The organism is Pseudomonas sp. ef1 (genome assembly GCF_007293365.2).
Taxonomy (GTDB): Bacteria; Pseudomonadota; Gammaproteobacteria; order Pseudomonadales; family Pseudomonadaceae; genus Aquipseudomonas; species Aquipseudomonas siliginis.
The window spans coordinates 57,672-170,936 of the sequence record NZ_CM129815.1; the positions used below are offsets into that span (position 1 = coordinate 57,672).

The following is a 113,265-nucleotide window of genomic DNA, read 5'->3' on the forward strand; positions in this document are numbered from 1 at the left end:
TGTAGCGGGCGAAATACTTCAGGCTGACAAACATCGAGGCGACGCCGGCGATGAACAAGGGCATTGCCAGCACTGGCAACAGGCCCTGGCCTTCACCGAACAGCGCGTTGAGCACGAACAGCGGCAACAGCGCCAGCGCCAGGTATTGCCACCAGGCCACCGCCAACCGCCGCCGCACCTGGCCGCGGGTCACGCGCGGTCGGCCTCGCCCTGATGCTCGTTGCCCATCATGTGGTCGAGCTTGCTGGCCTTGGTCGCCAGGTAGAGTTTGTTGTGCGGATTGTGCCCGGTGTGCAGCGGCACGCGTTCGGCGACGACGATGCCCATGTCGGTCAGCGCTTTGACCTTGCGCGGGTTGTTGGTCATCAGACGCAGGGATTTCACGCCCAGGTGTTCGAGCATCGGCAGGCACATGGCGTAGTCGCGCTGATCGGCAGCAAAGCCCAGACGCTCGTTGGCTTCCACGGTGTCAGCGCCGCCGTCCTGCAACTCGTAGGCACGGATCTTGTTCAGCAGACCGATGCCACGCCCTTCCTGACGCAGATACAGCAGCACGCCACGACCTTCGCGGGCGATCGCCTGCAGCGCGGCTTCCAGTTGCGAGCCGCAGTCGCAACGCTGGCTGAACAAGGCATCGCCGGTCAGGCATTCGGAATGCAGGCGACCGAGTACCGGGGCGCCATCGGCAATTTCACCGAGGCTCAGCACGACGTGCTCACGCCCGGTGCTCTCATCGAGAAAGCCGTGCATGGTGAATTGCGCAAAAGGCGTTGGCAGCTTGGAAGCGGCGACGAAGACGACAGGCACCGATGTGCTCCTGATCTAGAAGACTGAAAATTCGCAGGCCGGCATTGTAACAGCAGGTTCCTGTAGACGCTTAGGCTGAATTATCGGGCATAAACATCAAAAAGTTTGATGACAGCTGCCGCCAGCACCGCCGCTCCCTGTAGGAGCTGTCGAGTGCAACGAGGCTGCGATCTTTTGATCTGGCTTGATATCAAGATCAAAAGTCGCAGCGTGCCGCAGCTCCTACAGAGATTTGAGTCGGCTTCAGTTCGGGTTGAACGGATACGGCTGCTGCCACTTTTCGAAGACCGGCTTCAACTCTCCGCTCTTGACCAGTTCCGCCATGCGCCGGTCATACAGCGCCATTAACACGCGAGCCTGTGGGGTATCGGCGAAACCGAGAAACAGCGGCAACTCAGCCAGATGCGAATAGCGGTACTGCGCTGGATCTGCAGCATCGCGCACGACCGCTTCAATTTCGGTCAGCGCGTCAATGTAGTAATCCGCCCGCCCCTGCTTGAGCATCAGCAGGATGCCGGTGCGCCGTTCGATCTGGTTGAAGCGCTGAATGTTCGGCAAGTAGTTTTCGTAACGGTAGCCGCGCACCCAGGCCAAACGGTATCTGCCCAGGGTGGCCAGGGTCGGCGGCGGGCTGCTCGCCAGGCCCAGCGCGTAGATGTGATCGGAATCGAACTTCCACTGCGGGTACAGCACCTGCGTGGCTTCGTCGCGGTAGGAGCCGACCAGTGCGTCGACCTCCTTCAACTGCACCAGCCCGATCGAACGGGTGTACGGCACCGTGCGAATATCCAGCTTGACCCCGGCCGGCTCGAACACTTTGCGCAACACGTCCCAGGCCAGACCATGGCCGTCAGCGGCGGTGTAATCCTCCCAGTCTTCGCTGGCCAGATGGATCACCGCAGGCAAAGGCGCGGCGGCCTGCGCGTGGGCGAACGTACCCAGCAGAGCCAGAAGCAGCAGCGCCAACCCACGTCGCAGCATTGCGTGGTTCCTCACGTGAGTCGAATCAGGCGAATATCCATACCAGCCCTTGCATCGCCAGCCAGGCGAACACACCGGCCAGCACGTCGTCGAGCATGATGCCGACGCCGCCATGCACATGCTTGTCAATCCAGCGGATCGGCCACGGCTTGAGAATATCGAAGAAGCGGAACACCAGAAAACCCGCGAGCAACCAGTACCAGCCTTCCGGCACCAACCACAGGGTGATCCACATGCCGACCATTTCGTCCCAGACGATGCCTTCGTGGTCGTGCACGCGCAAATCGTCAGCGACTTTGCCGCACAGCCAGAAGCCGAACAGCATGGTGATGCCGAGCATCAGCCAGTAGCCCCAGTCGGGCAGCATCTGCCACAGCGGAATGAACGGCAGCGCCACCAGCGAGCCCCACGTGCCCGGGGCTTTTGGCAACGTGCCGGAGCCGAAGCCGAACGCGAGGAAATGCCACGGATTGCGCCAGACCGAAGGAGGCACGAATTCGGCAGGAACCTGTTTCGGGTGATCTGTCACGGTGTCTCCTGAAAATGTTGGTAGCCGCGAATCTGCGGAGTGATGTCGCGTCGGTCGCGGTCCAGCAGCACCACGCCCTGGCCCGGCAGCACTCGCCCGATCACATGGATCGGCCAGCCGTCGGCCAGCAGTGCCGGCAACTCGGCGGACGGCAAGGTGAAGGCCAGTATGTAGTCATCACCACCGCTCAATGCCGCGCGCTCGGCACCGCGCTGGCCGAGAAACGCGACTAAAGCATCCGACAACGGTACACGCTCGCGTTCAATCTCAAGTCGCACCTTCGACGCCAGCGCGATGTGCCCGCAATCGGCGAGCAGGCCGTCGGAGATGTCCAGTGCCGCCGTGGCCTTGCCGCGCAGGGCCTGACCGAGCGCCAGTTGCGGCTGTGGCGACCAGTAATGATCGAGCAGCGGCTGGGCGATATGCGCTTCGGCATCACGTTGAGCCAATACCAGCGGCAAGGCGCCGGCCGCATTGCCCAGTTCGCCGCCGACGCAGAGCAGATCACCGGGCCGCGCACCGCTGCGGGTCAAGGCCTGGCCAGCGGGTACGCGGCCGAACACGGTGACCGTCAGGCTCAACGGCCCGCGCGTGGTGTCGCCGCCAACCAGCGCGACGCCGCAGCTTTGCGCCATGCGGTTCAAACCCCGGGCATAGGCTTGCAGCCAATCGGCAGTCACCGTCGGTAAGGTCAGGGCAAGGGTAAAGGCAACGGGCGCAGCGCCCATGGCGGCCAGGTCACTGACCGCGACGGCCAGCGAGCGCTGACCGAGCAGAAACGGATCGCAGGGGTCGGCGAAATGCACACCGGCCACCAGCGTATCGGTGGAAACCGCCAACTGTTCCCCAGCGGGAACCGCCAGCAAGGCGCAGTCGTCGCCGATCCCCAGAGCAACGCCTTCGCCGCCCTGCGCACAAGGCGCGGCGGCGAAGAAATTGCGGATCAGCTCAAACTCGCCCATGGCTGAGAAAAAGTATTCAAGCGCCGATCAGCGCTTGAACGCCTTCACTTCAGCTTCACGCAGGCGCGGGGCCAGCTTGTCGAGCACGCCGTTGACGAACTTGTGGCCGTCGGTCGAACCGAACACTTTGGCCAACTCGATACCTTCGTTGATCACAACGCGGTATGGCACGTCGACGCGCTTGAGCAGCTCCCAGGTCGACAGGCGCAGAACCGCCAGTTCAACCGGGTCCAGCTCTTCGATCGCCAGATCCAGGCACGGCGTCAGGGCGGTGTCGATTTCGGTCTTGAACTGCGGAACCCCGTGAAGGATTTCACGGAAGTAGGCACCGTCAACATCGGTGAAATCGTTATCAACGCGAAACTGCGCTTCGATCTCGTTCAGCGATTGCCGGGCCATGTGCCACTGGTACAGCGCTTGAGTCGCGAGCTGACGGGCTTCGCGACGCTTGGCGCTTTTCGATGGCTTGCCGGCATCCGCAGGTTTCGGATCGCGCGGGTTGAAACGATCGCTTTCGTCGCTAATCACTTGGCCTCCAACTGCGCCAGCAGGCTGACCATTTCCAGAGCGGACAGGGCAGCTTCGGCACCTTTGTTACCGGCCTTGGTGCCGGAACGTTCGATGGCTTGTTCGATGGAATCAACGGTCAGCACACCGAACGCAACCGGTACGCCGAACTCCATGGAGACTTGGGCCAGGCCTTTGGTGCACTCGCCAGCCACGTATTCGAAGTGCGGAGTACCGCCACGAATGACCGCGCCAAGGGCGATGATCGCTGCGAACTCGCCTTTCTGGGCGACTTTCTGCGCAACCAGCGGGATTTCGAAGGCGCCCGGCGCGCGGATGATGGTGATGTCGCTTTCGCTCACGCCGTGGCGAACCAGGGCATCAACGGCACCGCTGACCAGGCTTTCAACCACGAAGCTGTTGAAGCGGCCCACTACCAGAGCGTAGCGGCCTTTAGGGGCGATGAAGGTACCTTCGATGGTCTTCAGGGTCATTCGTCAGTTCTCTTAAAGAGCCGGGACGCGTCTGCTACGCGCCCCTCAGTGATTATTTGCCGCGAATCGGAGTCCGGAAACAGCCGGTCATTATTCGGAGGGCACGTATTCTACAACTTCCAGATCGAAACCGGATATCGCATTGAACTTCATTGGTGCCGACATCAAGCGCATTTTGCGCACGCCGAGGTCACGCAGGATCTGCGAACCGGCACCGACAATGCTGTAGGTGGTCGGTTTTTTCGGCGCTGCCTGCTCGCCGGTTTCACGGATATGCGCCAGCAGCACGTCACCATCAAGCGGGTGACCGAGCAGCAGCACCACACCGCTGCCGGCCTCGGCGACCGCAGCCATGGCGGCGCGCAGGCTCCAGCGGCCCGGTTGCTTGACCATCAGCAGGTCGCGCAGCGGATCCATGTTGTGCACGCGAACCAGCGTCGGCTCCTCAGCGCAGACAGTGCCCAGCGTCAGGGCCATGTGCACGTCGCCTTCCACCGAATCACGATAGGTCACCAGGTTGAATTGGCCCAGTTCGCTGTCCAGCGGCTGCTCGGCAATCCGCTGAACGGTACGTTCGTGGATCATCCGGTAGTGAATCAGGTCGGCGATGGTGCCGATCTTGATGTTGTGTTCGGCGGCGAATGCTTCGAGTTCAGCGCGACGGGACATGGTGCCGTCGTCGTTCATCACTTCGCAGATCACCCCGCTCGGCTCGAAACCGGCCATGCGCGCCAGGTCGCAAGCGGCTTCGGTGTGGCCGGCGCGAGCGAGGGTGCCGCCGGCCTGGGCCATCAGCGGGAAAATGTGGCCCGGGCTGACGATGTCTTCAGCCTTGGCGTCTTTGGCGGCTGCCGCTTGCACGGTGCGCGCGCGATCGGCGGCGGAGATGCCGGTGGTCACGCCTTCGGCGGCTTCGATCGAGACGGTGAACTTGGTGCCGAAACCGGAACCGTTGCGCGGCGCCATCAGCGGCAGCTTCAACAGTTCGCAGCGTTCGCGGCTCATCGGCATGCAGATCAGGCCACGGGCGTGCTTGGCCATGAAGTTGATGTGTTCGGCCTGGCAGCATTCGGCGGCCATGATCAGGTCGCCTTCGTTCTCGCGGTCTTCGTCATCCATGAGGATGACCATCTTGCCTTGGCGGATGTCTTCAACCAGTTCTTCGATGCTATTGAGCGCCACAAGGCACCCCCTTCTTTTGAATTATTTGAGGTAGCCGTTTTGGGCCAGAAAGCTTTCGGTGATGGTGCTGCCGGCGGTCTTTTCCGCAGCCTTGTCACCCAGCAGCAGACGCTCCAGATAACGCGCCAGCAGGTCGACTTCCAGATTCACCCGGCGGCCCGGCTTGTAAGAAGCCATGATGGTTTCGCTGAGGGTGTGCGGAATGATCGTCAGCATGAATTCGGCGCCATCGACTTCGTTCACGGTCAGGCTGGTGCCGTCGACGGTGATCGAGCCTTTATGGGCGATGTACTTGGCCAGTTCCTTCGGCGCGCGGATGCGAAATTCAACGGCGCGGGCATTGTCGCTGCGCGAGACCACTTCACCGACACCATCGACGTGACCGCTGACCAGATGCCCGCCGAGGCGAGTGGTCGGGGTCAGGGCTTTTTCCAGATTGACCGGGCTGCCGCTTTTCAGGTCATTCATGGCGGTGCAATCAAGGGTTTCGCGGCTGACGTCGGCGGCAAAGCCGTCGCCCGGCAACTCGACGGCGGTCAGGCAAACGCCGTTGACCGCGATGCTGTCGCCGAGTTTGACGTCGCTCAGATCGAGCTTGCCGGTTGCGACGTGCACCCGCACATCACCGCCCTTTGGGGTCAGTGCGCGGATACTGCCGATGGATTCGATGATGCCGGTGAACATGGGGTTCTCCTTGAGAACGAGGCCAGCGCTAACGCGATGGCCGGGAATTATACGCGGGCTGAAGGGACAGGGATCGCAGTGACTCGCCAGTCATCGCCCACCGCGCGGATTTCAGTGATTTTCAGCTCCGGCGCATCTTTCATCTGCGCCAGCGGCCAGTCGAGCAGCGGACGCGCCGTGGAGCCGAGGAATTTGCCGGCAATGAAGATCACGAATTCGTCGACCAGACCCAGTTGCGCAAAAGCACCGGCCAGACGCGGTCCGGCCTCGACCAGCACCTCGTTGGTGCCTCGATTGGCCAGTTCGATAAGCAATTGATGCAGATCGACCTGGCCGTCGGCACCCGGCACGATCAGGCATTCCGGGCCATTGGCGTATTGCTCCTCGACCGCGACACAGGTGGCGACCAGCGCCGGCCCGGCCTTGAAGAATGGCGCATCCAGCGGCACTCGCAGGCGGCCATCGATCAATACGCGCAATGGCGGGCGGCTCATGGCCAGCGCAGTTTGCTCGCTGTCGAGACCGAGTTCGTCCGCGCGCACGGTCAACCGAGCGCCGTCGGCCAGCACCGTGTCGGCGCCGGTCAGCACTACCGCCGCCTCAGCGCGCAAACGCTGCACCGCCGAACGCGCCGCCGGGCCGGTGATCCATTGGCTCTCGCCGCTTTCCATCGCTGTGCGACCGTCGAGGCTCATGGCCAACTTGACCCGCACGAACGGCAAGCCATGTTCCATGCGTTTCAGAAAACCTTGATTGAGCTTGCGCGCCTCAGCTTCCAGCACACCACTTTCCGTGGCGATACCGGCCTCGGTCAGGCGCTGCAAACCGCGCCCGGCGACTTGTGGATTGGGATCACGCATCGCCGCCACGACCCGGGCAACGCCAGCAGTCACCAAGGCATCGGCACACGGCGGTGTGCGGCCATGGTGGCTGCAAGGTTCGAGGGTCACATACGCCGTCGCGCCCCCGGCCTGCTCGCCAGCGGCGCGCAGGGCGTGGACTTCGGCATGGGGTTCGCCGGCGCGCTCATGCCAGCCTTCGCCGACAATCTGCCCGTCACGCACCACCACGCAACCGACTCGCGGATTGGGATGGGTGGTGTAGTGGCCCTTGCGCGCCAGTTCCAGCGCGCGGGCCATGAAATGGGCGTCGAGGATCGCCTGCTCGGCGGCGGTGGTCATTCTTTCACCGGTTCGCGGGCGAGGCGGTCGATCTCTTCGCGGAATTCATTGAGGTCCTGGAAGCGCTTGTACACCGAGGCAAAACGGATATAGGCGACTTCATCAAGCTTTTGCAGCTCGGCCATCACCAGTTCGCCGACCACGAGGGATTTGACCTCGCGCTCGCCGGTGGCGCGCAGCTTGTGCTTGATGTGGACCAGAGAGGATTCGAGGCGCTCGACGCTGACCGGACGTTTCTCCAGCGCGCGCTGCATGCCGGCGCGGAGTTTTTCTTCGTCGAACGGTTGGCGGCTGCCGTCGGTTTTGATCAGGCGCGGCAACACCAGTTCGGCCGTCTCGAACGTCGTGAAACGTTCGCCGCAGGCCAGGCATTCACGCCGGCGGCGCACCTGTTCGCCCTCGGCGACCAGACGCGAGTCGATGACCTTGGTGTCGTTGGCACCGCAGAAGGGACAGTGCATGGTGGCTGGCAACAAAAAATGGGAGGGCCATGGTAGCGCATCCCCGTGGCAAGACAAGCCATAGGCTTTGCGGTATACAGAACGGCATGATCGTCTGATCCATGGAATTCATTCTGCCGGAGCCTCCAATGCCGTTACGTCCGCTCGTTCTGCTCAGTCTTTTCAGCCTGCTGGTGGCCTGTGGCAGCGACGCACCCAAGCCGCAACCGCCGACCCCAGGCCCCGCGCCGCAGCAGGCGCAGAAAAAAGCCAAAGAGGCCGCCGAACTCGGCCCGCTGCCAGCGCATCAGCGCGAATTGAGCGGCAGCCTGCAAGGGGTGCCGGCCGGCGCCGAAGTCGAACTGGCGCTGCTGGTGATCGATGAAAAGGACCGCCCACAGCAACTGCTCGCCAGTTCCAGCCTGATCGGCAACAACCAGATCCTGCCGTTTCACCTGCGGTTCAACCCCGAGGCATTTCCGGCCGGCGCGCGGGTTGAGCTGCGCGGTCGCGCCAGCCAGTCCGGGCAATTGATCCTGCACCTGCCGTCGCAGACCATCACCCAACCGACCACTCAGGCGTTGGGCCAGCTGCAATTCGTCAAAGCGCCATGACAGCACCGCTCGACCTGCAACAGGCCTTGGGGGAATTGCTCGGCGACGCCAGACTGAAAGCCTGTGCGTTGCCGGGCACTGATTTGCAGCTGTGGCTGATCGACGGTGACAACATGGCCCGCGAATTCAGCCAGGAAGAAACCCGGCGCATCCTGCATGAACCGCCCTATTGGAGTTTTTGCTGGGCCAGCGGCTTGGCCGTGGCGCGTTATCTGGCACAGTTTCCAGAGTGGGTGCGCGGCAAGCGCGTGCTGGATTTCGGCGCCGGCTCCGGGATTGCCGGTATCGCGGCGGTGAAGGCCGGGGCGCTGGAAGTGGTGGCCTGCGATCTCGATCCGTTGGCGATCGCCGCTTGCCGGGCAAATGCCGAGCTCAATGCTGTGCAGATGAGCTACTCGACGGACTTCTTTGCCGAGGCCGATCGCTTCGATCTGATCCTGGTCGCCGACGTGTTGTACGACCGGGCGAACTTGCCGCTGCTCGACGCGTTTCTCAGTCGCGGACGCGAGGCGCTGGTGGCGGATTCACGGGTGCGGGATTTTCGGCATCCGTTGTATGAACGGATCGAGATGCTGGAGGCGATGACCCTCCCCGATCTGGCCGAGCCCGAAGAATTCAGACATGTCAGCCTCTACCATGCACGGCGTGATTGACGCCGCCAAAAGATCGCAGCCTTCGGCAGCTCCTACTCTCGATCGCGTACCCCTGTAGGAGCTGCCGAAGGCTGCGATCTTTTGCGCCACCCCTTATAGTGCGGTCATTGACGCTTAGAGAGATCCCCCATGAGTGAGCAAACGCCGTACATCTTCGACGCCACGACTGCCGATTTCGACCAGTCGGTGATCGAAGCCTCCTTCAACAAACCGGTGCTGGTGGATTTCTGGGCCGAATGGTGTGCGCCGTGCAAGGCGTTGATGCCGATGCTGCAAGGCATTGCCGAGAGCTATCAGGGCGAGTTGCTGCTGGCCAAGGTCAACTGCGACATCGAGCAGGACATCGTCGCCCGCTTCGGCATTCGCAGCCTGCCGACCGTGGTGCTGTTCAAGGACGGTCAGCCGGTCGATGGCTTTGCCGGCGCACAACCGGAATCCGCCGTGCGCGCCCTGCTGGAACCGCATGTGCAAATGCCGCCACCGGCTACTGCCGACCCGCTCGAACAGGCCCAGGCGATGTTCGACGAAGGTCACTTCGCCGAGGCGGAAGCGGTGCTGGTGACCATTCTCAATGAAGACAATACCAACGCCAAAGCGCTGATCCTTTACGCACGCTGCCTGACCGAGCGCGGTGAGCTGGGCGAAGCGCAAACCGTGCTCGACGCGGTCAAGAGCGATGAGCACAAAGCCGCACTCGCCGGGGCCAAGGCGCAGATCCAGTTCCTCGGCCTCGCCCGCGATCTGCCGGACGCCGCCGACCTGAAGAGCCGCCTGGCGCAAAATCCGCAGGACGATGAAGCGGTGTACCAACTGGCGATCCAGCAACTGGCGCGCCAGCAATACGAAGCGGCGCTGGACGCCTTGCTGAAGCTATTCATCCGCAACCGCAGCTACGGCGAAGGCTTGCCGCACAAGACCTTGCTGCAGGTGTTCGAGCTGCTGGGCAATGATCATCCGTTGGTGACGGTGTATCGCCGCAAGATGTTTGCTGCGCTTTATTGAGAGCAAAAAACCGCAGCGGGCCGCAGCTCCTACATCCGATCGTGTTCACCGCGGTTTTTGCGGATGAACGCTGATTCTGTAGGAGCTGCCGAAGGCTGCGATCTTTTAAGGCTTACCCGATCCAGCTATAGAGCGGCGTATCCCCGCCGCTCGCCACTTGCACATCGGCACTGTGGCGCAAGCGCACCAGTAAACGCTTGCCCGCCACCGCACTGCCGGTCAGCGCTTCCAGTTGATCGAGCAGATCCGGTCCACTGAGTTGCCCGGCCTTGCGCAGCAAGTCTTTGGCCACCTGCCACAGCGCATCGTCCTGATTCACCGGCTTCGCCGCCGGGGCCGACGCCACTGCCTCAGACTGCGCGACCGGCGCCTGCCCGCTCAGCGCCGAACCCAGCCTGGCCCAATCGCTGTCATCCAGCTCCACCGTCAAATCCACCGGCAACTCGCCGACCGTTCCGCGTATCCGCAACATCAAGTTCGCTCCTGCACTTTTCTGACCTGCATGCTCCCATGGGACTTGTGCAACGCCAAGCGCACGGGCACACTCTGCGCACTTTCGTTATAAGATTACATAACAAACTTTTCATTTTTCTCGGAGTTCGTCATGCGTCGTTTGCTGCTCGCTTTGCCGTTTGCCCTGTTGCCGCTGGCCGCTGCTCATGCGGTGGATGAGCACGATCACGATCATGAGCACGGCAGCCTCGGCGCCCATGAGCATGGTGTGGGTCGTCTGAATGCCGCGCTCGACGGTCAGACCCTGGAGCTTGAGCTGGAAAGCCCGGCGATGAATCTGGTGGGTTTTGAACACGCCGCGACGTCGGATGCCGACAAGGCCAAAGTCGCTGCCGCTCGTGCGCAGCTGGAAAAACCATTGGCCCTGTTCAGCCTGCCCGCTGCGGCCGGCTGCAAGGTGGTCAGCCAGGAGCTGGAAAGCCCGCTGTTCGGCGACAAGCCGGACGCCGACGATCACGACGAAGATGAAGCGGACAAGGACGGTCACGAGCATCACCACGACCACAGCGAAATCCACGCGCATTACCAATTCAGCTGCGCCACACCGGGCGCGCTGAACACGCTGAATCTGGCAAACATCTTCAAGACCTTCCCGGCAACGCAGAAGATTCAGGTACAACTGATCAGCGCGACCGGCCAGCAAGGTACCGAAGTGACGGCCAAGTCAGCTGCGCTGAAATTCTAGGATCCACCGAAATCCCCTGTGGGAGCGAGCCTGCTCGCGAAGGCGGCGTGTCAGTTGACAGGTGGGTGTCTGACCCAGCGCTTTCGCGAGCAGGCTCGCTCCCACAGGGTTATGTGTTCACTTCATGAAAATCGGTGCCATGACCCAAGCACTCATCGAACTTTCCGACCTTGGCTTCAACTGGCCCGGTCACCCGCCGCTGCTGGACATCCCGGCGTTTCGTCTGGAAGCCGGCGAAACCCTGTTTCTCAAAGGCCCCAGCGGCAGCGGCAAGACCACCCTGCTCGGCCTGCTTGGCGGGGTGCAGAAGCCCGGTCGCGGCAGCATTCGCCTGCTCGGCCAGGAGCTGACCGAGCTTTCTGCCGGCAAGCGCGATACGTTTCGTGTCGATCACACTGGCTACATTTTCCAGCAATTCAACCTGCTGCCGTTTCTCTCGGTGCGCGAGAACGTTGAGTTGCCGTGTCATTTTTCAAAACTGCGTGCGCAACGGGCGAAACAGCGCCACGGCAGCGTCGATCAAGCCGCCGCCACCCTGCTCGCGCACTTGGGTCTGAAAGACGAAAGCATCCTCAGCCGCCGCGCCGACTCGCTGTCGATCGGCCAGCAACAACGGGTCGCCGCCGCACGCGCATTGATCGGCCAACCGGAGCTGGTGATCGCCGACGAACCGACCTCGGCGCTGGATTACGACGCCCGCGAAAACTTCATTCGCCTGCTGTTTGCCGAGTGCCGTGAGGCCGGATCGAGTCTGTTGTTCGTCAGCCATGACCAGAGCCTGGCGCCGCTGTTCGACCGTCATCTGTCCCTGGCCGAACTCAATCGCGCCGCCACGTCCGCCGAGGTCTGAGATGTATCTGTTTCGTCTGGCCATGGCCAGCCTGGCCAACCGCCGCTTCACTGCATTGCTCACTGCTTTCGCCATTGCTCTTTCGGTGTGCCTGCTGCTCGCCGTCGAGCGCGTGCGCACCGAAGCCAAGGCCAGTTTCGCCAGCACCATCAGCGGTACTGACCTGATCGTCGGCGCTCGTTCGGGGTCGGTAAACCTGCTGCTGTATTCGGTGTTCCGCATCGGCAACGCTACCAACAACATCCGTTGGGACAGCTTTGAACACTTCGCCAACAACCCGAAAGTGAAGTGGGCAATCCCCATGTCCCTCGGCGACTCCCATCGCGGCTATCGCGTAATGGGCACCACCGAAGCCTATTTCCAGCACTATCAGTACGGGCGCCAGCAACACCTGGCGCTGGCCGACGGTCGCGCGTTTGCCACCGATCCTTTCGAAGTGGTGCTCGGTGCCGAAGTCGCTCAAGCGCTGCACTACAAGCTCGGCGACAAACTGGTACTGGCCCACGGCGTGGCGGCGATCAGCCTGGTCAAGCACGACGACAAACCCTTCACCGTGGTCGGCATCCTCCAGCGCACCGGCACCCCGGTGGACCGCACGCTGCACATCAGCCTCGGCGGCATGGAGGCGATCCACATCGACTGGCACAACGGCGTGCCGGCGCGCGGCAACGGCAGGATCAGCGCTGATCAGGCGCGCAATATGGACCTGACCCCGCAAGCGATCACCGCGTTCATGCTCGGCCTCAACAGCAAGATTTCCACCTTCGCCTTGCAGCGCGAGATCAACGAATACCGTGGCGAACCGATGCTGGCGATCCTGCCGGGCGTGGCCTTGCAGGAATTGTGGAGCCTGATGAGTACGGCCGAGAAAGCCTTGTTCGTGGTCTCGCTGTTCGTTGTGCTGACCGGGTTGATCGGCATGCTCACGGCGATTCTCACCAGCCTCAACGAACGTCGCCGCGAGATGGCGATTCTGCGTTCGGTGGGCGCGCGGCCGTGGCACATCGCAAGCCTGCTGGTGCTGGAAGCCTTTGCGTTGGCGCTGACTGGAGTCATCGCCGGACTGGCATTGCTGTACGTCGGCATCGCCGCTGCGCAAGGGTACGTGCAGGCCAATTACGGTTTATACCTGCCGCTGGCATGGCCGAGCGAGTATGAATGGACGCTGCTCGGTGGCATTCTGGCGGCCGCGCTGCTGATGGGCAGCGTGCCGGCCTGGCGCGCGTATCGCCAATCATTGGCCGATGGCCTGTCGATCCGTTTATGAGGATATTCACCATGCCCCGCGCCCTGCTTGCGCTGCTGATGCTGGTCGCCCTGCCCGTGTGGGCGGCGCCGAAAGACCTGAGCTGGTCGGAAATGATCCCGCCGGACGCCGCGCCGGAAGTGCCGAACATGACCCCGCTGCACGACCTGTCGAAGATGGGCGACGCCCTCTCTGCCGAGTCCGCGCCGGCGGCCAAGCAGGACATGCCCAATGCACCGGTAGTGAAGAGCCTCGACGGGCAGAACATTCGCCTGCCGGGTTACATCGTGCCGCTGGAAGTCAGTGAAGAGGGGCGCACCACGGACTTCTTGCTGGTGCCGTATTTCGGCGCCTGCATCCACGTACCGCCACCGCCGTCGAACCAGATCGTCCACGTGAAAAGCGAACTGGGCGTGAAGCTCGATGAGCTGTATCAGCCGTATTGGGTTGAGGGACCGTTGCAGGTGAAAGCGTCGAGCAGTGAGCTGGCCGATGCCGGATATCAGATGGAGGCGGAGAAGATTTATGCGTATGAACTGCCGGAGTAATTCCCGGTAATTTTGTGTTGGCTGGTCTATCGTCTTCGCGAGCAGGCTCGCTCCCACAGGTGATCACATTCCAAGGTGGGAGCGAGCCTGCTCGCGAATAGGCCCTCAAAGGTTCCACAAAACCGCGCCCCTTCACTGTTTCATTGAGCTGAGTCAAAACACCGTATCAGACGGCTTCGTACCCTAGGACATCGAATTTTTATGTCCTTTCGGAGCCCCCATGAACAAGTCCTTGCTCAGCGCCTCGCTGTTTGCCCTCGCGCTCGCAGCCCCGCTCGCCCACGCCCACGAAGCCGGTGACATCCTTGTGCGCGCCGGCGCGATCACCGTCAACCCGAAGGCCGACAGCTCCAGCGTCAAGGTCGATCAGGGTCCGCTGAGCGGCACCAACCTGGGCGGCAAGGCGACCATGAGCAGCGACACCCAGCTGGGTCTGAACTTCGCCTACATGCTCACCAACAACATCGGTATCGAGCTGCTGGCAGCCACGCCGTTCGAGCACGACGTCAAGCTCAAGGGCACCGCCCTGCCCGCTGCCAATGGCAAGCTCGGCACCCTGAAACACCTGCCGCCGACCCTCAGCGTTGTCTACTACCCGCTGGATTCGAAATCGGCTTTCCAGCCGTATGTCGGCGGTGGCATCAACTACACCTGGATCTACGACGAACACGTCGGCAGCGAAGCCAGCGCCAACGGCTTCAGCAACTTCAAGGCGAAAAACTCCTGGGGTCTGGCCTGGCAGGTCGGTGCCGACTACATGATCACCGACAACATCATGCTCAACGCCCAGGTGCGCTATATCGACATCGATACCCGCGCGACCGTCGAGAACAACGCCGTCGCACCGGGCACCCGCGCACGGGTGAATGTGGATGTCGATCCGTTCATCTACATGGTCGGTCTGGGCTATAAGTTCTAAGTCGATTTTTACCGAACGTTCACGTGGTGGTGAATGAGGCTTGGTGACGGGCAGGCACAGAACTGACGACGACCGTACGCAGTCGATCGGGGGATAACATTCCCTCGCCACAGGGATAGCGATATTCCGGCCGTGAAAAAGGCGCCTGATGAAGGGCGCCTTTTTCATGTCCGAAAGCTTGTTTCATCCGCGCCCGAGCAAGCGCGCCAAGCCCACACTCATCGGCGTCTGCGGCGGCATTTCGAAGCGCTGCAGCAAGCGTCGGTTATCGGCTCGCGAATGGCGGATATCACCTGAACGCGCCGGCCCGTAGCTCACGGGCGGCAGTTCACCGATCACTGATTTCAATGCTTCGAGCATCTGCTTCAGGCTCATCGCCTGGTTCCAGCCGACATTGACCGCACCTTCCTGCACTTCAGGCTTTTCCAGCGCCTGCACCAGCAAGTCGACCAGATCACCGACATAGAGGAAATCACGGGTCTGCTCGCCATCGCCAAACACGGTGATCGGCAAACCTTTCGACGCGCGTTCGCTGAAGATGCTGATCACCCCGGAATACGGCGAGGACGGATCCTGGCGTGGGCCGAAGATGTTGAAGAAGCGAAAAATTGCCGGTTCCAGGCCATGCTGGCGCCGGTAGAAATCGAAGTACTGCTCACCGGCCAGTTTGTCCGAGGCATAGGGTGTCAGCGGCGCTTTTGGCGTGTCTTCATCAATCGACTCGCCCTCGCCATTGTTGCCGTATACCGCCGCGCTGGAGGCATACACCACGCGCTTGACCCCGGCCAGACGCATGGCTTCGCAGACATTCAGGGTGCCGATGAAATTGCTCTGGTGGGTTTTCACCGGATCGTCCACCGAGGCCTGCACCGAGGCCACCGCCGCCAGATGCGCGACAGCGTCGCAGCCTTGCATGGCGCGGGCGACCAAAGCGGCATCGGCGACATCGCCGACCACCAGTTCAACCTTGGGATTGTCCAGCGGCAGGTTGCTGCGCTTGCCGGTCGACAGGTCGTCGAGCACGCGTACCGCATAGCCCTTGGCGAGCAAGGCATCGGTCAGGTGCGAGCCGATGAAGCCGGCTCCGCCAGTGATTAGAACCGTTGCTTCAGCCATGTCGGTAGAACCTGTCCAGTAGACCCGGGAGTGCGGCACGCCAGGCGCGCGGTTTGATCCCGAAAGTGTGGAGAATTTTCTTGCAGGCCAGCACTGCATGTTGCGGCTCTTCGGCGGCGTCCGGGCGCGCGGCGTGGGCCTGCGCGGTCGGTGCTTCGATCGCCAGCGGATGCAGGCTGCGTGCTTCGGTGAGAATCGCCTGGCCCAGCGCCAGCGGTGTGGTCGCTTCGTGGCCGGCGTAATGGTAAGTGCCCCACAGCGGCGCGGCGCAGTCGAGTTGCTTGAGCACGGAGATGATCACTCGCGCGGCGTCATCGACCGGAGTCGGATTACCGCGACGATCATCGGCCAGCAGCAACTCTTCGGGTTTTTCCGCGCGAGCGAGGAAGCGTCCGAGGGTGCCGTCCGGGCTGTCGTCGAGCAGCCAGCCGAAACGCAGCAGTACATGTTGCGGGCAGGTCGCGCGCACGCTTTGCTCGATGCGCCACAAGGCCTGACCGCGCAGGCCCAGCGGCACCGGTTCGTCTTTTTCGCTGTAGGCCGTGGCTCGCGAGCCGTCGAACACGCGATAGCTCGACGGTTGCACAAGGACAATGTTGTGGTGCTGGCACAGTTCGGCCAGACGCTCGATGGCGCGTTCCTGGCCGGTCATGCGGCTTTCGCTGACGCTCTCGGCCTGGAACCAGTCGAAATAGTAGGCGAGGTTGATCAACGCATCGGGACGGGTGTCGTCGAGCAGTTGGGTGAGGCTCGCGGCATCCCAGCCGTTTTCGGGCGGGCGGGGGGCGAGGAAACCGATGTCTTCTTCCGCACCGAGGCGAATCAGCGCCTGCCCAAGGGCATTTCCGCCGCCCAGTAACATAAGGCGCATTCGCATAGAGTCAGCAGGCCCAGTCTGATTGGAACGATGGCTTTAGCGACGGTTCTTGTGGAACAGTCGTCGATAATTGCCGGAATCGTTGCATTTTGCGGGTTTAGTGCGCAACCGTCATCCGTAAAGTGTAGATCCGCGAATTTGCGCCGTCCTGACCGGCCCCTTCGCGAGCAGGCTCGCTCCCACAGGGAACCGAGTTCCAAGGTGGGAGCGAGCCTGCTCGCGAAGGCGTCCGAACGGTACTTGCATCTTCCCGCCCCCGCCCGCATAACTTCAGTCATGAATCTGCCCCTCCCCGCCAACGGCGCGCTGGCCGGCTTTCACCCCGCCGTCAGCGCCTGGTTCAACAAGACTTTTCCGGCGGTCACCGCCGCTCAGGCCCGTGCGTGGCCGTTGATTCGCCAGCGCCGGTCGACGCTGATCGCCGCGCCCACTGGCTCCGGCAAAACCCTGACCGCGTTCCTCGCCGTGCTCGATGAGCTCGTCCACCGAGGCCTGGAGCATCCTGACGGTCTGCCCGCCGAAACCCTGGTGGTCTATGTTTCGCCGTTGAAAGCGCTGTCCAACGACATCCAGATCAACCTGCAGAATCCGCTCGCTGGCATTACCGCGCAATTGCGCGAAATGGGCCTGCCGGAGCTGACCATCACCACCGCCGTACGCACCGGCGACACGCCGCAAAAAGACCGCGCCGCGATGCGCAAGAGCGCGCCGCATATTCTGGTGACCACCCCGGAATCGCTGTACGTGCTGCTCGGCTCGGAATCCGGGCGCAGGATGCTCGGCACCACGCGCACGGTGATCATTGACGAAATCCACGCCATGGCCGCCGGCAAGCGCGGCAGTCATCTGTCCTTGAGCCTTGAACGGCTGCAAGCGTTGTGCGCCGAACCGCTGACCCGCATCGGCCTGTCCGCCACGCAGAAACCGGTGGAAGCCGTGGCGCAGTTCCTGGTCGGTCACGATCGCCCCTGCGAAATCGTCGACATCGGCCACGCCCGCCCTCGGGATCTGGGCATCGAGGTGCCGCCGGTGCCGTTGTCGGCGGTGATGGCCAATGATGTCTGGGAACTGGTGTATGAGCGCCTCGCCGAACTCGCCCGCGAGCACCGCACCACGCTGATTTTCGTCAACACCCGACGCCTTGCCGAGCGCCTCAGCCGGCATCTGAGCGACCGCCTCGGCAAGCAGGCCGTGGCGGCGCACCACGGCAGCCTGGCCAAAGAGTTTCGCCTCGATGCGGAACAGCGCCTCAAACGCGGCGAGCTGCAAGTGCTGATCGCCACTGCATCACTGGAGCTGGGCATCGATATCGGTGAAGTCGACCTGGTCTGCCAGATCAGTTCACCGCGTTCGATTGCTGCGTTTCTGCAACGAGTCGGTCGCTCCGGACACCAGGTCGGCGGCACGCCCAAGGGTCGTTTGTTCGCCACCACCCGCGACGACCTGATCGAGTGCGCCGCCCTGCTCGACTGCGTGCGCCGGGGCGAGCTCGATACGCTGCACATTCCGGAAAAACCGCTGGACGTGCTGGCGCAGCAGATCATTGCCGAGGTCAGTTGCCAGGAATGGTCGGAGGACGCGTTGCTGGCGATGTTCCGCCGAGCGTGGCCCTATCGTGACCTCGATGAAAAACACTATCAGGCCCTGCTGAGCATGCTCGCCGAAGGCTACAACGGTCGCCAGGGCATCCGCAGCGCCTACCTGCACCGCGACGCCGTCAGTCGCACCTTGCGTGGCCGGCGGGGCGCGCAACTGACCGCCGTGACCAGTGGCGGCACCATCCCGGACAACGCCGACTACAGCGTATTGCTAGAACCCCAGGGCTTGAACATCGGCAGCGTCAACGAAGATTTCGCCGTGGAAAGTATCGCCGGTGATGTGTTCCAGCTCGGCAATACCTCGTACCGCATCCTGCGGGTGGAAAGCGGCAAAGTGCGGGTCGAGGATGCGCAGGGCATGCCGCCGACCATTCCGTTCTGGCTCGGCGAAGCGCCGGGGCGCAGTGATGAACTGTCGGCGGCCGTCGCGCGCCTGCAAGCGCAGTTGGACGAATTGCTCAGCGCCACCCCGGGGAATCTGCAACCGGCGCTCGACTGGCTGACCACCACACTCGGCCTCAACCTCGCCAGCGCCGAGCAACTGGTCGAATATCTGGCGCGCGCACGGCAAACCCTCGGCGCCCTGCCCTCGCAGGACACGCTGTTGATGGAACGGTTTTTCGACGAGTCCGGCGGCACCCAACTGATCATTCACACGCCGTTCGGCAGCCGCATCAACCGCGCCTGGGGCCTGGCCTTGCGCAAGCGTTTCTGCCGCACCTTCAACTTCGAGTTGCAGGCCGCCGCCAGCGAAGACGCGATCGTGCTGTCGCTGTCCACCAGCCACAGCTTCGAGCTCGACGAAGTCTGGCGCTACCTGCACAGCAACAGCGCTGAACACACGCTCATTCAAGCCGTGCTCGATGCGCCCTTGTTTGGCGTGCGCTGGCGCTGGAATGCCGGGGTGGCGCTGGCGTTGCCGCGCTTCACCGGCGGGCGCAAAGTCGCTCCGCAACTGCAACGGATGAAAAGCGAAGACCTCATCGCCAGCGTCTTCCCCGACCAGATCGCCTGCCTGGAAAACCTCGCCGGCGAGCGCGAAGTCCCCGAACATCCGTTGGTGGAACAGACCCTCGACGATTGCCTGCACGAAGCGATGGACAGCGAAGGCTGGCTGACCCTGCTGCGGCGCATGGAGCGTGGCGAGGTGCGCCTGATCGCCCGGGATTTGCCGGCGCCGTCGCCACTGGCGGCAGAAATCCTCAGCGCCCGGCCGTACACGTTTCTCGACGACGCGCCGCTGGAGGAACGCCGCACGCAAGCGGTGATCAATCGACGCTGGAGCGATCCGCAGTCGACCGACGACCTCGGCGCGCTGGACGCCGACGCGATCACGGCGGTGCGCGAAGAAGCCTGGCCGTCGCCCAATTCCATGGATGAAATGCACGAAGCGCTGATGAGCCTCGCCTGCATCAGTGACGCCGAAGCGCGCGCCAACGCGGGTTGGCCGGACTGGCTGCAAACGCTGATAGCCAGCGGCCGCGCCTGCCGGTTGCAGATCGACGCCGAGCATCAGTTATGGCTGGCCCGCGAACGCTTGAGTTGCCTGCAAGCACTTTATCCACAGGCCACGTTGCTGACTGAGGCGGTGGCGCTGCCCGGATTCGACGAGACGTGGGCATTCGATGAGGCGCTGGTCGAAGTGATCCGCGCCCGCCTCGGCGCCTTTGGGCCAATCCCGTTGCCCGCCATTGCCGAACCGCTCGCCCTGCCAGCCGCGCAAGTCAATCAGGCCCTCGCCCGACTGGAACGCGAAGGCTATGTGTTGCGCGGCCAGTTCACGCCGAACAGCGCGATTGAAGAATGGTGCGAACGCCATCTGCTCGCGCGCATCCATCGCTACACGGTCAAGCGCCTGCGCCGGGAAATCGAACCGGTGGCATTGCAGGACTTCATGCGCTTTCTGTTCGACTGGCAGCATCTGACGCCGGCCACCCAAGGTCAGGGCAGTGCGGTGCTGCCGGCGATTGTCGGCCAGTTCGAAGGTTATCCGGCGGCAGCCTCGGCATGGGACAGCGACATCCTGCCGGCACGCCTCAAGGACTATTCGCCGAGCTGGCTGGATGAACTGTGCCGCAACGGCAAACTGGTGTGGACGCGCATCAATGCGCGGCAGAAGGTCAGCGGCTCGGCATTGCGCAGTACGCCGATTGTGCTTCTGCCGCGCAGCCAAGTGGGTCTGTGGAGTGCATTGGCAGAACAGACACCAGTGAGTGAGTTATCGCCGAAAACGCAGAAAGTCTTCGAGGCGCTGAGTCAGCATGGCGCGCTGTTTTTCGATGAGTTGATTCATGAAGCGCGCCTGCTGCGCAGCGAACTGGAAATCGCCTTGCAGGAACTGGTCGCCGCAGGTTTGGTGAACGCCGACAGCTTCGCCGGTCTGCGCGCGCTGATCACGCCGGCAAGCAAGCGCCAGCAGCGCAGTAGCCGACGCGGGCGCGGCGCGTTTATCGGCGGCATGGACGATGCCGGGCGCTGGGCATTGCTGCGCCGGGGTTCGTCAGCAGATGCCGCCGAGACACTCGAACACGTCGCCATGACCCTGCTGCGCCGCTACGGCGTGGTGTTCTGGCGCTTGCTCGAACGCGAAGCGGACTGGTTGCCGAGCTGGCGGGAATTGCTGCGCACCTTTCATCGTCTGGAAGCGCGGGGCGAGATTCGTGGCGGGCGGTTTGTCAGTGGTCTGGCTGGCGAGCAGTTTGCCTTGCCCGAAGCCATTCCTTTGCTGCGCGAAGTACGCCGACGCCCGCAGGACGGCAGCCTGGTGGCGGTGTGTGGGGTTGATCCATTGAATCTGGCCGGGACGTTGTTGCCGGGGGCGAAAGTGCCGGCGCTGGTGAGCAATCGGCTGGTGTATCGCGATGGGGTGCCGGTGGCCGCTATGGTTGCGGGCAAGCCGCAGATCTGGGGGGAATGGGATCAGGTGGTCATTGAGCAGATAGGCAGGAAACTCATCCGCAATTGAGGGTGTCTGTTCTGGCCTCATCGCGGGCAAGCCCGCTCCCACAGGGTTTTGCGGCGTACACAAAACCAATGTGGGAGCGGGCTTGCCCGCGATGAGGCCGGGACATGCAACGCAGAGCTCAGATCAGGTCCGCGACTCCTGCGGCACCTCACCCGCAACCACCGCCCCCTCCTCCTGTCGCTTTGGCAACAGAACCTGCTGTGGATAAGTCTGCGCAAAATGTACATTCGGTGTGTTATCCACAAGCTTCTTCAAGCGCTGGTTGAACGCGCGGCTCACCGCATACTGCCCGCCGGACACCGTGCGAAATTGCGCCGTCAGCACCACGCCGTTGAGGTCCATCTTGTCCACGCCAAACACATCCAGCGGCCCTTGCAGGTTGTATTTGAGGAACGGGTCTTCGCGGATCGAATCACCGGCCTCGCGAATCAGCTCAATGGCTTTGTCGACGTCAGTGTCGTAGGTGAACTGCACCGAGAAAAATGCGAAGGCGAACTGGCGTGATTGGTTGGTCACAGCCTTGATCTGGCCGAACGGCACCGAGTGCACAAAGCCTTTGCCGTCACGCAGGCGCAAGGTGCGAATGGTCAGGCCTTCCACGGTGCCGGCGTGGCCGGAATCGAGCACCACCCAGTCGCCGATCGACAGGGTGTCTTCGATGATGATGAACAACCCGGTGATGACGTCCTGCACCAGTTGCTGCGAACCGAAACCGATCGCCAGACCGACCACGCCCGCACCGGCCAATAGCGGCGCGACATTGATGCCGAGGTTGGCCATGGTGGTAATCGCGCAGATCACCACGAGGATGATTTTGATCGCATTGCGCAACAGCGGCAGGATGGTTTTCACCCGCGTGCTCGGCTGGCGTGCCGCGCGTTTGCTCAGCGGCGGTTTCAGCGCTTCCTGAATCGCCGTGTCGAGCACCACCCACAGCAGCCACGTCACCAGGAAGATCAGGCCGATGCTGCTCAAGGCGTTGCTGATCGCTCGACCGACGGTGCTGCTCTGGGCGAAATCGAGCAACGACACGCCCCAGATCCGCCCGAGAATATCGATGAACACAATCGCCATGACGATGCGCAGCAACGCATGCAACAGGCTGAGAAAACGTTCCTTGTAGGCACTGCTGCGCTGGATCGCTTCGGCTTTGCGCGACTTGAACAGGTGCTGCAACACCGTGCTGAGAAACACCGTGGCAATCAGCAGCACGGTGGTGAACAAGGCACAGCGCAGGGCTTTCTGATTGTCCTCGCCAATGCCGATCAGACTGACCGCCGAGACCAGCACCATCAGCACGATCGGCCAATACCACAGCCCCGAAAATATCCGCAGCGACTCCTGCAGCGACGGTTGTTTCAAACGCTGGGCCAGCGGGCGATTGCGGATCAGATGTGCCACCGGCCGGCGCAGGCGAATCACCAGCAAACCGAAAATCACCGAGGCGATCAGTCCGGTGAACACGGCGATGCTGCTGGTGATATTGCCGCCCAGTTGCCGGGCGATCTGCGGGCTGGTCAGGGCATCGCTGAGGGCGGCGAGAAAGCCGATGAGGAACAGCGGGCGCGGGCAGTATTCACGGATGATTCGCGCGGCGGCGCGCTTGTGCCCGACGTTGAACATCACCACCACGCACAACAACATCGATGTGGAGAAGATACCGCTGCTGGTGGCATAGGCCAGACACAGCGCCAGCGCGCGCCCCACCGAAGCTTGCAGAAAGTGGCTGACATACAGCGTCAAAGGCAGGCAGATCAGCGCCGGCACGGTGTACGGCAGCACGTAGCCGAGCAGATCCTGACTGCGCTGGCGGGTGCGCAACCAGCGCCCTTCACGCAGGCGCTTGGCCAACAGACTGCCGAGCACCGTCAATAGGGCAAAACTGCCCAGCCACACTCCCGACAACGTGAGGAAATCCCCGGCCACGCTCCAGCCCGAGCGGTTCGACGGCTGCTTGACCAGCCGATCGACCTCATCCGCCGCGCGGTCAGCGCGCAGCCGCCAGGCATCGACCAGGTGTTCGTTGAGATCGAGTTTTTCCTGCACATCGTCGATGCTCGTACTGATCGCCCCGAGCAGACCGCCCTGCACCAGCGGTTCCGGTTCGGCGGGTTTTTCCGCCGTATCGGCGGCAGCCGGAACGCCCGGCAGCGCGACGGCTTGCGATGTGTTGACGCCCAAGCACAGCAGCGCTCCCAGCAGAATGGCGATCCTGAAATTGCGCAAAGCTCCGATCTCCCGTGGCTGACCCTGGTAAGGAACTGATCGGTAATTGCGCGGCAAGTTCAGCGACCAGAGCCACACACATCCCCTGTGGGAGCGAGCCTGCTCGCGAAAGCGCTGGGGCAGTCGATGGATCGTCTACTGACAGTCCGTATTCGCGAGCAGGCTCGCTCCCACAATGAATCGCAAGCAATTCCCAATCGCGACCGTCCGTAACACCACCGAAACTTTCCCGCCCCCGCCGCAGTCATCACAGAACATCGGCAACACGAGGACTTTCTACGGGAGGATGGGATGGCGACGATTCACATCGGTATTTCAGGCTGGCGCTACGCCCCGTGGCGCGGGGATTTCTACCCGAAGGGACTGGCGCAGAAGCGCGAACTGCAGTTCGCCTCCCGCGCGGTCAACAGCATTGAAATCAATGGATCGTTCTACGCCCTGCAACGACCCGAACGTTACGCCCAGTGGTACGCCGAAACCCCCGATGACTTCGTCTTCAGCGTCAAGGCGCCGCGCTTCATCACCCACGTGCGCCGCTTGCGCGAAATCGAAAAACCGCTGGCGAATTTCTTCGCCTCGGGCGTTCTGGAACTGAAGGAAAAACTCGGGCCGATCCTTTGGCAGTTTCCGCCGAATTTCAAATTCGACGCCGAGCGCTTCGACCAGTTTCTCGCGCAACTGCCCCACGATACCCAAGCCGCAGCCGCCCTCGCCCGCCAGCACGACTCGCATCTGCCCGGCCACGCCAGCGTCAAAGCCTGGCGCAAGAAACCGCTGCGCCATGCCGTGGAAATCCGTCACGAGAGCTTTATCGACCCGGAGTTCGTGCGCCTGCTCAAGCGCCATAACACCGCGCTGGTCATTGCCGACACCGCCGGCAAATGGCCGTACCGCGAAGACCTCACCAGCGACTTCGTCTATCTGCGCCTGCACGGCGCCGAAGAGCTCTACGCCAGCGGTTATTCCGAACAAGCGCTCAAGCGCTGGGCAGAGCGCATCGACGCCTGGCATCACGGTAAACAGGCAGAGGACGCCCACCTGATAGCCCCACGCCTGAAACCCCGCGCGCGCAAATCCCGCGAAGTGTTCTGCTACTTCGACAACGACATCAAAGTCCGCGCGCCCTACGACGCACGCAACTTGTTGCAGCGCTTGGACCTCGACAAAGACCTCGCCACAACTCCCGGGCAAGTCGCCGCAGAAGGAGTTCTGTCATGAGCATTCCCGAACCGGTCGGTTTCACCGACGAAGGCTCCGTGGTTGCGCCCTCGGTGCGCACCTTCACCATACTGACGGTCAACACCCACAAGGGCTTCACCGCGCTGAACCGGCGTTTCATCCTGCCGGAGCTGCGTGAAGCGGTGCGCAGTGTGGCTGCCGACGTGGTGTTTCTGCAGGAAGTCCACGGTACTCACGAGCAGCATCCGAAACGCTACGACAACTGGCCGACGATGCCGCAATACGAATTCCTCGCCGACAGCCTCTGGCCGCAATTCGCCTACGGGCGCAATGCCGTGTACCCGGCGGGCGACCACGGCAATGCGCTGCTGTCGAAATTCCAGATCATCCGCCACGACAACCTCGACGTGTCGATCAGCGGCCATGAAAACCGTGGCCTGCTGCATTGCGTGCTGCGCCTGCCTGGCGACGGCACCGAAGTGCACGCGATCTGCGTGCATCTGGGCCTGCGCGAGAGCCACCGCAACGCGCAACTGGATCTGCTGATGCAACGCCTCGCCGAATTGCCCGCCGACGCCCCGGTGATTGTCGCTGGCGATTTCAACGACTGGCGCCAGCGCGCCGATGCGCAGCTCAAGCCCTGTGGCCTGCGCGAAGTGTTCGCCGAGCAGTACGGCAAACCCGCGCGCAGTTTTCCCGCGCGGCTGCCAGCGCTACGACTCGACCGCATCTACGTACGCAACCTCAAGGCCAGCCGGCCGAAAGTTTTGACCAACCGGCCCTGGTCCCACCTTTCCGACCACGCACCGTTATCGGTGGAGATTGAACTATGAACAGTGCGCCACTGGAAAAATCCGCCGTCGACCCGGTCCCGCTGAACCCGCCGGTGCGCGAGCCCGGCCACGTTGACGTCGAGTATCAATGGCACAGCAATAACCGCGTAGAGCTGCTGGAGAACGGCGAGGAATATTTCCCCCGGGTATTCGAAGCGATGCGCGCAGCCAAGAGCGAGATCCTGCTGGAGACCTTCATCGTTTTCGAAGACAAGGTCGGCGCCGAGTTGCAGCAAATCCTCATCGAAGCCGCCCAGCGCGGCGTGCGCACCACGGTCAGCCTCGACGGCTTCGGCTGTGGCGAGCTGAGCACCGGCTATCTGTCGGCCTTGAGCGATGCCGGCGTGCATCTGCAAATCTTCGATCCGGCGCCAAAGCACCTGGGCATCCGCACCAACTGGTTCCGCCGCTTGCACCGCAAGATCGTCGTGGTCGATGGTTTGATCGCGTTCATTGGCGGGATCAATTTTTCCGGCGATCACCTGGCCGACTTCGGCCCTGAAGCCAAGCAGGATTATTCGGTTGAAATCCAAGGCCCGGTGGTCGCCGATATCCATCACTTCGCCCTGTTGCAAAGCGGTCGTCCCGGACGCGCGCGGTTCTGGTGGCAGCGCCGGCGCCAGCGTCTGGAGGAAATGGCCTTCACCGACCACGACGGCCAGGTGCGCTTGGTGTTCCGCGATAACGATCAACACAACACCGATATCGAAGACGTGTATCTGCAGGTGCTGCGCAAGGCCAAGCGCCGGGTGATCATCGCCAACGCCTACTTCTTTCCCGGCTATCGTTTGCTGCGCGAAATCCGCAACGCCGCCCGCCGTGGCGTCGAGGTGCGGCTGATCCTGCAAGGCCAGCCGGACATGCTCGTGGCGAAACTGGCGGCGCGCATGACCTACGATTATCTGTTGCGCGCCGGCGTGCAGATTCACGAATACTGCCAACGCCCGCTGCACGGCAAGGTCGCGCTGGTCGACGATGACTGGAGCACCGTGGGCTCAAGCAATCTCGACCCGCTGAGCCTGTCGCTGAATCTGGAAGCCAACGTACTGATCCGCGACCGCGCGTTCAATCAGCACCTGTACGAACGCCTCGAAGACCTCAGCCAGAACCACTGCAAAGCCATGGACGCCAAGCTGTTGCCGCGCGGGCGCATCTGGCACATGACCGTGGGCTTTCTGGTGTTCCACTTCCTGCGGCACTTCCCGGCCATGGCCGGTTGGCTGCCGGCGCATAAACCGCGTCTGAAGCCTTTCCGAGGTGCGCGTCCATGAGTCATTCCGAAGTGCACTCCGATAGCCATTCGACACAAGCGGCGCCGTCGAAATGGAGCCGCTGGAAACGTCCGCTGACCATCCTGTTTTTCCTTGCGCTGATCGTCTTGCTGACGATGTTCGCTACGCGCATCGAATGGGCCGAGGTGCTGGAGACCCTCGCCGATTTCAAGGTGCGCACGCTGATCATCGCCGCCAGCCTGACGTTGCTGAGTTTTCTGGTGTACGCCAGTTTCGACCTGATCGGTCGCACTTACATTCGTCAGGATCTGACCTGGAAGCAGATTCTGCCGGTGGGCATCATCAGCTACGCCTTCAACCTCAATCTCAGCGCCTGGGTCGGCGGCATCGCCATGCGCTATCGCTTGTATTCGCGGCTGGGGGTGAGCAAAGGCAACATTGCCAAGATTCTTGGCCTGAGCCTGGCGACCAACTGGTTCGGCTACATGACCATCGCAGGCGTAGTGTTCAGCAGCGGTCTGGTGACGATGCCGCCGGGCTGGAAACTCAGCAGTTCGGCCTTGCAACTGGTTGGTGTGTTACTGCTGCTGGTCAGCGCCGGCTATCTGGCGGCGTGTCAGTTTTCCAAGCGCCGCGAGTGGTCGATTCGCGGCGTGGAAATCAACCTGCCGTCGCTGCGCATGGCGGTGCTGCAATTGTTGCTGGGGGCGTTGAACTGGTCGCTGATGGCGGCGGTGATCTTCACTCTGCTGCCGAGCAAACTGGATTATCCGCTGGTGCTTGGCGTGCTGTTGATCAGCGCGATTGCCGGGGTCATCACGCATATTCCGGCGGGACTGGGTGTGCTGGAGGCGGTGTTCGTGGCGTTGCTGCAGCATGAGGCATCGCGCGGCAGTCTGGTCGCGGGATTGCTGGCATATCGGGCGATTTATTTTCTGCTGCCGCTGTTGATCACGGTGGTGATGTATCTGGTGGTGGAGGCCAAGGCCAAGGCGCTGCGGATCGAGAAGAAACCCACACATTAGAATCAACATCAAAAGATCGCAGCCTTCGGCAGCTCCTACATTTGAAATGCGTTCAACCTGTGGGAGCGAGCCTGCTCGCGAAGGGGCCGGTACATGCGAAACATCATCTGGATTGGATAATGCTCAACCGCTCCCCCACCACCATCTCGGTAATCCAGTCCACCAGGATCGAGGTGTAGGCCTGCTGTGACACCGGATCACTCAACGCGTGATCGGCGCCATCAATAATCCGATGGGTCAACGAGTGAGTCTGCTGACATGCGGCGCGGTAACTCATGATCGTCGCGTGGGGCACGAAATCGTCGGTTTCCGATTCCACCAACAGCACGTCGCCGGTGAATTGCGAACAGGCATGCAGGGCGCGATTGCTGTCGGCGCGCACCAGCGTATTGCGATAATCGCGCAGGTCGGCCTTGTCCAGATCGCGTTTGGGCGTGTGCCATTGCTCGTCGCGGTACAGCGCCGGCACGCGCAGCGCCAGCCAGCGCACCGGGCGCAGTGACGTCAGGATCGAGGCCAGATAACCGCCATAACTGGTGCCGACCACGGCAATTGCCGAAGTGTCGAGGGCCGGGTGCGCCAGCAAGCGATCGTAGGCCGCCAGCAAGTCACGCAGATTGTCTTCACGGGTCACCCGGGTCAGCGGGATTCCGGTGCCGCCGGTATGCCCGCGCAGGTCGAAAGTCAGGCACACGCAACCGAGGCCGGCGATGCCTTTGGCCCGTTCCAGATCACGCTCCTGACTGCCGCCCCAACCGTGCACGAACAACACCCCCGGGACTTTCGATTTGGGACTGAGAAAGGTCCCGCTCATCTGTTCGTCATCAATGTCGATTTGAATGCATTCGCTTCTAGCCGTCATAGGATTGGACCGTCACATATTTGAGAAGAAACGCGCTGTTTTCCGCCGGGCCGCGATAGACCTCGATGGCGTCCGCCGGCAGCGCCTGATCGATGTAGGTTTCCACCGACGACACACGGATGGCGCGCATCTGTGGATCGTTGACGAAGCTCTGCAACGCGGCCACTTCAGCGCTGCTGGCACCGCCCATGCGCCAGGATTGTTCGAGCACGCCGCTGCGCGGGTTGCCGCTGGCGTCGACGCCTTGGGCGATATCGTAATTGCGCCGCGAGGCGAAGAAGCGTGGGTAGGCTTCGTTGGCGGCACTGTCGAAGACCTGCGCCTGCTCGATGGCCAGACGCACATCATCAGGCAGATCCAGCGCGAGCAACTCGTCATAGCCGCCCTGCACCACCAGCAAGTTCGAACCGCCGTAGACCTCTTCGCCCTGGCCGTCCTCGGTCAAGTATTGATCACCGCAGTAGCTCAACACTTTGCCGCCGATGAACGACTGGCCGACGCTGTGGGTGACGACGTTGCTCAAGTCCTGCTCCAGCACTACGCCGTCCTTGAACAGATTTTGCGCCTCGGGCCGCGCAAGGATTTCATCGAACGCGTCGAGGCTTTTGATCACTTCCTGGCCGCGACCGGCGCAAGCGTGAATCGGCTTCAAGCGAATCGGCCCGGCGTACAACAGATGCTCGGCGGCGGGCCGCGCATCTTCCAGGGCGAATACGCTGAGACCGTCGAGCACAACGTTGCGCACCCGCTCCGAAAACAGCGGCGACCAGCCCTGCGGCGCGTGCGCCAGATGACTGCGCAAACCGTGGCTGATGGCTTTGGTGCAGATGAAATCGTATTCGACGTAACCGCCCCACAAGTCATCGGGGCCGTTGATGCCAAGTGCTTGCGCGTGGGCGGCGCCGACGATGGTTTGCGTTGGCAGCAGATACAGCTCGCGGCCCTGATGTTTGGCTGGATCGTAACTGCCGCCGAATTTGCAGCCGAGAATCTGCGCCAGCCAACGCGCCAGGGCCTTGTTGGTCTCGACTTCATGTTGCGGCGCCTCGGCACGCACCGAATGGGCCACGACGATTTTGTTGCTGGGTGTCGGGGTCATGCGTTCCCCTTGCATCAGTCGATGGGTTCACTCAGGGAAATTGCAGAGATCAGGCCAATGAGCAATCGGCCGCAATCGCCCGGTTATCCGGCGTTTGCCAGACAAGTGCTGGCATCACGCCTGTTTCAAACTGCACGACAGCGCGCAAAACTCCGGCAAATTGCACGATCTCTCATCCTCGCCGCGATCATTGTGGGAGCGAGCCTGCTCGCGAAAGCGTAGTGTCAGCCGACTACAATTCTGTAGATCCAGCGCCTTCGCGAGCAGGCTCGCTCCCACATTAGTTCATCGTCGTTCTGGGAGCGGGGTTCACACCAAACCGCCCACGGTAATCACTCGGCCCCAGCCCGGTAATCTTCTTGAAGATCGCACGAAACGCGCCCGGATCCTGATAGCCGACAGTCCAGGCAATGTGGTCGATCGTGCCATTGGTGAACTCGAGCATTTCCCGCGCCTTGCCGACCCGCAGGTGCTGGCAATACTCGGTCGGTTTCAAGCCTGTCGCGGCGCGGAATCGGCGCAGGAAAGTGCGTTCTTCAAGGCCCGCGCGCTCGGCCATCGCGTTCAGCGAAACATCCGTCGCCCCGGTGCTTTGCAGCCAGTGCTGGACCTTGAGAATCGCCGCGTCGCCATGGCTGAGGATCGGTGCGAAATTGCTTCCGCATTCACTGGCGCTGTCGCTGTGTTCCATCACCAGAAAACGCGCGGTCGCGGTGGCGATGCTCGGGCCGAGCAAGCGATCGACCAGACGCAGTCCCAGTTCCGACCAGGCCATCAGCCCGGCCGTGGTGATCAGGTCGCCGTCGTCGACAATCGGCGTGTCGGCCTTCAGTTTGATCTTCGGGTAACGCTCGGCAAACGCCTGGGCCGAGGTCCAGTGGGTGGTGGCGCTGCGACCGTCGAGCAAGCCGCTTTCAGCGAGCATCAACGAGCCCACACAAACACCGCCAAGCGTTGCGCCGCGCGCATGCTGATCGCGCAGCCATTGCGCAAGACTCGCGGTCATCTGCGCCGCATCGAACCCGCCGAGGGACGGCGGAATCAGCACGGCGAGCAAAACGTCCTCGTCGCCCGGATGACTGTCATAGACCCGCGCCGGCAACTGCTCGCCATCGACCTGCCAGTGACTGACTCGCAGCACGGGCAATTGCACAGCCCGATACTCGGCAGCGATGCGATTGGCCACGGCGAACAGATCGGTCAGACCGTGCACCGCCGCCAGTTGCGCGCCGGGGTAAATCAGCACGCCCAGTTCAGCGGTGGCGGCTCTTTGTGCAGCCATTGTCAGTTTTCCCCCGTCTATTGTCGGTGCGGCCAATCCTCGAATCCTCGGCCAGCGTCAATACTGAGGCCACACCCAATCACCGTCTCGAGGACAATCCCATGGCCAAGCAAGCGCTCATCGTAGTCGATATCCAGAACGACTACTTCCCCCAAGGCAAGTGGCCGCTGGTCGGCGCCGACGCCGCTGCCGACAACGCCGCACGGCTGATCGCAGTCTTTCGCGAAACGGGCAATCCGGTGGTGCACATTCGGCATGAATTCACCTCCGACGATGCGCCTTTTTTCACTCCCGGCTCCGAAGGCGCGAAACTGCATCCGAAAGTGCTCAACCGCGCCGACGAGCCGGTGGTGCTCAAGCACTTCGTCAACTCGTTCCGTGAGACTGAGCTGAAATCGGTGCTCGACGAACACGGCATCACCGACCTTGTGGTGGTCGGCAGCATGAGCCATATGTGCGTCGATGGCATCACCCGCGCGGCGGCGGACATGGGGTATGCGGTCACGGTGATTCACGATGCCTGCGCCAGCCGTGATCTGGAATTCAATGGCCTGACGGTGCCGGCCGCTCATGTGCACGCAGCATTCATGTCGGCGCTGGGTTTTGCCTACGCCAGCGTGGTATCGACTGAGCAGTTCCTGCACAGCAACGCCTAGCAACAACTGCTCAACCTACAGGCCCGCCATGTTGCGGGCCTTTTTGCGTCTGTCATGAAAATCTCACGCGTGAGTCATTGATGGCACTTTGCATTGGTTGTAGTGTGGCCCACGCGTGAGACGCTCATAACCGGATTCCAGCCATGACAAGCCGCACTCCGACGCCTGCCGCAGCCAGCCCCAAGGGCGAACGTGGCAAGACGTCAGCGAAAAAACCGTCGAGCTTCTACATGAAGCAGATGCGCGCAGGCCTGGCCGCCGCCGGTTATGTGAAACACGAAACTTGGGTGCTTCCGGAAAACCGAAGCTTGCTCAAGCAAATGGAGCAACAGCTACGCCAACCGATTCTGGCTGGCTCTTTCATGTCGGAGAAATACATGAGCGCAGGCAACAACTGGACCATCGACAGCCTCTTCAATGCCCTCAAGGCGCTGGACGAGGTGGCTTCCCAAGAGATTTCGCTGTCCCTGATCCAGAGCTCCGAGCCGAGCATCAAGCTGGAAATGAACGAATTCGGTGGTCTGCCGATTCACATCGCCCTGGCCGGCCAGCAGATCATCGTCGACACCGTGCTGGTGGACATCGATTCGATCAGCAATGTCCAGGCGTTCAACGATGCCGTACTGCGCAGCCGCGAGATGTTCCCGCTGTCTTCGATCGGGATCGAATCGATGCCGAACGGGCAGACCGTCTACAACATGTTCGGCGCCCTCAGTGCTGATTCGAGCCTGACCAACGTCGTCACCGAGGTGAAAACCCTGGTCGACAACGTGCAGCGCGCCAGCGAAGCCTTCGAACACTTCTTCAAGTAATCAACAGGGAATATCCAATGACTCAGTCCATCTGGAGCAAGTTGTTCACCGCACTGCGCGGCGGCGCCAATGAAGTTGGCGAAGCCATCGCCGACCAGCAGGCCCTGCGCATCCTCGATCAGGAAATCCGCGACGCGGACACCGCGCTGTCCAATGCCCGCCGCGAACTGGTAACGATCATGGCCAAGCACAAACTGGCCGCCGACCGCGTCAGCGAATACGACGCCAAGATCAAGGACCTCGAAGCCAAGGCTGTGGCCGCGTTGAATGCCGGCCGTGAAGACCTGGCGCTGGAAGTGGCCGAAGCGATTTCGACCCTGACCAACGACCTCGCTGCCGAGAAGAAACTCAGCGATGAATTCGGCGCCTACGCCGACAACATGCGCAAAGACATCAGCAAAGCCGAATCGCGGATCAAGAGCCTGCGCCAGCAAGTGGACATGGCCAAGGCCCGCGACAGCGTGCAGAAAGCCCAGGTCAGCGCCTCGATTGCCAGCGGCGGCGCCAACGGCAAACTGGAAACCGCGGTCGGCACCCTGAACCGCCTGCAAGCCAAGCAGCAGCAACGCGCTGCCGAGCTGAGCGCAGCGGACGAACTGGCCGACGCCTCCACCGGCAACGACCTGGAACGCAAACTGCGCGACGCCGGCATCACGCCGAACGAAGGCAGCGCCAATGCAATCCTTGAGCGCCTGAAGCAGAAGTCCGCGCAGTAATGACTGAACGGTAACTTGTGGGAGCGAGCCTGCTCGCGAAAGCGTCGTGACAGTCAAATAATCGAGTGACTGACACAACCCATTCGCGAGCAGGCTCGCTCCCACATGGTTTTGCGGCGTAATTGCCCCTGCTCGTTCACCGCTTCGCCCGTTACACTACCGCCACTTTTTCACCCGAACACCTCCACCCGCTTCAAGGAACGTACCCATGGGATGGTTTAAAGACTTGCTCGGCACCAGCAATTGGCAGACCGCTGCGCCAACGACCACCGCCGCCAGCGGCCCATTGGGCATGGCACAAGGCAAAGGCGTGCGCTTCGACACGACCCTGGCATTGCTGCTGGAAGGCTCGACTTCGGTGCGGGTGCCATTCGATCAAGCGGTGTGGAGCGCGGGCTGGGTCGATCTCGGCCAGTCCAACAAACTGCACCGCTATTACATGAACGACGAGGATTTCTGGGTGCAGATCCACGTCACCGGCGATGATCAGGTCGAGTCGGTCACCCTGTTCAATTACCTCAGCTACGTGACGGTCAACAGTGACGCCGAACTGCAGCGTCTGGCCGGCCCCAACAGCCTGATCGGTCTGCCGACCTACCACCACGACGGTGTTGAATACACCCGCGAATGGGGCACCGAGCTGCAGCAGACCGAACTGGTGCCGATGACCGAACACGTGGTCAATCCGGACGAGTCCTACACCATCAAGCACCACGCCATGCTGTATGCCCGCGACACCGGCCTGACCGATCGCCGCGAACTGCTGCTGTTCTCCGTCGAACAGGACGAAGAAGGCACCGTCAGCCTGAGCACTTCGCTCGGCATCTCGCTGTACACGACTGATTTGAGCGCCATCTAAAAAAGGAAGTTTTTCATGCTGGAAGTCTTGGCCGTTTCTCTGAACAAAACCGCGCTGGTCGGTTTTGTCGTCTACCTGATCGGCGCCGTGTTGCTGTTCATGCTGTTTCAATTCGTCTACACGCGCATCACCGCGCACAAGGAATTCGAGCTGATCCGTGCCGGCAACACTGCCGCCGCCATTGCCCTGTCCGGGGCGATCATCGGTTTCGCGATTCCGGCGAGCAACGTGATCGCCTACTCGGTCAACGTGCTCGACTTCGTCCTCTGGGCAGTCATCGCTGCAGTCGTGCAGCTGTTGGCGTTTGTTGCGACCGGGCTGGTGCTCAAGGGCACGTCCCAGCGCATCGCCAACGGCGAAGTCGCCGCCGGCATTTATGTCGCCGCCGTGGCGATCAGCGTCGGCATGCTCAATGCCGCGTGCATGACCCCGTCCCACTGACCGGCAGGAAGCCTCTCGATGAAACGCAGCAAATACGTGCAATTGTCCCTCGCCGCATCGGTGGCGATGGCGATTTCCGGTGAAGCAGCGGCGCTGGATCAGCCGCGCAACTTCCAGAGCGTTGAACAGTGTGTCGACGCCGAATTGGCCGCCGATCTCTGCTCCAGCGCCTACGTCGCCGCCCTGAACGAACACCGGCGCATCGCCCCGGCCTACACCGACAAGGCCAAGTGCGACGCAGACTTTGCCGCTGGCTGGTGTCAGAAAAATTCCGATGGCCGTTTCGTGCCGAAACTCGGCGGCTTCAAAGTGCCGGGCAATGCCGAGACGCCGCAGGATCTTGATGCCATCGCCAATTCGCAAATGCCGGCGGGAGACACCACGAGCAGCAGCGCCAGCCACGGCGGCTCGCACTATTCCGGTGGCTCAGGTGGTGGCGGCAATGGCTGGCTGACCGGCTGGCTGATCGGCAACGCAATGAGCAACAACGCCGAACGCACCGTTTACCGTGATCGCGAAACGCGCCAGCCGTACAACACCTCAACGCAGTACCGCCGAGCTGACACAACCTCGCGCAGCCAATCGGATTACGAGAGCAGCAAGAGCAAACCGGTGAACGTTGCGTCGTCGACTTCGCGCGGCGGTTTCGGCAGTCAGTCCAGTGCCCGCAGCGGTTGGGGTGGCTGGGGCAGCAGTTCCGGACGCTCGAGCAGCTGACATGAAAAAGATCCACTGCGCCGAGCGCCCCGACTGGAAACACACCGCCGAAAGCCTCGGTTTCCTGTTCCACACCATCGACGACGAACCGTACTGGGACGAAAGCGCCTACTACCAGTTCAGCCTCGCGCAGATCGAAAACGATCTGGAAGACCCGACCACCGAACTGCATGAGATGTGCATGGACCTGGTGGATCGCGTGGTCAACAGCGAGGAGTTGCTCGATCGCCTGAGTATCCCGGCGGCGTACTACGACATGATCCGCACCTCCTGGCGCGAAGGTCATCCGCATCTGTACGGTCGCATGGACTTTTCCTACAGCGGCAACGGGCCGGCGAAACTGCTGGAGCTCAACTACGACACGCCGACCAGCCTCTATGAGGCGGCGGCGTTTCAATGGGGCTGGCTGGAACAGTGCATCGAGCGTGGCACGCTGCCGCCACATGCTGACCAGTTCAACAGCATCGACACCAAGCTGCATCAGGCCTTCGCCCAGTTGCAGTTGAAGCGGCCGTTCTACTTTGCGTCGATGAAGGATTCGGTCGAGGACAAAGGCACCACCGATTACCTGCGGCTGATCGCGGAAAAGGTCGGCATCGAATCACGCCACATCGATATCGAAGACATTGGCCTGACGGCTGAAGGTCGTTTCGTCGATCTGCAGGATCGCTGGATCCCGCACCTGTTCAAGCTGCACGCCTGGGAATTCATCTTCCACGAGCCGTTCGGCGCAGCGATCGCCGAATGCGATACGCAGTTTTTCGAACCGGCGTGGAAGGCGATTCTGTCGAACAAAGGTGCGCTGCCGCTGCTGTGGGAATTGCACAAGGGCCATCCGAATCTGCTCGCTGCTCACCTTGATCCGAATCCGCAGAGTGCGGTGCCGAAGGGCTGGGTGCGCAAGCCGTACTTTTCCCGCGAAGGTGCCAACATCGAACTGCAAACAGTGGAAGGTCTGATCGTCAAAGAGGACGGGCCTTACACCGATGCGCCATTCATCCTGCAGGAGTTCGCACCGCTGCCGAAGTTTGGCGACAGCTACACGCTGATTGGCTCGTGGGTGATTGGTGATGAGGCGGCGGGGATTGGTGTGCGCGAGGACAATAGTCTGATCACCAAGGATTCAAGTCGATTCCTGCCGCACCTGATCCTCGACTGAAACAATTCCTCATGTAGGAGCTGACGAGTGCAACGAGGCTGCGATCTTTTGGTCTTCAGAAGCAACGTCAAAAGATCGCAGCCTCGTTGCACTCGTCAGCTCCTACAGGTGATAGGGGTCGCGCTGAAATTGCCTCACAAAAAAGGCCCGTCGTTTAAGCGACGGGCCTTTTTCATTCAAGACGGTTACAGCGGCAAATCAGAACGGAATATCGTCATCGAAGCTGTCGAAATCCGGAGCCGGTTGCGGTGCGGCCTGCTGCGGTGCTTGCGGAGCCGAACGCTGCTGTGGAGCCGACTGCTGCGGGCGCGGTGCCTGCTGACGTGGCGCCTGCTGCTGGTAGTTGTTGCCGCCGCCTTGCTGATCGCCCTGTTGTGGACGGCCGCCGAGCAGTTGCATGGTGCCTTGCATGTCGACCACGATTTCAGTGGTGTAACGCTTGATGCCGTCCTTTTCCCACTCGCGGGTCTGCAGCTTGCCTTCGATGTAGACCTGCGAACCCTTGCGCAGGTATTCACCGGCGATCTCGGCAACCTTGCCGAACATCGACACACGGTGCCACTCGGTTTTCTCGACCTTCTGACCGGTCTGCTTGTCGGTCCATTGTTCGCTGGTGGCCAGACTCAGGTTGGTCACGGCATTACCGTTAGGCAGGTAGCGAACTTCGGGATCCTGGCCGCAAGTGCCGACCAATATGACTTTGTTAACCCCACGGGCCATAACGTTCTCCTAAGCGTCGCACGCAGCCCCGGCCGGGTTGTTGACCAGGCGTTCGAGGGTGGTGCGATCCACTAATTCTTTGTCCAGTTTGATGTAAACAGCCGCCTCTTCGGCGACTATCACTGCATCTGTTACCCCTACCAGGGCCTTGAGGCGCTCGACCAGACCCGCTTCGCGGATCGCTTCGGGCGACAACGGCAAGCGCAGGCTCGTCACGTAGGGAGGTTCGCGCATGGTAACAGCAAAGGCCAGCCAAAGTGCAGCCAGCGCGGCGCATCCGAGGAACACAACCGACAGACCGCCATGCTGGAACAACCAGCCGCCGAGTATCCCGCCGAGTGCCGAACCGAGGAACTGGCTGGTGGAGTACACGCCCATGGCCGTGCCCTTGCCGCCTGCCGGTGAAACCTTGCTGATCAGCGACGGCAACGATGCCTCGAGCAGATTGAACGCGGTGAAAAACACCACCGTACCGATCACCAGAGCACGCAGGCTGTCGCCGAACTGCCAGAAGAATAGTTCAGTCAGCATCAATGTCATGACGGCGCCGAGCAAAACTCGTTTCATTTTGCGTTTCTTCTCGCCGTAGATAATGAACGGGATCATGGCGAAGAACGAAATCAGCAGCGCGGTGAGGTAGACCCACCAGTGCTGTTCCTTGGGCAAACCGGCTTTTTCCACCAGTGCCAGCGGCAAGGCGACGAAGCTCGACATCAACATGGCATGTAACACAAAGATGCCCAGATCCAGGCGCAGCAGGTCCGGGTGCTTGAGCGTCGGCATCAGCGCCTGTCGGGCCACGCCGGATTCCCGGTGCTGCAACGGCCCGGTGGATTGCGGCACCATGAACATGATGATCAGGATGCCGACCAGCGCCATGGCGCCAGTGGCGAGGAACAGCCCGGACAGCCCGAACGCACTGGTCAGTAACGGCCCGACCACCATCGCCACGGCGAATGAGAGGCCGATGGTCATGCCGATCATCGCCATGGCTTTGGTCCGATGCTGCTCGCGAGTCAGATCGGAAAGCAGCGCCATCACCGCTGCAGAAATCGCCCCGGCGCCCTGCAGGATTCGCCCGGCGATCACGCCCCAGATCGAATCGGCCTGGGAAGCCAGAACACTGCCCAGAGCGAAGACGATCAGGCCGAGGTAGATCACCGGTCGACGACCGATGCGGTCGGAAATGATCCCGAACGGAATCTGGAAAATTGCCTGGGTCAGACCGTAAGCGCCAATCGCCAGCCCGATCAGGGCCGGGGTCGCTCCCGCCAGATCCATGCCATAGGTCGCCAGCACCGGCAACACCATGAACATGCCAAGCATACGGAAGGCGAACACCAGGGCCAGACCGCTCGCCGCGCGGGTCTCGCTGCCACTCATGCGTTCGCTGTGGGGATCGTGCATGGAAAAACCTCGTGTGAACCGGCGGCGATTCTACCAGTCCCATCGGAAGACGGGGTATATCGCGACGCTATGACGCGTATAGATGAAACTCTCTTCATGAACGGCAAAACGCCCTTCGTTTGATAGTGTGCATCCATCCAGTATTTGCCCGTATACTCCTACGTTTTCGACGCCCGCCAAGCGAGGCCACTTTGGACAAGATCCTGATACGTGGGGCCCGTACCCACAACCTGAAGAACATCGACCTGACCCTGCCACGGGACAAGCTGATCGTCATCACCGGCCTGTCCGGATCCGGCAAGTCGTCCCTGGCGTTCGACACGCTGTATGCCGAAGGTCAGCGCCGCTATGTCGAATCGCTGTCGGCCTATGCCCGGCAGTTCCTGTCGATGATGGAAAAACCCGACGTCGACACCATCGAAGGCCTGTCGCCGGCGATCTCCATCGAACAGAAGTCGACCTCGCACAACCCGCGTTCGACGGTCGGCACCATCACCGAAATCTACGACTACTTGCGCTTGCTCTATGCCCGCGTGGGTACGCCGCGCTGCCCGGATCACGACATTCCACTGGAGGCGCAGACCGTCAGCCAGATGGTCGATCTGGTGCTGGCGCAGCCGGAAGGCAGCAAACTGATGTTGCTGGCACCGGTGATCCGCGAACGCAAAGGCGAACACCTGTCGGTCTTCGAAGAATTGCGTGCGCAAGGTTTCGTCCGCGCCCGGGTCAACGGACGCATTTGCGAGCTCGACGAGCTGCCGAAGCTGGATAAACAGAAGAAGCATTCGATCGATGTGATCGTTGACCGCTTCAAGGTCCGCGCCGATCTGCAGCAGCGCCTCGCCGAGTCTTTCGAGACTGCGCTGAAACTCGCCGACGGAATTGCCCTGGTCGCGCCGATGGACGACGAGCCCGGCGAAGAAATGATCTTCTCCGCACGCTTCGCCTGCCCGATCTGCGGCCATGCGATCAGCGAGCTGGAACCCAAGCTGTTTTCCTTCAACAACCCGGCCGGCGCCTGCCCGACCTGCGATGGCCTGGGTGTGAAGCAGTTCTTTGACATCAAGCGTCTGGTCAATGGCGAGCTGACCCTGGCCGAAGGTGCAATACGCGGCTGGGACCGGCGCAACGTCTATTACTTCCAGATGCTTGGCTCACTCGCCTCGCACTACAAGTTCAGCCTGGACAAGCCCTTCAACGAGCTGAGCGCCGAGCAGCAGAAGTTCATTCTGCATGGCAGCGGCTCGCAGAACGTCGACTTCAAATACCTGAACGACCGTGGCGACATCGTCAAACGCTCGCACCCGTTCGAAGGCATCGTGCCGAATCTTGAGCGTCGCTATCGCGAAACCGAATCGGCGAGCGTGCGCGAAGAGCTGGCCAAGTTCCTCAGCCATCAGGCCTGCCCGGATTGCCGTGGCACGCGTTTGCGCCGCGAAGCGCGGCACGTCTGGGTCGGCGAGAAAACCCTGCCGGCAGTGACCAATCTGCCGATCGGCGATGCCTGCGAATATTTCGGTGCGCTGAAGATGACCGGTCGGCGTGGCGAGATCGCCGACAAGATCCTCAAGGAAATCCGCGAGCGTCTGCAATTTCTGGTCAACGTCGGCCTCGACTATCTGTCGCTGGATCGCAGTGCCGACACATTGTCCGGTGGCGAGGCGCAACGGATTCGTCTGGCAAGCCAGATTGGCGCCGGTCTGGTCGGCGTTCTGTATATCCTCGACGAACCGTCCATTGGCTTGCATCAGCGCGACAACGACCGGCTGCTCGGTACGCTCAAGCATTTGCGCGATATCGGCAACACGGTAATCGTGGTCGAGCATGATGAAGACGCGATTCGTCTGGCTGACTATGTCGTCGATATCGGCCCGGGCGCCGGTGTGCACGGCGGGCAGATCGTTGCCGAGGGCACGCCGGACGAAGTCATGGCACACCCTGATTCGCTGACCGGCAAATACCTGTCCGGCCGGGTGAAGATCGAAGTGCCGGCCAAACGCACGCCGCGCAACAAGAAGCTCAACCTGTCGCTCAAAGGTGCGCGCGGCAACAATCTGCGCAATGTCGATCTGGACATCCCGATCGGCTTGCTGACTTGCGTGACTGGCGTATCCGGTTCGGGCAAATCGACACTGATCAACAACACGCTGTTCCCGCTGAGCGCCACGGCGCTCAATGGTGCGACCACGCTGGAAGCGGCCGCACATGACAGCATCAAAGGTCTGGAACATCTCGACAAAGTCGTCGACATCGACCAGAGCCCGATCGGTCGTACGCCGCGTTCCAACCCGGCGACCTATACCGGGCTGTTCACGCCGATCCGCGAACTGTTTGCCGGCGTGCCCGAGTCGCGCTCCCGGGGTTACGGCCCGGGGCGTTTCTCGTTCAACGTCAAGGGCGGTCGCTGCGAAGCGTGCCAGGGCGACGGCCTGATCAAGGTGGAAATGCACTTTCTGCCGGACATCTACGTGCCCTGCGATGTGTGCAAGAGCAAGCGCTACAACCGCGAAACCCTTGAGATCAAATACAAGGGCAAGAGCATCCACGAAACCCTCGAAATGACCATCGAGGAAGCACGGGAGTTCTTCGATGCGGTGCCGGCACTGGCGCGCAAGCTGCAAACGCTGATGGATGTCGGCCTGTCCTACATCAAGCTCGGGCAGTCGGCAACGACCCTGTCCGGCGGTGAAGCACAGCGGGTCAAGTTGTCGCGCGAACTGTCCAAGCGCGATACCGGCAAGACCCTGTACATTCTCGACGAGCCGACCACCGGCCTGCACTTCGCCGATATCCAGCAATTGCTCGACGTCCTCCATCGTCTGCGCGATCACGGCAACACCGTGGTGGTGATCGAGCACAACCTCGATGTGATCAAGACCGCTGACTGGCTGGTGGACCTCGGTCCTGAAGGCGGTTCCAAGGGCGGGCAGATCATTGCCACCGGTACGCCGGAGGAAGTCGCCGAGATGAAGCAATCTCACACCGGCCATTACCTCAAGCCACTGTTGATCCGCGATCGGGCTTAACTGCCAGGCATGAAAAAGCCCCTGTCACCGTTGAGGTGCCAGGGGCTTTTTTTGTAGCTGGTGCAATCAGGACGCGTGGGATTGCAGGTAGTTCTCGAGACCGATCAGCTTGATCAAGCCCAACTGCTTTTCCAGCCAGTAGGTGTGATCTTCTTCGGTGTCGTTGAGCTGAACCCGCAGAATTTCGCGACTGACGTAGTCCTTGTGTTGCTCGCAAAGTTCGATGCCTTTGCACAGCGCAGCGCGGACTTTGTACTCGAGGCGCAGATCAGCTTCGAGCATCGTAGGCACGGTGGTGCCGACATCCAGATCATCCGGACGCATGCGCGGCGTGCCTTCAAGCATCAGAATCCGCCGCATCAATGCATCGGCGTGGCCGGCCTCTTCTTCCATCTCGTGGTTGATGCGCTCGTAGAGCTTGGTAAACCCCCAGTCCTCATACATCCGCGAATGAACGAAATATTGGTCACGCGCGGCCAGTTCGCCGGTCAGCAACGTATTGAGGTAATCGATTACATCTGGGTGGCCTTGCATCGCCCTACATCTCCCTTCCTGAAAGTCTGTAGTTTGAACCAACCTGACTGGAAGGTCACTCACCGCACGCAATAAAAGCGAAGATATTCTGAGAAAAGCAGGCCAAATAACGCAAAAACCGCCCAAATGAGGGCGGTTCTGCTTCTCGTTTAGACTACGTTAAGCTGTCAGTTGAGCAGCTTTGCGATTGCTTCTCCATACGCCGGATCGGCTTTGTAGAAATGCTGCAACTGACGATCGACGACGTCGCTGGAAACGCCCGCCATTGCGCCGGCAATGTTGCTGACCAGCAGCGCTTTTTGGTCGTCGCTCATCAAGCGGAACAAGGCACCGGCATGGCTGTAGTAGTCGGTGTCTTCGCGGTGATCGTAGCGATCAGCGGCACCGCTCAAGGCCAGCGCTGGCTCCGCGTAATGTGGCGCTTGTTTCGGCGACTCAACGTAGCTGTTCGGTTCATAGTTCGGCGCAGCGCCGCCATTGCTGCCGAACGCCATGGAGCCGTCACGCTGATAAGTATTCACCGGGCTGCGCGGAGCGTTCACCGGCAATTGCTGGTGGTTGGTGCCCACACGGTAGCGGTGCGCGTCAGCGTAGGCGAATACGCGACCTTGCAGCATGCGGTCTGGGGACAGACCCACGCCTGGCACCATGTTGCTCGGGCCAAATGCAGCCTGCTCGACTTCAGCGAAGTAGTTCAACGGGTTGCGATTCAACTCCAGCTCACCAACTTCGATCAGCGGAAACTCTTTCTGCGACCAGGTCTTGGTCACATCAAACGGATTCTCATAATGAGCCGCCGCTTGCGCTTCGGTCATGATCTGAATGCACACGCGCCATTTCGGGAATTCACCGCGCTCGATCGCTTCGAACAGATCACGTTGCGCGTAGTCCGGGTCGGTACCGGCCAAACGGGCAGCGTCGGCCGGCGACAGGTTCTTGATGCCTTGCTGGGTCTTGTAGTGCCACTTCACCCAGTGACGCTCGCCTTTGGCGTTGATCAGGCTGTAAGTGTGACTGCCGAAGCCGTGCATATGGCGATAGCCGTCAGGGATGCCACGATCAGAAAACAGGATGGTGACCTGGTGCAGCGCCTCAGGCGAATGCGACCAGAAATCCCACATCATCTGCGCGCTTTTCAGGTTGCTTTGCGGCAGACGTTTTTGCGTATGGATAAAGTCCGGAAACTTCAGCGGATCACGGATGAAGAACACTGGCGTGTTGTTGCCAACGATGTCCCAGTTGCCTTCCTCGGTGTAGAACTTCAAGGCAAAGCCGCGCGGATCGCGCTCGGTGTCGGCCGAACCACGCTCGCCACCTACGGTGGAAAAGCGCAGAAAGGTTGGCGTTTGTTTGCCTACCGACTCGAACAACTTCGCACTGGTGTATTCAGTGATGTCACGGGTAACGGTGAACGTGCCGTAGGCGCCCGAGCCTTTAGCGTGGACACGGCGCTCAGGAATGTTTTCACGGTTGAAGTGCGCGAGTTTTTCGATCAGATGGAAATCGTCGAGAAGCAGCGGACCGCGTGGGCCGGCGGAACGGGAATTCTGGTTATCAGCGACTGGCGCGCCACTGGCGGTTGTAAGCGTCTTGGTCTGGCTCATGCGGTCTTCTTCCTCTGTCAGTCTTGAACTGCCGGCTAATGGGCTTGGCGGGAAGTATTGATCATCGACGTTACAGCTACAAATTCATTAACCTGCAAGCATCGATAGATAATTACTAATTATGTTTTCCCGGCACATAGTGGCAGTTCAACCATGTCAGAAACTTGTATGGACGGCGCATTTCTTACAGACACAAAAAACCGGGCACTAGGCCCGGTTTTTCGTTTCAGACTGACGTCTTACTCGGCGGATACAGCTTCGCCAGCAGTAGCACGATCAACCAACTCGACGTACGCCATAGGCGCGTTGTCGCCAGCGCGGAAACCGCACTTGAGGATGCGCAGGTAGCCACCCTCACGGGTAGCGTAACGCTTGCCCAGGTCGTTGAAGAGCTTACCAACGATAGCTTTCGAACGAGTACGGTCGAAAGCCAGACGGCGGTTAGCCAGGCTGTCTGTCTTGGCCAGAGTGATCAGCGGCTCGGCAACGCGGCGCAGTTCTTTGGCTTTTGGCAGAGTAGTTTTGATCAGCTCGTGCTCGAACAGCGACACCGCCATGTTTTGGAACATGGCCTTGCGGTGCGAGCTGGTGCGGCTCAGGTGACGACCACTTTTACGATGACGCATGGTTCATTCCTTACCAAACACTACGTTCGGTGATTACGACGATCAGGCAGTCGCCTTGTCGTCCTTCTTAAGACTTGCAGGCGGCCAGTTGTCGAGGCGCATGCCGAGGGACAGACCGCGGGAGGCCAGAACGTCCTTGATTTCAGTCAAGGATTTCTTGCCCAGGTTCGGAGTCTTCAACAGCTCTACTTCGGTACGCTGAATCAGGTCGCCGATGTAGTAGATGTTTTCCGCCTTAAGGCAGTTAGCCGAACGTACAGTCAGTTCCAGATCGTCAACCGGGCGAAGCAGGATCGGATCGATCTCGTCTTCCTGCTCGACAACCAGCGGCTCACTTTCACCTTTGAGGTCGACGAACGCAGCCAGCTGCTGTTGCAGGATGGTTGCAGCGCGACGGATAGCCTCTTCAGGATCCAGGGTACCGTTGGTTTCCAGATCAATAACCAGCTTGTCCAGGTTGGTACGCTGTTCGACACGGGCGTTTTCCACCACGTAAGCGATACGGCGAACCGGGCTGAACGAAGAGTCGAGCTGCAAGCGACCGATGCTGCGGCTTTCGTCTTCATCGCTCTGACGCGAGTCGGCTGGTTCATAACCACGACCACGAGCTACGGTGAGCTTCATGTTCAGGGCGCCGTTAGACGCCAGGTTAGCGATTACGTGATCGGGATTAACGATCTCGACATCATGATCCAGCTGAATATCGGCAGCGGTAACCACCCCCGAACCCTTCTTCGACAAGGTCAGCGTAACTTCGTCACGACCGTGCAGCTTGATGGCCAGACCTTTAAGGTTCAACAGGATTTCAATTACGTCTTCCTGTACACCTTCGATGGCGCTGTACTCGTGGAGCACACCGTCAATCTCGGCCTCGACTACTGCGCAGCCGGGCATTGAGGACAACAGGATGCGGCGCAGCGCGTTGCCCAGGGTGTGGCCAAAACCACGCTCGAGAGGCTCGAGAGTGATCTTGGCGCGGGTTGGACTGACAACCTGCACATCAATGTGGCGGGGTGTCAGGAACTCATTTACCGAAATCTGCATGGATGCACCTATTTTCTAGCCCTTACTTGGAGTAGAGCTCGACAATCAGGCTTTCGTTGATGTCGGCGGACAGATCACTGCGAGCAGGAACGTTCTTGAAAACGCCCGACTTCTTCTCAGTGTCTACTTCTACCCATTCTACGCGGCCACGCTGGGCACACAGATCGAGAGCTTGGACAATGCGAAGCTGGTTTTTTGCTTTCTCGCGAACTGCAACCACGTCACCAGCACGAACCTGATACGACGGAACGTTTACGGTCTGACCGTTAACGCTGATCGACTTGTGCGATACCAGTTGACGGGATTCGGCACGAGTCGAACCAAAGCCCATACGGTATACAACGTTGTCCAAACGGCATTCGAGCAGTTGCAGCAGGTTTTCACCGGTTGCACCTTTCTTGCCAGCAGCTTCTTTGTAGTAGCCGCTGAACTGACGCTCGAGAACGCCGTAGATACGACGGACCTTCTGCTTTTCACGCAGTTGGGTGCCGTAGTCGGACTGGCGACCGCGGCGCTGGCCGTGGATACCAGGTGCTGCTTCAATGTTGCACTTCGATTCGATCGCGCGCACGCCGCTCTTCAGGAAGAGATCGGTGCCTTCGCGACGAGCGAGTTTGCATTTTGGACCAATGTAACGAGCCATTCTTTACAATCTCCTGGATTACACGCGGCGCTTCTTCGGCGGACGGCACCCGTTGTGCGGGATTGGCGTCACGTCGGTGATGCTGGCGATCTTGTAGCCACAGCCGTTCAAAGCGCGGACTGCGGATTCACGACCTGGACCTGGACCCTTGACGTTGACGTCGAGGTTTTTCAGGCCGTATTCCAGCGCAGCTTGACCAGCACGCTCAGCAGCTACTTGAGCAGCGAACGGGGTGGACTTGCGGGAACCGCGGAAACCCGAACCACCGGAGGTAGCCCAGGAAAGAGCGTTACCTTGACGGTCGGTAATGGTCACGATGGTGTTGTTAAAAGATGCATGGATGTGGGCGATGCCATCAACCACTGTCTTTTTAACTTTTTTACGAGGACGAGCAGCAGGTTTTGCCATGATTAAATTCCTGTCGATTCGCTGGGGCGATTACTTGCGGATCGGCTTACGCGGACCTTTACGGGTACGCGCGTTGGTCTTGGTACGCTGACCGCGTACTGGCAGACCACGACGATGACGCAGACCGCGATAGCAACCGAGGTCCATCAAGCGCTTGATTTTCATGTTGATTTCGCGACGCAGGTCACCTTCAGTGGTGAACTTCGCCACTTCGCCACGCAGCTGTTCAATTTGCTCGTCGCTCAGATCTTTGATCTTTGCTGCTGGGTTTACCCCAGTCACTGCACAGATCTTCTGCGCAGTAGTGCGACCAACACCATAGATGTAGGTCAGCGAGATAACAGTATGCTTGTTATCTGGAATGTTAACGCCTGCAATACGGGCCATTCAGTGGGACTCCAATTGACAGCTACCTACGCCCCGGAAGCCAAGAAATAGGGCGCGAGATAATATCGCTGTAATAACAAATAATCAACCCGGTAGCGCACTAGCTACCGGGCTTGAAGCACAATCACACTCAGCCTTGGCGCTGTTTGTGACGCGGTTCCGCGCTGCAAATTACTCGAACAACACCTTCGCGGCGAATAATCTTGCAGTTACGGCACAGCTTTTTCACCGATGCACGAACTTTCATCACCAACTCCTCGAACCTTATGGGTACTCAGCGCAACATGCCGCTGCCGTAACCCTTCAGGTTGGCTTTCTTCATCAGGGATTCGTACTGGTGCGAAACGAGGTGCGATTGTACTTGGGACATGAAGTCCATCACAACCACGACCACGATCAGCAACGAGGTCCCGCCAAGGTAGAACGGAACGTTTGCTGCAACCACCAGGAATTGGGGCAACAGGCACACGGCCGTCATGTAAAGAGCACCGAACAGGGTCAAGCGGGTCAGAACGCCATCAATATAGCGCGCAGACTGCTCACCTGGACGAATGCCCGGAATAAAGGCACCGGACTTCTTCAGGTTTTCCGCTACGTCTTTCGGATTGAACATCAACGCCGTATAGAAGAAGCAGAAGAAAATAATCCCTGCACTAAACAGCAGAATATTCAACGGCTGACCAGGAGCGATCGACTGCGAGATGTCCTGCAACCAGCCCATACCTTCAGACTGACCGAACCAGGCACCCAACGAAGCCGGGAACAGCAAAATGCTGCTCGCGAAAATAGCCGGAATAACACCGGCCATGTTCACCTTCAGCGGCAAGTGGCTTGTCTGCGCAGCAAAAACCTTGCGGCCCTGCTGACGCTTGGCGTAGTGAACAGCGATACGACGCTGACCACGCTCAATGAACACCACGAAACCGATAATCGCTACTGCCAGCAAACCGATGGCAACCAGGGCGAAGATGTTGATATCGCCCTGACGCGCAGACTCGAAAGACTGCCCGATTGCTCTCGGAAGACCGGCGACGATACCCGAAAAAATCAACATCGAGATACCGTTGCCAACACCACGCTCAGTAATCTGCTCACCCAGCCACATCATGAACATCGCACCAGCCACAAATGTGGTTACCGCGACGAAATGGAAGCCAAAGTCACCAGTGAACGCGACGCCCTGCCCCGCCAGACCAATGGACATGCCAATAGCCTGGACCAGAGCGAGAGCGACGGTGAGGTAGCGGGTGTACTGGCTAATCTTGCGACGGCCAGCTTCACCTTCCTTCTTCAACTGCTCCAGCTGCGGGCTGACGGCGGTCATCAGTTGCATGATGATCGATGCCGAAATGTACGGCATGATCCCCAGTGCAAAGATGCTCATCCGTTCCAGCGCGCCGCCGGAGAACATGTTGAACAAGCTAAGAATGGTCCCCTCATTCTGTCGAAACAGGTCTGCGAGTCGGTCCGGGTTGATACCTGGAACCGGGATGTGTGCGCCTATTCGGTAGACGATAATCGCCAGGAACAGAAAACGCAGACGAGCCCAGAGTTCAGACATACCGCCTTTGCCGAGCGCAGAGAGAGCACCTTGCTTAGCCATTTATTCCTCGAACTTGCCGCCAGCTGCTTCGATAGCCGCACGCGCACCTTTGGTGGCGCCGATTCCCTTGCCGATAGTGACAGCGCGAGTCACTTCACCGGACAGCATGATTTTCACACGCTGTACGTTGACGTTGATCACGTTGGCATCTTTCAGGGACTGCACAGTAACGATGTCGCCTTCCACTTTGGCCAGCTCGGACAAACGCACTTCTGCGCGATCCATGGCTTTCAGGGAAACGAAACCGAACTTAGGCAGACGACGATGCAGCGGCTGTTGACCGCCTTCAAAGCCTGGAGCGATGGTGCCACCGGAGCGGGAGGTCTGACCTTTGTGACCGCGGCCACCAGTCTTGCCCAAACCACTACCGATACCACGGCCCGGACGATGCTTTTCGCGACGGGAACCCGGCGCTGGACTCAGATCATTGAGTTTCATCGATTAACCCTCGACACGCAGCATGTAGTAAGCCTTGTTGATCATCCCGCGATTCTCGGGAGTATCCTGGACTTCTACAGTGTGACCGATGCGACGCAGACCCAGACCCTTAACGCACAGTTTGTGGTTAGGGATGCGGCCGGTCATGCTTTTGATCAGCGTAACTTTAACGGTAGCCATGATTACTTGATCTCCTCAACACGCAGGCCACGCTTGGCAGCGATGGACTCAGGAGACTGCATAGCCTTCAGACCCTTGAAAGTGGCGTGAACCACGTTTACCGGGTTAGTCGAGCCGTAGCACTTGGCCAGAACGTTCTGAACGCCAGCAACTTCGAGGACAGCACGCATAGCGCCGCCAGCGATGATACCGGTACCTTCAGAAGCAGGCTGCATGTACACCTTCGAAGCGCCGTGAGCGGACTTCATCGCGTACTGCAGAGTGGTGCCGTTCAGGTCAACTTGAATCATGTTACGGCGAGCAGCTTCCATTGCCTTCTGGATCGCAGCAGGCACTTCACGCGACTTGCCACGGCCGAAGCCAACACGCCCTTTACCATCACCAACCACGGTCAACGCGGTGAAAGTGAAGATACGGCCGCCTTTAACGGTTTTGGCTACGCGGTTAACTTGAACCAGCTTCTCGATGTAGCCTTCGTCGCGCTTTTGGTCGTTATTTGACATAACTTAGAACTCCAGCCCAGCTTCACGAGCAGCATCAGCCAGCGCTTTAACGCGGCCATGGTACTTGAAGCCAGAGCGGTCGAAAGCCACTTGCGATACGCCAGCGGCCTTAGCACGCGTAGCGACCAGCTGGCCAACCTTTGTGGCCGCGTCGATGTTGCCAGTGGCACCATCACGCAGTTCTTTATCCAAAGTCGAGGCACTTGCCAGGACTTTGTTGCCGTCGGCCGAGATGACCTGGGCGTAGATGTGCTGCGACGAGCGGAACACGCAGAGACGCACGACTTCGAGTTCGTGCATTTTCAGGCGTGCTTTGCGAGCGCGACGCAGTCGAGTAACTTTTTTGTCGGTCATTTGCTATGCCCTACTTCTTCTTGGCTTCTTTACGACGGACGACTTCGTCCGCGTAGCGCACACCTTTGCCTTTGTACGGCTCTGGTGGACGGAAGTCGCGGATCTCGGCGGCCACTTGACCTACCAGCTGCTTGTCGATGCCCTTGATCAGGATATCGGTCTGGCTAGGAGTCTCAGCGGTGATGCCTTCCGGCAGTTCGTAATCCACTGGGTGCGAGAAGCCAAGAGCCAGGTTCAGAACCTGACCTTTTGCTTGCGCTTTGTAACCAACACCGACCAGCTGGAGCTTGCGCTCGAAGCCTTGGCTTACGCCCTGGACCATGTTGTTTACCAACGCACGCGTGGTACCGGCCATTGCGCGAGTTTGTTGATCGCCATTGCGAGCAGCGAAACGCAGCTCACCAGCTTCTTCAACGATCTCAACGGACGAATGGATGTTCAGTTCAAGAGTGCCCTTGGCACCCTTCACCGAAAGCTGTTGGCCTGCGAATTTGACTTCGACACCGGCTGGCAGCTTAACGGGGTTCTTAGCGACGCGAGACATGCTTATCCCCCCTTAGAACACAGTGCAAAGAACTTCGCCGCCGACACCGGCAGCGCGCGCAGCACGATCAGTCATCACACCTTTGTTGGTGGAGACGATAGACACGCCAAGACCGCCACGAACTTTCGGCAGATCTTCAACGGACTTGTACTGACGCAGGCCTGGACGACTAACGCGCTTCACTTCTTCGATAACCGGACGGCCTTCGAAGTACTTCAGCGAGATGGACAGCGACGGCTTGGCGTCGGTGGTGATCTGAAAATCCGCGATGTAACCTTCGTCCTTCAGGACTTTTGCTACAGCAGCCTTCAACGTGGAAGACGGCATGCTTACGACAGACTTTTCAGCCATCTGGGCATTACGGATTCGAGTTAGCATGTCCGCTAACGGGTCCTGCATACTCATGGGCTAGACGCTCCTAATACAAAAAAATTAGCCTTGCGGCTACTACTTGTCGCCGAGAACTTCCGGGCAGAAAAACACGGGCTCAGGCGAGCCGGTCATTCTAGACACACCCCAGAAATGAATCAAGCCCCAAAAGGGGCTTGATTCAGATTCAAGGCCACCGATGGTCAGGTTCTTGCGAACCCGAACATCGAGACTTTGACAACTGTTACCAGCTGGCTTTAACCAGACCTGGTACGTCACCACGCATTGCAGCTTGACGCAGCATGTTACGGCCCAGGCCGAACTTGCGGTACACGCCGTGCGGACGACCAGTCAGGCGGCAACGGTTACGCATGCGCGAAGCGCTTGCGTCACGTGGTTGCTTCTGCAGAGCTACGGTAGCTTCCCAACGCGCTTCTGGACTTGCGTTCAGATCGACGATGATAGCTTTCAGCGCTGCACGCTTGGTGGCGTACTTGGCAACGGTGAGCTGACGCTTCAGCTCACGGTTCTTCATGCTCTTCTTGGCCATTTTCCTACTCCAATCAGTTGCGGAACGGGAATTTGAAAGCACGCAGCAGAGCGCGGCCTTCATCATCGTTCTTGGCAGTGGTGGTCAGGGTAATGTCCAGACCGCGGAGAGCATCGATCTTGTCGTAGTCGATTTCCGGGAAGATGATCTGCTCTTTCACGCCCATGCTGTAGTTGCCACGACCATCGAAGGACTTGGCATTCAGGCCGCGGAAGTCGCGAACCCGAGGCAGGGAGATCGACAGCAGACGATCCAGGAACTCGTACATACGCTCACGGCGCAGGGTCACTTTGACGCCGATCGGCCATCCTTCGCGGACTTTAAAGCCAGCGATGGATTTACGAGCGTAGGTCACAACGACTTTCTGGCCGGTGATCTTTTCCAGGTCAGCAACAGCGTGCTCGATGACTTTTTTGTCGCCGATCGCTTCGCCCAGACCCATGTTCAGGGTGATTTTGGTAACGCGCGGAACTTCCATCACGTTCGAAAGCTTAAGTTCTTCCTTAAGTTTCGGAGCGATTTCCTTCCGGTAAATCTCTTTTAGTCGTGCCATGGTCTTCTACCTAGCAGTGTTCAAGCATCAACCGCTTTTTGGGTCGACTTGAAGACACGAATTTTCTTACCGTCTTCTACTTTGAAACCAACGCGGTCAGCCTTGTTGGTTTCGCCGTTGAAGATGGCGACGTTGGAAGCGTGCAGTGGCGCTTCTTTCTCGACGATACCGCCCTGTACGCCCGACATCGGGTTAGGCTTGGTATGACGCTTGACCAGGTTCAGACCACCAACAACCAGACGGTTGTCAGCAAGAACCTTCAGCACCTTACCGCGCTTACCTTTGTCTTTGCCGGCGATCACGATGATCTCGTCGTCACGACGAATCTTTTGCATGTCGGATCTCCTTACAGCACTTCTGGGGCGAGCGAGACGATCTTCATGAACTTCTCAGTACGAAGTTCACGGGTCACTGGCCCAAAGATACGGGTGCCGATCGGCTCTTGCTTGTTGTTCAGAAGAACAGCAGCGTTGCCATCAAAGCGGATAATGGAGCCATCAGCACGACGTACGCCGTGACGAGTGCGGACTACAACAGCAGTCATCACTTGGCCTTTTTTCACTTTACCGCGAGGAATTGCTTCCTTCACGGTAACTTTGATGATGTCACCGATACCAGCGTAACGACGATGGGAGCCACCCAGCACCTTGATGCACATAACACGGCGAGCGCCGCTGTTATCGGCCACATCGAGCATGGATTGAGTCTGAATCATATAATTTCTCCGACCCCTAGCCCTTAGACTTCCACAGCGCGTTCGAGAACATCAACCAGCGCCCAAGACTTGGTCTTGGCCATCGGACGAGTTTCACGAATAGTGACTTTGTCGCCGATGTGGCACTGATTGGTTTCGTCGTGCGCGTGCAGCTTAGTCGAACGCTTAACGTATTTACCGTAGATCGGGTGCTTTACGCGACGCTCGATCAGAACGGTGATGGTTTTGTCCATCTTGTCGCTGACAACACGGCCAGTCAGCGTACGGACAGTTTTTTCGGCTTCAGCCATGATCACTTACCTGCCTGCTGGTTGAGCACAGTCTTCACGCGAGCGATGTCACGCTTAACTTGCGAGAGCAGATGAGACTGCCCCAACTGGCCAGTTGCTTTCTGCATGCGCAGATTGAACTGGTCGCGCAGCAAGCCGAGCAGTTGCTCGTTCAGCTGCTGTGCGGATTTTTCACGAAGTTCATTCGCTTTCATCACATCACCGTCCGTTTAACAAAGGAGGTGGCGAGCGGCAGCTTTGCAGCAGCCAGGGCGAAAGCCTCACGCGCCAGCTCTTCAGAAACACCCTCGATTTCATACAGGACTTTGCCTGGCTGAATCTGGGCAACCCAGTACTCCACGTTACCCTTACCTTTACCCATACGAACCTCGAGAGGTTTCTTGGAAATCGGCTTGTCCGGGAATACACGGATCCAGATCTTGCCGCCACGTTTTACATGACGGGTCAGAGCACGACGCGCTGACTCGATCTGACGAGCGGTGAGACGACCACGAGCAACAGACTTCAGCGCGAACTCGCCGAAGCTGACTTTGCTACCGCGCAGTGCCAGACCACGGTTGTGGCCGGTCATCTGCTTGCGGAACTTCGTACGCTTTGGTTGCAACATTTGGCGTACCCCTTACTTAGCAGCTTTTTTACGAGGCGCTGGTGCTTGTGGTTTCAGTTCTTCTTGGCGACCACCAATAACTTCGCCTTTGAAGATCCAAACCTTTACACCGATCACACCGTAAGTGGTGTGAGCTTCGTAGTTGGCATAGTCGATGTCGGCACGCAGGGTGTGCAGTGGCACACGACCTTCGCGATACCATTCAGTACGTGCGATTTCAGCACCGCCGAGACGACCGCTCACTTGGATTTTGATGCCTTTGGCACCAATGCGCATGGCGTTCTGTACAGCGCGCTTCATAGCGCGACGGAACATTACACGACGCTCCAGCTGCTGAGCTACGCTCTGCGCAACCAGCATACCGTCGAGCTCCGGCTTGCGGATCTCTTCGATATTGATGTGCACAGGCACACCCATTTGCTTGGTCAGGTCCTGACGCAGTTTCTCAACATCTTCACCTTTCTTCCCGATAACGATACCTGGACGAGCGGTGTGGATGGTGATGCGTGCAGTTTGGGCCGGACGATGGATATCGATACGGCTTACGGACGCGCTTTTTAGTTTGTCTTGGAGATACTCACGCACTTTCAGATCTGCGAACAAGTAGTCCGCATAAGTCCGACCGTCTGCGTACCAGACGGAGGTGTGCTCCTTGACGATTCCCAGGCGAATGCCAATGGGATGTACTTTCTGACCCATCTCTTCGACTCCGTTACTTGTCAGCAACCTTGACAGTGATATGGCAAGACCGCTTGACGATGCGATCAGCACGGCCTTTGGCACGTGGCATGATGCGCTTCAGCGAACGCCCTTCGTTGACGAAAACGGTGCTGACCTTCAGGTCATCAACGTCTGCGCCTTCGTTATGCTCGGCGTTGGCTACGGCCGACTCCAGCACTTTCTTCATGATCTCGGCGGCTTTCTTACTGCTGAAAGCCAACAGGTTGAGCGCTTCGCCCACCTTCTTCCCGCGGATCTGGTCGGCGACCAAGCGGGCTTTCTGGGCGGAGATTCGAGCGCCCGACAACTTAGCGGCTACTTCCATTTCCTTACCCCTTAACGCTTGGCTTTCTTGTCAGCCACGTGCCCGCGATAGTTGCGGGTACCGGCGAACTCGCCCAGTTTGTGGCCGACCATGTCTTCGTTAACGAGAACTGGGACGTGCTGACGACCGTTGTGTACTGCGATGGTCAGACCGACCATTTGTGGCAGGATCATCGAACGACGCGACCAGGTTTTAATTGGTTTGCGATCGTTCTTTTCCGCCGCCACTTCGATCTTCTTCAGTAGGTGAAGATCAATAAAAGGACCTTTTTTCAGAGAACGTGGCACTGTCGTATCCCTCTATTTACTTGCGACGACGGACGATCATTTTGTCGGTACGCTTATTACCACGAGTCTTCGCGCCCTTAGTCGGGAAGCCCCATGGCGATACCGGATGACGACCACCAGAGGTACGACCTTCACCACCACCATGTGGGTGGTCAACCGGGTTCATGGCAACACCACGAACGGTTGGGCGAACGCCACGCCAGCGTTTGGCACCAGCTTTACCCAGCGAACGCAGGCTGTGCTCGGAGTTCGAGACTTCACCCAGGGTCGCACGGCATTCAGCCAGGACTTTACGCATTTCACCGGAACGCAGACGCAGGGTCACGTAGACACCTTCACGAGCGATCAGCTGAGCCGAAGCACCAGCGGAACGAGCGATCTGTGCACCTTTACCTGGCTTCAATTCGATGCCGTGTACGGTAGAACCGACTGGAATGTTGCGCAGTTGCAGAGCGTTGCCTGGCTTGATTGGAGCCAGAGCGCCTGCGATCAGCTGGTCGCCAGCACTCACGCCTTTAGGGGCGATGATGTAGCGACGCTCGCCGTCTGCGTAGCACAGCAGTGCGATGTGAGCAGTACGGTTTGGATCGTATTCGATACGCTCGACAGTGGCGACGATGCCATCTTTGTCGTTGCGACGGAAATCGACCATACGGTAATGCTGCTTATGACCACCACCGATGTGACGAGTGGTAATACGGCCATTGTTGTTACGACCACCAGACTTCGATTTTTTCTCGAGCAGCGGTGCGTGAGGAGCGCCTTTATGCAGCTCCTGGTTGACCACCTTGACCACAAAACGGCGGCCAGGGGAAGTCGGTTTGCATTTAACGATTGCCATGATGCACCCCTTCCTTACTCAGCACTGCTGCTGAAATCGAGATCTTGGCCTGGCTGAAGGGAGATAACTGCCTTCTTCCAGTCATTACGCTTGCCCAGACCGCGAGCAGTGCGCTTGCTCTTACCCAGAACGTTCAGGGTAGTGACGCGCTCTACTTTCACGCTGAACAGGCTTTCGACGGCCTTCTTGATTTCCAGCTTGGTTGCATCAGTAGCAACCTTGAAAACGAACTGGCCTTTCTTGTCTGCCAGAACCGTAGCCTTCTCGGAAACGTGCGGGCCAAGCAGAACTTTAAATACGCGTTCCTGGTTCATCCCAGCAGCTCCTCGAATTTCTTCACGGCCGACACGGTGATCAACACCTTGTCGTATGCGATCAGACTAACTGGATCGGAACCTTGCACGTCACGTACATCTACGTGCGGCAGGTTGCGAGCAGCCAGGTACAGGTTCTGATCAACAGCGTCCGACACGATCAGAACGTCGGTCAGGCTCATGTTGTTCAGTTTGCCCAGCAGATCTTTGGTTTTCGGAGTTTCAACAGCGAAATCCTGAACCACGACCAGACGATCAGTACGCACCAGCTCAGCAAGGATGGAACGCATTGCTGCGCGATACATCTTCTTGTTCAGCTTCTGGGAGTGATCCTGTGGACGAGCTGCGAAAGTGGTACCGCCGCCACGCCAGATTGGGCTACGGATAGTACCGGCACGAGCACGGCCAGTACCTTTCTGACGCCATGGGCGCTTGCCGCCACCACGAACGTCGGAACGGGTCTTCTGCTGCTTGCTACCTTGACGGCCGCCGGCCATGTAGGCCACGACTGCTTGGTGAACCAGCGTCTCGTTGAATTCGCCGCCAAATGTCAGTTCGGAAACTTCGATCGCTTGAGCGTCATTTACATTTAATTGCATGTCAGCTTCCCCTTAACCGCGAGCCTTGGCTGCTGGACGTACAACCAGGTTGCCGCCAGTAGCGCCAGGAACAGCACCCTTGACCAACAACAGATTGCGTTCAGCGTCCACGCGCACTACTTCCAGGGACTGCACGGTCACGCGCTCAGCGCCCATATGACCGGACATTTTTTTGCCCTTGAATACACGACCAGGAGTCTGGCACTGGCCGATAGAGCCTGGGACGCGGTGGGATACGGAGTTACCGTGGGTGTTATCTTGCCCGCGGAAATTCCAACGCTTGATCGTACCCTGGAAGCCTTTACCCTTGGACTGACCGGTTACATCAACCAGTTGACCAGCGGCGAAGATTTCAGCGTTGATCAGATCGCCAGCCTGGTACTCGCCTTCTTCAAGGCGGAATTCCATGGTGGTGCGACCAGCGGCAACGTTCGCTTTAGCGAAGTGGCCAGCCTGAGCTGCTGTTACACGCGAAGCGCGACGCTCGCCGACAGTGACTTGCACTGCACGATAGCCATCGGTCTCTTCAGTTTTGAACTGGGTGACGCGATTCGGCTCGATCTCAATGACCGTGACCGGAATGGAGACACCTTCTTCGGTGAAAATACGGGTCATACCGCATTTACGACCGACTACACCAATAGTCATGTTGTAAACCTCATGAGTGTACGGGGCTTTCACCCGCTATGGCCGCCCATTTCAGAGCGTTACACGACCAAGACCGAGTCTTAGCCGAGGCTGATCTGCACTTCCACACCGGCCGCAAGATCAAGCTTCATCAGCGCGTCAACGGTTTTATCCGTTGGCTGGACGATGTCCAGAACACGCTTATGAGTGCGGATCTCGTACTGGTCACGCGCGTCTTTGTTGACGTGCGGGGAAACCAGAACGGTGAACCGCTCTTTACGGGTAGGCAGTGGAATTGGACCACGCACTTGAGCACCAGTACGTTTCGCGGTTTCCACGATTTCCTGGGTTGATTGGTCGATCAGGCGATGGTCAAAAGCCTTCAACCTGATACGGATTTGCTGATTTTGCATTGGATTTCAGACTCCGGCTGCTATTCCCACCGGGCGCAATACGCCCGTTAAAAGGAGGCGCAATTCTATAGACGCCCCCGATAGGTGTCAACCCAATAAAAAAGCCCCCGCTGAGCGGGGGCTTTTTCAATCCATCAAGCTGACTCTAAAGTCTTACTCGATGATTTTGGCTACGACGCCAGCGCCGACGGTACGACCGCCTTCACGGATAGCGAAACGCAGACCATCTTCCATCGCGATGGTTTTGATCAGGGTAACAGTCATCTGAATGTTGTCACCTGGCATTACCATTTCAACGCCTTCTGGCAGCTCGCAGTTACCAGTCACGTCAGTAGTACGGAAGTAGAACTGTGGACGGTAGCCTTTGAAGAACGGAGTGTGACGACCGCCTTCTTCCTTGCTCAGAACGTAAACTTCTGCGGTGAACTTGGTGTGCGGCTTGACCGAACCTGGCTTGACCAGAACCTGGCCACGCTCAACGTCGTCACGCTTGGTACCACGCAGCAGAACGCCGCAGTTCTCGCCAGCACGACCTTCGTCGAGCAGCTTGCGGAACATTTCAACACCGGTGCAAGTAGTAACGGTGGTGTCACGCAGACCAACGATTTCCAGCGGATCCTGAACGCGAACGATACCGCGCTCGATACGACCAGTCACAACAGTACCGCGACCCGAGATCGAGAATACGTCTTCGATTGGCATCAGGAATGGCTTGTCGATCATACGAACTGGTTCTGGGATGTAGGCATCCAGAGTTTCAACCAGTTTCTTGACGGCAGTGGTGCCCATCTCGTTGTCGTCTTTGCCTTCCAGCGCCATACGAGCCGAACCGATGATGATCGGAGTGTCGTCGCCCGGGAAGTCGTAAGTCGACAGCAGGTCACGAACTTCCATCTCAACCAGTTCCAGCAGCTCAGCGTCGTCTACCAGGTCAGCCTTGTTCAGGAAGACCACGATGTACGGAACGCCAACCTGACGGGACAGCAGGATGTGCTCACGGGTTTGCGGCATCGGACCATCAGCGGCCGAGCAAACCAGGATAGCGCCGTCCATCTGAGCAGCACCGGTGATCATGTTCTTCACGTAGTCAGCGTGACCTGGGCAGTCAACGTGAGCGTAGTGACGGATCTTCGAGTTGTACTCAACGTGCGCGGTGTTGATGGTGATACCGCGAGCTTTTTCTTCTGGTGCACTGTCGATCTTGTCGAAGTCAACGATTGCAGAACCGAAAACTTCGGAGCAAACGCGAGTCAGAGCAGCAGTCAGAGTGGTTTTACCGTGGTCAACGTGACCGATGGTGCCAACGTTGACGTGCGGTAGGGAACGATCAAATTTTTCTTTAGCCACGACAATTAACTCCTAGCCTAAAGGGGCTGAATCAGCCTTGTTTTTTGGTTACGGATTCGACGATGTGCGACGGAGCCGTATCATATTTTTTGAATTCCATAGAGTAGCTTGCGCGACCCTGGGACATGGAACGAACGTCGGTCGCATAACCGAACATCTCACCCAGCGGAACCTCGGCACGGATAACCTTGCCGGACACTGTGTCTTCCATACCCTGGATCATGCCGCGACGACGGTTAAGGTCGCCCATCACATCACCCATATAGTCTTCAGGCGTAACAACCTCTACCGCCATGATCGGCTCGAGCAACTCACCACCACCCTTCTGGGCCAGTTGCTTGGTCGCCATGGAAGCAGCCACTTTAAACGCCATCTCGTTGGAGTCGACGTCGTGGTAAGAACCATCGAACACGGTAGCCTTCAGGCCGATCAGCGGATAGCCGGCAACAACGCCGTTCTTCATCTGCTCTTCGATGCCCTTCTGGATAGCCGGGATGTATTCCTTAGGAACCACACCACCTACAACTTCGTTCACGAATTGCAGACCTTCCTGACCTTCGTCAGCAGGAGCAAAACGGATCCAGCAGTGACCGAACTGGCCGCGACCACCGGACTGACGAACGAACTTGCCTTCGATTTCACAGTTCTTCGTGATGCGCTCACGATACGAAACCTGAGGCTTGCCGATGTTGGCTTCGACGTTGAACTCACGGCGCATCCGGTCAACCAGGATGTCCAGGTGCAGCTCGCCCATGCCGGAGATGATCGTCTGACCAGTCTCTTCATCAGTTTTAACGCGGAAAGACGGGTCTTCCTGAGCAAGTTTGCCCAGAGCGATACCCATTTTTTCCTGGTCATCCTTGGTCTTAGGCTCTACGGCAACCGAAATAACCGGCTCCGGGAAGTCCATGCGAACCAGGATGATTGGCTTGTCAGCGTTGCAGAGGGTTTCACCAGTGGTGACGTCCTTCATGCCGATCAGGGCCGCGATGTCACCAGCGCGTACTTCCTTGATCTCTTCACGGGCGTTTGCGTGCATTTGCACCATACGACCCACGCGCTCTTTCTTGCCTTTGACCGAGTTGATCACGCCGTCGCCGGAGTTCAACACGCCCGAGTAAACGCGGACGAAGGTCAGAGTACCCACGAATGGGTCGGTAGCGATCTTGAACGCCAGAGCCGCGAAAGGCTCGTTGTCGTCTGCATGACGCTCCATCTCTTCTTCCTCGTTATCAGGGTTGGAACCCTTGATAGCAGGAATGTCGGTCGGAGCAGGCAGGTAGTCGATAACGGCGTCGAGAACCAGGGGAACGCCCTTGTTCTTGAACGAAGAACCGCAAACGGCCAGAACGATTTCGCCGGCGATAGTACGCTGACGCAAAGCAGCCTTGATCTCTTCGATCGACAGCTCTTCGCCTTCCAGGTACTTGTTCATCAGCTCTTCGTTGGCTTCGGCGGCAGCTTCAACCATATTGTTGCGCCACTCTTCCGCCAGCTCTTGCAGCTCGGCAGGAATGTCCTTGCGAACAGGAACCATACCTTTGTCAGAGTCGTTCCAGTAGACAGCTTGCATGTTGATCAGATCGATCTGACCCTGGAAGTTGTCTTCGGAACCGATGGCCAACTGGATCGGCACCGGAGTGTGACCCAGACGCTGCTTGATCTGACCGATCACGCGCAGGAAGTTGGCGCCGGCACGGTCCATCTTGTTTACGTAAACAAGACGTGGAACGCCGTACTTGTTGGCTTGACGCCATACGGTTTCCGACTGCGGCTCAACACCCGAAGTACCGCAGAACACAACGACAGCGCCGTCGAGTACGCGCAGGGAACGCTCAACTTCAATGGTGAAGTCAACGTGGCCCGGGGTATCGATTACGTTGAAACGGTGCTCGTGAGAGTACTGCTTCTCGGAACCTTTCCAGAAGGCGGTAATGGCAGCAGAAGTAATGGTAATACCACGCTCCTGCTCCTGAACCATCCAGTCTGTGGTCGCGGCGCCATCATGCACCTCGCCCATTTTGTGACTTTTGCCGGTGTAAAACAGTACGCGCTCGGTGGTGGTGGTTTTACCAGCATCCACGTGAGCGACGATACCGATGTTACGGTAGCGGCTAATCGGAGTAGTACGAGCCATAAAGCCCTCGCAAAATTAGTGAAGCTAAAATTAGAAGCGGTAGTGCGAGAAAGCTTTGTTAGCTTCGGCCATACGGTGCACGTCTTCACGCTTCTTAACAGCAGCACCTTTACCTTCAGCAGCATCCAGCAGTTCGCCAGCCAAACGCAGAGCCATAGACTTCTCGCCGCGCTTACGGGCGAAGTCTACCAACCAGCGCATTGCCAGAGCGTTACGACGGGAAGGACGAACCTCGACCGGAACCTGGTAAGTAGCACCACCAACGCGGCGCGACTTCACTTCGACCAGCGGAGCGATGGCGTCGAGTGCTTTTTCGAAGAGTTCCAGGGGATCGGTGCCAGCCTTACGGGCCGCAACGGTTTCCAGGGCACCATAAACGATACGCTCGGCAACGGCTTTCTTGCCGCTTTCCATAACGTGGTTCATGAATTTGGCGAGGATCTGGCTTCCGTATTTCGGATCGTCCAGAATCTCACGCTTTGCTGCTACGCGACGTCTTGGCATGATAAGCCCTCAAGCGGTCTTCAGGTTAGCTCGGGACAGATCCAGAGGATGCGTGCCCGACCTTACTCTTATCGACTCAATAAAATAAAAATCTGCAAAACGGCCGATTACTTCGGACGCTTGGTACCGTACTTCGAACGACCCTGGTTACGGCCTTTAACGCCGGAAGTATCCAAGGAGCCGCGAACGGTGTGGTAACGAACACCTGGCAAGTCTTTTACACGACCGCCGCGGATCAGTACCACGCTGTGCTCTTGCAGGTTGTGGCCTTCACCACCGATGTACGAGGAAACCTCGAAACCGTTGGTCAGACGCACACGGCATACTTTACGCAGTGCCGAGTTAGGTTTTTTCGGCGTGGTGGTGTACACACGGGTGCACACGCCACGACGTTGCGGGCAGTTCTGCAGCGCAGGTACGTCGGACTTCTCGACGATACGCTTACGCGGCTGACGTACCAGCTGGTTGATAGTTGCCATCTACTAGCTCCACTGTTGTCTTGCGACGCTATTGTCTTGCAAGAAAAGCAAAATGGCAGGAACGAATTCCCGCCAAATTTAGGGGATCAAGAGTCTAAAGAGGATCTTGATTCCAGTCAAGGCAAGGCCCCGACCTCCCCGCCCATCGAACCTTGACTTGATGTCTCGATTCGACGAACGGAGCGATCAGGGCCTCACGCTCGTTTATCGCAGAACTCAGTTACCGCTCGAGTTCAGCGCTTCGGTCAGTGCAGCTTCCACTTCACTGGCGCTTACGCGCAACGGCTTGTCGGCATCACGGCGACGCTTGCGCTCGCTGTGATAGGCAAGACCGGTACCGGCCGGGATCAGACGACCCACGACTACGTTTTCTTTCAGGCCGCGCAGGTAATCGCGCTTGCCGGTGACTGCCGCTTCGGTCAGTACGCGAGTGGTTTCCTGGAAGGAAGCCGCCGAGATGAACGATTCGGTGGACAACGACGCCTTGGTGATACCCAGCAGAACGCGAGTGAACTTGGAGACAAACTTGTCTTCCGCGCTCAGACGCTCGTTCTCGACCAGAACGTGAGTCAGTTCCACCTGGTCGCCCTTGATGAAGCTGGAATCGCCGGACTCGGAGATCTCAACTTTACGCAGCATCTGACGCAGGATGGTCTCGATGTGCTTGTCGTTGATCTTCACGCCTTGCAGACGATAAACGTCCTGGATCTCGTTGACGATGTACTTGGCCAGCGCGCTCACACCCAGCAGACGCAGGATGTCGTGCGGATCGCTTGGACCGTCGGAGATAACTTCGCCGCGGTTTACCTGTTCGCCTTCGAAGACGTTCAGGTGACGCCACTTCGGAATCAGCTCTTCATACGGATCGCTACCGTCGTTCGGGGTAATGACCAGACGGCGCTTGCCCTTGGTCTCTTTACCGAACGCGATGGTGCCGCTGACTTCAGCCAGAATCGACGCCTCTTTCGGACGACGCGCTTCGAACAGGTCGGCAACACGCGGCAGACCACCGGTGATGTCACGGGTCTTCGAAGTTTCCTGCGGGATACGAGCGATAACATCACCGATCGCAATCTTCGCACCGTCAGCCACACCGACCAGGGCGTTGGCTGGCAGGAAGTACTGAGCGATAACGTCAGTGCCTGGCAGCAACAGATCCTTGCCGTTGTCGTCGACCATCTTCACTGCTGGACGGATTTCCTTGCCGGCAGCTGGACGATCTTTCGCGTCGAGTACTTCAATGTTGGTCATACCGGTCAATTCGTCAGTCTGACGCTTGATCGTGATGCCCTCTTCCATGCCCACGTAGGTCACGGTACCTTTCATTTCGGTAACGATCGGGTGAGTGTGCGGATCCCACTTGGCCACGATTGCGCCAGCGTCGACCTTGTCACCTTCTTTAACCGAAATCACAGCACCGTACGGCAGCTTGTAACGCTCGCGCTCACGACCGAAATCGTCAGCGATTGCCAGCTCACCGGAACGGGACACAGCAACCAGGTGACCATCCACTCGCTCAACGTGCTTCAGGTTGTGCAGACGGACGGTACCGCCATTCTTCACCTGAACGCTGTCGGCTGCGGAAGTCCGGCTTGCCGCACCACCGATGTGGAACGTACGCATGGTCAGCTGGGTACCCGGCTCACCGATGGACTGGGCAGCGATAACGCCGACCGCTTCACCAATGTTCACCTGGTGACCACGAGCCAGATCACGGCCGTAGCACTTGGCGCAAATGCCATAGCGGGTTTCGCAGCTGATCGGCGAACGCACGATCACTTCGTCGATGCTGTTCAGCTCGATGAATTCGACCCACTTCTCGTCTACCAGAGTACCGGCAGGAACGATGACGTCCTCGGTGCCTGGTTTGAATACGTCACGGGCAATGACACGACCCAATACGCGCTCACCCAACGGCTCTACAACGTCACCGCCTTCAATGTGCGGAGTCATCAGCAGACCGTGTTCGGTGCCGCAATCGATCTCGGTTACAACCAGATCCTGCGCCACGTCTACCAGACGACGAGTCAGGTAACCGGAGTTCGCAGTTTTCAACGCGGTATCCGCCAGACCTTTACGAGCACCGTGAGTCGAGATGAAGTACTGAAGTACGCTCAAACCTTCACGGAAGTTCGCAGTAATCGGCGTTTCAATGATGGAACCGTCCGGCTTGGCCATCAGACCACGCATACCGGCCAGCTGACGAATCTGTGCTGCGGAACCCCGCGCACCCGAGTCGGCCATCATGTACATCGAGTTGAAAGACTCTTGGTCGACTTCGTCGCCGTGACGGTCGATGACTTTCTCTTTCGAGAGGTTGGCCATCATCGCCTTGGAAACTTCGTCGTTCGCTTTCGACCAGAGGTCGATCACTTTGTTGTACTTCTCGCCCTGGGTTACCAGGCCGGAGGCGTACTGGCTCTCGATCTCTTTCACTTCGTCGGTGGCTGCACCGATGATGCGGGCTTTTTCATCCGGGATAACGAAATCGTTAACACCGATCGAAACGCCGGAGATGGTCGAGTAAGCGAAACCGGTGTACATCAACTGGTCAGCGAAGATCACGGTCTCTTTCAGACCAACCACGCGGTAGCACTGGTTGATCAGCTTGGAGATCGCCTTTTTCTTCATCGGCAGGTTGACGACGTCGAACGACAGACCTTTCGGCACAACCTGGAACAGCAGCGCACGGCCGACAGTGGTGTCGACGATACGGGTACCGCTCACACTGTTGCCGTCACGGTCGTTGACGGTTTCGTTGATACGAACCTTGACCTTGGCGTGCAGTGCGGCTTCGCCGGCACGGAACACACGGTCGACTTCCTGCAGATCCGCGAACACACGACCTTCGCCCTTGGCGTTGATCGCTTCACGAGTCATGTAGTACAGACCCAATACAACGTCCTGCGACGGAACGATGATTGGCTCACCGTTGGCTGGCGACAGAATGTTGTTGGTCGACATCATCAACGCACGCGCTTCGAGCTGGGCTTCCAGTGTCAGCGGTACGTGCACGGCCATTTGGTCGCCGTCGAAGTCGGCGTTGTACGCGGCGCAGACCAGCGGGTGCAGCTGGATAGCCTTACCTTCGATCAGTACCGGTTCAAACGCCTGGATACCCAGACGGTGAAGGGTTGGTGCACGGTTGAGAAGAACCGGGTGTTCGCGAATCACTTCAGCTAGAACGTCCCAAACCTCTGGCAGTTCGCGCTCGACCATTTTCTTGGCCGCTTTGATGGTGGTCGCCAGACCACGCATTTCCAGCTTGCCAAAAATGAACGGCTTGAACAGCTCGAGAGCCATCTTCTTCGGCAGACCGCACTGGTGCAGACGAAGGGTCGGGCCTACGGTAATTACCGAACGACCGGAGTAGTCAACACGCTTACCGAGCAAGTTCTGACGGAAACGACCCTGCTTACCCTTGATCATGTCAGCCAAGGATTTCAGAGGACGCTTGTTGGAACCGGTGATAGCGCGACCACGACGACCGTTGTCGAGCAATGCATCGACCGCTTCCTGCAACATGCGCTTTTCGTTGCGCACGATGATGTCCGGAGCGGACAGATCCAGCAGGCGCTTCAAACGGTTGTTACGGTTGATCACTCGACGATACAGATCGTTGAGGTCGGAGGTCGCGAAACGACCGCCATCCAGCGGGACCAGTGGACGCAGATCTGGCGGCAGAACCGGCAGAACGGTCAGCACCATCCACTCTGGCAGGTTGCCGGAACCCTGGAAGGCTTCCATCAACTTCAGACGCTTGGACAGCTTCTTGATCTTGGTTTCCGAGTTGGTTTGCGGAATCTCTTCGCGCAGACGGCCAATCTCGTGCTCCAGGTCGATAGCGTGCAGCAGTTCACGGACAGCTTCAGCACCCATGCGGGCATCGAAATCGTCACCGAACTCTTCAAGCGCTTCGAAATACTGCTCGTCGTTCAGCAGCTGACCTTTTTCAAGGGTGGTCATGCCTGGATCGATAACGACATAGCTCTCGAAGTAGAGAACGCGCTCGATATCACGCAGGGTCATGTCCATCAGCAGGCCGATACGGGACGGCAGCGATTTCAGGAACCAGATGTGGGCAACCGGCGAAGCCAGTTCGATGTGCGCCATGCGCTCACGACGAACCTTGGCCAGTGCAACTTCAACGCCGCACTTCTCGCAGATCACACCACGGTGCTTCAAGCGCTTGTACTTACCGCACAGGCACTCGTAATCCTTTACCGGGCCAAAGATCTTGGCGCAGAACAGGCCGTCACGCTCAGGTTTGAACGTACGGTAGTTGATGGTTTCCGGCTTTTTAACTTCACCGAACGACCACGAACGGATCATCTCCGGCGAGGCCAATCCGATACGGATGGCGTCGAACTCTTCGACTTGACCCTGGTTTTTCAGCAAATTCAGTAGGTCTTTCAAGGCCTTTCCTCCTGGCGGAGCAGAGAGCGGGCAATCCTGCCCCGCTCTCGATTCGCGTCACGTGTTATTCGGTTTCCAGATCGATATCGATGCCGAGGGAACGAATTTCCTTGATCAACACGTTGAAGGACTCGGGCATGCCCGGCTCCATACGGTGATCGCCATCCACGATGTTCTTGTACATCTTGGTACGGCCGTTCACATCGTCCGACTTCACTGTGAGCATTTCTTGCAGAGTGTAAGCAGCACCGTATGCTTCCAGTGCCCAGACCTCCATCTCCCCGAAACGCTGACCACCGAACTGCGCCTTACCACCCAGCGGCTGCTGGGTAACCAGGCTGTAAGAACCGGTAGAACGCGCGTGCATCTTGTCGTCTACCAAGTGGTTCAGCTTCAGCATGTACATGTAGCCAACGGTAACTGGACGCTCGAACTTGTTGCCGGTACGGCCGTCGGTCAGCTGCATCTGGCCGCTTTCCGGCAGGTCTGCCAGTTTCAGCATGGCCTTGATTTCGCTTTCCTTGGCGCCGTCGAACACTGGAGTGGCCATTGGAACGCCGCCACGCAGGTTGTTCGCCAGATCGAGGATTTCCTGATCGGAGAAGCTGTCCAGATCTTCGTTACGACCGCCGATCTGGTTGTAGATCTCGTCCAGGAAAGTGCGCAGTTCAGCGACTTTACGCTGCTCTTCGACCATCCGGTTGATCTTCTCGCCCAGACCTTTGGCCGCGAGGCCCAGGTGGGTTTCGAGAATCTGACCAACGTTCATACGCGAAGGTACGCCCAGCGGGTTGAGGACCACGTCGACCGGGGTGCCATTGGCATCGTGCGGCATGTCTTCAACCGGCATGATCACGGAGACCACACCCTTGTTACCGTGACGACCGGCCATCTTGTCGCCCGGCTGGATGCGGCGACGGATTGCCAGGTAAACCTTGACGATTTTCAGCACGCCTGGAGCCAGGTCATCGCCCTGCTGCAGTTTGCGCTTCTTGTCTTCGAACTTGTCGTCCAGCAGACGGCGACGATCAACGATGTAGGCCTGAGCCTTCTCGAGCTGCTCGTTCAGCGCATCTTCAGCCATGCGCAGTTTGAACCACTGGCCGTGCTCAAGACCGTCGAGTACTTCGTCGGTGATGTCCTGACCTTTCTTCAGGCCGGCGCCGCCTTCGGCCTTGTGGCCTACCAGTGCGGAACGCAGACGTTCGAAAGTCGCGCCTTCAACGATGCGGAACTCTTCGTTCAGATCCTTGCGGATCTCGTCCAGCTGGGACTTCTCGATCGACAGTGCACGAGCATCACGCTCAACGCCGTCGCGGGTGAAGACCTGTACGTCGATCACAGTACCTTTGGTACCGGTAGGTACACGCAGGGAAGTGTCTTTAACGTCGCTGGCTTTTTCACCGAAGATTGCACGCAGCAGTTTTTCTTCCGGAGTCAGTTGGGTCTCGCCTTTCGGAGTGACCTTACCCACCAGGATGTCGCCTGCGCCTACTTCAGCACCTACATAAACGATACCGGCTTCGTCCAGCTTGTTCAGTGCGGCTTCACCCACGTTCGGGATGTCCGCAGTGATTTCCTCTGGGCCAAGCTTGGTGTCACGGGCCACACAGGTCAGTTCCTGAATGTGGATCGTGGTGAAACGGTCTTCCTGAACAACACGCTCGGACAGGCAGATGGAGTCTTCGAAGTTGAAGCCGTTCCATGCCATGAACGCGATGCGCATGTTCTGACCCAGTGCCAGCTCACCCATGTCGGTGGACGGGCCGTCGGCCATGATGTCGCTACGCTGAACGCGATCACCTTTACGTACCAGCGGACGCTGGTTGATGCAGGTGTTCTGGTTCGAGCGGGTGTATTTGGTCAGGTTGTAGATGTCGACACCGGCTTCACCGGTTTCAACTTCATCATCGGCAACACGAACCACGATACGGCTGGCGTCGACGGAGTCGATCACGCCACCACGACGAGCCACGACGCAAACGCCGGAGTCACGGGCTACGTTACGCTCCATGCCGGTACCTACCAGCGGCTTGTCAGCGCGCAGAGTCGGTACAGCCTGACGCTGCATGTTCGAACCCATCAACGCACGGTTGGCGTCGTCGTGCTCGAGGAACGGAATCAGCGACGCTGCAACCGACACAACCTGCTTCGGCGAAACGTCCATCAGGGTGACGTCTTCCGGCGCCTTGACGGTGAATTCGTTCAGGTGACGTACGGCAACCAGTTCGTCGATCAGGACTTTCTGCTCGTTCATGGTCGCCGAAGCCTGCGCGATCACGTGATCGGCTTCTTCAATAGCGGACAGGAACACGATCTCGTCGGTGACCACACCCTCTTTCACCACGCGGTACGGGCTTTCCAGGAAGCCGTACTGGTTGGTGCGAGCGTACGCAGCCAGGGAGTTGATCAGGCCGATGTTCGGACCTTCCGGCGTTTCAATCGGGCAGACACGACCGTAGTGAGTCGGGTGTACGTCACGGACTTCGAAGCCTGCGCGCTCACGAGTCAGACCGCCAGGGCCGAGTGCAGAGACACGACGCTTGTGGGTGATCTCGGACAGCGGGTTGTTCTGGTCCATGAACTGCGACAGCTGGCTGGAACCGAAGAACTCTTTCACCGCGGCAGCCACTGGCTTGGCGTTGATCAGGTCTTGCGGCATCAGGCCTTCGCTTTCAGCCATCGACAGACGCTCTTTGACCGCACGCTCAACACGTACCAGGCCAACGCGGAACTGGTTTTCGGCCATTTCGCCTACGCAGCGAACACGACGGTTACCCAGGTGGTCGATGTCATCGACGATGCCTTTACCGTTACGGATGTCGACCAGAGTCTTCAGTACCGCGACGATGTCTTCCTTGCACAGCACGCCCGAACCTTCGATCTCGGTACGACCGATACGACGGTTGAACTTCATCCGGCCGACCGCAGACAGGTCATAACGCTCAGGGCTGAAGAACAGGTTGTTGAACAGGGTCTCGGCAGCGTCTTTGGTTGGCGGCTCGCCTGGACGCATCATGCGATAGATCTCGACCAGCGCTTCCAATTGGTTGCTGGTGGAGTCGATCTTCAGCGTGTCGGAGACGAACGGACCGCAGTCGATGTCGTTGGTGTACAGGGTCTCGATGCGAACCACCTGGGCCTTGGCGATCTTTGCCAGGACTTCAGTGTTCAGCTCGGTGTTGCATTCGGCCAGGATTTCGCCGGTAGCCGGGTGCACGATAGCCTTGGCGGTGGTGCGGCCGAGGACGTAGTCCAGTGGCACGTCCAGCGTCTTGATACCGGCTTTCTCGATCTGGTTGATGTGGCGCGCGGTAATACGGCGGCCTTGCTCAACGATGACCTTGCCCTTCTCGTCCTGGATGTCCAGAACCGCAACCTCACCACGCAGGCGCGATGGCACCAGTTCCAGGCTGAGGGTTTCGCCGCTCAGGTGGAATACGTTGGTGGTGTAGAACGCGTCCAGCACTTCTTCGGTGGTGTAACCGAGTGCGCGCAGCAGTACCGAAGCCGGCAGTTTGCGACGACGGTCGATACGCACGAAGACGCAGTCTTTCGGGTCGAATTCGAAGTCCAGCCACGAACCGCGGTAAGGAATGATGCGAGCCGAGTACAGCAGTTTGCCGGAGCTGTGCGTCTTGCCGCGGTCGTGGTCGAAGAACACGCCCGGGGAACGGTGCAGCTGGGAAACGATAACACGCTCGGTACCGTTGATTACGAAGGTACCGTTCTCAGTCATCAGGGGGATTTCACCCATGTAGACTTCTTGCTCTTTGATGTCCTTGATCGCTTTGTTCGACGATTCTTTGTCGAAAATGATCAGGCGCACTTTTACCCGCAAAGGTACGGCGAAAGTTACACCGCGCAATACGCATTCTTTGACATCAAATGCCGGTTCGCCCAGGCGATAACCGACGTACTCCAGCGCAGCATTGCCGGAGTAGCTGATGATCGGGAAAACGGATTTGAAGGCCGCATGCAGGCCCACGTCGCGGAACTGATCTTTAGTCGCTCCCGCTTGCAAGAATTCACGATACGAATCCAGCTGGATGGCCAGGAGGTAAGGCACATCCATGACGTCCGGCAACTTGCTAAAGTCCTTGCGGATACGTTTTTTCTCAGTATATGAGTAAGCCATCAGCGTTCCCCAGCTTGGTCACCTGCTTGTTTGGCCCCTCCCGACGGGAGCAGCCAGAAAATCGTGCAAACCCCATGGTTTGCGCCACCGCATCGGGTGGTTACAGCGCCTTTATCAGCACCGACCCAGTCGGCTGCCAATAACGGAAAAAGGCCGGTGGCAAGAGCCACCAGCCATCAGCCTGTCGCTTGACGCTCGGGCTGGAGGAGCAAAGTCGATGCTTACTTCAGCTCGACTTTAGCGCCTGCTTCTTCCAGCTTCTTCTTGGCGTCTTCAGCCGCTTCTTTCGAAACGCCTTCAGCTACAACCTGAGGAGCGCCGTCTACTTTCTCTTTGGCTTCTTTCAGGCCCAGACCAGTCAGTTCACGAACTGCCTTGATCACGTTAACCTTCTTCTCGCCAGCTTCCAGCAGAACAACGTTGAACTCGGTTTGCTCTTCAACAGCAGCAGCAGCTACAGCTGGGCCAGCCGAAGCGGCAGCAGCGGTAACACCGAAGGTTTCTTCCATCGCTTTGATCAGCTCAACGATTTCCACTACGGATTTCTGGCCGATTGCTTCGATGATTTGTTCGTTAGTCAGAGACATGACTCAATTCCTGAATTGGGGGACGGCCTACGCGACCATCGAAATAAACAAAAAACGCGAAAAGTGACGAGCCTTAGGCTGCGGCAGCTTCTTTCTGGTCGCGAATTGCCGCCAGAGTACGAGCCAATTTGCTGGTTGCGCCTTGAATCACGCTCATCAGCTGAGAAATTGCTTCGTCACGGGTCGGCAGAGTTGCCAGTACGTCGATCTGATTAGCTGCGAGGAACTTGCCCTCGAACGCAGCTGCCTTGATCTCGAACTTGTCCTGACCCTTGGCAAACTCTTTGAAGATACGGGCAGCAGCGCCCGGATGTTCGTTCGAGAATGCAATCAGGGTCGGGCCGGTGAACACGTCGTTGAGGACACTGTATTGAGTGTCAGCAACAGCGCGCTTGAGCAGGGTGTTACGTACAACACGTACGTAAACGCCAGCTTCACGAGCCTCTTTACGGAGTCCGGTCATTGCGCCTACTGTTACGCCACGTGCATCAACCACGACAGCGGACAGAGCGACTTTGGCAGCCTCGTTGACTTCAGCGACGATGGCCTTCTTGTCTTCGAGATTAATTGCCACGGGTTTAACTCCTGCTTGTTACCGTTTCATTCGATCGGAACCGAATGTCGTTTTGGTGTCTGATTCGGTAAGGAACCGGGAGCACCATCTGCGTAGGCTTGAGGTTTAAGGCTTGCGCCGCCTACGGTCTTGGATAGCCCCCGCCAGGCAGGGACCCCAATCTTTCAATTGGCGCGGCAATCCGCGCCAACCTTTGTCTTACGCGTCGAGCGAGCTCTGGTCGATAACCAGACCTGGGCCCATAGTGGTGCTCAGGGTAACGCGCTTGACGTAAATACCTTTCGAGGAAGCTGGCTTGATACGCTTCAGATCAGCGATCAGGGCTTCAACGTTTTCCTTCAGCTTGACGGCGTCGAAGCCGATCTTGCCAACGGAAGTGTGGATGATGCCGTTTTTGTCGGTGCGATAACGAACCTGACCAGCCTTGGCGTTCTTGACCGCGTTGGCTACGTCTGGAGTTACGGTGCCGACTTTAGGGTTAGGCATCAGGCCACGTGGACCGAGGATCTGACCCAACTGACCTACAACGCGCATGGCATCCGGGGATGCGATCACTACGTCATAGTTCAGGTCGCCGCCTTTCATTTCGGCAGCCAGGTCGTCCATACCTACACGGTCAGCGCCGGCAGCCAGAGCGGCCTCAGCAGCTGGACCCTGGGTGAACACAGCAACGCGAACGGTCTTGCCAGTGCCGTGTGGCAGCACAGTAGCGCTACGAACAACCTGGTCGGATTTACGCGGGTCTACACCCAGATTTACAGCAACGTCGAACGACTCGCTGAACTTGACAGTCGACAGCTCGGCCAGCAGAGCAGCGGCGTCTACAATGTTGTAGGCCTTGCCTGCTTCGATTTTGCCGGCGATAGCCTTTTGACGCTTGGTCAGCTTAGCCATTACACACCCTCCACGTTAAGGCCCATGCTACGAGCAGAACCGGCGATAGTACGCACGGCTGCATCCATATCAGCTGCAGTCAGATCCGCGTTTTTGGTTTTCGCGATTTCTTCCAGCTGAGCACGGGTAACAGTGCCAACCTTAACGGTGTTCGGACGAGCGGAACCGCTGGTCAGACCGGCCGCCTTCTTCAGCAGAACCGAAGCAGGGGTGGATTTGGTTTCGAAAGTGAAGCTACGGTCGCTGTAGACAGTGATGATCACTGGAGTCGGCAGACCTGGCTCAAGACCCTGAGTACGGGCGTTGAAAGCCTTGCAGAATTCCATGATGTTCACGCCGTGCTGACCCAGAGCAGGACCAACCGGTGGACTTGGGTTAGCCTGAGCGGCCTTCACTTGCAGCTTGATGTAAGCGGTAATCTTCTTGGCCATGAGGCACTCCAATTACGGGTTCGAACGCCTCGAAAGGCTCCCCGGTTACTTGCGCGTTTATCCCAGTGACGACAAAACCCCACAGCCTAAGGCTGCGGGGTTGGGATTGCTTGTCCAGTTAGACCTTCTCGACCTGACTGAACTCGAGCTCCACCGGAGTAGAGCGACCGAAAATGAGCACTGCCACTTGGATCCGGCTCTTTTCGTAGTTAACTTCTTCCACAACGCCGTTGAAATCAGCGAATGGACCGTCATTGACACGTACCGTCTCGCCCGGCTCGAACAAAGTCTTCGGCTTCGGCTTGTCGCTACCATCAGCAACGCGACGCAGAATCGCTTCTGCCTCTTTATCTGTAATTGGCGCAGGCTTGTCAGCGGTACCGCCGATAAAACCCATCACCCGAGGAGTATCCTTGACCAAGTGCCAAGTACCCTCATTCATATCCATCTGGACCAGCACATAGCCTGGAAAGAACTTCCGTTCGCTTTTGCGCTTCTGGCCGTTACGCATCTCAACCACTTCTTCAGTGGGAACCAGAATCTCGCCGAAGCCATCTTCCATGCCAGCCAGCTTTACGCGCTCGATCAGCGAGCGCATCACATGCTTCTCGTAACCCGAGTAAGCATGCACAACATACCAACGCTTAGCCACGGGACACCCTTAGCCGACAATCAAGGAAACAAGCCAGCCGAGCAGGGAATCAAGACCCCACAACAGCAACGCCATAACCAGAACAACAGCCACGACAATCAGCGTGGTCTGCGTGGTTTCTTGGCGAGTTGGCCACACGACTTTACGAATCTCGGTGCGAGCTTCCTTAACCAGTACAAAGAAAGACTTGCCCTTCGCGGTCTGCAAGCCTACAAAGGCAGCTACAGCAGCAATGGCAAGCAAAGCGAGTACACGGTACAGGATCGGCGAAGCAGCGTAATACTGATTGCCAACAACGCCAACAACTACCAAAGCGACTACTACAAGCCACTTGAGCAGATCGAAGCGAGAGCCTTGAGCTTCAGCTTTAGGAGTCATCTATGAAGATCCTGTGAAAAGAAAGCCAGACACACGGAGTGAATCTGGCAGGTCAGGAGGGAATCGAACCCCCAACCTACGGTTTTGGAGACCGTCGCTCTGCCAATTGAGCTACTGACCTAAAACAAAATCAGGCCGACCATTATGCCGGCCCGAAAAATACATTACAACCGCTTATTCGATGATTTTGGCTACGACGCCAGCGCCGACGGTACGACCGCCTTCACGGATAGCGAAACGCAGACCGTCTTCCATCGCGATGGTTTTGATCAGGGTAACAGTCATCTGAATGTTGTCACCTGGCATTACCATTTCAACGCCTTCTGGCAGCTCGCAGTTACCAGTCACGTCAGTAGTACGGAAGTAGAACTGTGGACGGTAGCCTTTGAAGAACGGAGTGTGACGACCGCCTTCTTCCTTGCTCAGAACGTAAACTTCTGCGGTGAACTTGGTGTGCGGCTTGACCGAACCTGGCTTGACCAGAACCTGGCCACGCTCAACGTCGTCACGCTTGGTACCACGCAGCAGAACGCCGCAGTTCTCGCCAGCACGACCTTCGTCGAGCAGCTTGCGGAACATTTCAACACCGGTGCAAGTAGTAACGGTGGTGTCACGCAGACCAACGATTTCCAGCGGGTCCTGAACGCGAACGATACCGCGCTCGATACGACCAGTCACAACAGTACCGCGACCCGAGATCGAGAATACGTCTTCGATTGGCATCAGGAATGGCTTGTCGATCATACGAACTGGTTCTGGGATGTAGGCATCCAGAGTTTCAACCAGTTTCTTGACGGCAGTGGTGCCCATCTCGTTGTCGTCTTTGCCTTCCAGCGCCATACGAGCCGAACCGATGATGATCGGAGTGTCGTCGCCCGGGAAGTCGTAAGTCGACAGCAGGTCACGAACTTCCATCTCAACCAGTTCCAGCAGCTCAGCGTCGTCTACCAGGTCAGCCTTGTTCAGGAAGACCACGATGTACGGAACGCCAACCTGACGGGACAGCAGGATGTGCTCACGGGTTTGCGGCATCGGACCATCAGCGGCCGAGCAAACCAGGATAGCGCCGTCCATCTGAGCAGCACCGGTGATCATGTTCTTCACGTAGTCAGCGTGACCTGGGCAGTCAACGTGAGCGTAGTGACGGATCTTCGAGTTGTACTCAACGTGCGCGGTGTTGATGGTGATACCGCGAGCTTTTTCTTCTGGTGCGCTGTCGATCTTGTCGAAGTCAACGATTGCAGAACCGAAAACTTCGGAGCAAACGCGAGTCAGAGCAGCAGTCAGAGTGGTTTTACCGTGGTCAACGTGACCAATGGTCCCAACGTTGACGTGGGGCAGGGAACGATCAAATTTTTCCTTAGCCATCGATATCACCCTCTACAGAAGAAATTAGACAAACAATATCAACCATTAAAACAAAGGCAGATATTTTCATATCTGCCTTGTTATATGGAGCTCTTGAGCGGATTTGAACCGCTGACCTCACCCTTACCAAGGGTGTGCTCTACCAACTGAGCTACAAGAGCAAAACCCTTTTGCACAACCTGCAAACTTGGAGCGGGTAGCGGGAATCGAACCCGCATCATCAGCTTGGAAGGCTGAGGTTCTACCACTAAACTATACCCGCGGAGCCTGCAGCTCACGCTTAAATCTGGTGGAGGGAGAAGGATTCGAACCTTCGAAGTCGTAGACGTCAGATTTACAGTCTGATCCCTTTGGCCGCTCGGGAACCCCTCCTAATCAGGCCGGCATTCTATATCATGCCAAACCCCTGTCAAGCATTTTCTCATTTAAAAACCTGAGGTTAGCTGCGTTGACACACTTCACTTCGAATCCCGATTAAGGTGTTCGCTGTGGAGCGGGCGCCATTCTATGCAAACTATTGAGCAGGTGCAACCCCTTCGCACAGCATTATTTTATGTTTTAACTCATTGAATTCCTTGGAAAGGTTTTGCAACTGCTGATCGCCTAACAAACGCTGGCTGTCCGGCGCAGCTGCCAGCCAGTACCCGCTTCCGGCAGCATCTTTCGGCAGGGATTGCACATTGACTTTCATCGCCACCAGACGCTGTTGCAACCTGGCAATTGAATCTTCGTCAGAAAATCCACCAAGGAACAAGCACTGCTGACGCGGCGCCATCTCGCCTCTTCGACCTTCACCTGCGGTTTCGCTCAGCAGACGGATATCCTGCTGCGAACCACGATACAGATTAAGAGGAGTTACATCTTTGGCTCGCAAGGGCGCTTCCTGCTGATGCCAGACATAGTAAAAAACATTGAGTACAACCAGCAGCAGGAACAACCAACGCATATAAACCTCAAGACAAGGGACAAGCCATCTCCAAGCCGACAAAAACCAGGTCGGGCACAACCCTGGCGTCAGGCGCGACGCCTTTAACCAACTCGGCATCCCCTCCCGTAATAAAGACGGCGAATTGCTCTCCCCAGTACGCTCGAGCCAGCTCTAATTGAGTGAGAACGAAGCCCCTCAGCATCAAAGAACAACCGCGCTCCACCGCTTCAACGGTGGTCCGTCCCGGGACGTGACTGGAAAGGGCGCGCTCTGCTGCTTCATCACCATAACGAATTTTACGGGTATGGGTGCGCAACTGGTTTCGCATCAAAGGCATACCAGGACAAATGAACCCCCCGAGATGCTCACCGTCAGCCGCGACAAAATCGGCAGTGACCGCGGTACCGAAATCGAGAACCAGGCAAGCACTTCCGGCAGCCAGGTGGAAGCCGCCGAGCATCGCCAGCCAGCGATCAAGCCCCAGACGCTCATAGTCTTCATAGCCGTTTCGAACACCGGATATCTCGCGGGCGGGTTTCGCACACACGATAGGAATACCGAACGCGCGCTCAAGCATTTCGGTTAAAGCGCTGGTTTCCTCGATAGTCCTGACGCTTACCAAACGACACTTGCGCAGCGAGAGCGGCTTTATGATCCGTAGACTCTCAAGCAAAGCCTGATTCGAATCTACAACCCCTTCCGAAACCAGCCCACTCGCCGACGCATCCAGCACGCGCCATTTGATAAAACTATTGCCGCAGTCAAGCTCAAGAATCATCACGCAACCTCAGGCTGAGCTCTCCACCACTAAAGACTTTTTCAACACCATCTACAATCAAGCGCAACCCGCCTTGGTTATCAATCCCGAGCACTATCCCATCGATATGGCTGTTACCCGCGACCAAGGACACGGATCGACCCTGCCACAGATGATTTTCCGCCCATTCTGCCTGCAGACTTGCGAACCCGTTGAGCTGGTGTTTATGGGTATAAGCTTTGAGTTGATTACTCAACTCAACCACCAGAGCATTGCGATCGCAGGCTTTGCCTGACTCCAGCTTTATAGAAGTCCATTGCTGGTCGACCTCATCGGCAACCTGCATATTCACGTTGATTCCTATACCCAATACAACATGACATACATCCGCCGGATCGCCGACGAGTTCGAGCAGGATGCCGGCTATTTTCTTGTTACCCACCAAAACATCGTTGGGCCACTTCAAACCGGCATTGGGCACGCCGGCGCTTCGCAAGGTCTGCATCACGGCCAAGCCAACAACAAGGCTCAACCCCTCAAGCTGACGCATGCCGCCATCTATTCGAAGAACCAGGCTGTAATAAAGATTTTCCGCAAATGGGCTCACCCACTTGCGGCCTCGACGACCACGGCCTGCCAATTGTCGCTCCGCGAGCACCAAAAACGGCGCGGGTGCGCCCTCACTGATGGAGCGCAGAGCTTCGGCATTTGTCGAGTCGACGGAGTCGAACACACGCACCGGCCATTGCGGCATCTTCCTGGTTATTTCAAGAGGATCAAGGAGCATCAGAGGCGCCGACAATTGATATCCGCGACCGCGAACTTTATGGATCGACAGGCCAAGTTCAGCTTCAAGCTGTTGTAGCTGCTTCCATACAGCACTTCGGCTAATTCCCAGGGCAACGCCCAAGTCCTGTCCGGAATGGAATCGTCCATCCTTCAGTAGATTCAACAACGTCAGCATGCAGGTATCGCCTCACAATGAGGCCCGCATAATAGCCATGCCCCGGGCCGTTGCATAGAAATCAAGCGGGCACATTTCTCGCAGGCAAAACAAAACCCCAACTGCTTTCGCAATTGGGGTTTCGGAATTTAATCTTGACGATGACCTACTCTCACATGGGGAAACCCCACACTACCATCGGCGATGCATCGTTTCACTGCTGAGTTCGGGATGGGATCAGGTGGTTCCAACGCTCTATGGTCGTCAAGAAATTCGGGTACTGACTCGGGACCAGACGGCCTCGCTTCAGCAAATTGGGTATGTGACAGCTAGGTGTTTGTGAATTTCGAACTTTCGGTTCGTTTCGTCTTCACACACCGCAATCTGGCGCCTTTTCAGGTCAGCAAATTGCTTGGGTGTTATATGGTCAAGCCTCACGGGCAATTAGTATTGGTTAGCTCAACGCCTCACAGCGCTTACACACCCAACCTATCAACGTCGTAGTCTTCGACGGCCCTTCAGGGAACTCAAGGTTCCAGTGAGATCTCATCTTGAGGCAAGTTTCCCGCTTAGATGCTTTCAGCGGTTATCTTTCCCGAACATAGCTACCCGGCAATGCCACTGGCGTGACAACCGGAACACCAGAGGTTCGTCCACTCCGGTCCTCTCGTACTAGGAGCAGCCCCTCTCAAATCTCAAACGTCCACGGCAGATAGGGACCGAACTGTCTCACGACGTTCTAAACCCAGCTCGCGTACCACTTTAAATGGCGAACAGCCATACCCTTGGGACCGGCTTCAGCCCCAGGATGTGATGAGCCGACATCGAGGTGCCAAACACCGCCGTCGATATGAACTCTTGGGCGGTATCAGCCTGTTATCCCCGGAGTACCTTTTATCCGTTGAGCGATGGCCCTTCCATACAGAACCACCGGATCACTAAGACCTACTTTCGTACCTGCTCGACGTGTCTGTCTCGCAGTCAAGCGCGCTTTTGCCTTTATACTCTACGACCGATTTCCGACCGGTCTGAGCGCACCTTCGTACTCCTCCGTTACTCTTTAGGAGGAGACCGCCCCAGTCAAACTACCCACCATACACTGTCCTCGATCCGGATAACGGACCTGAGTTAGAACCTCAAAGTTGCCAGGGTGGTATTTCAAGGATGGCTCCACGCGAACTGGCGTCCACGCTTCAAAGCCTCCCACCTATCCTACACAAGCAAATTCAAAGTCCAGTGCAAAGCTATAGTAAAGGTTCACGGGGTCTTTCCGTCTAGCCGCGGATACACTGCATCTTCACAGCGATTTCAATTTCACTGAGTCTCGGGTGGAGACAGCGCCGCCATCGTTACGCCATTCGTGCAGGTCGGAACTTACCCGACAAGGAATTTCGCTACCTTAGGACCGTTATAGTTACGGCCGCCGTTTACCGGGGCTTCGATCAAGAGCTTCGCGTTAGCTAACCCCATCAATTAACCTTCCGGCACCGGGCAGGCGTCACACCCTATACGTCCACTTTCGTGTTTGCAGAGTGCTGTGTTTTTAATAAACAGTCGCAGCGGCCTGGTATCTTCGACCGGCATGAGCTTACGGAGCAAGTCCTTCACCCTCACCGGCGCACCTTCTCCCGAAGTTACGGTGCCATTTTGCCTAGTTCCTTCACCCGAGTTCTCTCAAGCGCCTTGGTATTCTCTACCCAACCACCTGTGTCGGTTTGGGGTACGGTTCCTGGTTACCTGAAGCTTAGAAGCTTTTCTTGGAAGCATGGCATCAACCACTTCGTCACCCAAAGGGTAACTCGTCATCAGCTCTCGGCCTTAAGATCCCGGATTTACCTAAGATCTCAGCCTACCACCTTAAACTTGGACAACCAACGCCAAGCTGGCCTAGCCTTCTCCGTCCCTCCATCGCAATAACCAGAAGTACAGGAATATTAACCTGTTTTCCATCGACTACGCTTTTCAGCCTCGCCTTAGGGACCGACTAACCCTGCGTCGATTAACGTTGCGCAGGAAACCTTGGTCTTTCGGCGTGGGTGTTTTTCACACCCATTGTCGTTACTCATGTCAGCATTCGCACTTCTGATACCTCCAGCAAGCTTCTCAACTCACCTTCACAGGCTTACAGAACGCTCCTCTACCGCATCACCCGAAGGTGATACCCGTAGCTTCGGTGTATGGTTTGAGCCCCGTTACATCTTCCGCGCAGGCCGACTCGACTAGTGAGCTATTACGCTTTCTTTAAAGGGTGGCTGCTTCTAAGCCAACCTCCTAGCTGTCTAAGCCTTCCCACATCGTTTCCCACTTAACCATAACTTTGGGACCTTAGCTGACGGTCTGGGTTGTTTCCCTTTTCACGACGGACGTTAGCACCCGCCGTGTGTCTCCCATGCTCGGCACTTGTAGGTATTCGGAGTTTGCATCGGTTTGGTAAGTCGGGATGACCCCCTAGCCGAAACAGTGCTCTACCCCCTACAGTGATACATGAGGCGCTACCTAAATAGCTTTCGAGGAGAACCAGCTATCTCCGAGCTTGATTAGCCTTTCACTCCGATCCACAGGTCATCCGCTAACTTTTCAACGGTAGTCGGTTCGGTCCTCCAGTCAGTGTTACCTAACCTTCAACCTGCCCATGGATAGATCGCCCGGTTTCGGGTCTATTCCCAGCGACTAGACGCCCTATTAAGACTCGCTTTCGCTACGCCTCCCCTATTCGGTTAAGCTCGCCACTGAAAATAAGTCGCTGACCCATTATACAAAAGGTACGCAGTCACAGAACAAAGTCTGCTCCCACTGCTTGTACGCATACGGTTTCAGGATCTATTTCACTCCCCTCTCCGGGGTTCTTTTCGCCTTTCCCTCACGGTACTAGTTCACTATCGGTCAGTCAGTAGTATTTAGCCTTGGAGGATGGTCCCCCCATATTCAGACAAAGTTTCTCGTGCTCCGTCCTACTCGATTTCATGACCAAGAGATTTTCGCGTACAGGGCTATCACCCACTATGGCCGCACTTTCCAGAGCGTTCCGCTAATCTCAAAGCCACTTAAGGGCTAGTCCCCGTTCGCTCGCCACTACTAAGGGAATCTCGGTTGATTTCTTTTCCTCAGGGTACTTAGATGTTTCAGTTCCCCTGGTTCGCCTCTTGCACCTATGTATTCAGTACAAGATAACCATCTTATGATGGCTGGGTTCCCCCATTCAGACATCTCCGGATCAAAGTCTGTTTGCCGACTCCCCGAAGCTTTTCGCAGGCTACCACGTCTTTCATCGCCTCTGACTGCCAAGGCATCCACCGTATGCGCTTCTTCACTTGACCATATAACCCCAAGCAATCTGGTTATACTGTGAAGACGACATTCGCCGAAAATTCGAATTTCTCAACTAAGAGAACTCACAAATTTTACCTTAGCCTGATCCGTTACCAGTGAAAGTAACGTTCAGTCTATCTTTCTATCACATACCCAAATTTTTAAAGAACGATCTAGTCAAAGACTAGAAATCAACATTCATCACCGTACCGGTGGAATGCTCATTTCTAAGCTTTCAAACTTCAGAAGCAGTAGTGGTGGAGCCAAGCGGGATCGAACCGCTGACCTCCTGCGTGCAAGGCAGGCGCTCTCCCAGCTGAGCTATGGCCCCGTATTTCTACAGGCGTTTCCCACACAAAATTGGTGGGTCTGGGCAGATTCGAACTGCCGACCTCACCCTTATCAGGGGTGCGCTCTAACCAACTGAGCTACAGACCCAATTTCGGGCTGCTTCTATCGTCTTCTTCAATGAATCAAGCAATTCGTGTGGGAGCTCATGCAGCAGCTGATGTCGTCGATTAAGGAGGTGATCCAGCCGCAGGTTCCCCTACGGCTACCTTGTTACGACTTCACCCCAGTCATGAATCACACCGTGGTAACCGTCCCCCCGAAGGTTAGACTAGCTACTTCTGGTGCAACCCACTCCCATGGTGTGACGGGCGGTGTGTACAAGGCCCGGGAACGTATTCACCGCGACATTCTGATTCGCGATTACTAGCGATTCCGACTTCACGCAGTCGAGTTGCAGACTGCGATCCGGACTACGATCGGTTTTATGGGATTAGCTCCACCTCGCGGCTTGGCAACCCTTTGTACCGACCATTGTAGCACGTGTGTAGCCCAGGCCGTAAGGGCCATGATGACTTGACGTCATCCCCACCTTCCTCCGGTTTGTCACCGGCAGTCTCCTTAGAGTGCCCACCATTACGTGCTGGTAACTAAGGACAAGGGTTGCGCTCGTTACGGGACTTAACCCAACATCTCACGACACGAGCTGACGACAGCCATGCAGCACCTGTCTCAATGTTCCCGAAGGCACCAATCCATCTCTGGAAAGTTCATTGGATGTCAAGGCCTGGTAAGGTTCTTCGCGTTGCTTCGAATTAAACCACATGCTCCACCGCTTGTGCGGGCCCCCGTCAATTCATTTGAGTTTTAACCTTGCGGCCGTACTCCCCAGGCGGTCAACTTAATGCGTTAGCTGCGCCACTAAGAGCTCAAGGCTCCCAACGGCTAGTTGACATCGTTTACGGCGTGGACTACCAGGGTATCTAATCCTGTTTGCTCCCCACGCTTTCGCACCTCAGTGTCAGTATCAGTCCAGGTGGTCGCCTTCGCCACTGGTGTTCCTTCCTATATCTACGCATTTCACCGCTACACAGGAAATTCCACCACCCTCTACCATACTCTAGCTTGCCAGTTTTGGATGCAGTTCCCAGGTTGAGCCCGGGGATTTCACATCCAACTTAACAAACCACCTACGCGCGCTTTACGCCCAGTAATTCCGATTAACGCTTGCACCCTCTGTATTACCGCGGCTGCTGGCACAGAGTTAGCCGGTGCTTATTCTGTCGGTAACGTCAAAATTGCAGAGTATTAATCTACAACCCTTCCTCCCAACTTAAAGTGCTTTACAATCCGAAGACCTTCTTCACACACGCGGCATGGCTGGATCAGGCTTTCGCCCATTGTCCAATATTCCCCACTGCTGCCTCCCGTAGGAGTCTGGACCGTGTCTCAGTTCCAGTGTGACTGATCATCCTCTCAGACCAGTTACGGATCGTCGCCTTGGTGAGCCATTACCTCACCAACTAGCTAATCCGACCTAGGCTCATCTGATAGCGCAAGGCCCGAAGGTCCCCTGCTTTCTCCCGTAGGACGTATGCGGTATTAGCGTTCCTTTCGAAACGTTGTCCCCCACTACCAGGCAGATTCCTAGGCATTACTCACCCGTCCGCCGCTGAATCCAGGAGCAAGCTCCTTTCATCCGCTCGACTTGCATGTGTTAGGCCTGCCGCCAGCGTTCAATCTGAGCCATGATCAAACTCTTCAGTTCAAACATCTTTGGGTTTTTAAGAAACCCTAAACTTGGCTCAGCAATCGTTGGTTACATCTTTGATTTCTCGCGGAGTAACTTGTGATGCTGATAATCTTGTTGACTATCAGTCTGACTGCACAAGCACCCACACGAATTGCTTGATTCAGTTGTTAAAGAGCGGTTGGTTAAGATCTTTCGTCTCAACCGAGGCGCGCATTCTACAGCAGCCTCATTTGCTGTCAAGTGATTATTTCCAGAAGTTTTCGAAGAATTCTTCAACAACTTCAACCACTTGCGCTTCCGATCTCTCGTTAGCTGGAGGCGAATTCTACAGCGTTAATCGCTGCTGTCAACACCTCTTTTTCTCCGCTTTCGACCGAGAAGATCGAACCGTTAAAAGAGCTACACATCACTGCTCTTTCAACTCCTTCCAGGCTTCAATGATCTGAAGCAAGCCGCTGTCGAAAACTGCATAACTCTTTGAATCTCAAGGAGTTTTCCATTTCGACTGCGCCGGAAGTGGGGCGAATTATAGACTTCTAAAATTCGCCGTCAACCCCCAATTCCAACTTTATTCAGATTTCAGCGTAATACGTGCAAAAGCCTTCTTGCCGGCCTGACAAACGTGAGTCGTGCCCAGTACATATATAAAGGAGCGATCAACCACTTCACCATCGACCCGGACTCCGCCCGCCGCCAACAGATCACGCGCCGCCGCCGAGTTCTTCACCAGGCCTGCCTTATTAAGGACGGCAGCGATCGGCATATCCTCAACCGAAGACAGCTCGATCTCAGGCAAGTCATCTGGAAGCTCGCCATCCTTCATACGGTTGCCGGCGCCTCGGTGAGCATTCGCCGCAGCCTCTTCACCATGGAAGCGCGCAACGATCTCTTCAGCCAGCTTGATTTTGATGTCGCGAGGATTCGCTCCAGCTTCGACGTCAGCCCGGAAGGCGTTGATCTCATCCATCGAGCGAAAGCTGAGCAACTCGAAGTAACGCCACATCAGCGCATCCGGGATGGAAACCAGCTTGCTGTACATGACGCCTGGCGCTTCCTGGATACCGACATAGTTGCCCAACGACTTGGACATCTTCTTCACGCCATCCAGACCTTCCAGCAATGGCATGGTCAGAATGCACTGGGCTTCCTGGCCATAACCACGCTGCAACTCGCGACCCATCAGCAGGTTGAATTTCTGATCGGTACCGCCCAGCTCGACATCGGCGCGCAGCGCGACCGAGTCATAACCCTGAACCAGCGGATAGAGGAATTCGTGAATAGCGATTGGCTGGTTGGTGGTGTAGCGCTTGTCGAAGTCATCGCGCTCAAGCATGCGAGCGACCGTGTATTGCGAAGTCAGACGAATGAAATCCGCCGGACCCATCTTGTCCATCCAAGTGGAGTTGAAGGCAACTTCGGTTTTCGCCGGATCAAGAATTTTGAAAACCTGAGTCTTGTAGGTCTCGGCATTCTCCAGAACCTGCTCACGCGTCAGTGGCGGACGCGTGGCGCTCTTGCCACTCGGATCACCGATCATCCCGGTGAAGTCACCTATGAGGAAGATGACCTGGTGCCCCAGCTCCTGGAACTGGCGCAGCTTATTAATAAGCACCGTATGACCCAGATGCAGATCCGGAGCGGTTGGATCGAAACCAGCCTTGATACGCAGCGGTTGGCCGCGCTTGAGCTTCTCGACCAGCTCGGACTCGACCAACAGTTCTTCCGCACCACGTTTAATCAGCGCTAGCTGCTCTTCAACCGACTTCATAACAGACCCGCAAGGCTCAGATTCAAAGGGAACCAACCATACAAGAACGCGCACCAATTACAAGTTTTGCCCGGCGCACGGACACCAATCCCCAGACCCGAGGTCTGTAGACTTGCTTCAGCGATGATTTGGTTATATTTTATACAGTTATTTCATCTTCATCATGTCATTCATCTTTTCCAATTCATCTATTTCAAAGTCAAAAATTACCTATGACCACAGAACCGTCTAAAGCGCCCCCGCTTTACCCGAAGACCCACCTGCTCGCCGCAAGTGGAATCGCCGCCCTTCTCAGCCTGGCGCTGCTGGTATTTCCCTCCAGCGATGTTGAAGCCAAAAAGACGACTCTGAGTCTTGAACTGGAAAGTCCTGCTGAACAACTGACACAAGATCAAGACGCTGCCGATGCGGCTCAAGCCACAAACGAGCCCGCAGCTTCGCCGTTCGCCCAAATCGAAAACAGCGACGAAAACGCCGCGCAAACCGCTGAAACCGCGCCAGCACCTGTGGCGCCTGCTGAGAAACCGAAAGAGCCTGGGCACCGTGAAGTCGTGGTTTCCAAAGGCGATACGCTGTCTACCCTGTTTGAAAAAGTCGGTCTGCCTGCAGCCTCCGTGCACGAAGTACTGGCAAGCGACAAGCAAGCCAAACAGTTCAGCCAGCTCAAGCGTGGCCAGAAACTCGAGTTCGAACTGAGTCCGGAAGGCCAGTTGACCAGCCTGCACAGCAAGGTCAGCGACGTTGAAACCATCACCCTGACCAAGAATGACAAGGGTTACTCGTTCAACCGAGTGACTGCCAAGCCAACTGTTCGCACTGCCTACGTCCACGGTGTCATCAACAGCTCACTGTCGCAGTCCGCAGCCCGCGCCGGCCTTTCTCACAGCATGACCATGGACATGGCCAGTGTCTTTGGCTACGACATCGATTTCGCGCAGGACATTCGTCAAGGCGACGAATTCGATGTGATCTACGAGCAGAAAGTCATCAACGGTAAGGCGGTCGGCACCGGCCCGATCCTGTCGGCGCGCTTCACCAACCGCGGCAAGACTTACACCGCTGTTCGCTACACCAACAAACAAGGCAACAGCAGCTATTACACTGCCGATGGCAACAGCATGCGCAAGGCCTTCATCCGGACCCCTGTTGACTTCGCCCGCATCAGTTCGAAGTTTTCCATGGGCCGCAAGCACCCGATCCTCAACAAGATTCGCGCCCACAAAGGTGTCGATTACGCAGCGCCACGGGGTACACCGATCAAGGCTGCCGGTGACGGCAAAGTGTTGCTGGCCGGTCGTCGTGGTGGTTACGGCAACACCGTGATCATTCAGCACGGCAACACTTACCGTACGCTCTATGGCCATATGCAGGGCTTTGCCAAAGGCGTGAAAACCGGTGGCAGCGTCAAGCAAGGTCAAGTCATTGGCTATATCGGCACCACCGGCCTGTCCACCGGCCCGCATTTGCACTATGAATTCCAGGTCAACGGCGTTCACGTCGATCCGCTGGGCCAGAAACTGCCAATGGCCGATCCGATCGCCAAGTCCGAACGCGCGCGCTTCCTCGCGCAGAGCCAGCCACTGATGGCGCGTATGGATCAAGAGAAGGCCACCATGCTGGCTTCGAGCAAGCGCTAAGCCATGGCCCTGTATATCGGTGTGATGTCCGGAACCAGTCTCGACGGGCTGGACATCGCCCTGATCGAGCAGACGTCGGCGATCAAACTGATCGCCACGCACTACTTGCCAATGCCTGACTCCCTGCGCGCCGAGCTGCTTGGCTTGTGCGCCAGCGGCCCCGACGAGATCGCCCGCTCGGCGATTGCCCAGCAACACTGGGTCGAACTTGCCGCGTCGGGCATTCACACCCTCCTCGCGCAACAACAACTCAAGCCCGATGCAATCCGCGCTATCGGTAGCCACGGTCAGACCATTCGCCATGAGCCGGCGCGCGGGTTTACCGTGCAGATCGGTAATCCAGCCCTGCTGACTGAGTTGACCGGTATTACCGTCGTCAGTGATTTCCGCAGCCGCGATGTCGCAGCGGGTGGCCAAGGTGCGCCTCTGGTACCAGCCTTTCACGAAGCTTTGTTTGAAGAGCGTACTGGTAACCAGGCAGTCTTGAATGTCGGCGGATTCAGCAATCTCAGCCTGATTGAGCCGAACAAACCTGTAGCCGGTTTCGACTGCGGGCCGGGGAATGTTCTGATGGACGCCTGGATTCACCGGCAACGTGGCGAGAACTATGACCGGGATGGCAAATGGGCTGCAACCGGCAAGGTTGAACCAACCCTGCTCAAGGCACTGCTAAGCGACCCGTTCTTCGTGACCAAAGGCCCGAAAAGTACGGGCCGGGAAGTCTTCAATCTGCCATGGCTGGAACAGCATCTATCGCGTCTGCCGACTTTCGCTGCCGAAGACGTTCAGGCCACGCTGCTCGAACTTACGGCGCTGACCATCGTCGAGTCGCTACAAAGCGCTCAATCGGGCACTCAGGAACTGCTGGTCTGTGGCGGCGGCGCGCACAACGCCACGCTGATGAAACGTCTGGCGGACCTGCTGCCAAATACCCAAGTCGCCAGCACCGCAACTCACGGGGTTGATCCAGATTGGGTGGAAGCCATGGCCTTCGCCTGGCTCGCCCATTGCTGCCTGGAAGGCATCGCCGCCAATCGGCCAAGCGTCACCGGCGCTCGCGGCCTGCGCGTACTCGGCGCCATCTACCCGGCATAACCTTCAGAAACAAAAACGCCGCAGAACCGAAAGGCTCTGCGGCGTTTTGTTGTGTGCTGTAAAGCGCGATCAGATCGAGAACGACGACCCGCAACCACAAGTCGTTGTCGCGTTCGGGTTCTTGATCACGAAGCGTGAACCTTCCAGACCTTCCTGGTAGTCCACCTCCGCGCCGGCCAGGTACTGGAAACTCATCGGATCAACCACCAGACTCACGCCTTCGCGCTCGACAATGGTGTCGTCATCGGCCACGTCTTCATCGAAGGTGAAACCGTATTGAAACCCTGAACAACCGCCGCCCGTAACAAATACGCGCAGCTTCAAGCGATCATTCCCCTCTTCATCGACCAGGCTCTTCACCTTGTGCGCAGCACCTTGAGTGAATTGCAAAGCCGTGGGGGTGAAGGATTCGACGCTCATGCTGACTATCTCCCGGCGTTACGCCGCCATAATGCGTGATGACGCGCATTATCCGCTTGTCCTAGAAAATTGGTCAACTATTAGAGGAGCAGCGGCAAGCTTCAAGCAGTGAGCTTCAAGCTTGCGGCTTACAGGTTGTGGCTAACGTTACGGCAGCATACCGGCGTGGGACAGACCGAAGCGCTCATCCAGTCCGAACAGAATGTTCATGTTCTGCACCGCCTGGCCCGAGGCGCCCTTGACCAGGTTGTCAATCACCGAGAGTACCACCACCAGATCGCCATCCTGTGGACGATGCACGGCGATGCGGCACACGTTGGCGCCGCGCACGCTACGGGTTTCTGGGTGGCTGCCCGCAGGCATCACATCGACGAACGGTTCGTTGGCATAGCGCTTTTCGAACAGTGCCTGCAGATCCACCGAACGATCGACCACAGTCGCGTAGAGCGTCGAATGGATACCGCGAATCATCGGCGTCAGGTGCGGTACGAAGGTCAGGCCGACATCCTTGCCCGCCGCGCGACGCAGGCCCTGGCGAATTTCCGGCAGGTGGCGATGACCTTTTACCGCGTAGGCCTTCATGCTTTCCGACGTCTCGGAGTACAAAGAACCTACAGCCGCGCCGCGCCCGGCACCGCTGACGCCGGATTTGCAGTCGGCGATCAAACGCGATGCGTCGGCCAGACCTGCTTCAAGCAGTGGCAGGAACCCCAGTTGTGTAGCGGTTGGATAGCAACCCGGTACCGCGATCAGGCGCGCTTTCTTGATCTGCTCGCGATTGACTTCCGGCAACCCGTAAACAGCTTCGTCCAGCAGATCTGGCGCGCCGTGCGGCTGGCCGTACCACTTGGCCCATTCATCAGCGTCTTGCAGACGGAAGTCGGCGGACAAGTCGATGACCTTGGTGCCCGCCGCCAGCAGTTCGCCTGCCAAGGCGTGAGCCACACCGTGCGGCGTGGCGAAAAACACCACATCGCAAGCGCCAAGGGTTTTCACGTCCGGCACGCTGAAGGCCAGCCCGTCATAGTGACCGCGCAGGTTCGGGTACATGTCAGCTACGGCCAGACCGGCCTCGGATCGGGAAGTGATGACGACCACTTCTGCCTGCGGATGCTGTGCCAACAGACGCAGCAGTTCGACACCGGTGTAACCCGTGCCGCCGACGATACCGACCTTGACCATAAACCTGCCCTCAACGAACCCACTGGAAAGCCGTCGATAATAGGGGCCGCGCGCGCCTGCGACAACCGCCAAGGTGACGCGCGGACGCTCAAGCCTCTACTATCTGGCTACCGTGAATGAGGGAATACCCAAAAATGCTCTATCTATGGCTCAAAGCGTTTCACATTGTCAGCGTCGTCTGCTGGTTTGCCGGACTGTTCTACTTGCCGCGCCTGTTCGTTTACCACGCGCAAAGCGCAGACACGATCAGCCAGGAACGCTTCAGCGTCATGGAGCGCAAGCTGTATCGCGGCATCATGGGCCCGGCGATGATCGCCACGCTGATCTTCGGTGGCTGGCTGATCTACCTCAACCCTAGCCTTTTCAGCCAGGGCGGCTGGATCCACGCCAAACTGACCCTGGTCGTATTGCTGATCGGCTACCACCACATGTGCGGCGCGCAGGTCAAACGCTTTGCCCGTGGTGAAAACACCCGCAGCCATGTCTTTTATCGCTGGTTCAATGAAGTGCCGGTTCTGATATTGCTGGCTATCGTAATTCTGGTCGTGGTCAAGCCGTTCTAACTTCAATCAATAAAAATCTTCGGGGTGTTCACAATGTCGCTGCCCGCTTTGCTCGAACAACGTCTGCGTCTGCCCGTGGTGGCGGCACCGATGTTCCTGATCTCCAATCCGGAACTGGTGCTCGCCTGCTGCCGCAATGGTGTGGTCGGCAGCTTTCCGGCGCTGAACCAACGCGAAAGCAGTGGGTTCAAGGCTTGGCTGGAACAGATCGAAGCAAGCCTGGCGACTCTGGATAATCCGGCCCCTTATGCGGTGAACCTGATTGTTCACCACAGCAATCCGCGCCTGCAGGCGGATCTGGACATCTGCGTGGAGCATAAGGTGCCGATCGTGATCACCAGTCTCGGCGCGGTGAAGGAACTGGTCGACGCGGTGCACAGCTATGGCGGTCTGGTGTTTCACGACGTGACCACGCGCCGCCATGCCGAGAAAGCCGCTGAAGCCGGTGTCGACGGGCTGATTGCCGTCGCGGCCGGCGCCGGCGGGCATGCCGGCACCTGGAGCCCGTTTGCGCTGATTGCCGAGATCCGCGAGTTCTTCGACAAGACACTCTTGCTTGCGGGATGTTTGAACCACGGCCATGAGATTCTCGCCGCGCAGCTGCTAGGCGCGGATTTGGCCTACTTCGGTACGCGATTTATCGGCACCACAGAAAGTCACGCGCCTGACGCCTACAAAGACATGCTGCTGACAGCCAAGGCTGCCGACATCATTCATACTCCAGCAGTGTCGGGAGTACCGGCCAGTTTCATGCGCCAGAGCCTGGAGGCGGCCGGTTTCGACATGGCGGCACTGCAAGGCAAGGGCGAGGTGAAGTTCGGCGACAAGCTCAAGCCGATCAACGATGAAGCCAAAGCCTGGAAGACCGTGTGGTCGGCGGGCCAGGGTGTTGGCCAGATTGGTGATCTGCCAAGCGTGGATGAGTTGATCGCCCGGCTCGACGCAGAATATCGTCAGGCTCAGGCGCGCGCCGCACAGCTGCCGGAACGCTGGCCGCGCTGAGCAATACCCCCGGCCAGTCGCTGTCAGACTGGCCTTGAACTGACTACTGCAAACCCAATCGCGACAAGGATGCCTCGGCCATGAGCGACACCCGTTACAAGATCGTCTTCGACGGCGCGCTGCAGCCCGGCGTCGACCTCACCACCGCCAAACTGAATCTGGCGGATCTGTTCAAAAGCGATGTGGTCGCCATCGAGCGCTTGTTCAGTGGCCGCACCGTCGCCCTCAAACGTGATCTGTCCCACAGCGATGCCCAGACGTATCTGCAGGCATTGAACAAAACCGGGATCGATGCGCGGATCGAAGCGGAAACCGCCATCGAGCTGAATCTGGCGGACGTCCACGATAACCCTGCAGCGGTGGTGGAACCGGACTCGCCTTACGCCCCGCCGCGCGCCAATGTCGGTGAAGCTCTGCCGCCATTCGCCACGCTCAAGCCATTCAGCGTCGAAGGCCGGATTGGTCGCCTGCGATTTTTGGCCTGGACCATGGTCTTGAGCCTGGTGACCCTGCCCATCGTCGGTGTGTTTGCCTTGATTGCCTTGGGTCTGGTCAGTGGCGATTCAACCACAGGCCTGATCCTCGGCGGCATTCTGGCGGTCTTCCTGTTCCTCGGCTTCATGATCGTCAGCATTCTGTTCAGCGTTCAGCGCCTGCACGATATCGGCTGGTCGGGCTGGCTGTGGTTGTTGAATCTGGTGCCGTTCGTCGGCAGTTTTTTCCCGCTGGTGATGATGGTCGTACCCGGCAATGCCGGCGCCAACCGCTATGGGCCGCCACCACCGCCGAACAGCACGGCCGTCAAAGTGCTGTGCTCGTTATGGATCGTATTCTTTGCACTGATTTTTGCCGGAGGCCTTCTTGGCGGCTTCTCGGCTGTGCAGAAAGAATATGAAAGCAATCTGGAGAGCAGCTATGACAGCGGCTCGGTGACCACCGACGAAGTTGAGGCCGTCGAACCGCCAGTGATTTCCGCCGACGAGGCAGCCGAACCGGCGCAGGCCCCTGTAGACTCTGCGCAAGAATGAACAGCGCTCCCTGCCGCGACAACCGCGTCGCCGGCGCGGAGCTGTTGCGATGGAGAACTGCATGACCCGTTACGCTCTGATCACCGGTGCTTCCAGCGGCATCGGCCTGGCCATGGCCGAAGCACTGGCCCGGCGCGGCCGCAGCCTGATTCTGGTGGCACGACAGCGTGATCAGCTGGAAAGTATCGCCATCGAGCTGACCCAGCGTTTCGATGTCGAAGTATTGTTTCGCGCCTGCGATCTCGGCGAACCGTTGCGCCTGTCGGGCTTTTTGCTGGAGCTGGAAGAAGGCGACCGGCAGATCGATCTGCTGGTCAATTGCGCAGGCATCGGCACCTGCGGGCCATTCCTCGCGCAAGACTGGATGACCGAGCAGGACCTCATCGAGGTCAATATCCTCGCCCTCACCCGCCTCTGCCATGCGGTGGGTAACAGCATGGCGCTGCTGGGTGGCGGGCAGATCCTCAATGTCGCCTCGGTGGCTGCGTACAGCCCCGGCCCGTGGATGAGCACGTACTACGCCAGCAAAGCGTATGTGCTGCATTTTTCCGAAGCCCTGCGCGTGGAGCTCAAACAAAGCGGCGTGAAAGTTTCGGTGCTGTGCCCCGGCCCGACGCGCACACCGTTCTTCCGAACCGCACAGATGAGTAGCGAAAAGATCGAAAGCAGCCACTCGCTGATGAGTCCGGAAGAAGTGGCACTGCATGCCGTACGCGCACTGGATAAAAACCGCGCCATCATCATTCCGGGACGACGCAATCGCTGGCTGGCGTTCCTGCCGCGGCTGGGTTCGCGCTGGCTCAATCGCACCATCGTCGGCATGATCAACAAAGCTTACTGCCCCCGCTAGGAAGACAACTTCGAAGCGGTACACTCGATTCAGCCCAACTCAACGGAGAAACAGCAGTGGATACTCTGTTCACCAAGATCATCAACCGGGAAATCCCGGCGAAGATCATTTACGAGGACGACCAGGTTCTGGCCTTCCACGACATCGCCCCCCAGGCTCCGGTGCACTTTCTGGTAATCCCGAAAAAACCGGTGCGCACGCTCAACGACCTGACCGAAGACGACAAGGCGCTGGCCGGGCACATCCTGTTCACAGCGCAGCGTCTGGCGCTGGAACTGGGTTGCGAAGAAGGCTTCCGCGTGGTGATGAACTGCAATGAACTTGGTGGGCAGACTGTCTATCACATTCATATGCACGTGCTGGGTCAGCGCCAGATGAACTGGCCGCCGGGCTGATTGGCGACAACCAACTGTGGGAGCGAGCCTGCTCGCGAAGGCGCCGATACATTCAACACTTCAGTATCCGAAAATCCGCTTTCGCGAGCAGGCTCGCTCCCACAAAAAAGCCTGACCGCGCAGCAAGTGACCCAGCGCAAACCCTCGCCGGCCGATTCGGTTAAACTGGCCGCCGAGATTCTTCCCGGAGGTCAGCATGACTACCCAACGTCACTACTCGCCCATAGACCGTCTGCTGCTGCAAGCCGATGCCGCGATGCGCACTCTGTTGCCCTTCAGTGGCCAGCCGTACCGCCCGTCGCCAGCGATTCTGCAGCCGGATACGCAGATGAGCGATGAAGACACTCGCCACGTCGCCGGCCTGATGCGCATCAACCACACCGGCGAAGTCTGCGCCCAGGCGCTGTATCAGGGGCAGGCGCTGACCGCCAAGTTGCCGCAGGTACGCGCAGCCATGGAGCACGCGGCTGAAGAAGAGATCGACCATCTGGTCTGGTGTGAGCAGCGCATCCATCAGTTGGGCAGCCACACCAGCGTGCTGAATCCACTGTTTTACGGCATGTCGTTCGGTATCGGCGCGGTGGCCGGACTGATCAGCGACAAGGTCAGCCTTGGTTTCGTTGCGGCGACCGAGCATCAGGTCTGCAAACACTTGAACGAACATCTGGAGCAATTGCCGGCCGAGGACGAGAAGTCCCGGGCGATTCTTGAGCAGATGCGCATCGATGAAGAACACCATGCGGAAAGTGCCCTGGATGCGGGCGGGTTTCGTTTTCCGGCGCCAGTGAAGTTCGGCATGAGTTTGTTGGCGAAGGTGATGACCAAGAGTACTTATCGGATCTGAGATCCGTGTCGGTGCTGATGACCTCTTCGCGAGCAGGCTCGCTCCCACAGGGGTTTTGTTTGAAGCATGAAAAAGGCGACCTGGAGGTCGCCTTTTTTGTTTCCGGGAATCTTAGGTCGGCATGTTGCGCGCGTAGAAGATTTCCAGCATTTCGTGTTTCACACGGTCGGTCACCTGGGCACGTTGCTCGGGCGAGAGGTTGCTGGTGGCGTCGCCGAACAGGTAGTTGTCCAGTTCGAAGTTCTTCAGCAGCATTTTGGTGTGGAACAGGTTTTCCTGATACACGTTCACGTCGGTCATCTGGTACGCGTCGCGAGTGTCTTCGGAGAGGTAGTTCTGGATCGAGTTGATCTCGTGGTCGATGAAGTGCTTGTTGCCTTCAACGTCACGGGTGAAACCGCGCACACGGTAATCCACGGTCACGATGTCCGAATCGAACTGGTGAATGAGGAAGTTGAGCGCTTTGAGCGGTGAAATGACACCACAGGTCGACACGTCGATATCCACACGGAAGGTCGCAATACCATCGTCCGGATGGATTTCCGGATAGGTGTGCACCGTGATGTGGCTCTTGTCGAGGTGGGCCAGAATAATTTCGGGCAACGGGCCCGGCGATTCTTCGATCTGGCTGTCAGTCGGGGTTACCGGCTCCTCCGAAATCAGAATCGTGACGCTGGCGCCCTGGGGTTCATAGTCCTGACTGGCGATGTTCAGGATGTTGGCACCAATGATCTCGACAACTTCTGTGAGAATCTGCGTCAGGCGTTTCGCGTTGTACTCTTGATTGATGTACTCAACGTAAGCCTGCTGGTCTTGCGGGGTTTCCGCGTAGCAGATGTCATAGATGTTGAAGCTCAAGGTCTTTGTCAGGTTATTGAACCCGTGGAGCTTGAGTTTGCTTTTCACCGTTAAAAACTCTCTATGTATGCGGCGCGGCCGCGTGATCAAGCATGCCCGTCAAGTGCGAACAACGCACCTGCGTAGGACGGTTAACACCTCTTCGCGATGGCGATTTTGGTTATCTGTTCAGGCGGATGACCCGTCGGCTGACCGATCACTGCCCTGAAAAAAGTGGCGCATTATGCAGACGTCAGCGGGGGATCGCCAGAGTCTGCACTGCTTTTATGATAGTTGAATGTCGGTTCAGCCGAGTTCGACGATTTCATAATCGTGGGTGATTGCCACGCCAGCCGCGCCGAGCATGATCGACGCCGAGCAATACTTCTCGGCCGACAGCTCGATGGCGCGCTTGACCTGAGCTTCCTTCAGGCCTCGGCCCTTGACCACGAAGTGCATGTGGATCTTGGTAAACACCTTGGGATCTTCAGTCGCACGCTCGGCATCAAGGAAGGCTTCACAGCTTTCAACGGCCTGGCGCGACTTCTTCAGGATGCTGACCACGTCGAAGTTGCTGCAACCGCCGACACCCAGCAAGAGCATTTCCATCGGGCGAACCCCGAGGTTACGGCCACCGGCGTCCGGCGGGCCGTCCATTACCACGACATGACCGCTGCCGGATTCGCCGAGGAACATGGCTTCGCCAGCCCATTGGATGCGTGCCTTCATCGCCCAGACTCCACTGTAAAAAAAGGGTCGCCAGCTTAGCACAGCGCTTTGTCCCGACAGGAACGACGTCCTAGGACGGATGCTTTCTGGCTGTAGGTAATTTCTCGAATTTACGACGAAGTGTCTGGTAAGCTGGCGCCAATTCGCTGGCGCCAATTCGTCAGCTCTGTAGCGACCGCCTTCAGCGCCTCATAAAAACTCAAACATCACCGTGCAGTCTTTTCGGGATACAACCATGGTTGCTATTACCCCCACACCCAAAATCAAGAACATCGACAAGCTGTTGATGCATTGCCAGCGCCGGCGTCATGCGGCCAAGAGCAATATCATCTGCGCCGGGGATCGCTCGGACACGCTGTTTTTCATCATCAAAGGCTCGGTCACCATCCTCATCGAAGACGACGATGGTCGCGAGATGATCATCGCTTACCTGAACGCCGGGGATTTCTTCGGCGAACTGGGTCTGTTCGAGCAGGCAGGTCAGGAGCAGGAGCGCAGCGCCTGGGTGCGTGCCAAGGTTGAATGCGAAACCGCCGAAATCAGCTACGCCAAGTTCCGCGAACTGTCGCAGCAAGATCCAGACATTCTTTACGCCCTCAGCGGACAAATCGCACAACGCCTGCGCAACACCACGCGCAAAGTCGGCGACTTGGCATTTTTTGACGTCACCGGCCGCGTCGCCCGCTGCCTGCTGGAGCTGTGCAAACAGCCGGACGCCATGACCCACCCGGACGGCATGCAGATCAAAGTCACCCGTCAGGAAATCGGTCGGATTGTCGGTTGTTCGCGAGAAATGGTCGGCCGCGTGCTCAAGGATCTGGAAGAACGCAATCTGGTCGATGTGAAAGGCAAGACCATGGTGGTCTTCGGCACGCGCTAGACGTAAATCTGCGCCAGCATCAAACGAAACAATTCATCGAGACGCGCCAATGCCTGTGGCGCGTTGAATTTCTCATGCAGGGCGATGTGGCTTTGCGCCCTCACCCGTTGATCCAGGCCGCAGGCTTCATTGAAGCGATTGACCGCAGCAACCATCGCTTCGCGCTCGTCATCCATCAGCATCGCACCATGCACCAGGCCAACCGGACGCTGGCCTCCCTGACTCTGGCGCCAGCGCTGGGCCGTGCCGACCATCTTGCGACCGTCGAGATTGACGTTGAAACGTCCATCACAGAATGCGCCGTCGATTTCCCCGACCGACGAGGTGCCACCCAATTCATCCAGCAACTGACAGATCGGATCGCACAAACGACGGTAGCCGGTTTCGATGCGGTTCAGGTCGCCTTCGCTGCGAGGCGGGGCGTATACCAAGGCAATGTTGATGGTCGCAGCGGATTGCGGGACGGGCTCACCGCCGGTTTCACGCAACAGCACCGGCCAGCCAGCAGCAGCGGAAACTTCGCAGGCGTGGTCGAAATGCGGGAGACGGTTGAGGCGGCGCGGCATGACCAGCGCGCGATCGGTGGGTTGCCAGAACAGCAGGCCGAATTCGGCGTCGCCGGCGCAGACCGAGGCCAGCAAGTCCTGTTCGGCTTGCAGGCCGGATTCGATGGTCAGCGGGGTTGGCAACGACATGGTGAGCTCCGGCAGATTGAATCTCTTTAGCGGAATTTAGCGCCTCTTCGCGAGCAGGCTCGCTCCCACACTGGAATGCATTTCCCTGTGGGACCGAGCCTGCTCGCGAATGAGGTCGACTCGGTCAGTCGAGGGTCGAACCACTGATCGGCACACCACGCTCCGGAAAGAACAGGCGCTGCAATTCAATGCCTGGATTTTCCGCGCGCATGAACGCTTCGCCGACCAGGAACGAGTACACATCGCTGATTTCCATCAGCTCGACGTCGGCCCGATTGAGGATGCCGCTCTCGGTGATCACCAGGCGATCGCGCGGGATGCGCGGCAGCAGGTCGAGGGTGGTTTCCAGACTGACGTCAAATGTGTGCAGGTTGCGGTTGTTGACCCCGACCAGCGGCGTGTCGAGGGTCTTCAGCGCGCGCTCCAGCTCGTCACCGTCGTGCACCTCCACCAAGACGTCGAGACCGACCCCTTTGGCCACGGCGGCCAGCTCGGCCATTTTCACGTCGTCCAGGGCGGAGACGATCAACAACACGCAATCGGCGCCAAGCGCGCGGGCTTCAACGATCTGGTACGGATCGATCATGAAATCCTTGCGGATCACCGGCAATTTGCAGGCGGCGCGCGCCTGTTGCAGGTAGGCATCGGCGCCCTGGAAGTAGTCGATATCGGTCAGCACCGACAGACAGGTGGCCCCACCCTTTTCGTAGCTCTTGGCGATGTCTGCCGGGACGAAGTCTTCGCGGATCACGCCTTTGCTCGGCGAAGCCTTTTTGATTTCGGCAATCACGGCCGGTTGCTTCTTCTTCGCTTGCGCCAGCAAAGCCTGGGCAAAACCACGGGGTGCATCGGCCGCCTTGGCCAGACTTTCCAGCTCGCTCAGGCTGACCCGAGCGCTGCGCTCGGCGACTTCCTCAACCTTGCGCGCAAGAATGTTTTCCAGAACCGTCGGTACACTCATCCTTCATTCTCCACTTTGAATACCGCGGTAAAGGCACCCAGCTCCTCGAGTTTTTCCCGAGCGAGGCCGGTGTGCAGCGCGTCGTGCGCCAGCTCCACACCTTGTTTCAGACTGCTTGCGAGGTCGGCGGCATACAGCGCCGCACCGGCATTGAGCACAATCATCTCGGCAGCTTTCTGGCCGTTTTCGGTTTTGCGCTTGCCGAGGGCATCGCGGATCAGCGCCAGCGATGCTTCCGGGCCTTCGACCGACAGACCGTGCAGGCTCTGGCTCTTCATGCCGAGGTCTTCCGGTTCGACCCAATACTCAGTGATTTCGTTGTTTTTCAATTCAGCGACAAAGGTCGGCGCGGCGAGGCTGAACTCATCCAGGCCGTCCTTCGAATGCACGACCAGAACGTGTTTGCTGCCCAGTCTTTGCAAGACTTCGGCCAATGGCCGGCACAGCGCCTGAGTGAACACGCCGACTACCTGATGTTTCACACCGGCCGGATTCGTAAGCGGGCCGAGCATGTTGAACAGCGTGCGCAGGCCGAGTTCGCGGCGCGGGCCGGCGGCGTACTTCATCGCTTTGTGGTGAGTCTGGGCGAACATGAAACCGATGCCGACGTTGTCGATGCAGCGCGCGACCTGCACCGGGGTCAGGTTCAGATAAATGCCGGCAGCTTCCAGCAGATCGGCACTGCCGCTCTTGCCGGACACTGCGCGGTTGCCGTGCTTGGCCACGGTGCAACCGGCGGCTGCGACAACAAAGGAAGACGCGGTCGATACGTTGAAGATATTCGCACCGTCACCGCCGGTGCCAACCACATCGACGACGCCGTCGAGGGTTTTCAGCTCGACCTGATCGGCCAGCTCGCGCATCACCGACACGGCGCCGACGATTTCGTCAATGCTTTCGCTCTTCATGCGCATGGCCATCATGAACGCGCCGATCTGCGCTTCGGTGCACTGGCCGGTCATGATCTCGCGCATCACATCGCGCATTTCATCGGTGCTGAGGTCGAGGTGTTCGACGATACGGCTGAGGGCTGTCTTGATATTCATGGGAAGTCCTTAGCGCGTGCCGCCGGTTTGTTTGAGGAAATTGGCAAACAACTCATGACCCTGCTCGGTGAGGATCGATTCGGGGTGGAACTGCACACCCTCGATGTTCAGGGTCTTGTGACGCAGGCCCATGATCTCGTCGACCGAGCCGTCATCGTGCTGGGTCCATGCGGTCAGCTCGAGGCAATCGGGCAGGCTGTCGTGCTTGACGATCAGCGAGTGGTAACGGGTAACGGTGAGCGGATGATTGAGGCCGGCAAACACGCCCTTGTCCTCGTGGAATACCGGGCTAGTCTTACCGTGCATGACTTGGCGGGCGCGGACCACATCACCGCCGAAGGCCTGGCCGATGGACTGGTGGCCGAGGCAGACGCCGAGGATCGGCAGTTTGCCGGCGAAGTGCTTGATCGCGTCGATGGAAACGCCCGCCTCGGTGGGCGTGCACGGCCCGGGGGAAACCACGATGCGCTCGGGATTCAGCGCTTCGATTTCGGCGATGGTCAGTTCGTCGTTGCGCACCACTTTGACCTCGGCACCCAGCTCGCCGAGGTATTGCACAACGTTGTAGGTAAAGGAGTCGTAGTTGTCGATCATCAGCAACATGGCGTTTCGAACCTCTTGAATTCTGACTTGATGACAGCCTTCAGATGACTTGCCCGCAGGGCGCTGCGCGATGTCGGACGCGCACAGGGCGCCAGCACAGCGGCATTTCAAACAGACAAGGAAGGCAAAGCGATACAGATCCGGCGGAGCCGGCAGAAAAGATTCAGGCGCGCCAACGCCAGCGGGCGTGTGCCTTGATGACTTGATCCAGGAGTTTGCTGGTGATCAACACGGGGAAGGTCTCGTTCATACGTTCCGGCACAGTAACTTAGCTGGGCGGAGCGTGCAATATGGCGGGGCCTGCGGGTTATAAAACGGCAGAGGGATTCGCGACCGATGGCAAAAGGCCGAAAGTTTTTGGTACTGTCGTTTCGTTCACCTACAACAATAAATAAACGGACTTGCTCATGATCAGACAGACGTTGTTTGTACCGCTGGCCAGTTGCTTGCTCGCACTGGCCTGCGCCCAGGCCAATGCGGCGCCCAATCCTTATTCCAGTTTCATCGTCTTCGGCGACAGCCTCAACGATGCCGGCACCTTCGCCGACACGGGCGGCCCGGCGGGCTCCACCGAGCGTTACACCAACCGTACCGGGCCGGTGTATCAGGATGGCAGCGGCGAAGTTTTTTCATTGAATTCCACCCAGTTGCTTGGCGGCCGCCTGGGCTTTTCGCCCGACCAGACAGCCTCTTCCAGCTCCGCGGTGCGCGCGGAAAACGGCCAGCCCGACGGCAACAACTGGGCAGTCGGTGGTTATCGCACCGACCAGATTCTCGACTCGATCACCACTCAATCTGCCACCGGTGAACGCACCCGCGCAGGGTACCTGCCGTCGAACGGCTTCCGCGCCGACCCGAATGCGCTGTATTACATTTCCGGTGGCGGCAACGACTTCCTCCAGGGCCGCATTCTCAGCCTGCCCCAGGCCAACGCCGCAGCCGATCGACTGGCCGACAGCGTGCAGACCCTGCAGACCGCCGGCGCCAAGTACGTGATGGTCTGGCTGCTGCCTGATGTGGGTCTGACCCCGGCCCTCAATGGCACGCCGCTGCAAGCGTTCAGCAGCACCCTCGCCAACCAGTTCAACAGCCAATTGGTGACGCGCCTGCAAGGCATCAACGCCGAAGTCATTCCGCTGAACATTCCGGTGCTGCTCTCGGAAGTCTTCGCCGACCCGGGGCGCTTTGGTCTGGCTACCGACCAGAACCTCACCGCGACCTGCTTCAGTGGCAATAGCTGCACGGAAAACGCCCGCTACGGGATCAACAGCGCCACGCCGGATCCGACCAAGCTGATCTACAACGATGGCGTACACCCGACCGAATCCGGGCAAAAACTGATCGCCGATTACGCCTATTCGCTGTTGGCTGCGCCATGGGAATTGAGCCTGCTACCTGAAATGGCCCACGGCACCGTGCGTGCGCATCAGGATGAATTGCGCAACCAATGGCAGGCGGACTGGGAGAACTGGCAAGCGGTCGGCCAATGGCGTGCGATTGTCTCGGCCGGCGGACAGCGTCTGGATGTCGACAGCCAAAGCAGCGGCGCCAGCGCCGATGGCAGCGGTTACAACCTCAACGTCGGCGGCAGCTATCGCCTCAATGAGGCCTGGCGCGTGGGCGTGGCGGCCGGTTTGTACCGGCAGAATCTTGAGGCCGGGCACAACGATTCCGACTACAAACTCAACAGCTACATGGCCACCGCGTTCGCCCAGTTCCAGCAGAACCGCTGGTGGGCCGACGCGGCGCTGACCGGCGGCAAACTCGACTACGACAACCTCAAGCGCAAGTTCGACCTCGGCGCCAGCGAGGGCGCGGAGAAAGGCGATGCCGACGGCAGCCTGTGGGCGTTCAGCACGCGCCTGGGCTATGACATTGCGCAACCGGGCAGCCAATGGCACCTGTCGCCGTTTGTCAGCGCCGATTACGCCAGTGTCGATGTCGACGGTTACTCGGAAAAGAGCAACCGCGCCACCGCGCTGACCTTCGATGACCAGAGCCGCGATTCGAAACGCTTGGGCCTGGGGATTCAAGGCAAGTACAACTTCACCGCGCAAACCCAGGTGTATGGCGAATACGCTCACGAGCGTGAGTACGAAGATGACGTGCAGAAGGTCAACATCGCCCTCAATACCCTGCCGGCCAATGACTTCACCCTTGAAGGCTACACACCGGCAAGTCACCTGAACCGCTTGAGCCTGGGTGTCAGTCACAAGCTGACGCCAGATCTGGCGCTGCGTGGCGGTTATACGTTCCGCAAGGATGATGACTTCAAGCAGCAGGGCCTGAATGTCGGGGTTGTCCTGGATTTCTGAGTCGTAGATGCAAAAAAGCGGCGCCTGTCAGGGCGCCGCTTTTTTTATGCCTCAACACAAAACCCAATGTGGGAGCGAGCCTGCTCGCGAAAGCGCTGGGTCAGTCAGCATCAACGGTGACTGACTCACCTCTTCGCGAGCAGGCTCGCTCCCACATGGGAAATTGCGTGGATCAGGCGTCCGGGGTTTGCTCGGCCAGGGCCACGGCGCGGAACATCGCGCGGCGTTTGTTCAGGGTTTCTTCCCATTCCAGCGCCGGCACCGAGTCGGCGACGATGCCGCCGCCGGCCTGCACGTGCAACTCACCGTTCTTGATCACCGCCGTGCGAATGGCAATGGCGGTGTCCATGTTGCCGTTCCAGGCGAAGTAACCGACCGCACCGCCGTACACGCCACGCTTGACCGGCTCGAGTTCGTCGATGATTTCCATCGCGCGAATCTTCGGTGCGCCGGACAAAGTACCCGCCGGCAGGATCGCCCGCAGTGCGTCCATCGCGGTCAGGCCCGACTTCAACTGGCCGGTGACGTTGGAGACGATGTGCATCACATTGGAATAACGCTCGATGACCATTTTCTCGGTGAGCTTCACCGAACCGATTTCCGAAACACGCCCGGTATCGTTGCGGCCCAGATCGATCAGCATCAAGTGCTCGGCGATCTCCTTGTCATCGGAGAGCAGGTCCTGCTCCAGCGCCACATCGGCTTCTTCGGTGGCGCCCCGTGGGCGCGTGCCGGCGATCGGGCGCACGGTGATCAGGTTGTCTTCGACGCGCACCAGCACTTCCGGCGAACTGCCGACGACGTGGAAATCGCCGAAGTTGAAGAAGTACATGTACGGCGTCGGGTTGAAGCAACGCAGCGCGCGATACAGATCGATCGGCGCAGCCTTGAAGTCGATCGACATGCGCTGCGACGGCACCACCTGCATGCAGTCGCCGGCAAGGATGTATTCCTTGATGGTGTCGACGGCTTTTTCGTAATCGTCCTGAGTGAAGCTGGAACGGAACACCGGATCGGCCGATTGCTGTTTGCTGAAATCCAGGCCACGACGCGGGGTGATCGGCTGACGCAGTTGCTCGAGCAGTTCCTGCAAACGCGCCTGGCCTTGCTCGAAGGCATTGGTCTGCGCAGGGTCGGCGAGGACGATCGCGTGCATCTTGCCAGCCAGGTTGTCGAACACCACAACGGCGTCGGAGACCATCAGCAGAATGTCCGGCACGCCCAGCGGATCCGGGTTCGGGCATTTGCCCAGACGCTTTTCCACGTAGCGCACGCAGTCATAACCGAAGTAACCGACCAGGCCCCCGTTGAAGCGCGGCAGGCCGGCAATGGTCGGCACGTTGTAACGGGCCTTGAAGGTTTCAACGAAGGCCAGCGGGTCTTCAACCTCGTGGCTTTCGGTCTCGACGCCATCAACGCTGATGCTGACGTGATGGTCGTGGACTCGCAGCACGGTGCGGCACGGCAGGCCGATGATCGAGTAACGGCCCCATTTCTCACCGCCCTGCACCGATTCGAGCAGGTAGGAGTTGGGCTGGTCGGCCAGTTTCAGGTAGATCGACAGCGGCGTGTCGAAGTCGGCCAGGGTTTCGCAGGCCAGCGGGATGCGGTTATAGCCGTCAGCGGCCAGACGCAGGAATTCTTCGCGATTCATAAGGTGCCTCGTGGGGTGAGGTGCAATCAGTCAGGTATGCAAACGCGCCGGCAGGGCCGGCCAGAATCAGTCAGGCGCGCCAACGCCAGCGGGCCAGGGCCTTGATGACTTTCATCCAGAGTTTGCGGGTGACCACCACGATGGCATTTCCAGAAGGGGGTTGAACAGCGTCGGGCAACGTTATCCCACCGGCCAGATCCAGGCAACCGGGAATTAGTTTGCGCAAATCGTCGATCACCAGTGCCGGGGATTCCTCGGCAATCGGCCGGCCATGGTTGTAGCCGTAACTCAGCGCCACACACTTGACCCCCGCCGCTTTCGCCGCCTGCACATCGCTGCGCGAGTCGCCGACGAACAACGATTGCGAGGCCGGAATGTTGGCCATTTTCATCACGAAAAACAGCGCCGCCGGGTCAGGCTTCTTCTGCGGCAGGGTATCGCCGCCGATGATCCACTTGAAGTAGCGCCCGATCTTCATCTGATCGAGCAGCGGCGCGACGAAGCGCTCCGGCTTGTTGGTGATCAACGCCATGGCCACGCCTTGCTTGTGCAGCCACTTGAGCGTGTCGCGCACACCGGGATAGACCACGGTCAGTTCATGGCTGGCGCCGTACGCCTCCATGAAAATCTCCAGTGCGCGCTCGGCTTCAGCGTCGTCCACTGCCGAGTGATCGATGCCACCCGCCAAGGCCCGACGCACCAGCACCGGCGCGCCATTGCCGACCCATTCGCGCACCGCTTCGATACCTGCCGGCGGACGGCCGAGGGAGAGCAGCATGGTGTCCACCGCTGCTGCCAGGTCGGGAACCGAATCGATCAGCGTGCCATCCAGATCGAACATCACCAAGCGTGGCAGCTGCCCCGGGAACAACTGCTCAAAACCGCTCATGGGCGAGCCAGTGCCAGTTCGGAACGCATCTTGTCGATGACTTCCTGATAGTTCGGCGCGTTGAAAATGGCCGAGCCGGCGACGAAGGTGTCAGCGCCAGCAGCGGCAATTTCGCGGATGTTGTTGACGTTGACGCCGCCGTCGATTTCCAGGCGGATGTCGCGCCCCGAGGCGTCGATGATCGCCCGCGCTTCGCGCAGTTTGTCGAGGGTGCCGGGAATGAACTTCTGCCCGCCGAAGCCCGGGTTGACGCTCATCAGCAGGACCATGTCGACCTTGTCGATCACATACTTGAGCACGTCCAGCGGGGTCGCCGGGTTGAACACCAGACCGGATTTGCAACCACCTTCGCGGATCAGTTGCAGCGAGCGATCGACGTGCAAAGTGGCTTCCGGGTGGAAGGTGATGTAAGTCGCGCCGGCTTCGATGAAGTCGCCGACGATGCGGTCCACCGGGCTGACCATCAGGTGCGCGTCGATCGGCGCGGTGACGCCGTACTTGCGCAGCGCCGCGCAGACCATCGGGCCGATCGTCAGGTTGGGCACGTAGTGGTTGTCCATGACATCGAAGTGGACGAAGTCGGCGCCGGCGGCGAGAACGTTGTCCACTTCCTCGCCGAGGCGGGCGAAGTCGGCGGAGAGGATCGACGGAGCAATTACGAAGGGCTGCATGACGCACCTGTGCTGAGCTAAATCACGATGGCGCGCATTGTATACCTCAAGTTTCCACGCGCGCACCGGGACCGCGATGATTGGGTTGTGCCATGTGCCCTCAGCGCCCGCGCCTCAGTAAGCCGCGCGGTAGATCTTCTCGATGTCGCCGGCGCTGAGTTTGCGCGGGTTGTTGCGCATCAAGCGCTCGATGCCGGCGGCCTCCACGGCCATCGCCGGAATTGCTTCCTCAGGTACGCCGAAACTGCGCAGCCCGGCAGGGATTTCCACCGCCGCGCACAGGTCGGTCATGGCCTGCACGGCTTTGTCCGCGGCTTCGCTGGCGCTCAGATGCGCGGTCCTCACGCCCATGGCTTCGGCAATATCCTGCATGCGTTCGACACAGGCCATTTTGTTCCAGGTCATCACATAGGGCAGCAGCAAGGCGTTGCTGACACCGTGGGCAATGTTGAAGCGCCCGCCCAGCGGATACGCCAACGCATGCACCGCACCGACCCCGGCGTTACCGAACGCCATGCCGGCCATGAGGCTGGCGGTGGCCATGTCTTCGCGCGCTTGCAGGTTGGCGCCGTTAGCGTAGGCCTTGGGCAAGGCGTTGGCGATCAGCTTTATCGCGCCAATGGCGAGGGAGTCGGTGATCGGCGAGGCATTCACCGACAGGTAGGATTCGATGGCGTGCACCAGTGCATCGACGCCACTGGCAGCAGTGACGCTGCGCGGACAGGTCAGGGTCATCTGCGGGCTGACCAGCGCCACGTCCGGCAACAGATAGTCGCTGACGATGCCTTTCTTCAACTGCGCGACCTTGTCCGAGAGGATCGCCACGTTGGTGACTTCAGAACCGGTGCCAGCGGTGGTCGGGATGGCGATCAGCGGCGGGCCTTTGCGCGGCACCTGATCGACGCCGAACAGATCTTCCAGCGCGCCGTGATATCCGGCGTAGGCGGCGACACTTTTGGCAATATCGATGGCGCTGCCGCCCCCGAGGCCGATCAAACCGTCATGCCCGCCCTCACGGTAGGCACGCATGCAGTCTTCGACGATGGCGATTTCCGGATCGGGCAGTACACGGTCGAAAATCTCGTACTCGCGCCCGCCGAGTTGCACCAGCGCCAGTTCGACAGTACCGGACTTGACCAGCGCGGCGTCGGTGACGATCAGCGGATTGTCGATGTCCAGACGGGTGAGTTCAGCGGCCAGTTGTTCGATGGCTGCGGCGCCGGTGATCAGTTTATGAGCGATTTTGAACTGGGACAGACTCATCGTGCGCAGCCTCTTATAGATGTGGGAGCTGGGCACAAGATTAGCTGGGGATTTGGGGTTGTCTGCTATTCAGGGTGTGAATGGTTGATCGGATAGGAAGATCAAGAGCCCCTCACCCTAACCCTCTCCCGGAGGGAGAGGGGACTGACCGGGTTGTACTCTCGAAATACATCGACCTGAATTACCGAGTCGAACTCCGGCCGCGAAAGCCACGAAGATCTGCTCCCTTCCCCCTCGCCCCCTTGGGGAGAGGGCTGGGGTGAGGGGTGGCTTTTGACCTTGATCTCAGACTTGCGCAGTACGCAGTTTCTCGCTACGCCCGCGCAGCCATTCCAGCGTCAGCAGCAGAATCACCGAGAAGGCAATCAGCAATGTCGCCGCAGCGGCAATCGTCGGGCTGAGGTTTTCGCGAATCCCGCTGAACATCTGCCGAGGCAATGTCGCCTGCTCAGGCCCGGCAAGGAACAGCGTCACCACCACTTCATCGAAAGAAGTCGCAAAGGCAAACAGCGCCCCGGAAATCACTCCCGGCGCAATCAGCGGCAAGGTCACCCGGCGGAACGCCGTCAGGGGTGAAGCACCGAGACTCGCAGCAGCACGCACCAGATTGTGATTGAAGCCCTGCAACGTCGCCGAAACCGTGATGATCACAAACGGCACACCCAATACCGCATGCACGACGATCAGCGAGAAGAAGCTGTTACCCAGTCCCAGTGGCGCGAAGAACAGATAACTCGCCACGCCGATGATCACCACCGGCACCACCATCGGCGAAATCACCAGCGCCATCACCAGTGACTTGCCAGGGAAGTCGCCACGGGTCAGGCCGATCGCCGCCAGCGTGCCGAAGATCATCGCCAGCACCGTTGCCGCCGGGGCGACGATGATGCTGTTCTTCAGCGCGCGCATCCATTCCGCCGAGGCGAAGAAGTCGTGGTACCACTGCAGCGAGAAGCCCTGCAGCGGATAGACCAGAAAACTCCCCGAGTTGAACGACAGCGGAATGATCACCAGCACCGGCAGGATCAGGAACAACAGGATCAGGCCGCAGAGAATCCGCAGGCTGTAGAACCACACCCGTTCAATGGGCGACATGTAAGGACTCAGCATCGCAAATTCCCCTTAGCTCAGGCGCAGGCGACTGGCGCCGACCAGCCAGCTGTAGATCAGATAAAGCACCACGGTCGCCAGCAACAGCAAGCCGCCGAGCGCGGTGGCCATGCCCCAGTTGATGCTGGTGTTGGTGTAGAAAGCGACGAAGTAGCTGACCATTTGGTCGTTCGGGCTGCCGAGCAGCGCCGGGGTGATGTAGTAGCCGATGGCGAGGATGAACACCAACAGGCAGCCGGCGCCAACGCCGGCGTAGGTCTGCGGGAAGTACACCCGCCAGAAACTGGCGAACGGATGACAGCCGAGGGAAATCGCCGCGCGCATGTAGGTCGGCGAGATGCCTTTCATCACGCTGTAGATCGGCAGAATCATGAACGGCAGCAGAATGTGCACCATCGAGATGTACACGCCGGTGCGGTTGAACACCAGTTCCAGCGGTTTATCGATGATGCCCATGGCCATCAGGCCACTGTTGATCAGACCGCCGGATTGCAGGAGCACGATCCACGCTGCGACCCGCACCAGAATCGAGGTCCAGAACGGCAGCAGCACCAGGATCATCAGCAGGTTGCTCTGCCGCGAAGGCAGGTTCGCCAGCAGATAAGCCAGTGGATAGGCGAGCAGCAGGCAGATCGCGGTGATGACCAAGCCCATCCAGAAGGTGCGGGCGAAGATGTCGAGGTAGATAGCCTGATCCGGGGTGGCCGGGGCCAGTTCGCCGAGATCATCGATACGGTGATCGACCGCCGCCAGCAGGTAATACGGAGTGATGCTGCTGGTGTTGCGTTTCACCGCTTGCCAGTAGGCCGGGTCGCCCCAGCGTTCGTCGAGCGCTTCCAGCGCTTCTTTATAAGAGGCCGGTTCGCTGGCGAACGGCAGCGCCCGGGCGGTTTTGGTCAGCAGGCTGCGGTAGCCGGCCAACTCCATGTTCAAGCGCTTGGACAGATCGCCCAGCGTCTGGTTTTTGCGGGCTTCGGCGAGGTCTTCGCTGGCCGCCTTGTACACCGGCTCGGCGGGCAGACCACGGCCGTCCCAACTCGCGATGGCAGTGACAGTGCGCGGCATGCCGCCAACCACTTCCGGGTTGCCGACGCTTTTATAGAGCAGCGCCACGATCGGCACCAGAAACACCAGCAGCAGAAACAGCACCAGCGGCGCAATCAGTGCCTGGGCCTTCCAGCGGTTGACCCGCTCGGCGTGCTTGAGCTTCTGCTTCAAAGTGGGGCTGGCGCCCTCGTTCAGGGGAACGGCGATGGCCATGACGTACTCCGCAAATCTTTGATCGTTACAGAGGTGGCGAACCACCTCTGTTGCGTTGAAACACTGCTACCTGTGGGAGCGAGCCTGGTGGCGAGGGGATTTATCCCCGTTCGGCTGCGCAGCAGTCGTAAAACCTGAGAATGCGGTTTATCTGACCCACCGAGCGGGTATGGCTTTGGGGCTGCTTCGCAACCCGACGGGGATAAATCCCCTCACCACAAAAGCCCCCTTGCCATCTCCATACAGGTAAATAAGTGGTTATTTCGCCGCCCAGGAATTGAAACGCTGTTCCAGTTGCTCGCCGTTGTCAGCCCAGAAGCTGACGTCGATCTGCACTTGGTTGGCGATGTTCTCCGGGGTGGTCGGCATGTCTTTCAGGACATCCTTGGCCAGCAGCGGCACGGCTTGGGTGTTGGCCGGGCCGTAGGCGATGTTTTCCGAGTAGGTCTTCTGCTGCTGCGGCTGCACCGAGAAGGCGATGAATTTCTTCGCCGCTTCGGCGCGCTTGGCGTCCAGACCTTTCGGGATGGCCCAGGCGTCGAAGTCGTAGATGCCGCCGTTCCATACCACTTTCAGGTTGGATTCTTTTTGCACGGCAGCGATGCGACCGTTGTAGGCCGAGCTCATGACAACGTCACCGGAAGCAAGGTATTGCGGCGGTTGTGCACCGGCTTCCCACCACTGAATACTTGGCTTGAGCTCATCGAGTTTCTTGAAGGCGCGATCCTGGCCGCCCTTGCTCGCCAACTCTTTGTAGACGTCTTTGGGCGCCACACCATCGGCCATCAGCGCGAATTCGAGGGTGTACTTGGCGCCTTTGCGCAGGCCGCGCTTGCCCGGGAATTTCTTGGTGTCCCAGAAATCCGCCCAACTGGTCGGCGCGGTCTTCAGCTTGTCGGCGTTGTAGGCCAGCACGGTAGACCACACAAAGAAACCTACGCCGCACGGCTGAATGGCGCCCTTGACGTAGTCTTCGGTCTTGCCGAACAGTGCCGGGTCGAGTTGCTCGAACATGTCTTCGTCGCAACCCCGGGACAGCTCTGGCGATTCAACTTCGACCAGATCCCACGACACGCTCTTGGTGTCGACCATGGCTTTGACCTTGGCCATTTCGCCGTTGTATTCGCCAGCGACGATCTTGCCGTTGCCCGCCGCTTCCCACGGTGCATAGAAGGCTTTGACTTGCGCCGCCTTGTTCGCCCCGCCAAACGACACCACGGTCAAGTCCGGGCCGGCGGCCATTGCGCCGGTCGCACCCATCAGGCCCAGAGTCAGGGCGGTGAACTTCAGGGATCTCAACATTTATTGTTCTCTCCACGTGCAGGGTTGGTGTTGGTATTGCCGGGGCGCTTAGTGCGCCTCTAAAAGCGGATCGAGGGCACGAACGTGCTCGACCTGCCAGCCAAGCGGTACCACGTCGCCGACGCTGAGCGCAGGATCGAGCTCGGCAATCGGTTGTTTCACGAAGAAGTCGGTCTTGCCGCAGACTTCCAGGCGCACCCGGACGTGGTCGCCCAGATAGATGAATTCCGCCACCCTCCCTGAGAAGCGGTTGACGCATTGATCGCTCGAACCGTTGAGGCTGACGCGCTCCGGACGGATCGACAGGGTCACCGGTTCGCCGGTCTGGCCAACGTTGACGGCCAGCGCCTCGACCTTCTCTCCACGCCCCAACTCGACCACGCAGCGCTCGCCGCTCTGGCTGAGCAGGCGACCGTTGAGGCGGTTGTTCTCGCCAATGAAGTTGGCGACAAAGGTGTTTTTCGGCTCTTCGTAGAGCGTGCGCGGCGGCGCAATCTGCTGGATCTCGCCCTGATGGAATACCGCCACGCGGTCAGACATGGTCAGCGCTTCACCCTGATCGTGGGTCACGTAGACCACGGTCACGCCGAGGCGCTGGTGCAGGTGCTTGATCTCCATCTGCATGTGTTCACGCAGTTGTTTGTCGAGGGCACCCAGCGGCTCGTCCATCAGTACCAGTTGCGGCTCGAACACCAACGCGCGGGCCAGTGCCACACGCTGCTGCTGACCGCCGGACAACTGCGCCGGATAACGCGAGGCGAAGGCATCGAGCTGAACCATGCTGAGAACTTTCTTCACCCGCTCGCTGACGTCGCTTTTGTTCAAGCCGCGCACGGTCAACGGGAAAGCAAGGTTCTCCGCGACAGTCATGTGCGGGAACAACGCGTAGTTCTGGAACACCATGCCGATATCGCGCTTGTGCGGCGGTACGTTGTTGATCGAACGCCCGGACAGAAGGATTTCACCGGCGGTCGGCGTTTCGAAACCGGCGAGCATCATCAGGCTGGTGGTCTTGCCGGAACCGGACGGCCCGAGCAGGGTGAGGAATTCGCCCTTGCGAATGTCCAGGTTGAGGTCTTTGACGATCAGGTTCTCGCCGTCGTAGCTCTTCTGCACACCACGAAAGCTGACCAGCACATCACTGGTCCCTGCGCTTGTATCGACCTGGCTCATACCCACACCTTTGTTGTTGATGACTGCTTGTGGATTAAGCCTAGTGGTTGCTGACAGGCGCGCAAATCGGGGCGCAGGAGAGAATCGCCTCAGCCGGATGGAAGGTTGTGGGTAGGGATTGCCCTACAAGGATGGCGCGTTTGGGCAAACGCAGCGGCAAGGGGCAAGCTGCAAGCGGCAAGAACAGGCAAAAGCGCTTGTCGCTAACAGATATGCCAACGCGGTCGCATGTAGGAGCTGCCGAAGGCTGCGATCTTTTGACCTTGCTGTTTATAAGATCAAAAGATCGCAGCCTTCGGCAGCTCCTACAGGGGCGGGCGGGGTCAGAGGAGTTTGTGCTCCATCGCATATTTCACCAGCTCCGCCAGCGAGGTGATGTTGAGCTTCTGCATCAGCCGTGCCTTGTGGGTGCTGATGGTCTTGCTGCTCAAGGCCAGTTGCTGGGCGATTTCGTTGACGTTCGCGCCCTGAGCGAGGCGCTCGAACACTGAGAATTCGCGTTCTGACAACAGCGAATGCAGCGGCCGGGTATCGGTCAGGCCGACTTCGAAGACCATGCGGTCGGCCAGTTCCGGGTCAATGTAACGCCCGCCCGCCGCAACTTTGCGGATCGCCGTGAGCAGCAGCGCCGGATCGCTGTCCTTGGTCGCATACCCGGCCGCGCCGACCTTCAAGGCGCGCGCGGCCATTTGCGCTTCGTCGTGCATCGACAGCACCAGAATCGCCGGCGGATTGTTCAGCGCACGGATACGCGGGATCGCTTCAAGTCCGTTGACGCCAGGCATGGAGATGTCCAGCAGCACCACCTCGCAAGGTACGCTGCGCAGGGTTTCGAGCAGTTGCTCGCCATTGCTCGCCTCCCCCACCACTTGCAGATCCTTGGCCAGGCCGATCAATTGCTTGATGCCCTCGCGGACGATGGTGTGGTCTTCGGCTACCAATACACGGATCACGTTGTTCTCCAGATTTCAGGTACACACCAGTCCCTGTGGGAGCGAGCCTGCTCGCGAAGGCGTCAGCGCTCACAATACAAAACTTCAGACCTCACTTACCGGCACCCACACTTGAAGACTGGTGCCCTCCCCCGGCTCACTCACAAGCTCCAGCCGCCCGCCCATGATCAGCACCCGCTCACGCATGCCAACCAGACCAAACGACGTCGGCCTACCCTCGGCCGCGACAAATCCTACGCCATCATCGCTGACGGTCAGACACAATTCATCGCCCGCAAGCTCCAGCGTCAACTCCACCGTGTGCGCCTGAGCATGGCGCATCACGTTGGTCAGTGCCTCCTGCAAAATCCGGAACAGCCCCACCGCTTTGGCGTCACTGAGTGCCGGCAGGTTGTCCGGCACCTGCACCAGACACGGAATCTGCGTGCGCGCCTCGAAACGCCGAGCCTGCCACTCGATAGCCGAGGCAATCCCGGCATCCAGAATAGGCGGGCGCAACGCCGTCGCCACATCGCGCACCAGCTGAAACAATTGCGCGATCAGGCGCTTCATGCTGTTGAGCCGCTCGTTCAGAC

The 113,265-nt window shown here is 58.7% G+C and carries 116 protein-coding genes, 6 tRNA genes and 3 rRNA genes (2 of these 125 running past the window's edge); 31 read left to right on the forward strand and 94 right to left on the reverse strand.

Going from position 1 to position 113,265, the window contains the following annotated elements:
- The 11 genes from FEE99_RS00260 to nrdR all read right to left on the reverse strand — a co-directional run.
- Positions 1-193: the start of a hypothetical protein gene (locus FEE99_RS00260; RefSeq protein WP_041477693.1), read on the reverse strand. The gene continues 227 nt to the left of window position 1, outside the view; the window shows 193 of its 420 coding nt (coding positions 1-193); its start codon is at positions 191-193; its stop codon lies off the left edge, out of view.
- On the reverse strand, positions 190-807 hold the full coding sequence (gene ribA, locus FEE99_RS00265; RefSeq protein ID WP_041477692.1) for a GTP cyclohydrolase II: 618 nt from the start codon (positions 805-807) through the stop codon (positions 190-192). The genes FEE99_RS00260 and ribA overlap by 4 nt, the downstream gene beginning before the upstream one ends.
- A gap of 243 nt (positions 808-1,050) precedes the next feature.
- Positions 1,051-1,788 (reverse strand): substrate-binding periplasmic protein, encoded by a 738-nt coding sequence (locus FEE99_RS00270; RefSeq protein WP_041477691.1) that lies wholly within the window; start codon positions 1,786-1,788, stop codon positions 1,051-1,053.
- A gap of 25 nt (positions 1,789-1,813) precedes the next feature.
- Positions 1,814-2,317, reverse strand: coding sequence for a phosphatidylglycerophosphatase A family protein (locus FEE99_RS00275; RefSeq protein ID WP_024014487.1), 504 nt, complete (start codon positions 2,315-2,317; stop codon positions 1,814-1,816).
- Positions 2,314-3,279: a thiamine-phosphate kinase gene (gene thiL, locus FEE99_RS00280; RefSeq protein WP_041477690.1), complete on the reverse strand. Its 966-nt coding sequence runs from the start codon at positions 3,277-3,279 to the stop codon at positions 2,314-2,316. The genes FEE99_RS00275 and thiL overlap by 4 nt, the downstream gene beginning before the upstream one ends.
- A 27-nt stretch (positions 3,280-3,306) precedes the next feature.
- Positions 3,307-3,807: a transcription antitermination factor NusB gene (gene nusB, locus FEE99_RS00285; RefSeq protein ID WP_024014489.1), complete on the reverse strand. Its 501-nt coding sequence runs from the start codon at positions 3,805-3,807 to the stop codon at positions 3,307-3,309.
- Positions 3,804-4,280, reverse strand: a complete 477-nt coding sequence (gene ribH / locus FEE99_RS00290) for a 6,7-dimethyl-8-ribityllumazine synthase (RefSeq protein WP_003228649.1) — start codon at positions 4,278-4,280, stop codon at positions 3,804-3,806. Before ribH ends, nusB begins: the two co-directional genes overlap by 4 nt.
- Positions 4,281-4,370: 90 nt before the next feature.
- Complete coding sequence (gene ribBA, locus FEE99_RS00295; RefSeq protein ID WP_039761895.1) at positions 4,371-5,462, reverse strand: bifunctional 3,4-dihydroxy-2-butanone-4-phosphate synthase/GTP cyclohydrolase II; 1,092 nt, start codon at positions 5,460-5,462, stop codon at positions 4,371-4,373.
- Positions 5,463-5,483: 21 nt separating this feature from the next.
- The gene (locus FEE99_RS00300; protein WP_016772981.1) at positions 5,484-6,146 is read right to left on the reverse strand and encodes a riboflavin synthase; all 663 of its coding nucleotides are present in this window, start codon (positions 6,144-6,146) and stop codon (positions 5,484-5,486) included.
- A gap of 47 nt (positions 6,147-6,193) precedes the next feature.
- Positions 6,194-7,327: a bifunctional diaminohydroxyphosphoribosylaminopyrimidine deaminase/5-amino-6-(5-phosphoribosylamino)uracil reductase RibD gene (gene ribD / locus FEE99_RS00305; RefSeq protein WP_041477689.1), complete on the reverse strand. Its 1,134-nt coding sequence runs from the start codon at positions 7,325-7,327 to the stop codon at positions 6,194-6,196.
- Positions 7,324-7,788: a transcriptional regulator NrdR gene (gene nrdR, locus FEE99_RS00310; RefSeq protein WP_007910946.1), complete on the reverse strand. Its 465-nt coding sequence runs from the start codon at positions 7,786-7,788 to the stop codon at positions 7,324-7,326. The genes ribD and nrdR overlap by 4 nt, the downstream gene beginning before the upstream one ends.
- Before the next feature lie 128 nt (positions 7,789-7,916).
- On the opposite strand from nrdR, the gene FEE99_RS00315 reads away from it, so the two are divergent.
- The 3 genes from FEE99_RS00315 (at position 7,917) to trxA (ending at position 10,036) form a co-directional block, all read left to right on the forward strand.
- Complete coding sequence (locus FEE99_RS00315; RefSeq protein WP_024014493.1) at positions 7,917-8,381, forward strand: YbaY family lipoprotein; 465 nt, start codon at positions 7,917-7,919, stop codon at positions 8,379-8,381.
- Positions 8,378-9,034, forward strand: coding sequence for a class I SAM-dependent methyltransferase (locus FEE99_RS00320; RefSeq protein WP_041477688.1), 657 nt, complete (start codon positions 8,378-8,380; stop codon positions 9,032-9,034). The genes FEE99_RS00315 and FEE99_RS00320 overlap by 4 nt, the downstream gene beginning before the upstream one ends.
- Positions 9,035-9,163: 129 nt before the next feature.
- Complete coding sequence (gene trxA, locus FEE99_RS00325) at positions 9,164-10,036, forward strand: thioredoxin (protein ID WP_041477687.1); 873 nt, start codon at positions 9,164-9,166, stop codon at positions 10,034-10,036.
- A 112-nt stretch (positions 10,037-10,148) separates the two neighbouring features.
- On the opposite strand, the gene FEE99_RS00330 is transcribed toward trxA, so the two are convergent.
- On the reverse strand, positions 10,149-10,508 hold the full coding sequence (locus tag FEE99_RS00330) for a hypothetical protein (protein WP_041477686.1): 360 nt from the start codon (positions 10,506-10,508) through the stop codon (positions 10,149-10,151).
- Positions 10,509-10,640: 132 nt separating this feature from the next.
- Between FEE99_RS00330 and FEE99_RS00335 the strand changes: the two genes are divergently transcribed.
- The 5 genes from FEE99_RS00335 to FEE99_RS00355 all read left to right on the forward strand — a co-directional run bounded on the left by FEE99_RS00335 (position 10,641) and on the right by FEE99_RS00355 (position 14,797).
- Entirely contained in the window at positions 10,641-11,234 is a 594-nt protein-coding gene (locus tag FEE99_RS00335; protein ID WP_041477685.1) for a DUF2796 domain-containing protein, read from the forward strand.
- A gap of 139 nt (positions 11,235-11,373) precedes the next feature.
- Entirely contained in the window at positions 11,374-12,084 is a 711-nt protein-coding gene (locus tag FEE99_RS00340; protein WP_041477850.1) for an ABC transporter ATP-binding protein, read from the forward strand.
- A 1-nt stretch (position 12,085) separates the two neighbouring features.
- Complete coding sequence (locus FEE99_RS00345; RefSeq protein ID WP_041477684.1) at positions 12,086-13,351, forward strand: ABC transporter permease; 1,266 nt, start codon at positions 12,086-12,088, stop codon at positions 13,349-13,351.
- An 11-nt stretch (positions 13,352-13,362) separates the two neighbouring features.
- Positions 13,363-13,878 carry a DUF3299 domain-containing protein gene (locus FEE99_RS00350; protein WP_041477683.1) on the forward strand — a complete coding sequence of 172 codons (516 nt, stop codon included), beginning with the start codon at positions 13,363-13,365 and terminating at the stop codon, positions 13,876-13,878.
- Positions 13,879-14,098: 220 nt separating this feature from the next.
- A complete protein-coding gene (locus FEE99_RS00355; protein WP_016772968.1) occupies positions 14,099-14,797 on the forward strand; it encodes an OmpW/AlkL family protein in 699 nt (232 codons plus the stop codon).
- Positions 14,798-14,980: 183 nt separating this feature from the next.
- Here the strand turns inward: FEE99_RS00355 and FEE99_RS00360 are convergent, their stop codons facing one another.
- Positions 14,981-15,913 (reverse strand): NAD-dependent epimerase/dehydratase family protein, encoded by a 933-nt coding sequence (locus tag FEE99_RS00360; RefSeq protein WP_041477682.1) that lies wholly within the window; start codon positions 15,911-15,913, stop codon positions 14,981-14,983.
- Positions 15,906-16,790 (reverse strand): sugar nucleotide-binding protein, encoded by an 885-nt coding sequence (locus FEE99_RS00365; protein ID WP_041477681.1) that lies wholly within the window; start codon positions 16,788-16,790, stop codon positions 15,906-15,908. The genes FEE99_RS00360 and FEE99_RS00365 overlap by 8 nt, the downstream gene beginning before the upstream one ends.
- 276 nt (positions 16,791-17,066) lie before the next feature.
- Here FEE99_RS00365 and FEE99_RS00370 point away from each other — a divergent pair, with 276 nt between their 5' ends.
- Positions 17,067-21,353: a DEAD/DEAH box helicase gene (locus tag FEE99_RS00370; RefSeq protein ID WP_041477680.1), complete on the forward strand. Its 4,287-nt coding sequence runs from the start codon at positions 17,067-17,069 to the stop codon at positions 21,351-21,353.
- 123 nt (positions 21,354-21,476) lie between these two features.
- Here the strand turns inward: FEE99_RS00370 and FEE99_RS00375 are convergent, their stop codons facing one another.
- Complete coding sequence (locus FEE99_RS00375; protein ID WP_041477679.1) at positions 21,477-23,579, reverse strand: mechanosensitive ion channel family protein; 2,103 nt, start codon at positions 23,577-23,579, stop codon at positions 21,477-21,479.
- Positions 23,580-23,870: 291 nt separating this feature from the next.
- Between FEE99_RS00375 and FEE99_RS00380 the strand changes: the two genes are divergently transcribed.
- The 4 genes from FEE99_RS00380 to FEE99_RS00395 are packed head-to-tail and all read left to right on the forward strand — an operon-like array spanning position 23,871 to position 27,848.
- Positions 23,871-24,797 carry a DUF72 domain-containing protein gene (locus FEE99_RS00380; protein WP_041477678.1) on the forward strand — a complete coding sequence of 309 codons (927 nt, stop codon included), beginning with the start codon at positions 23,871-23,873 and terminating at the stop codon, positions 24,795-24,797.
- Positions 24,794-25,591, forward strand: a complete 798-nt coding sequence (locus FEE99_RS00385; RefSeq protein ID WP_041477677.1) for an endonuclease/exonuclease/phosphatase family protein — start codon at positions 24,794-24,796, stop codon at positions 25,589-25,591. Before FEE99_RS00380 ends, FEE99_RS00385 begins: the two co-directional genes overlap by 4 nt.
- Entirely contained in the window at positions 25,588-26,862 is a 1,275-nt protein-coding gene (clsB, locus tag FEE99_RS00390; RefSeq protein WP_016772961.1) for a cardiolipin synthase ClsB, read from the forward strand. Before FEE99_RS00385 ends, clsB begins: the two co-directional genes overlap by 4 nt.
- A complete protein-coding gene (locus tag FEE99_RS00395; protein WP_041477676.1) occupies positions 26,859-27,848 on the forward strand; it encodes a lysylphosphatidylglycerol synthase domain-containing protein in 990 nt (329 codons plus the stop codon). The genes clsB and FEE99_RS00395 overlap by 4 nt, the downstream gene beginning before the upstream one ends.
- Before the next feature lie 103 nt (positions 27,849-27,951).
- Here FEE99_RS00395 and FEE99_RS00400 read toward each other — a convergent pair whose 3' ends face one another.
- The 3 genes from FEE99_RS00400 to FEE99_RS00410 form a co-directional block, all read right to left on the reverse strand.
- A complete protein-coding gene (locus FEE99_RS00400) occupies positions 27,952-28,710 on the reverse strand; it encodes an alpha/beta hydrolase family protein (RefSeq protein WP_041477675.1) in 759 nt (252 codons plus the stop codon).
- Positions 28,700-29,809 (reverse strand): DUF3182 family protein, encoded by a 1,110-nt coding sequence (locus FEE99_RS00405; RefSeq protein ID WP_041477674.1) that lies wholly within the window; start codon positions 29,807-29,809, stop codon positions 28,700-28,702. The genes FEE99_RS00400 and FEE99_RS00405 overlap by 11 nt, the downstream gene beginning before the upstream one ends.
- Positions 29,810-30,089: 280 nt before the next feature.
- A complete protein-coding gene (locus FEE99_RS00410; protein ID WP_041477673.1) occupies positions 30,090-31,091 on the reverse strand; it encodes a GlxA family transcriptional regulator in 1,002 nt (333 codons plus the stop codon).
- A 101-nt stretch (positions 31,092-31,192) separates the two neighbouring features.
- Between FEE99_RS00410 and FEE99_RS00415 the strand changes: the two genes are divergently transcribed.
- From FEE99_RS00415 to FEE99_RS00445, 7 genes are all read left to right on the forward strand, one after another.
- A complete protein-coding gene (locus FEE99_RS00415) occupies positions 31,193-31,747 on the forward strand; it encodes a cysteine hydrolase family protein (RefSeq protein WP_041477672.1) in 555 nt (184 codons plus the stop codon).
- Positions 31,748-31,977: 230 nt separating this feature from the next.
- Positions 31,978-32,559 carry a YjfI family protein gene (locus FEE99_RS00420; protein WP_225914461.1) on the forward strand — a complete coding sequence of 194 codons (582 nt, stop codon included), beginning with the start codon at positions 31,978-31,980 and terminating at the stop codon, positions 32,557-32,559.
- Positions 32,560-32,576: 17 nt separating this feature from the next.
- Positions 32,577-33,275, forward strand: a complete 699-nt coding sequence (locus FEE99_RS00425; protein ID WP_041477670.1) for a PspA/IM30 family protein — start codon at positions 32,577-32,579, stop codon at positions 33,273-33,275.
- Positions 33,276-33,483: 208 nt separating this feature from the next.
- Positions 33,484-34,134, forward strand: a complete 651-nt coding sequence (locus FEE99_RS00430; protein WP_041477669.1) for a DUF2491 family protein — start codon at positions 33,484-33,486, stop codon at positions 34,132-34,134.
- Positions 34,135-34,149: 15 nt separating this feature from the next.
- Positions 34,150-34,575 carry a DUF350 domain-containing protein gene (locus FEE99_RS00435; RefSeq protein ID WP_016772952.1) on the forward strand — a complete coding sequence of 142 codons (426 nt, stop codon included), beginning with the start codon at positions 34,150-34,152 and terminating at the stop codon, positions 34,573-34,575.
- 18 nt (positions 34,576-34,593) lie between these two features.
- Entirely contained in the window at positions 34,594-35,292 is a 699-nt protein-coding gene (locus FEE99_RS00440) for a DUF1190 domain-containing protein (protein ID WP_041477668.1), read from the forward strand.
- Between the two features lies 1 nt (position 35,293).
- A complete protein-coding gene (locus tag FEE99_RS00445; RefSeq protein WP_041477667.1) occupies positions 35,294-36,451 on the forward strand; it encodes a glutathionylspermidine synthase family protein in 1,158 nt (385 codons plus the stop codon).
- A gap of 198 nt (positions 36,452-36,649) precedes the next feature.
- On the opposite strand, the gene FEE99_RS00450 is transcribed toward FEE99_RS00445, so the two are convergent.
- Together FEE99_RS00450 and FEE99_RS00455 are read right to left on the reverse strand one after the other, a co-directional pair.
- Entirely contained in the window at positions 36,650-37,171 is a 522-nt protein-coding gene (locus FEE99_RS00450) for a single-stranded DNA-binding protein (RefSeq protein WP_041477666.1), read from the reverse strand.
- Between the two features lie 9 nt (positions 37,172-37,180).
- Positions 37,181-38,578 (reverse strand): MFS transporter, encoded by a 1,398-nt coding sequence (locus tag FEE99_RS00455; RefSeq protein WP_041477665.1) that lies wholly within the window; start codon positions 38,576-38,578, stop codon positions 37,181-37,183.
- A 191-nt stretch (positions 38,579-38,769) separates the two neighbouring features.
- Here FEE99_RS00455 and uvrA point away from each other — a divergent pair, with 191 nt between their 5' ends.
- The gene (uvrA, locus tag FEE99_RS00460; RefSeq protein WP_041477664.1) at positions 38,770-41,604 is read left to right on the forward strand and encodes an excinuclease ABC subunit UvrA; all 2,835 of its coding nucleotides are present in this window, start codon (positions 38,770-38,772) and stop codon (positions 41,602-41,604) included.
- Between the two features lie 66 nt (positions 41,605-41,670).
- Here uvrA and bfr read toward each other — a convergent pair whose 3' ends face one another.
- The 56 genes from bfr to tyrS form a co-directional block, all read right to left on the reverse strand.
- A complete protein-coding gene (gene bfr / locus FEE99_RS00465; protein ID WP_016772947.1) occupies positions 41,671-42,138 on the reverse strand; it encodes a bacterioferritin in 468 nt (155 codons plus the stop codon).
- Positions 42,139-42,305: 167 nt separating this feature from the next.
- Complete coding sequence (locus FEE99_RS00470) at positions 42,306-43,742, reverse strand: catalase (protein WP_041477663.1); 1,437 nt, start codon at positions 43,740-43,742, stop codon at positions 42,306-42,308.
- 239 nt (positions 43,743-43,981) lie between these two features.
- Complete coding sequence (gene rplQ, locus FEE99_RS00475) at positions 43,982-44,368, reverse strand: 50S ribosomal protein L17 (RefSeq protein WP_003176402.1); 387 nt, start codon at positions 44,366-44,368, stop codon at positions 43,982-43,984.
- A gap of 42 nt (positions 44,369-44,410) precedes the next feature.
- Positions 44,411-45,412 carry a DNA-directed RNA polymerase subunit alpha gene (locus FEE99_RS00480; protein WP_016772946.1) on the reverse strand — a complete coding sequence of 334 codons (1,002 nt, stop codon included), beginning with the start codon at positions 45,410-45,412 and terminating at the stop codon, positions 44,411-44,413.
- Positions 45,413-45,434: 22 nt separating this feature from the next.
- On the reverse strand, positions 45,435-46,055 hold the full coding sequence (gene rpsD / locus FEE99_RS00485; protein ID WP_003176404.1) for a 30S ribosomal protein S4: 621 nt from the start codon (positions 46,053-46,055) through the stop codon (positions 45,435-45,437).
- Between the two features lie 18 nt (positions 46,056-46,073).
- Positions 46,074-46,463, reverse strand: a complete 390-nt coding sequence (rpsK, locus tag FEE99_RS00490; protein ID WP_002555466.1) for a 30S ribosomal protein S11 — start codon at positions 46,461-46,463, stop codon at positions 46,074-46,076.
- Positions 46,464-46,493: 30 nt separating this feature from the next.
- On the reverse strand, positions 46,494-46,850 hold the full coding sequence (rpsM, locus tag FEE99_RS00495; RefSeq protein ID WP_003186020.1) for a 30S ribosomal protein S13: 357 nt from the start codon (positions 46,848-46,850) through the stop codon (positions 46,494-46,496).
- Between the two features lie 130 nt (positions 46,851-46,980).
- On the reverse strand, positions 46,981-47,097 hold the full coding sequence (gene rpmJ / locus FEE99_RS00500) for a 50S ribosomal protein L36 (RefSeq protein ID WP_002555468.1): 117 nt from the start codon (positions 47,095-47,097) through the stop codon (positions 46,981-46,983).
- Between the two features lie 27 nt (positions 47,098-47,124).
- On the reverse strand, positions 47,125-48,453 hold the full coding sequence (secY, locus tag FEE99_RS00505; RefSeq protein ID WP_016772945.1) for a preprotein translocase subunit SecY: 1,329 nt from the start codon (positions 48,451-48,453) through the stop codon (positions 47,125-47,127).
- Positions 48,454-48,891, reverse strand: a complete 438-nt coding sequence (gene rplO / locus FEE99_RS00510; protein ID WP_003228720.1) for a 50S ribosomal protein L15 — start codon at positions 48,889-48,891, stop codon at positions 48,454-48,456. It abuts the gene before it with no gap.
- A 3-nt stretch (positions 48,892-48,894) separates the two neighbouring features.
- Positions 48,895-49,071: a 50S ribosomal protein L30 gene (gene rpmD / locus FEE99_RS00515; RefSeq protein WP_003176408.1), complete on the reverse strand. Its 177-nt coding sequence runs from the start codon at positions 49,069-49,071 to the stop codon at positions 48,895-48,897.
- A gap of 2 nt (positions 49,072-49,073) precedes the next feature.
- Positions 49,074-49,574 carry a 30S ribosomal protein S5 gene (gene rpsE / locus FEE99_RS00520; RefSeq protein ID WP_007955637.1) on the reverse strand — a complete coding sequence of 167 codons (501 nt, stop codon included), beginning with the start codon at positions 49,572-49,574 and terminating at the stop codon, positions 49,074-49,076.
- Positions 49,575-49,577: 3 nt separating this feature from the next.
- Positions 49,578-49,928 (reverse strand): 50S ribosomal protein L18, encoded by a 351-nt coding sequence (rplR, locus tag FEE99_RS00525; RefSeq protein WP_003186037.1) that lies wholly within the window; start codon positions 49,926-49,928, stop codon positions 49,578-49,580.
- A 10-nt stretch (positions 49,929-49,938) separates the two neighbouring features.
- Positions 49,939-50,472, reverse strand: a complete 534-nt coding sequence (gene rplF, locus FEE99_RS00530) for a 50S ribosomal protein L6 (RefSeq protein ID WP_003228722.1) — start codon at positions 50,470-50,472, stop codon at positions 49,939-49,941.
- Positions 50,473-50,484: 12 nt separating this feature from the next.
- Positions 50,485-50,877: a 30S ribosomal protein S8 gene (rpsH, locus tag FEE99_RS00535; protein WP_016772944.1), complete on the reverse strand. Its 393-nt coding sequence runs from the start codon at positions 50,875-50,877 to the stop codon at positions 50,485-50,487.
- Positions 50,878-51,085: 208 nt separating this feature from the next.
- Positions 51,086-51,391, reverse strand: coding sequence for a 30S ribosomal protein S14 (gene rpsN, locus FEE99_RS00540; protein WP_003186042.1), 306 nt, complete (start codon positions 51,389-51,391; stop codon positions 51,086-51,088).
- A 13-nt stretch (positions 51,392-51,404) separates the two neighbouring features.
- Entirely contained in the window at positions 51,405-51,944 is a 540-nt protein-coding gene (gene rplE, locus FEE99_RS00545; protein WP_003210069.1) for a 50S ribosomal protein L5, read from the reverse strand.
- A gap of 20 nt (positions 51,945-51,964) precedes the next feature.
- Positions 51,965-52,279, reverse strand: a complete 315-nt coding sequence (rplX, locus tag FEE99_RS00550) for a 50S ribosomal protein L24 (RefSeq protein ID WP_003186046.1) — start codon at positions 52,277-52,279, stop codon at positions 51,965-51,967.
- 11 nt (positions 52,280-52,290) lie between these two features.
- Positions 52,291-52,659: a 50S ribosomal protein L14 gene (gene rplN, locus FEE99_RS00555; protein WP_002555479.1), complete on the reverse strand. Its 369-nt coding sequence runs from the start codon at positions 52,657-52,659 to the stop codon at positions 52,291-52,293.
- A gap of 23 nt (positions 52,660-52,682) precedes the next feature.
- Positions 52,683-52,949: a 30S ribosomal protein S17 gene (rpsQ, locus tag FEE99_RS00560; protein WP_003194644.1), complete on the reverse strand. Its 267-nt coding sequence runs from the start codon at positions 52,947-52,949 to the stop codon at positions 52,683-52,685.
- A 2-nt stretch (positions 52,950-52,951) separates the two neighbouring features.
- The gene (rpmC, locus tag FEE99_RS00565; RefSeq protein WP_002555481.1) at positions 52,952-53,143 is read right to left on the reverse strand and encodes a 50S ribosomal protein L29; all 192 of its coding nucleotides are present in this window, start codon (positions 53,141-53,143) and stop codon (positions 52,952-52,954) included.
- Positions 53,143-53,556: a 50S ribosomal protein L16 gene (rplP, locus tag FEE99_RS00570; protein WP_003228729.1), complete on the reverse strand. Its 414-nt coding sequence runs from the start codon at positions 53,554-53,556 to the stop codon at positions 53,143-53,145. Before rplP ends, rpmC begins: the two co-directional genes overlap by 1 nt.
- 12 nt (positions 53,557-53,568) lie before the next feature.
- The gene (gene rpsC / locus FEE99_RS00575) at positions 53,569-54,255 is read right to left on the reverse strand and encodes a 30S ribosomal protein S3 (RefSeq protein WP_003176422.1); all 687 of its coding nucleotides are present in this window, start codon (positions 54,253-54,255) and stop codon (positions 53,569-53,571) included.
- 13 nt (positions 54,256-54,268) lie between these two features.
- A complete protein-coding gene (rplV, locus tag FEE99_RS00580; RefSeq protein ID WP_003103908.1) occupies positions 54,269-54,601 on the reverse strand; it encodes a 50S ribosomal protein L22 in 333 nt (110 codons plus the stop codon).
- 11 nt (positions 54,602-54,612) lie between these two features.
- Entirely contained in the window at positions 54,613-54,888 is a 276-nt protein-coding gene (gene rpsS, locus FEE99_RS00585) for a 30S ribosomal protein S19 (RefSeq protein ID WP_011336172.1), read from the reverse strand.
- A gap of 16 nt (positions 54,889-54,904) precedes the next feature.
- The gene (gene rplB / locus FEE99_RS00590; RefSeq protein ID WP_016772943.1) at positions 54,905-55,729 is read right to left on the reverse strand and encodes a 50S ribosomal protein L2; all 825 of its coding nucleotides are present in this window, start codon (positions 55,727-55,729) and stop codon (positions 54,905-54,907) included.
- A gap of 14 nt (positions 55,730-55,743) precedes the next feature.
- Positions 55,744-56,043: a 50S ribosomal protein L23 gene (gene rplW, locus FEE99_RS00595; protein WP_002555488.1), complete on the reverse strand. Its 300-nt coding sequence runs from the start codon at positions 56,041-56,043 to the stop codon at positions 55,744-55,746.
- Complete coding sequence (gene rplD / locus FEE99_RS00600; RefSeq protein WP_003228735.1) at positions 56,040-56,642, reverse strand: 50S ribosomal protein L4; 603 nt, start codon at positions 56,640-56,642, stop codon at positions 56,040-56,042. Before rplD ends, rplW begins: the two co-directional genes overlap by 4 nt.
- A 12-nt stretch (positions 56,643-56,654) precedes the next feature.
- Positions 56,655-57,290 (reverse strand): 50S ribosomal protein L3, encoded by a 636-nt coding sequence (gene rplC, locus FEE99_RS00605; protein ID WP_003228738.1) that lies wholly within the window; start codon positions 57,288-57,290, stop codon positions 56,655-56,657.
- Positions 57,291-57,370: 80 nt separating this feature from the next.
- The gene (gene rpsJ / locus FEE99_RS00610; RefSeq protein ID WP_003186070.1) at positions 57,371-57,682 is read right to left on the reverse strand and encodes a 30S ribosomal protein S10; all 312 of its coding nucleotides are present in this window, start codon (positions 57,680-57,682) and stop codon (positions 57,371-57,373) included.
- Positions 57,683-57,835: 153 nt separating this feature from the next.
- The gene (tuf, locus tag FEE99_RS00615) at positions 57,836-59,029 is read right to left on the reverse strand and encodes an elongation factor Tu (RefSeq protein ID WP_064361246.1); all 1,194 of its coding nucleotides are present in this window, start codon (positions 59,027-59,029) and stop codon (positions 57,836-57,838) included.
- Between the two features lie 31 nt (positions 59,030-59,060).
- Positions 59,061-61,166, reverse strand: coding sequence for an elongation factor G (fusA, locus tag FEE99_RS00620; RefSeq protein ID WP_016772942.1), 2,106 nt, complete (start codon positions 61,164-61,166; stop codon positions 59,061-59,063).
- Between the two features lie 30 nt (positions 61,167-61,196).
- Positions 61,197-61,670 carry a 30S ribosomal protein S7 gene (gene rpsG, locus FEE99_RS00625; protein WP_016772941.1) on the reverse strand — a complete coding sequence of 158 codons (474 nt, stop codon included), beginning with the start codon at positions 61,668-61,670 and terminating at the stop codon, positions 61,197-61,199.
- Positions 61,671-61,777: 107 nt separating this feature from the next.
- Positions 61,778-62,149 carry a 30S ribosomal protein S12 gene (gene rpsL / locus FEE99_RS00630; RefSeq protein WP_003186084.1) on the reverse strand — a complete coding sequence of 124 codons (372 nt, stop codon included), beginning with the start codon at positions 62,147-62,149 and terminating at the stop codon, positions 61,778-61,780.
- A gap of 216 nt (positions 62,150-62,365) precedes the next feature.
- A complete protein-coding gene (gene rpoC, locus FEE99_RS00635; protein ID WP_041479732.1) occupies positions 62,366-66,565 on the reverse strand; it encodes a DNA-directed RNA polymerase subunit beta' in 4,200 nt (1,399 codons plus the stop codon).
- 64 nt (positions 66,566-66,629) lie between these two features.
- Entirely contained in the window at positions 66,630-70,703 is a 4,074-nt protein-coding gene (gene rpoB, locus FEE99_RS00640) for a DNA-directed RNA polymerase subunit beta (RefSeq protein WP_016772939.1), read from the reverse strand.
- A 221-nt stretch (positions 70,704-70,924) separates the two neighbouring features.
- Positions 70,925-71,290, reverse strand: a complete 366-nt coding sequence (gene rplL / locus FEE99_RS00645) for a 50S ribosomal protein L7/L12 (RefSeq protein WP_007962228.1) — start codon at positions 71,288-71,290, stop codon at positions 70,925-70,927.
- A 73-nt stretch (positions 71,291-71,363) separates the two neighbouring features.
- Positions 71,364-71,864, reverse strand: coding sequence for a 50S ribosomal protein L10 (gene rplJ, locus FEE99_RS00650; RefSeq protein ID WP_008081912.1), 501 nt, complete (start codon positions 71,862-71,864; stop codon positions 71,364-71,366).
- 198 nt (positions 71,865-72,062) lie between these two features.
- Positions 72,063-72,758, reverse strand: a complete 696-nt coding sequence (gene rplA, locus FEE99_RS00655) for a 50S ribosomal protein L1 (protein ID WP_024014523.1) — start codon at positions 72,756-72,758, stop codon at positions 72,063-72,065.
- Positions 72,758-73,189 carry a 50S ribosomal protein L11 gene (gene rplK, locus FEE99_RS00660; RefSeq protein ID WP_003176435.1) on the reverse strand — a complete coding sequence of 144 codons (432 nt, stop codon included), beginning with the start codon at positions 73,187-73,189 and terminating at the stop codon, positions 72,758-72,760. Before rplK ends, rplA begins: the two co-directional genes overlap by 1 nt.
- Before the next feature lie 118 nt (positions 73,190-73,307).
- The gene (nusG, locus tag FEE99_RS00665) at positions 73,308-73,841 is read right to left on the reverse strand and encodes a transcription termination/antitermination protein NusG (RefSeq protein ID WP_007957598.1); all 534 of its coding nucleotides are present in this window, start codon (positions 73,839-73,841) and stop codon (positions 73,308-73,310) included.
- Positions 73,842-73,850: 9 nt separating this feature from the next.
- Positions 73,851-74,219, reverse strand: a complete 369-nt coding sequence (gene secE, locus FEE99_RS00670; protein WP_016772937.1) for a preprotein translocase subunit SecE — start codon at positions 74,217-74,219, stop codon at positions 73,851-73,853.
- A 45-nt stretch (positions 74,220-74,264) separates the two neighbouring features.
- Positions 74,265-74,340: transfer RNA gene (locus tag FEE99_RS00675), tRNA-Trp, on the reverse strand.
- A 53-nt stretch (positions 74,341-74,393) separates the two neighbouring features.
- Positions 74,394-75,587 (reverse strand): elongation factor Tu, encoded by a 1,194-nt coding sequence (gene tuf, locus FEE99_RS00680; protein ID WP_064361246.1) that lies wholly within the window; start codon positions 75,585-75,587, stop codon positions 74,394-74,396.
- A gap of 85 nt (positions 75,588-75,672) precedes the next feature.
- Positions 75,673-75,748, reverse strand: a tRNA-Thr gene (locus FEE99_RS00685).
- Positions 75,749-75,775: 27 nt separating this feature from the next.
- Positions 75,776-75,849 (reverse strand) — tRNA-Gly (locus tag FEE99_RS00690).
- A 25-nt stretch (positions 75,850-75,874) separates the two neighbouring features.
- Positions 75,875-75,959, reverse strand: a tRNA-Tyr gene (locus tag FEE99_RS00695).
- Positions 75,960-76,101: 142 nt separating this feature from the next.
- Positions 76,102-76,533, reverse strand: coding sequence for a hypothetical protein (locus tag FEE99_RS00700; RefSeq protein WP_041479744.1), 432 nt, complete (start codon positions 76,531-76,533; stop codon positions 76,102-76,104).
- 7 nt (positions 76,534-76,540) lie between these two features.
- Entirely contained in the window at positions 76,541-77,293 is a 753-nt protein-coding gene (locus FEE99_RS00705) for a pantothenate kinase (protein WP_041479745.1), read from the reverse strand.
- Positions 77,283-78,236, reverse strand: a complete 954-nt coding sequence (birA, locus tag FEE99_RS00710) for a bifunctional biotin--[acetyl-CoA-carboxylase] ligase/biotin operon repressor BirA (RefSeq protein WP_041479747.1) — start codon at positions 78,234-78,236, stop codon at positions 77,283-77,285. The genes FEE99_RS00705 and birA overlap by 11 nt, the downstream gene beginning before the upstream one ends.
- A gap of 132 nt (positions 78,237-78,368) precedes the next feature.
- Positions 78,369-78,484, reverse strand: a 5S ribosomal RNA gene (gene rrf, locus FEE99_RS00715).
- A 154-nt stretch (positions 78,485-78,638) separates the two neighbouring features.
- Positions 78,639-81,532: ribosomal RNA gene (locus tag FEE99_RS00720) — 23S ribosomal RNA — on the reverse strand.
- A 247-nt stretch (positions 81,533-81,779) separates the two neighbouring features.
- A tRNA-Ala gene (locus FEE99_RS00725) sits at positions 81,780-81,855 on the reverse strand.
- Positions 81,856-81,885: 30 nt separating this feature from the next.
- Positions 81,886-81,962, reverse strand: a tRNA-Ile gene (locus FEE99_RS00730).
- An 81-nt stretch (positions 81,963-82,043) separates the two neighbouring features.
- Positions 82,044-83,580 (reverse strand): 16S ribosomal RNA (locus tag FEE99_RS00735).
- The 16S, 23S and 5S rRNA genes sit together here with 2 tRNA genes alongside, the layout of an rRNA operon.
- Positions 83,581-84,133: 553 nt before the next feature.
- A complete protein-coding gene (gene tyrS, locus FEE99_RS00740; RefSeq protein WP_016772931.1) occupies positions 84,134-85,333 on the reverse strand; it encodes a tyrosine--tRNA ligase in 1,200 nt (399 codons plus the stop codon).
- Between the two features lie 212 nt (positions 85,334-85,545).
- Between tyrS and FEE99_RS00745 the strand changes: the two genes are divergently transcribed.
- On the forward strand, positions 85,546-86,970 hold the full coding sequence (locus FEE99_RS00745) for a peptidoglycan DD-metalloendopeptidase family protein (RefSeq protein ID WP_041476672.1): 1,425 nt from the start codon (positions 85,546-85,548) through the stop codon (positions 86,968-86,970).
- Between the two features lie 3 nt (positions 86,971-86,973).
- On the forward strand, positions 86,974-88,065 hold the full coding sequence (locus tag FEE99_RS00750; RefSeq protein WP_041476673.1) for an anhydro-N-acetylmuramic acid kinase: 1,092 nt from the start codon (positions 86,974-86,976) through the stop codon (positions 88,063-88,065).
- 69 nt (positions 88,066-88,134) lie between these two features.
- Here the strand turns inward: FEE99_RS00750 and erpA are convergent, their stop codons facing one another.
- Both erpA and argC read right to left on the reverse strand, forming a co-directional pair.
- Entirely contained in the window at positions 88,135-88,485 is a 351-nt protein-coding gene (erpA, locus tag FEE99_RS00755; protein ID WP_007918905.1) for an iron-sulfur cluster insertion protein ErpA, read from the reverse strand.
- 147 nt (positions 88,486-88,632) lie between these two features.
- Positions 88,633-89,667, reverse strand: coding sequence for an N-acetyl-gamma-glutamyl-phosphate reductase (gene argC, locus FEE99_RS00760; protein ID WP_041476674.1), 1,035 nt, complete (start codon positions 89,665-89,667; stop codon positions 88,633-88,635).
- Positions 89,668-89,801: 134 nt separating this feature from the next.
- On the opposite strand from argC, the gene hemJ reads away from it, so the two are divergent.
- From hemJ to coq7, 6 genes are all read left to right on the forward strand, one after another.
- A complete protein-coding gene (gene hemJ, locus FEE99_RS00765; RefSeq protein ID WP_039757756.1) occupies positions 89,802-90,230 on the forward strand; it encodes a protoporphyrinogen oxidase HemJ in 429 nt (142 codons plus the stop codon).
- A gap of 33 nt (positions 90,231-90,263) precedes the next feature.
- Positions 90,264-91,232 carry an NAD(P)H-dependent flavin oxidoreductase gene (locus FEE99_RS00770; RefSeq protein ID WP_041476675.1) on the forward strand — a complete coding sequence of 323 codons (969 nt, stop codon included), beginning with the start codon at positions 90,264-90,266 and terminating at the stop codon, positions 91,230-91,232.
- Between the two features lie 80 nt (positions 91,233-91,312).
- Positions 91,313-92,260: a DUF805 domain-containing protein gene (locus FEE99_RS00775; protein ID WP_041476676.1), complete on the forward strand. Its 948-nt coding sequence runs from the start codon at positions 91,313-91,315 to the stop codon at positions 92,258-92,260.
- Between the two features lie 61 nt (positions 92,261-92,321).
- Positions 92,322-93,110: an SDR family NAD(P)-dependent oxidoreductase gene (locus FEE99_RS00780; RefSeq protein ID WP_041476677.1), complete on the forward strand. Its 789-nt coding sequence runs from the start codon at positions 92,322-92,324 to the stop codon at positions 93,108-93,110.
- A gap of 56 nt (positions 93,111-93,166) precedes the next feature.
- Positions 93,167-93,505, forward strand: coding sequence for a histidine triad nucleotide-binding protein (locus tag FEE99_RS00785; protein ID WP_017128660.1), 339 nt, complete (start codon positions 93,167-93,169; stop codon positions 93,503-93,505).
- A gap of 196 nt (positions 93,506-93,701) precedes the next feature.
- Positions 93,702-94,349, forward strand: a complete 648-nt coding sequence (coq7, locus tag FEE99_RS00790) for a 2-polyprenyl-3-methyl-6-methoxy-1,4-benzoquinone monooxygenase (protein ID WP_041476678.1) — start codon at positions 93,702-93,704, stop codon at positions 94,347-94,349.
- A 111-nt stretch (positions 94,350-94,460) separates the two neighbouring features.
- Here coq7 and speD read toward each other — a convergent pair whose 3' ends face one another.
- Together speD and FEE99_RS00800 are read right to left on the reverse strand one after the other, a co-directional pair.
- The gene (speD, locus tag FEE99_RS00795; protein WP_024014530.1) at positions 94,461-95,255 is read right to left on the reverse strand and encodes an adenosylmethionine decarboxylase; all 795 of its coding nucleotides are present in this window, start codon (positions 95,253-95,255) and stop codon (positions 94,461-94,463) included.
- Positions 95,256-95,492: 237 nt separating this feature from the next.
- Positions 95,493-95,915 (reverse strand): OsmC family protein, encoded by a 423-nt coding sequence (locus FEE99_RS00800; RefSeq protein ID WP_016772921.1) that lies wholly within the window; start codon positions 95,913-95,915, stop codon positions 95,493-95,495.
- Between the two features lie 235 nt (positions 95,916-96,150).
- On the opposite strand from FEE99_RS00800, the gene crp reads away from it, so the two are divergent.
- Positions 96,151-96,795, forward strand: coding sequence for a cAMP-activated global transcriptional regulator CRP (gene crp, locus FEE99_RS00805; RefSeq protein WP_041476679.1), 645 nt, complete (start codon positions 96,151-96,153; stop codon positions 96,793-96,795).
- Here the strand turns inward: crp and FEE99_RS00810 are convergent.
- The 4 genes from FEE99_RS00810 to FEE99_RS00825 all read right to left on the reverse strand — a co-directional run bounded on the left by FEE99_RS00810 (position 96,792) and on the right by FEE99_RS00825 (position 100,100).
- On the reverse strand, positions 96,792-97,490 hold the full coding sequence (locus FEE99_RS00810; protein WP_041476680.1) for a lipoate--protein ligase family protein: 699 nt from the start codon (positions 97,488-97,490) through the stop codon (positions 96,792-96,794). The genes crp and FEE99_RS00810 overlap by 4 nt on opposite strands.
- A 124-nt stretch (positions 97,491-97,614) precedes the next feature.
- Positions 97,615-98,451: an indole-3-glycerol phosphate synthase TrpC gene (trpC, locus tag FEE99_RS00815; RefSeq protein ID WP_041476681.1), complete on the reverse strand. Its 837-nt coding sequence runs from the start codon at positions 98,449-98,451 to the stop codon at positions 97,615-97,617.
- Positions 98,448-99,497, reverse strand: coding sequence for an anthranilate phosphoribosyltransferase (gene trpD / locus FEE99_RS00820; RefSeq protein WP_041476682.1), 1,050 nt, complete (start codon positions 99,495-99,497; stop codon positions 98,448-98,450). Before trpD ends, trpC begins: the two co-directional genes overlap by 4 nt.
- 9 nt (positions 99,498-99,506) lie before the next feature.
- Positions 99,507-100,100, reverse strand: coding sequence for an aminodeoxychorismate/anthranilate synthase component II (locus FEE99_RS00825; protein ID WP_041476683.1), 594 nt, complete (start codon positions 100,098-100,100; stop codon positions 99,507-99,509).
- Positions 100,101-100,507: 407 nt separating this feature from the next.
- On the opposite strand from FEE99_RS00825, the gene estP reads away from it, so the two are divergent.
- Positions 100,508-102,415: an esterase EstP gene (estP, locus tag FEE99_RS00830; RefSeq protein ID WP_041476684.1), complete on the forward strand. Its 1,908-nt coding sequence runs from the start codon at positions 100,508-100,510 to the stop codon at positions 102,413-102,415.
- Positions 102,416-102,587: 172 nt separating this feature from the next.
- Here the strand turns inward: estP and trpE are convergent, their stop codons facing one another.
- From trpE to FEE99_RS00880, 10 genes are all read right to left on the reverse strand, one after another.
- Entirely contained in the window at positions 102,588-104,069 is a 1,482-nt protein-coding gene (trpE, locus tag FEE99_RS00835) for an anthranilate synthase component I (protein ID WP_041476685.1), read from the reverse strand.
- A gap of 70 nt (positions 104,070-104,139) precedes the next feature.
- On the reverse strand, positions 104,140-104,958 hold the full coding sequence (locus tag FEE99_RS00840) for a phosphoglycolate phosphatase (RefSeq protein ID WP_041476686.1): 819 nt from the start codon (positions 104,956-104,958) through the stop codon (positions 104,140-104,142).
- A complete protein-coding gene (gene rpe / locus FEE99_RS00845; RefSeq protein WP_007918813.1) occupies positions 104,955-105,629 on the reverse strand; it encodes a ribulose-phosphate 3-epimerase in 675 nt (224 codons plus the stop codon). Before rpe ends, FEE99_RS00840 begins: the two co-directional genes overlap by 4 nt.
- Positions 105,630-105,743: 114 nt before the next feature.
- Positions 105,744-106,892 carry an iron-containing alcohol dehydrogenase gene (locus tag FEE99_RS00850; protein WP_041476687.1) on the reverse strand — a complete coding sequence of 383 codons (1,149 nt, stop codon included), beginning with the start codon at positions 106,890-106,892 and terminating at the stop codon, positions 105,744-105,746.
- 285 nt (positions 106,893-107,177) lie between these two features.
- Positions 107,178-108,002, reverse strand: a complete 825-nt coding sequence (locus FEE99_RS00855; RefSeq protein WP_016772909.1) for an ABC transporter permease — start codon at positions 108,000-108,002, stop codon at positions 107,178-107,180.
- A 12-nt stretch (positions 108,003-108,014) separates the two neighbouring features.
- Complete coding sequence (locus FEE99_RS00860) at positions 108,015-109,262, reverse strand: ABC transporter permease (protein ID WP_041476688.1); 1,248 nt, start codon at positions 109,260-109,262, stop codon at positions 108,015-108,017.
- A gap of 258 nt (positions 109,263-109,520) precedes the next feature.
- Entirely contained in the window at positions 109,521-110,564 is a 1,044-nt protein-coding gene (locus FEE99_RS00865; protein ID WP_016772907.1) for an ABC transporter substrate-binding protein, read from the reverse strand.
- Between the two features lie 48 nt (positions 110,565-110,612).
- Positions 110,613-111,737 carry an ABC transporter ATP-binding protein gene (locus FEE99_RS00870; RefSeq protein WP_041476689.1) on the reverse strand — a complete coding sequence of 375 codons (1,125 nt, stop codon included), beginning with the start codon at positions 111,735-111,737 and terminating at the stop codon, positions 110,613-110,615.
- A 323-nt stretch (positions 111,738-112,060) separates the two neighbouring features.
- Entirely contained in the window at positions 112,061-112,690 is a 630-nt protein-coding gene (locus FEE99_RS00875) for a response regulator (RefSeq protein WP_041476690.1), read from the reverse strand.
- An 84-nt stretch (positions 112,691-112,774) separates the two neighbouring features.
- Positions 112,775-113,265, reverse strand: partial view of a PAS domain-containing sensor histidine kinase gene (locus tag FEE99_RS00880; RefSeq protein ID WP_064361247.1) — the 3' end only. Its footprint extends 1,906 nt past the window's final position; 491 of the gene's 2,397 nt are visible here — the last part of the coding sequence; its start codon lies off the right edge, out of view; the stop codon is at positions 112,775-112,777.

Bases quoted from the DNA above. Each gene is read 5' to 3' on its own strand.
- rpsG (WP_016772941.1), bottom strand. From the start codon at position 61,670: ATGCCAAGACGTCGCGTAGCAGCAAAGCGTGAGATTCTGGACGATCCG.
- coq7 (WP_041476678.1), top strand. From the start codon at position 93,702: ATGACTACCCAACGTCACTACTCGCCCATAGACCGTCTGCTGCTGCAA.
- rpsK (WP_002555466.1), bottom strand. From the start codon at position 46,463: ATGGCAAAACCTGCTGCTCGTCCTCGTAAAAAAGTTAAAAAGACAGTG.
- FEE99_RS00330 (WP_041477686.1), bottom strand. From the start codon at position 10,508: ATGTTGCGGATACGCGGAACGGTCGGCGAGTTGCCGGTGGATTTGACG.
- fusA (WP_016772942.1), bottom strand. From the start codon at position 61,166: ATGGCTCGTACTACTCCGATTAGCCGCTACCGTAACATCGGTATCGTC.
- rpmJ (WP_002555468.1), bottom strand. From the start codon at position 47,097: ATGAAAGTTCGTGCATCGGTGAAAAAGCTGTGCCGTAACTGCAAGATT.
- erpA (WP_007918905.1), bottom strand. From the start codon at position 88,485: ATGAGCGTCGAATCCTTCACCCCCACGGCTTTGCAATTCACTCAAGGT.
- FEE99_RS00430 (WP_041477669.1), top strand. From the start codon at position 33,484: ATGGGATGGTTTAAAGACTTGCTCGGCACCAGCAATTGGCAGACCGCT.
- trxA (WP_041477687.1), top strand. From the start codon at position 9,164: ATGAGTGAGCAAACGCCGTACATCTTCGACGCCACGACTGCCGATTTC.
- rplW (WP_002555488.1), bottom strand. From the start codon at position 56,043: ATGAACCAGGAACGCGTATTTAAAGTTCTGCTTGGCCCGCACGTTTCC.
- argC (WP_041476674.1), bottom strand. From the start codon at position 89,667: ATGGTCAAGGTCGGTATCGTCGGCGGCACGGGTTACACCGGTGTCGAA.
- FEE99_RS00800 (WP_016772921.1), bottom strand. From the start codon at position 95,915: ATGAAGGCACGCATCCAATGGGCTGGCGAAGCCATGTTCCTCGGCGAA.
- rpsH (WP_016772944.1), bottom strand. From the start codon at position 50,877: ATGAGTATGCAGGACCCGTTAGCGGACATGCTAACTCGAATCCGTAAT.
- secE (WP_016772937.1), bottom strand. From the start codon at position 74,219: ATGACTCCTAAAGCTGAAGCTCAAGGCTCTCGCTTCGATCTGCTCAAG.
- rpe (WP_007918813.1), bottom strand. From the start codon at position 105,629: ATGCAGCCCTTCGTAATTGCTCCGTCGATCCTCTCCGCCGACTTCGCC.
- FEE99_RS00435 (WP_016772952.1), top strand. From the start codon at position 34,150: ATGCTGGAAGTCTTGGCCGTTTCTCTGAACAAAACCGCGCTGGTCGGT.
- rplP (WP_003228729.1), bottom strand. From the start codon at position 53,556: ATGTTGCAACCAAAGCGTACGAAGTTCCGCAAGCAGATGACCGGCCAC.
- FEE99_RS00745 (WP_041476672.1), top strand. From the start codon at position 85,546: ATGACCACAGAACCGTCTAAAGCGCCCCCGCTTTACCCGAAGACCCAC.
- birA (WP_041479747.1), bottom strand. From the start codon at position 78,236: ATGCTGACGTTGTTGAATCTACTGAAGGATGGACGATTCCATTCCGGA.
- FEE99_RS00385 (WP_041477677.1), top strand. From the start codon at position 24,794: ATGAGCATTCCCGAACCGGTCGGTTTCACCGACGAAGGCTCCGTGGTT.
- FEE99_RS00320 (WP_041477688.1), top strand. From the start codon at position 8,378: ATGACAGCACCGCTCGACCTGCAACAGGCCTTGGGGGAATTGCTCGGC.
- rpoB (WP_016772939.1), bottom strand. From the start codon at position 70,703: ATGGCTTACTCATATACTGAGAAAAAACGTATCCGCAAGGACTTTAGC.
- FEE99_RS00775 (WP_041476676.1), top strand. From the start codon at position 91,313: ATGAGCGACACCCGTTACAAGATCGTCTTCGACGGCGCGCTGCAGCCC.
- FEE99_RS00840 (WP_041476686.1), bottom strand. From the start codon at position 104,958: ATGAGCGGTTTTGAGCAGTTGTTCCCGGGGCAGCTGCCACGCTTGGTG.
- crp (WP_041476679.1), top strand. From the start codon at position 96,151: ATGGTTGCTATTACCCCCACACCCAAAATCAAGAACATCGACAAGCTG.
- rplC (WP_003228738.1), bottom strand. From the start codon at position 57,290: ATGACTATTGGTGTAGTCGGTCGTAAATGCGGTATGACCCGTATTTTC.
- FEE99_RS00440 (WP_041477668.1), top strand. From the start codon at position 34,594: ATGAAACGCAGCAAATACGTGCAATTGTCCCTCGCCGCATCGGTGGCG.
- FEE99_RS00335 (WP_041477685.1), top strand. From the start codon at position 10,641: ATGCGTCGTTTGCTGCTCGCTTTGCCGTTTGCCCTGTTGCCGCTGGCC.
- FEE99_RS00810 (WP_041476680.1), bottom strand. From the start codon at position 97,490: ATGTCGTTGCCAACCCCGCTGACCATCGAATCCGGCCTGCAAGCCGAA.
- rpmC (WP_002555481.1), bottom strand. From the start codon at position 53,143: ATGAAAGCGAATGAACTTCGTGAAAAATCCGCACAGCAGCTGAACGAG.
- FEE99_RS00400 (WP_041477675.1), bottom strand. From the start codon at position 28,710: ATGACGGCTAGAAGCGAATGCATTCAAATCGACATTGATGACGAACAG.
- FEE99_RS00300 (WP_016772981.1), bottom strand. From the start codon at position 6,146: ATGTTCACCGGCATCATCGAATCCATCGGCAGTATCCGCGCACTGACC.
- FEE99_RS00360 (WP_041477682.1), bottom strand. From the start codon at position 15,913: ATGGCTGAAGCAACGGTTCTAATCACTGGCGGAGCCGGCTTCATCGGC.
- tuf (WP_064361246.1), bottom strand. From the start codon at position 75,587: ATGGCTAAGGAAAAATTTGATCGTTCCCTGCCCCACGTCAACGTTGGG.
- rplA (WP_024014523.1), bottom strand. From the start codon at position 72,758: ATGGCTAAGCTGACCAAGCGTCAAAAGGCTATCGCCGGCAAAATCGAA.
- rplB (WP_016772943.1), bottom strand. From the start codon at position 55,729: ATGGCAATCGTTAAATGCAAACCGACTTCCCCTGGCCGCCGTTTTGTG.
- hemJ (WP_039757756.1), top strand. From the start codon at position 89,802: ATGCTCTATCTATGGCTCAAAGCGTTTCACATTGTCAGCGTCGTCTGC.
- FEE99_RS00395 (WP_041477676.1), top strand. From the start codon at position 26,859: ATGAGTCATTCCGAAGTGCACTCCGATAGCCATTCGACACAAGCGGCG.
- FEE99_RS00405 (WP_041477674.1), bottom strand. From the start codon at position 29,809: ATGACCCCGACACCCAGCAACAAAATCGTCGTGGCCCATTCGGTGCGT.
- FEE99_RS00850 (WP_041476687.1), bottom strand. From the start codon at position 106,892: ATGAGTCTGTCCCAGTTCAAAATCGCTCATAAACTGATCACCGGCGCC.
- FEE99_RS00860 (WP_041476688.1), bottom strand. From the start codon at position 109,262: ATGGCCATCGCCGTTCCCCTGAACGAGGGCGCCAGCCCCACTTTGAAG.
- FEE99_RS00445 (WP_041477667.1), top strand. From the start codon at position 35,294: ATGAAAAAGATCCACTGCGCCGAGCGCCCCGACTGGAAACACACCGCC.
- FEE99_RS00865 (WP_016772907.1), bottom strand. From the start codon at position 110,564: ATGTTGAGATCCCTGAAGTTCACCGCCCTGACTCTGGGCCTGATGGGT.
- rpsL (WP_003186084.1), bottom strand. From the start codon at position 62,149: ATGGCAACTATCAACCAGCTGGTACGTCAGCCGCGTAAGCGTATCGTC.
- rplN (WP_002555479.1), bottom strand. From the start codon at position 52,659: ATGATTCAGACTCAATCCATGCTCGATGTGGCCGATAACAGCGGCGCT.
- trpC (WP_041476681.1), bottom strand. From the start codon at position 98,451: ATGAGTGTACCGACGGTTCTGGAAAACATTCTTGCGCGCAAGGTTGAG.
- FEE99_RS00855 (WP_016772909.1), bottom strand. From the start codon at position 108,002: ATGCTGAGTCCTTACATGTCGCCCATTGAACGGGTGTGGTTCTACAGC.
- nrdR (WP_007910946.1), bottom strand. From the start codon at position 7,788: ATGCACTGTCCCTTCTGCGGTGCCAACGACACCAAGGTCATCGACTCG.
- clsB (WP_016772961.1), top strand. From the start codon at position 25,588: ATGAACAGTGCGCCACTGGAAAAATCCGCCGTCGACCCGGTCCCGCTG.
- rplL (WP_007962228.1), bottom strand. From the start codon at position 71,290: ATGTCTCTGACTAACGAACAAATCATCGAAGCAATCGGCCAGAAATCC.
- FEE99_RS00380 (WP_041477678.1), top strand. From the start codon at position 23,871: ATGGCGACGATTCACATCGGTATTTCAGGCTGGCGCTACGCCCCGTGG.
- bfr (WP_016772947.1), bottom strand. From the start codon at position 42,138: ATGCAAGGCCACCCAGATGTAATCGATTACCTCAATACGTTGCTGACC.
- FEE99_RS00420 (WP_225914461.1), top strand. From the start codon at position 31,978: ATGAAGCAGATGCGCGCAGGCCTGGCCGCCGCCGGTTATGTGAAACAC.
- ribH (WP_003228649.1), bottom strand. From the start codon at position 4,280: ATGACCCTGAAGACCATCGAAGGTACCTTCATCGCCCCTAAAGGCCGC.
- FEE99_RS00825 (WP_041476683.1), bottom strand. From the start codon at position 100,100: ATGTTGCTGATGATCGACAACTACGACTCCTTTACCTACAACGTTGTG.
- FEE99_RS00345 (WP_041477684.1), top strand. From the start codon at position 12,086: ATGTATCTGTTTCGTCTGGCCATGGCCAGCCTGGCCAACCGCCGCTTC.
- rplR (WP_003186037.1), bottom strand. From the start codon at position 49,928: ATGACCGACAAAAAAGTTACTCGACTGCGTCGCGCTCGCAAAGCACGC.
- thiL (WP_041477690.1), bottom strand. From the start codon at position 3,279: ATGGGCGAGTTTGAGCTGATCCGCAATTTCTTCGCCGCCGCGCCTTGT.
- FEE99_RS00750 (WP_041476673.1), top strand. From the start codon at position 86,974: ATGGCCCTGTATATCGGTGTGATGTCCGGAACCAGTCTCGACGGGCTG.
- FEE99_RS00415 (WP_041477672.1), top strand. From the start codon at position 31,193: ATGGCCAAGCAAGCGCTCATCGTAGTCGATATCCAGAACGACTACTTC.
- FEE99_RS00315 (WP_024014493.1), top strand. From the start codon at position 7,917: ATGCCGTTACGTCCGCTCGTTCTGCTCAGTCTTTTCAGCCTGCTGGTG.
- FEE99_RS00425 (WP_041477670.1), top strand. From the start codon at position 32,577: ATGACTCAGTCCATCTGGAGCAAGTTGTTCACCGCACTGCGCGGCGGC.
- FEE99_RS00480 (WP_016772946.1), bottom strand. From the start codon at position 45,412: ATGCAGATTTCGGTAAATGAGTTCCTGACACCCCGCCACATTGATGTG.
- estP (WP_041476684.1), top strand. From the start codon at position 100,508: ATGATCAGACAGACGTTGTTTGTACCGCTGGCCAGTTGCTTGCTCGCA.
- rpsM (WP_003186020.1), bottom strand. From the start codon at position 46,850: ATGGCCCGTATTGCAGGCGTTAACATTCCAGATAACAAGCATACTGTT.
- trpE (WP_041476685.1), bottom strand. From the start codon at position 104,069: ATGAATCGCGAAGAATTCCTGCGTCTGGCCGCTGACGGCTATAACCGC.
- secY (WP_016772945.1), bottom strand. From the start codon at position 48,453: ATGGCTAAGCAAGGTGCTCTCTCTGCGCTCGGCAAAGGCGGTATGTCT.
- FEE99_RS00770 (WP_041476675.1), top strand. From the start codon at position 90,264: ATGTCGCTGCCCGCTTTGCTCGAACAACGTCTGCGTCTGCCCGTGGTG.
- FEE99_RS00365 (WP_041477681.1), bottom strand. From the start codon at position 16,790: ATGCGAATGCGCCTTATGTTACTGGGCGGCGGAAATGCCCTTGGGCAG.
- FEE99_RS00270 (WP_041477691.1), bottom strand. From the start codon at position 1,788: ATGCTGCGACGTGGGTTGGCGCTGCTGCTTCTGGCTCTGCTGGGTACG.
- rpsN (WP_003186042.1), bottom strand. From the start codon at position 51,391: ATGGCCAAGAAGAGCATGAAGAACCGTGAGCTGAAGCGTCAGCTCACC.
- rplO (WP_003228720.1), bottom strand. From the start codon at position 48,891: ATGAAACTCAATGATCTGAGTCCAGCGCCGGGTTCCCGTCGCGAAAAG.
- rplQ (WP_003176402.1), bottom strand. From the start codon at position 44,368: ATGCGTCATCGTAAAAGTGGTCGTCACCTGAGCCGCACCAGCTCGCAC.
- rplE (WP_003210069.1), bottom strand. From the start codon at position 51,944: ATGGCACGACTAAAAGAGATTTACCGGAAGGAAATCGCTCCGAAACTT.
- rpmD (WP_003176408.1), bottom strand. From the start codon at position 49,071: ATGGCTACCGTTAAAGTTACGCTGATCAAAAGCATGACCGGCCGCATC.
- rpsE (WP_007955637.1), bottom strand. From the start codon at position 49,574: ATGTCAAATAACGACCAAAAGCGCGACGAAGGCTACATCGAGAAGCTG.
- FEE99_RS00470 (WP_041477663.1), bottom strand. From the start codon at position 43,742: ATGAGCCAGACCAAGACGCTTACAACCGCCAGTGGCGCGCCAGTCGCT.
- rplF (WP_003228722.1), bottom strand. From the start codon at position 50,472: ATGTCTCGCGTCGCTAAGAACCCCGTTAAGCTGCCAGCCGGTGTCGAA.
- rpsD (WP_003176404.1), bottom strand. From the start codon at position 46,055: ATGGCTCGTTACATTGGTCCAAAATGCAAACTCGCTCGTCGCGAAGGC.
- rplV (WP_003103908.1), bottom strand. From the start codon at position 54,601: ATGGAAGTAGCCGCTAAGTTGTCGGGCGCTCGAATCTCCGCCCAGAAA.
- FEE99_RS00870 (WP_041476689.1), bottom strand. From the start codon at position 111,737: ATGAGCCAGGTCGATACAAGCGCAGGGACCAGTGATGTGCTGGTCAGC.
- FEE99_RS00350 (WP_041477683.1), top strand. From the start codon at position 13,363: ATGCCCCGCGCCCTGCTTGCGCTGCTGATGCTGGTCGCCCTGCCCGTG.
- rpsJ (WP_003186070.1), bottom strand. From the start codon at position 57,682: ATGCAAAATCAGCAAATCCGTATCAGGTTGAAGGCTTTTGACCATCGC.
- FEE99_RS00370 (WP_041477680.1), top strand. From the start codon at position 17,067: ATGAATCTGCCCCTCCCCGCCAACGGCGCGCTGGCCGGCTTTCACCCC.
- rplD (WP_003228735.1), bottom strand. From the start codon at position 56,642: ATGCAATTAAATGTAAATGACGCTCAAGCGATCGAAGTTTCCGAACTG.
- FEE99_RS00455 (WP_041477665.1), bottom strand. From the start codon at position 38,578: ATGCACGATCCCCACAGCGAACGCATGAGTGGCAGCGAGACCCGCGCG.
- trpD (WP_041476682.1), bottom strand. From the start codon at position 99,497: ATGAATATCAAGACAGCCCTCAGCCGTATCGTCGAACACCTCGACCTC.
- rpsQ (WP_003194644.1), bottom strand. From the start codon at position 52,949: ATGGCTGAAGCCGAAAAAACTGTCCGTACGCTGACTGGCCGTGTTGTC.
- rplX (WP_003186046.1), bottom strand. From the start codon at position 52,279: ATGCAAAAGATTCGTCGTGACGACGAGATCATCGTGATCGCCGGCAAA.
- tyrS (WP_016772931.1), bottom strand. From the start codon at position 85,333: ATGAAGTCGGTTGAAGAGCAGCTAGCGCTGATTAAACGTGGTGCGGAA.
- FEE99_RS00705 (WP_041479745.1), bottom strand. From the start codon at position 77,293: ATGATTCTTGAGCTTGACTGCGGCAATAGTTTTATCAAATGGCGCGTG.
- FEE99_RS00340 (WP_041477850.1), top strand. From the start codon at position 11,374: ATGACCCAAGCACTCATCGAACTTTCCGACCTTGGCTTCAACTGGCCC.
- FEE99_RS00355 (WP_016772968.1), top strand. From the start codon at position 14,099: ATGAACAAGTCCTTGCTCAGCGCCTCGCTGTTTGCCCTCGCGCTCGCA.
- FEE99_RS00410 (WP_041477673.1), bottom strand. From the start codon at position 31,091: ATGGCTGCACAAAGAGCCGCCACCGCTGAACTGGGCGTGCTGATTTAC.
- FEE99_RS00780 (WP_041476677.1), top strand. From the start codon at position 92,322: ATGACCCGTTACGCTCTGATCACCGGTGCTTCCAGCGGCATCGGCCTG.
- FEE99_RS00450 (WP_041477666.1), bottom strand. From the start codon at position 37,171: ATGGCCCGTGGGGTTAACAAAGTCATATTGGTCGGCACTTGCGGCCAG.
- FEE99_RS00700 (WP_041479744.1), bottom strand. From the start codon at position 76,533: ATGCGTTGGTTGTTCCTGCTGCTGGTTGTACTCAATGTTTTTTACTAT.
- ribD (WP_041477689.1), bottom strand. From the start codon at position 7,327: ATGACCACCGCCGCCGAGCAGGCGATCCTCGACGCCCATTTCATGGCC.
- rpsC (WP_003176422.1), bottom strand. From the start codon at position 54,255: ATGGGTCAGAAAGTACATCCCATTGGCATTCGCCTGGGAATCGTCAAG.
- rplK (WP_003176435.1), bottom strand. From the start codon at position 73,189: ATGGCCAAGAAGATTACCGCTTACATCAAGCTGCAAGTGAAGGCCGCT.